84 protein-coding genes, 2 tRNA genes and 1 riboswitch are annotated in these 88,489 nt (G+C 72.4%); of the genes, 33 read left to right on the top strand and 53 right to left on the bottom strand.

What is annotated here, in order from left to right; translation table 11 throughout:
* Positions 1-156 precede the first annotated feature (156 nt).
* Entirely contained in the window at positions 157-741 is a 585-nt protein-coding gene (gene dcd, locus SLP03_RS12150; protein WP_319460658.1) for a dCTP deaminase, read from the bottom strand.
* Between the two features lie 78 nt (positions 742-819).
* Between dcd and SLP03_RS12145 the strand changes: the two genes are divergently transcribed.
* On the top strand, positions 820-1,380 hold the full coding sequence (locus SLP03_RS12145) for a pyridoxamine 5'-phosphate oxidase family protein (protein ID WP_319460657.1): 561 nt from the start codon (positions 820-822) through the stop codon (positions 1,378-1,380).
* Between the two features lie 78 nt (positions 1,381-1,458).
* Here SLP03_RS12145 and SLP03_RS12140 read toward each other — a convergent pair whose 3' ends face one another.
* Positions 1,459-2,442 carry a zinc metalloprotease gene (locus SLP03_RS12140; RefSeq protein ID WP_319460656.1) on the bottom strand — a complete coding sequence of 328 codons (984 nt, stop codon included), beginning with the start codon at positions 2,440-2,442 and terminating at the stop codon, positions 1,459-1,461.
* 256 nt (positions 2,443-2,698) lie between these two features.
* Between SLP03_RS12140 and SLP03_RS12135 the strand changes: the two genes are divergently transcribed.
* Positions 2,699-2,772: transfer RNA gene (locus SLP03_RS12135), tRNA-Gly, on the top strand.
* A gap of 173 nt (positions 2,773-2,945) precedes the next feature.
* A complete protein-coding gene (locus SLP03_RS12130; RefSeq protein WP_319460655.1) occupies positions 2,946-3,581 on the top strand; it encodes a class I SAM-dependent methyltransferase in 636 nt (211 codons plus the stop codon).
* A 425-nt stretch (positions 3,582-4,006) separates the two neighbouring features.
* On the opposite strand, the gene SLP03_RS12125 is transcribed toward SLP03_RS12130, so the two are convergent.
* The 4 genes from SLP03_RS12125 to SLP03_RS12110 form a co-directional block, all read right to left on the bottom strand.
* Positions 4,007-4,363, bottom strand: a complete 357-nt coding sequence (locus SLP03_RS12125) for a VOC family protein (RefSeq protein ID WP_319460654.1) — start codon at positions 4,361-4,363, stop codon at positions 4,007-4,009.
* 75 nt (positions 4,364-4,438) lie between these two features.
* Positions 4,439-5,401, bottom strand: a complete 963-nt coding sequence (locus SLP03_RS12120) for an IS30 family transposase (protein WP_319460653.1) — start codon at positions 5,399-5,401, stop codon at positions 4,439-4,441.
* An 866-nt stretch (positions 5,402-6,267) separates the two neighbouring features.
* Positions 6,268-6,534, bottom strand: a complete 267-nt coding sequence (locus SLP03_RS12115; RefSeq protein WP_319460652.1) for a hypothetical protein — start codon at positions 6,532-6,534, stop codon at positions 6,268-6,270.
* Between the two features lie 397 nt (positions 6,535-6,931).
* Positions 6,932-7,918, bottom strand: a complete 987-nt coding sequence (locus SLP03_RS12110) for an NlpC/P60 family protein (RefSeq protein ID WP_319460651.1) — start codon at positions 7,916-7,918, stop codon at positions 6,932-6,934.
* A 61-nt stretch (positions 7,919-7,979) separates the two neighbouring features.
* A riboswitch (cyclic di-AMP (ydaO/yuaA leader) is annotated at positions 7,980-8,115 on the bottom strand.
* 234 nt (positions 8,116-8,349) lie between these two features.
* Here SLP03_RS12110 and SLP03_RS12105 point away from each other — a divergent pair.
* Positions 8,350-10,386, top strand: coding sequence for a peptidoglycan recognition family protein (locus SLP03_RS12105; RefSeq protein ID WP_319460650.1), 2,037 nt, complete (start codon positions 8,350-8,352; stop codon positions 10,384-10,386).
* A gap of 63 nt (positions 10,387-10,449) precedes the next feature.
* Here the strand turns inward: SLP03_RS12105 and SLP03_RS12100 are convergent, their stop codons facing one another.
* From SLP03_RS12100 to SLP03_RS12080, 5 genes are all read right to left on the bottom strand, one after another.
* The gene (locus SLP03_RS12100) at positions 10,450-11,451 is read right to left on the bottom strand and encodes a C40 family peptidase (RefSeq protein WP_413644506.1); all 1,002 of its coding nucleotides are present in this window, start codon (positions 11,449-11,451) and stop codon (positions 10,450-10,452) included.
* Between the two features lie 178 nt (positions 11,452-11,629).
* Positions 11,630-12,634 carry a hemolysin family protein gene (locus tag SLP03_RS12095; RefSeq protein WP_319460648.1) on the bottom strand — a complete coding sequence of 335 codons (1,005 nt, stop codon included), beginning with the start codon at positions 12,632-12,634 and terminating at the stop codon, positions 11,630-11,632.
* Positions 12,627-13,934: a hemolysin family protein gene (locus SLP03_RS12090; protein WP_319460667.1), complete on the bottom strand. Its 1,308-nt coding sequence runs from the start codon at positions 13,932-13,934 to the stop codon at positions 12,627-12,629. Before SLP03_RS12090 ends, SLP03_RS12095 begins: the two co-directional genes overlap by 8 nt.
* 166 nt (positions 13,935-14,100) lie before the next feature.
* On the bottom strand, positions 14,101-16,299 hold the full coding sequence (locus SLP03_RS12085) for a (Fe-S)-binding protein (RefSeq protein ID WP_319460647.1): 2,199 nt from the start codon (positions 16,297-16,299) through the stop codon (positions 14,101-14,103).
* A gap of 368 nt (positions 16,300-16,667) precedes the next feature.
* A complete protein-coding gene (locus tag SLP03_RS12080; RefSeq protein ID WP_319460646.1) occupies positions 16,668-16,931 on the bottom strand; it encodes a cell division protein CrgA in 264 nt (87 codons plus the stop codon).
* Between the two features lie 231 nt (positions 16,932-17,162).
* On the opposite strand from SLP03_RS12080, the gene SLP03_RS12075 reads away from it, so the two are divergent.
* Genes SLP03_RS12075 through SLP03_RS12060 form a run of 4 tightly spaced genes read left to right on the top strand, consistent with a single transcriptional unit; the run spans position 17,163 to position 20,527 of the window.
* Positions 17,163-17,969 (top strand): DUF881 domain-containing protein, encoded by an 807-nt coding sequence (locus tag SLP03_RS12075; protein WP_319460645.1) that lies wholly within the window; start codon positions 17,163-17,165, stop codon positions 17,967-17,969.
* Complete coding sequence (locus tag SLP03_RS12070) at positions 17,966-19,591, top strand: class E sortase (RefSeq protein WP_319460644.1); 1,626 nt, start codon at positions 17,966-17,968, stop codon at positions 19,589-19,591. The genes SLP03_RS12075 and SLP03_RS12070 overlap by 4 nt, the downstream gene beginning before the upstream one ends.
* Positions 19,592-19,593: 2 nt before the next feature.
* Positions 19,594-19,872: a hypothetical protein gene (locus SLP03_RS12065; RefSeq protein WP_319460643.1), complete on the top strand. Its 279-nt coding sequence runs from the start codon at positions 19,594-19,596 to the stop codon at positions 19,870-19,872.
* 4 nt (positions 19,873-19,876) lie between these two features.
* Positions 19,877-20,527 (top strand): aminodeoxychorismate/anthranilate synthase component II, encoded by a 651-nt coding sequence (locus SLP03_RS12060; RefSeq protein ID WP_319460642.1) that lies wholly within the window; start codon positions 19,877-19,879, stop codon positions 20,525-20,527.
* Between the two features lie 15 nt (positions 20,528-20,542).
* Here the strand turns inward: SLP03_RS12060 and pknB are convergent, their stop codons facing one another.
* From pknB to SLP03_RS12025, 7 genes are all read right to left on the bottom strand, one after another.
* The gene (gene pknB, locus SLP03_RS12055; RefSeq protein ID WP_319460641.1) at positions 20,543-22,354 is read right to left on the bottom strand and encodes a Stk1 family PASTA domain-containing Ser/Thr kinase; all 1,812 of its coding nucleotides are present in this window, start codon (positions 22,352-22,354) and stop codon (positions 20,543-20,545) included.
* Positions 22,351-23,703 carry a serine/threonine-protein kinase gene (locus SLP03_RS12050; RefSeq protein WP_319460640.1) on the bottom strand — a complete coding sequence of 451 codons (1,353 nt, stop codon included), beginning with the start codon at positions 23,701-23,703 and terminating at the stop codon, positions 22,351-22,353. The genes pknB and SLP03_RS12050 overlap by 4 nt, the downstream gene beginning before the upstream one ends.
* A gap of 1 nt (position 23,704) precedes the next feature.
* The gene (locus tag SLP03_RS12045) at positions 23,705-25,210 is read right to left on the bottom strand and encodes a peptidoglycan D,D-transpeptidase FtsI family protein (protein ID WP_319460639.1); all 1,506 of its coding nucleotides are present in this window, start codon (positions 25,208-25,210) and stop codon (positions 23,705-23,707) included.
* Positions 25,207-26,637, bottom strand: a complete 1,431-nt coding sequence (locus tag SLP03_RS12040; RefSeq protein WP_413644507.1) for an FtsW/RodA/SpoVE family cell cycle protein — start codon at positions 26,635-26,637, stop codon at positions 25,207-25,209. Before SLP03_RS12040 ends, SLP03_RS12045 begins: the two co-directional genes overlap by 4 nt.
* Before the next feature lie 88 nt (positions 26,638-26,725).
* Positions 26,726-28,141, bottom strand: coding sequence for a PP2C family serine/threonine-protein phosphatase (locus tag SLP03_RS12035; RefSeq protein WP_319460638.1), 1,416 nt, complete (start codon positions 28,139-28,141; stop codon positions 26,726-26,728).
* Entirely contained in the window at positions 28,138-28,623 is a 486-nt protein-coding gene (locus tag SLP03_RS12030; RefSeq protein ID WP_319460637.1) for an FHA domain-containing protein, read from the bottom strand. Before SLP03_RS12030 ends, SLP03_RS12035 begins: the two co-directional genes overlap by 4 nt.
* A gap of 6 nt (positions 28,624-28,629) precedes the next feature.
* Positions 28,630-29,421: a DUF3662 and FHA domain-containing protein gene (locus tag SLP03_RS12025; RefSeq protein WP_319460665.1), complete on the bottom strand. Its 792-nt coding sequence runs from the start codon at positions 29,419-29,421 to the stop codon at positions 28,630-28,632.
* 207 nt (positions 29,422-29,628) lie between these two features.
* Between SLP03_RS12025 and SLP03_RS12020 the strand changes: the two genes are divergently transcribed.
* From SLP03_RS12020 to SLP03_RS12005, 4 genes are all read left to right on the top strand, one after another.
* Positions 29,629-29,714, top strand: a tRNA-Leu gene (locus tag SLP03_RS12020).
* A gap of 106 nt (positions 29,715-29,820) precedes the next feature.
* Complete coding sequence (locus SLP03_RS12015) at positions 29,821-30,894, top strand: NAD-dependent epimerase/dehydratase family protein (RefSeq protein WP_319460636.1); 1,074 nt, start codon at positions 29,821-29,823, stop codon at positions 30,892-30,894.
* On the top strand, positions 30,891-31,697 hold the full coding sequence (locus SLP03_RS12010; RefSeq protein ID WP_319460635.1) for a WecB/TagA/CpsF family glycosyltransferase: 807 nt from the start codon (positions 30,891-30,893) through the stop codon (positions 31,695-31,697). The genes SLP03_RS12015 and SLP03_RS12010 overlap by 4 nt, the downstream gene beginning before the upstream one ends.
* A 146-nt stretch (positions 31,698-31,843) precedes the next feature.
* Entirely contained in the window at positions 31,844-32,530 is a 687-nt protein-coding gene (locus SLP03_RS12005; protein WP_319460634.1) for a hypothetical protein, read from the top strand.
* Here SLP03_RS12005 and SLP03_RS12000 read toward each other — a convergent pair.
* The 3 genes from SLP03_RS12000 to SLP03_RS11990 form a co-directional block, all read right to left on the bottom strand.
* Positions 32,498-32,899 carry a hypothetical protein gene (locus SLP03_RS12000; protein ID WP_319460633.1) on the bottom strand — a complete coding sequence of 134 codons (402 nt, stop codon included), beginning with the start codon at positions 32,897-32,899 and terminating at the stop codon, positions 32,498-32,500. The genes SLP03_RS12005 and SLP03_RS12000 overlap by 33 nt on opposite strands.
* Before the next feature lie 176 nt (positions 32,900-33,075).
* Positions 33,076-33,297, bottom strand: coding sequence for a DUF397 domain-containing protein (locus SLP03_RS11995; protein ID WP_319460632.1), 222 nt, complete (start codon positions 33,295-33,297; stop codon positions 33,076-33,078).
* The gene (locus tag SLP03_RS11990) at positions 33,267-34,148 is read right to left on the bottom strand and encodes a helix-turn-helix transcriptional regulator (protein ID WP_319460631.1); all 882 of its coding nucleotides are present in this window, start codon (positions 34,146-34,148) and stop codon (positions 33,267-33,269) included. The genes SLP03_RS11995 and SLP03_RS11990 overlap by 31 nt, the downstream gene beginning before the upstream one ends.
* Positions 34,149-34,778: 630 nt before the next feature.
* Here SLP03_RS11990 and SLP03_RS11985 point away from each other — a divergent pair.
* Together SLP03_RS11985 and SLP03_RS11980 are read left to right on the top strand one after the other, a co-directional pair.
* Positions 34,779-35,063 (top strand): hypothetical protein, encoded by a 285-nt coding sequence (locus SLP03_RS11985; RefSeq protein WP_319460630.1) that lies wholly within the window; start codon positions 34,779-34,781, stop codon positions 35,061-35,063.
* A gap of 99 nt (positions 35,064-35,162) precedes the next feature.
* Positions 35,163-35,603 (top strand): hypothetical protein, encoded by a 441-nt coding sequence (locus tag SLP03_RS11980; protein ID WP_319460629.1) that lies wholly within the window; start codon positions 35,163-35,165, stop codon positions 35,601-35,603.
* 3 nt (positions 35,604-35,606) lie between these two features.
* On the opposite strand, the gene SLP03_RS11975 is transcribed toward SLP03_RS11980, so the two are convergent.
* Both SLP03_RS11975 and SLP03_RS11970 read right to left on the bottom strand, forming a co-directional pair.
* Positions 35,607-36,389, bottom strand: coding sequence for a PASTA domain-containing protein (locus SLP03_RS11975; RefSeq protein ID WP_319460628.1), 783 nt, complete (start codon positions 36,387-36,389; stop codon positions 35,607-35,609).
* A gap of 99 nt (positions 36,390-36,488) precedes the next feature.
* Positions 36,489-37,181 carry a PASTA domain-containing protein gene (locus tag SLP03_RS11970; RefSeq protein WP_319460627.1) on the bottom strand — a complete coding sequence of 231 codons (693 nt, stop codon included), beginning with the start codon at positions 37,179-37,181 and terminating at the stop codon, positions 36,489-36,491.
* Positions 37,182-37,298: 117 nt separating this feature from the next.
* Between SLP03_RS11970 and SLP03_RS11965 the strand changes: the two genes are divergently transcribed.
* On the top strand, positions 37,299-38,597 hold the full coding sequence (locus tag SLP03_RS11965; RefSeq protein ID WP_319460626.1) for a hypothetical protein: 1,299 nt from the start codon (positions 37,299-37,301) through the stop codon (positions 38,595-38,597).
* Between the two features lie 87 nt (positions 38,598-38,684).
* On the opposite strand, the gene SLP03_RS11960 is transcribed toward SLP03_RS11965, so the two are convergent.
* Together SLP03_RS11960 and SLP03_RS11955 are read right to left on the bottom strand one after the other, a co-directional pair.
* Positions 38,685-40,163 (bottom strand): glutamate--cysteine ligase, encoded by a 1,479-nt coding sequence (locus tag SLP03_RS11960; RefSeq protein WP_319460625.1) that lies wholly within the window; start codon positions 40,161-40,163, stop codon positions 38,685-38,687.
* 259 nt (positions 40,164-40,422) lie between these two features.
* Positions 40,423-41,004 carry a YceI family protein gene (locus SLP03_RS11955; RefSeq protein ID WP_319460624.1) on the bottom strand — a complete coding sequence of 194 codons (582 nt, stop codon included), beginning with the start codon at positions 41,002-41,004 and terminating at the stop codon, positions 40,423-40,425.
* Between the two features lie 101 nt (positions 41,005-41,105).
* Between SLP03_RS11955 and SLP03_RS11950 the strand changes: the two genes are divergently transcribed.
* Positions 41,106-41,615, top strand: a complete 510-nt coding sequence (locus tag SLP03_RS11950; RefSeq protein ID WP_319460623.1) for a MarR family winged helix-turn-helix transcriptional regulator — start codon at positions 41,106-41,108, stop codon at positions 41,613-41,615.
* A gap of 315 nt (positions 41,616-41,930) precedes the next feature.
* Here the strand turns inward: SLP03_RS11950 and SLP03_RS31590 are convergent, their stop codons facing one another.
* The 8 genes from SLP03_RS31590 to SLP03_RS11905 all read right to left on the bottom strand — a co-directional run bounded on the left by SLP03_RS31590 (position 41,931) and on the right by SLP03_RS11905 (position 53,675).
* On the bottom strand, positions 41,931-42,761 hold the full coding sequence (locus SLP03_RS31590; protein ID WP_413644505.1) for a helix-turn-helix transcriptional regulator: 831 nt from the start codon (positions 42,759-42,761) through the stop codon (positions 41,931-41,933).
* 130 nt (positions 42,762-42,891) lie between these two features.
* On the bottom strand, positions 42,892-44,046 hold the full coding sequence (locus SLP03_RS11935) for an acyl-CoA dehydrogenase family protein (RefSeq protein WP_319460622.1): 1,155 nt from the start codon (positions 44,044-44,046) through the stop codon (positions 42,892-42,894).
* A gap of 138 nt (positions 44,047-44,184) precedes the next feature.
* Complete coding sequence (locus tag SLP03_RS11930) at positions 44,185-45,717, bottom strand: acyl-CoA carboxylase subunit beta (RefSeq protein ID WP_319460621.1); 1,533 nt, start codon at positions 45,715-45,717, stop codon at positions 44,185-44,187.
* A 136-nt stretch (positions 45,718-45,853) separates the two neighbouring features.
* A complete protein-coding gene (locus SLP03_RS11925) occupies positions 45,854-46,774 on the bottom strand; it encodes a hydroxymethylglutaryl-CoA lyase (protein ID WP_319460620.1) in 921 nt (306 codons plus the stop codon).
* An 84-nt stretch (positions 46,775-46,858) separates the two neighbouring features.
* A complete protein-coding gene (locus tag SLP03_RS11920) occupies positions 46,859-48,196 on the bottom strand; it encodes an acetyl/propionyl/methylcrotonyl-CoA carboxylase subunit alpha (protein ID WP_319460619.1) in 1,338 nt (445 codons plus the stop codon).
* A 112-nt stretch (positions 48,197-48,308) separates the two neighbouring features.
* Positions 48,309-48,935 carry a TetR/AcrR family transcriptional regulator gene (locus SLP03_RS11915; RefSeq protein ID WP_319460618.1) on the bottom strand — a complete coding sequence of 209 codons (627 nt, stop codon included), beginning with the start codon at positions 48,933-48,935 and terminating at the stop codon, positions 48,309-48,311.
* A gap of 71 nt (positions 48,936-49,006) precedes the next feature.
* Positions 49,007-51,880 carry a hypothetical protein gene (locus SLP03_RS11910; protein WP_319460617.1) on the bottom strand — a complete coding sequence of 958 codons (2,874 nt, stop codon included), beginning with the start codon at positions 51,878-51,880 and terminating at the stop codon, positions 49,007-49,009.
* Positions 51,881-51,887: 7 nt separating this feature from the next.
* Positions 51,888-53,675 carry an HSP90 family protein gene (locus SLP03_RS11905; RefSeq protein ID WP_319460616.1) on the bottom strand — a complete coding sequence of 596 codons (1,788 nt, stop codon included), beginning with the start codon at positions 53,673-53,675 and terminating at the stop codon, positions 51,888-51,890.
* 113 nt (positions 53,676-53,788) lie between these two features.
* On the opposite strand from SLP03_RS11905, the gene SLP03_RS11900 reads away from it, so the two are divergent.
* Together SLP03_RS11900 and SLP03_RS11895 are read left to right on the top strand one after the other, a co-directional pair.
* Complete coding sequence (locus SLP03_RS11900) at positions 53,789-55,081, top strand: MFS transporter (RefSeq protein ID WP_319460615.1); 1,293 nt, start codon at positions 53,789-53,791, stop codon at positions 55,079-55,081.
* 33 nt (positions 55,082-55,114) lie between these two features.
* Positions 55,115-55,537: a hypothetical protein gene (locus SLP03_RS11895; protein ID WP_319460614.1), complete on the top strand. Its 423-nt coding sequence runs from the start codon at positions 55,115-55,117 to the stop codon at positions 55,535-55,537.
* Here SLP03_RS11895 and SLP03_RS11890 read toward each other — a convergent pair.
* Both SLP03_RS11890 and SLP03_RS11885 read right to left on the bottom strand, forming a co-directional pair.
* On the bottom strand, positions 55,509-57,146 hold the full coding sequence (locus SLP03_RS11890; protein WP_319460613.1) for a hypothetical protein: 1,638 nt from the start codon (positions 57,144-57,146) through the stop codon (positions 55,509-55,511). The genes SLP03_RS11895 and SLP03_RS11890 overlap by 29 nt on opposite strands.
* A 165-nt stretch (positions 57,147-57,311) precedes the next feature.
* A complete protein-coding gene (locus tag SLP03_RS11885) occupies positions 57,312-58,466 on the bottom strand; it encodes an FAD-dependent oxidoreductase (protein WP_319460612.1) in 1,155 nt (384 codons plus the stop codon).
* Positions 58,467-58,566: 100 nt separating this feature from the next.
* Here SLP03_RS11885 and SLP03_RS11880 point away from each other — a divergent pair, with 100 nt between their 5' ends.
* Positions 58,567-59,154, top strand: a complete 588-nt coding sequence (locus tag SLP03_RS11880) for a TetR family transcriptional regulator (protein WP_319460611.1) — start codon at positions 58,567-58,569, stop codon at positions 59,152-59,154.
* 73 nt (positions 59,155-59,227) lie between these two features.
* Here the strand turns inward: SLP03_RS11880 and SLP03_RS11875 are convergent, their stop codons facing one another.
* The 8 genes from SLP03_RS11875 to SLP03_RS11840 all read right to left on the bottom strand — a co-directional run bounded on the left by SLP03_RS11875 (position 59,228) and on the right by SLP03_RS11840 (position 64,601).
* Positions 59,228-60,130 carry a sulfurtransferase gene (locus SLP03_RS11875; RefSeq protein ID WP_319460610.1) on the bottom strand — a complete coding sequence of 301 codons (903 nt, stop codon included), beginning with the start codon at positions 60,128-60,130 and terminating at the stop codon, positions 59,228-59,230.
* A 147-nt stretch (positions 60,131-60,277) separates the two neighbouring features.
* Positions 60,278-60,724 carry an imidazolonepropionase-like domain-containing protein gene (locus SLP03_RS11870; RefSeq protein WP_319460609.1) on the bottom strand — a complete coding sequence of 149 codons (447 nt, stop codon included), beginning with the start codon at positions 60,722-60,724 and terminating at the stop codon, positions 60,278-60,280.
* Positions 60,725-60,726: 2 nt separating this feature from the next.
* Positions 60,727-61,494, bottom strand: a complete 768-nt coding sequence (locus SLP03_RS11865) for an SGNH/GDSL hydrolase family protein (protein WP_319460664.1) — start codon at positions 61,492-61,494, stop codon at positions 60,727-60,729.
* A 353-nt stretch (positions 61,495-61,847) separates the two neighbouring features.
* Entirely contained in the window at positions 61,848-61,985 is a 138-nt protein-coding gene (locus SLP03_RS11860; protein ID WP_319460608.1) for a hypothetical protein, read from the bottom strand.
* Positions 61,986-62,303: 318 nt separating this feature from the next.
* On the bottom strand, positions 62,304-63,431 hold the full coding sequence (locus SLP03_RS11855) for a hypothetical protein (protein ID WP_319460607.1): 1,128 nt from the start codon (positions 63,429-63,431) through the stop codon (positions 62,304-62,306).
* Entirely contained in the window at positions 63,428-63,958 is a 531-nt protein-coding gene (locus SLP03_RS11850) for a SigE family RNA polymerase sigma factor (protein ID WP_319460606.1), read from the bottom strand. The genes SLP03_RS11855 and SLP03_RS11850 overlap by 4 nt, the downstream gene beginning before the upstream one ends.
* A 104-nt stretch (positions 63,959-64,062) precedes the next feature.
* Entirely contained in the window at positions 64,063-64,410 is a 348-nt protein-coding gene (locus tag SLP03_RS11845; RefSeq protein WP_319460663.1) for a hypothetical protein, read from the bottom strand.
* Positions 64,410-64,601, bottom strand: a complete 192-nt coding sequence (locus tag SLP03_RS11840) for a hypothetical protein (protein WP_319460605.1) — start codon at positions 64,599-64,601, stop codon at positions 64,410-64,412. Before SLP03_RS11840 ends, SLP03_RS11845 begins: the two co-directional genes overlap by 1 nt.
* A 231-nt stretch (positions 64,602-64,832) precedes the next feature.
* Between SLP03_RS11840 and SLP03_RS11835 the strand changes: the two genes are divergently transcribed.
* The 8 genes from SLP03_RS11835 to SLP03_RS11800 all read left to right on the top strand — a co-directional run bounded on the left by SLP03_RS11835 (position 64,833) and on the right by SLP03_RS11800 (position 70,005).
* Entirely contained in the window at positions 64,833-65,633 is an 801-nt protein-coding gene (locus SLP03_RS11835; protein WP_319460604.1) for a helix-turn-helix transcriptional regulator, read from the top strand.
* Complete coding sequence (locus SLP03_RS11830; RefSeq protein ID WP_319460603.1) at positions 65,624-65,812, top strand: DUF397 domain-containing protein; 189 nt, start codon at positions 65,624-65,626, stop codon at positions 65,810-65,812. Before SLP03_RS11835 ends, SLP03_RS11830 begins: the two co-directional genes overlap by 10 nt.
* Before the next feature lie 108 nt (positions 65,813-65,920).
* Positions 65,921-66,175 (top strand): FitA-like ribbon-helix-helix domain-containing protein, encoded by a 255-nt coding sequence (locus SLP03_RS11825; protein ID WP_319460602.1) that lies wholly within the window; start codon positions 65,921-65,923, stop codon positions 66,173-66,175.
* On the top strand, positions 66,172-66,573 hold the full coding sequence (locus SLP03_RS11820) for a type II toxin-antitoxin system VapC family toxin (protein ID WP_319460601.1): 402 nt from the start codon (positions 66,172-66,174) through the stop codon (positions 66,571-66,573). Before SLP03_RS11825 ends, SLP03_RS11820 begins: the two co-directional genes overlap by 4 nt.
* 42 nt (positions 66,574-66,615) lie before the next feature.
* On the top strand, positions 66,616-68,385 hold the full coding sequence (locus SLP03_RS11815; RefSeq protein WP_319460600.1) for a proline--tRNA ligase: 1,770 nt from the start codon (positions 66,616-66,618) through the stop codon (positions 68,383-68,385).
* Between the two features lie 54 nt (positions 68,386-68,439).
* Positions 68,440-68,859: a CBS domain-containing protein gene (locus tag SLP03_RS11810; RefSeq protein ID WP_319460599.1), complete on the top strand. Its 420-nt coding sequence runs from the start codon at positions 68,440-68,442 to the stop codon at positions 68,857-68,859.
* A gap of 67 nt (positions 68,860-68,926) precedes the next feature.
* The gene (locus SLP03_RS11805; RefSeq protein WP_319460598.1) at positions 68,927-69,352 is read left to right on the top strand and encodes a SufE family protein; all 426 of its coding nucleotides are present in this window, start codon (positions 68,927-68,929) and stop codon (positions 69,350-69,352) included.
* Positions 69,353-69,372: 20 nt separating this feature from the next.
* Positions 69,373-70,005 (top strand): DsbA family oxidoreductase, encoded by a 633-nt coding sequence (locus SLP03_RS11800; RefSeq protein ID WP_319460597.1) that lies wholly within the window; start codon positions 69,373-69,375, stop codon positions 70,003-70,005.
* An 87-nt stretch (positions 70,006-70,092) separates the two neighbouring features.
* Here the strand turns inward: SLP03_RS11800 and SLP03_RS11795 are convergent, their stop codons facing one another.
* The 4 genes from SLP03_RS11795 to SLP03_RS11780 form a co-directional block, all read right to left on the bottom strand.
* Positions 70,093-70,641 (bottom strand): YbaK/EbsC family protein, encoded by a 549-nt coding sequence (locus tag SLP03_RS11795; RefSeq protein WP_319460662.1) that lies wholly within the window; start codon positions 70,639-70,641, stop codon positions 70,093-70,095.
* Positions 70,642-70,707: 66 nt separating this feature from the next.
* Positions 70,708-70,902, bottom strand: coding sequence for a hypothetical protein (locus SLP03_RS11790; RefSeq protein WP_319460596.1), 195 nt, complete (start codon positions 70,900-70,902; stop codon positions 70,708-70,710).
* Positions 70,903-70,967: 65 nt separating this feature from the next.
* Positions 70,968-72,362: an MFS transporter gene (locus SLP03_RS11785; RefSeq protein ID WP_319460595.1), complete on the bottom strand. Its 1,395-nt coding sequence runs from the start codon at positions 72,360-72,362 to the stop codon at positions 70,968-70,970.
* A gap of 83 nt (positions 72,363-72,445) precedes the next feature.
* A complete protein-coding gene (locus SLP03_RS11780) occupies positions 72,446-72,706 on the bottom strand; it encodes a hypothetical protein (protein WP_413644504.1) in 261 nt (86 codons plus the stop codon).
* A gap of 225 nt (positions 72,707-72,931) precedes the next feature.
* On the opposite strand from SLP03_RS11780, the gene SLP03_RS11775 reads away from it, so the two are divergent.
* A complete protein-coding gene (locus SLP03_RS11775) occupies positions 72,932-77,536 on the top strand; it encodes an HAD-IC family P-type ATPase (protein ID WP_319460593.1) in 4,605 nt (1,534 codons plus the stop codon).
* A 97-nt stretch (positions 77,537-77,633) separates the two neighbouring features.
* On the opposite strand, the gene SLP03_RS11770 is transcribed toward SLP03_RS11775, so the two are convergent.
* A complete protein-coding gene (locus SLP03_RS11770; protein WP_319460592.1) occupies positions 77,634-78,053 on the bottom strand; it encodes a CBS domain-containing protein in 420 nt (139 codons plus the stop codon).
* Positions 78,054-78,125: 72 nt separating this feature from the next.
* Between SLP03_RS11770 and SLP03_RS11765 the strand changes: the two genes are divergently transcribed.
* The 3 genes from SLP03_RS11765 to SLP03_RS11755 all read left to right on the top strand — a co-directional run bounded on the left by SLP03_RS11765 (position 78,126) and on the right by SLP03_RS11755 (position 80,775).
* Positions 78,126-78,461, top strand: a complete 336-nt coding sequence (locus SLP03_RS11765; RefSeq protein ID WP_319460591.1) for a hypothetical protein — start codon at positions 78,126-78,128, stop codon at positions 78,459-78,461.
* A 240-nt stretch (positions 78,462-78,701) separates the two neighbouring features.
* Complete coding sequence (locus SLP03_RS11760; protein WP_319460590.1) at positions 78,702-80,252, top strand: serine/threonine-protein kinase; 1,551 nt, start codon at positions 78,702-78,704, stop codon at positions 80,250-80,252.
* A gap of 61 nt (positions 80,253-80,313) precedes the next feature.
* Positions 80,314-80,775 carry a GNAT family N-acetyltransferase gene (locus tag SLP03_RS11755; protein ID WP_319460589.1) on the top strand — a complete coding sequence of 154 codons (462 nt, stop codon included), beginning with the start codon at positions 80,314-80,316 and terminating at the stop codon, positions 80,773-80,775.
* Positions 80,776-80,780: 5 nt separating this feature from the next.
* Here SLP03_RS11755 and SLP03_RS11750 read toward each other — a convergent pair whose 3' ends face one another.
* Entirely contained in the window at positions 80,781-81,734 is a 954-nt protein-coding gene (locus SLP03_RS11750) for an L-threonylcarbamoyladenylate synthase (RefSeq protein ID WP_319460661.1), read from the bottom strand.
* Between the two features lie 237 nt (positions 81,735-81,971).
* Between SLP03_RS11750 and SLP03_RS11745 the strand changes: the two genes are divergently transcribed.
* Positions 81,972-82,871 (top strand): aminoglycoside phosphotransferase family protein, encoded by a 900-nt coding sequence (locus SLP03_RS11745; protein ID WP_319460588.1) that lies wholly within the window; start codon positions 81,972-81,974, stop codon positions 82,869-82,871.
* A 15-nt stretch (positions 82,872-82,886) separates the two neighbouring features.
* Here the strand turns inward: SLP03_RS11745 and SLP03_RS11740 are convergent, their stop codons facing one another.
* Positions 82,887-83,711 carry a phosphotransferase enzyme family protein gene (locus SLP03_RS11740; protein ID WP_319460660.1) on the bottom strand — a complete coding sequence of 275 codons (825 nt, stop codon included), beginning with the start codon at positions 83,709-83,711 and terminating at the stop codon, positions 82,887-82,889.
* Between the two features lie 378 nt (positions 83,712-84,089).
* Positions 84,090-85,556 (bottom strand): hypothetical protein, encoded by a 1,467-nt coding sequence (locus SLP03_RS11735; protein ID WP_319460587.1) that lies wholly within the window; start codon positions 85,554-85,556, stop codon positions 84,090-84,092.
* Between the two features lie 183 nt (positions 85,557-85,739).
* On the opposite strand from SLP03_RS11735, the gene SLP03_RS11730 reads away from it, so the two are divergent.
* A protein-coding gene (locus tag SLP03_RS11730) for an IS3 family transposase (RefSeq protein WP_413644503.1) occupies positions 85,740-87,151 on the top strand; the annotation gives its coding sequence in 2 pieces (ribosomal slippage) (positions 85,740-86,073 and positions 86,073-87,151; 1,413 coding nt in all).
* Between the two features lie 12 nt (positions 87,152-87,163).
* On the opposite strand, the gene SLP03_RS11725 is transcribed toward SLP03_RS11730, so the two are convergent.
* Together SLP03_RS11725 and SLP03_RS11720 are read right to left on the bottom strand one after the other, a co-directional pair.
* The gene (locus SLP03_RS11725) at positions 87,164-87,877 is read right to left on the bottom strand and encodes a hypothetical protein (protein ID WP_319460586.1); all 714 of its coding nucleotides are present in this window, start codon (positions 87,875-87,877) and stop codon (positions 87,164-87,166) included.
* Positions 87,878-88,122: 245 nt separating this feature from the next.
* Positions 88,123-88,395 carry an ASCH domain-containing protein gene (locus SLP03_RS11720; RefSeq protein WP_319460659.1) on the bottom strand — a complete coding sequence of 91 codons (273 nt, stop codon included), beginning with the start codon at positions 88,393-88,395 and terminating at the stop codon, positions 88,123-88,125.
* Between the last annotated feature and the right edge of the window lie 94 nt (positions 88,396-88,489).

Raw genomic sequence — 88,489 nt, 5'->3', positions numbered from 1 at the left:
AGACGAAGTCATCCACGGTCAGGCGTGTCACTAGGGGTTTTCGCCGTTTCCACCAGTCTGCAACGCCCTGACCTGCACCTTCAGGCCCGGGCGCCGACTATATCGACGCGAACCTGCGGAACGCAGGAGATGCGAGTGGATCTATTGCACAGCAGGTCAGCGCCTACTTGTCGGCCAGGTGCGCCAGCTCTGCCAGGACCGGCTCGGCGTCGGGCCGCGCTGCCCCTGGTAGCGGGAGCCGTAGACCGCCGAGCCGTACGGATGCTCGGCGGGCGACGAGAGCCGGAAGATGCAGAGCTGACCGATCTTCATTCCGGGCCAGAGGGTGATCGGCAGGTTCGCCACGTTGGAGAGCTCCAGCGTGACGTGGCCGGAGAAGCCCGGGTCGATGAAGCCGGCGGTCGAGTGGGTGAGCAGCCCGAGCCGGCCCAGGGAGCTCTTCCCTTCGAGGCGGCCGGCGAGCTGGTCGCCGAGTGAGATCACCTCGAGCGTCGAGGCGAGCACGAACTCGCCCGGGTGCAGCACGAACGGCTCGCCCTCGGGCACCTCCACCATCGAGGTCAGCTCGTCCTGTTGGACCGCCGGGTCGATGTGCGTGTAGAGGTGGTTGTTGAAGACCCGGAAGAGCTTGTCGAGGCGTACGTCGATGCTGGACGGTTGCACCAGCGTGGGCTCGAACGGCTCCAGCGCGAGCGTGCCCGCCTTGATCTCGGAGACCAGGTCGCGGTCGGAGAGCAGCATCGGAACACCATAGCGACCGGTACGGGTGACCTGCGTGTCGGACTGCGCATTCGTACATGTGTTCGATAGAATGCCGGCATGGCTTCCTGGTCCGAGTTCGCCGCCGACGAGCCCCGCCTCGCCGACGAGATCCGCCTTCTCATGCAGCAGTACGGGCCGGGCTTCGGCTACCTTGCCACGGTCCGCGCCGACGGTGGCCCCCGCGTCCACCCGGTTTCGCCGGTCATCACCGACGAGGGGCTCTTCTGCTTCGTCATCGACTCGCCGAAGCGCCGCGACCTCGAACGCGACGGCCGCTACGCGCTGCACTCGTTCCCGCCCGAGGAGCGCGACGACGAGGCGTACGTGGCGGGCCGCGCCCGCCCGGTCACCGACCAGGCCCGGGTGGCCCGGGTGGCCGAGATCGGCCGGGCCGCGCCGCAGGTCGACTGGCGGCTGTTCGAGTTCACCGTCGACGTGGCGATGCTGACCCGGCGCGACCAGGGCGACGCGGCGAGCCCCGGCGGCGGGCAGCCGGCCGTCCAGGTCTGGCTCGACCCGCAGGCGGCGCACCCGACCGGCAACGCCGCGGGCGTACCCGATCAGCGGCCGGCGCGGCGCGGCCGGCACGGCTTCGACACCCGCCGCACGGCGGCCTGACCCCCCCGGTCGAGACCCGGAAGCGGCAGTGCCAGCCCCGTCCTGAGACGGAGCCGGCACCGGCTTCTGCTGGGGGTGTCACGCCGCGCGGTAGGCGTTCCACGCGGTCAGCATGCGGCTCGCCTGACCAGGGGTGAACTGGTACATGCACGAGTCGTAGGTGTAGTCCATGAAGTTGGTGATCGGGTCCAGGCCGGCGGCGGTGCAGGTGTCCCGCCCGGTCGGGCACTGGAACGCCGGCGAAGACTCCGCCGGGGTGTCGGTGACGCTGTCACCCGAGCCGGAGCAACCACCCTGGAAGGTGTGGTAGAGGTTCAGCCAGTGGCCGACCTCGTGGGTGCCGGTGTCGCCCTGGTTGTAGTTGGTGGCGGTGCCGCCCGGCAGCGACTCGCTGAGCGCGACCACGCCGTCCATGCTGTTCAGCTTGCGCGTCGGGAAGGTCGCCCAGCCGAGCAGGTTGTCGCTGAGCTCGCCCAGGTAGAGGTTGAGCGTGTTCTTGCCGCCCTCGCGCAGCGAGCTCTTCATCTGCCGCTCCGCCGAGGAGCCCTGCACGATCGGGTACCAGGCGGCGTTGGTCACGTGTTGGACCTTTTGCAGCTGGAAGCCGAACGCGGTGGGCGCGCCGCCGGTGGTGCCGGCGTAGGCCTTGTTGAGCACGTCGATCTGCGCGGTGACCAGCGAGTCCGGAATGTTGCCGCCGGCCCGGGTGGTGTCGCGCTGGATGACGTGGACGACGACCGGAATGGTGACCGTGGCCAAGGGGGCGGCACCGGCGCCGGCGCGGAAGTTCGCCCGCTCGCGCAGCGCGCTGGCGAGGTCGGCCTCGCGGTCACGGACCTGCTTGGCGGTCAGCTCGTTCGGGTCCAGCTTGGCCGAGCCGCCCTTCTTGACCCGCGCGTCCGAGTGGACGTCGGTCGGCTCGGCGCAGGATGCGCCGGGGGCGGCCGACAAGACCGAAGCAGCGGGAACGACGCCCACGGCAGCGGTGCTGAGCAGCAGCGCGAGGGTCGTCGACGCGACGCCGGCGGCACGCCGGGTCAGCAGGTTGGGACGAAGTCCCATGGGCCCACCTCTTTCTGGCGGCACGACAGGGGGTATGTCGCGCCGTGGCTGGGAACGTGTGGGTGACGTTACAACTGATCGACGGATTTGAGAACGGGCATATGTTGCCGCAGTGAAACTTTCTGCTGCATAGGTGCCGGTCAGTGCTTCCAAGATCGTTTCGGGGTGGTTTCGCCGGCGGCGGGGGCCGCGGATGGGCTCGCCGGAGGTACCTGGATGCACCGGCGCGGTGACCTCAGGTACAGTGGTGCCGCCTGCGGGTGTAGTTCAATGGCAGAACATCAGCTTCCCAAGCTGACAGTGCGGGTTCGATTCCCGTCACCCGCTCCACGATCAAGGCCCTGGTCAGGACGCGAGTCCCAGCCAGGGCCTTCGACATTCCAAGATCTGCAATCATGCGGGCGTGCCATTGGCGTGCCATTAGCCCTGGTCGAGGTAGGCCCCGTGTAGCCCGCGTCGGGGCCGTCGCGGCGGGACATCGTGACCGTCCCGGCTCGTCGATAATGATCGACATGACGATCCGATACGCCGAGGTGCTCGGCCCGCTGCGTGAGGCGTACGACTTGGACGCGGCGTCGCGTGACGCGCTCACCAAGGAGCCGTGGAAGCTAGCGGAACGGCAGGCGTTCCGTGACCGGCTGGCGCCGGGCGCGCGGCTGCTGGAGATCGGCGCCGGTACCGGACAGGACAGCGTCTACTTCCAGCAGGAGGGCTTTGCCGTCGTCGCGTCCGACCTCTCGCCGGTGATGGTCGAGCTCTGTCGGGCCAAGGGCATCGAGGCCTATGTCATGGACTTTTTGCACCTGGATTTCCCGGTTGGCTCGTTCGACGCGGTGTTCGCGATGAACTGCCTGCTGCACGTGCCCAACCACGACCTGCCCGCGGTACTCGCGGCGATCCGGGCGATCCTGCGCCCCGGCGGGCTGTTCTTCGTCGGCGTGTACGGAGGCAACGAGAGCGCCGAAGGTCCCATCAGCGACGACCAGCACGAGCCGCCGCGCTTCTTCTCGTTTCGCACCGACGAGCAGCTGCTCGGCTTCGCCGCCGCGTCGTTCGACGTCGTGGGCTTCCACCCCGTAGACGTCGGCCGCGGCCACCGGTTCCAATCGCTGACGCTGCACCGTCCGGACCTCGAATAACGGAGCACCGTCCATGGGCTGTGTTCGTCGGCAGGTCAAAGCCATTCCTCACACCGAACCCATCTTTGAAACACGGCCTAGTCCCACCACATGCTTGACGGTTGACCTAGGACGCGGACAGCAGCCAGATTCCTCGACATCTGGCGGCGGGGCGTGATGAGTGGCCACTGCCGAATTGGCCTCTTAGAGGATCAAGGCGGCGCCGGCCCGGCCCCGGCCTGCTGGCGACCTCCGGCCGGCATCGGCCGGGCCGGCCGGCCACACGTGGGGACGATCAAAAGACCTCGGGGCTCCGCCCCAAACCCCGACCCTCCTCAGAGATCAGCCGCGGATCACCTCGCCGGGCACCACAAGGGCTACCAGCCTCCCCGACGAGGAGATCCGCTCATCGGATCAGGCACTGCCCACCTACGACGGGACCCACCTCAATCGATCGTCGTTCTGGCGCACACGCAGAATTCGTTGCCTTCGGGGTCGGCAAGCACGACGTAGGGGTCCCTCGGATCGTCGTCGTGCCGTACGTAACTGGCACCGAGTCCGACGAGGCGTTGCACCTCACCCTCTTGGTCGTCGCTGTAGAGATCGAAGTGCATTTGATCGCGGGCGCTGACCGGACTGGCTGCGACCTGTAGCGAGACGTTGACCCGAGGCCCACGCAATACCCGGAAGCGGCCATCATCGCTGCCGGGACCAGGAGTGAGATCCAGCGCAGCGGCCCAGAACTTCGTCATGGTCTCAAGATCGGAACAATTGATCACGACACTACCGAGACGTATCCCCATGGTCTTCTTTTACCCCGAAGGCGCGGCGCGGGCCATCCGTGGGCCAGTAGCCGGGGCGCACAGGGGGCGGCGGGTTCAGCCGGTGGAAGCATTTGCCTCGACGAGTTCGGTGAATATCTCGGAGGGCTTCTTCCAATCGTGGATCTTACGGGGTCGGTCGTTGATCTCGGAAGCCACCATTGCCAGATATTTGGGGTCGGAGGTGATTGGGACGCCCTTGGGGAAGTACTCGCGCAGGATCCGGTTGGCGTTCTCGTTGCTGCCGCGTTGCCAGGGTGAGTGCGGGCGGGCGAAGTACACCGGCAGCCCGGCGGCGGTGATCCGGGCGTGGCCGGCCATCTCCGACCCGCAGTCCCAGGTCAACGACCTGGCGAGCTGTGGCGGTAGGGTCCCGGCGGCGGCGATGATCGCGTCGCCGACGGTCAGGGCGTCCCGGCCGGTCAGCGGGACCAGGACCACGAACCGGGAGGTGCGCTCGACCAGCGTCGCTACCGCGCTCTTGCCTGCCTTGCCGATGACCAGGTCGCCTTCCCAGTGCCCGGGGACCTGTCGACCCTCGACCTCGGCGGGGCGTTCGTCGAGGTAGCGGGGTTCACGGATCCGCGGCGCAGGCTGGGGGCGAGACCCGCCACGACGGGCGGTGCGGCCGGTGCGTAGCCGGATCAACTCCCGAGCCAGAGTGGACACCGGCTGGGCGTACACCCACTGGTAGATCGCCTCGTGAGACACCCGGTAAGCCTGATCGTCGGGGTAGTCGAACGCCAGCCGACCCGCGATCGACGCCGGCGACCAACCCAGCCGCAGACGCTCGCGTACCACCTCCCGCAGGCCCGGGGCCCGCTCGACCGCCCACGTCTTCGGCCTACACCGGACAACCGTCGCCGCCGCGTCGGCCGCCGCGGCCCGGTACCCGGCCCGGCCGCCGTGCCGGGCAACCTCCCGCGACACCACCGACGGATCCCGGCCGATCAGCACACCGATCTGCTTGTACTCCAAGCCTTCGGCCAAGCCACGGGATATCTCTTCCCGATCAGCCAAGGTCAACATTGCACGCACGGCGGCACATCCTGCCCCACCCAACCGGCAAGATCAAATGCTACGACCGGCTGAACCTGCCGGCACGAGCGGACACTAGGCGCAACTGGAGCGGCCACCAGCTGCAGGCGTTTCGGGCATCACGGTCGGCTGAGGACGCTCTTCCAAACTGGCGGTGCCGTTGGAGCCTGGCTACGTCACGTCCGGGGATTCGCCACGTCTGCTATCACGTGGCCGGTACCTGAGGAGGCCGAGTGCGAGGAACACGACCGCCACGGCCGCCAGCGTCCACGCTGTTGCGGGGCCGAACGCGCCGCTGAGTCGGCCGAGATACCCCACTGCGAGTAACAAGAAGGAGAGCCCACCGCAGAGAAACCACATCCCTGCATCGACCGGGCGTCTCCACCTCCTTTGGGCAAAAGGCGACATGCGGCGCGTCAGTAGTAGACGAAGACCGTAGCCGGCTAGGGCCAGGCCGCCGATGCCCAACAGCACTTGGAACAAGTCCCGGGGGTCCATAGATCTGCCTCTACCCGGGGGGCCTGGTTGGCAACCAGGTCGAGGCAAGGGCGGGCCGCCTTGACAGCAGCGATTGACAGCAACGGCCTCGGACTGTGACGCACGGGCGAGGACGCCAGCAGGCTCTGTGCCAGGGGCCAAGCGCCGGTCCGGACCGACTGGGACAGCACCGCCGAGGCTACGGATCAGGCGGTCGCGGCATGCCAGCCACGTGCCAGTAGTCGGTGTCCCGGACGGGCACGAGCGGGCGTGAGTCGTGGCCCACTCCCCTGCCGCCAGCAGGCGTTTCGGGCATCTCGGCGCGGTGATCTTCGTCCTTCCAAACTGGCGCTCCCGGGTCCAAGCTCCAGCTACGCCGAGAACTGCCGGTACACCGCGAGAAGTAGCAGAGCGATGCCGACCGCAGCCGTTGCCCAGCCGGCGCGCAGAGTTGCCGTTGGATGGCGAGGCCACCAGCCGCCCGGAGCCCAGGCAGGGAGGAGGGGATCCTTGCCTCGGGACCGACGCCGCCGATACACGTAGCCCTGGCCAACCGAGATGAGGCCAAGGACGATGACCAACAGCGCGAAGAGCGCCAGTTCCATCGGCTGCGCTTCGGCTCCCGCTGCAACAAGCATCTACAGATCATGACTTGTCCTGCCCGGCATGCCATTAGCGTGCCATTGGGCGAGGACAGCACGGGCCAGCCGAGGCCACGAGAGACCGCCGAGACCAGGCCGTCACGCCAGTAGCCAGGCAGACATCGACAATTCCCAAGCTGACAGTGCGCTTCGAGTGCGGTCAGCGGAGCAGGCCTGGCGTTCGGTTTCCGCGACCGCCAGGCCGTCTCCAGGCCGTCACAGGTTCGCGACCGGCCACCGATGTCCCCCACGCCTCACCACCCCCGCCGCAGGTGACAGGCACGATGACCACCGCCACCAGTGACAGCCAAGCCCGCATGGCATCTCTGGCGCACCTGGCCGACCCGTTGACGGCGGAAGGGGCCCCCGCCGCGTGGGAGCCCCTTCCGGCGGATCAGCCCGGTCGGCCGTAGCTGTTGATCTGGCCGTCGTCGACGCGTTTCATCGTGATCGGCTTGCCGGACTGGGAGGCGTGCACCACCCAGCCGCCGCCGACGTACATGCCGACGTGGTGCAGGTCGCTGTAGTAGAAGACCAGGTCACCGGGGCGCAGTTCGCTCCGGCTCACCCGGCGGGTGACGTCGTGCTGCTGCCGGGCGTTGTGCGGCAGCGAGACGCCGGCCTTGCCCCAGGCGGCCATGGTCAGGCCGGAGCAGTCGTAGTGGTCCGGGCCGGCGGCGCCCCAGACGTAGATCTTGCCGATCTGGGCGCAGGCGAACTTGACCGCGACCCCGGCGGGGCCGCCCGGATAGCCGGACGGGCAGGGCGCGGGCCGCAGCGGGCCGCCGCCACCGCTGCCGTAGACCTTGAGCCGGAGCTTGTCCAGCTTGGCGATCTCGGCGTTGATCTGCGTTTTCTTCGCCGCGAGCTGGGCCTCGGTCCGAGTGAGCTGGGCGACCATTTGGTCCAACGGCTTCTTCTTGGCGGCCAGCTCGTCGCGGAGTTCGACGACGTTGCGCACCTGCTGCTGCTGGCGGTGGGCGAAGCGGTCGAGCAGTTCGAGGCTGGCGACCACGTCGCCCGGCGAGCGGCTGCCCAGCAGCGCGTTCACCGTCGACATGCTTTCGCCCTTGTACGCGTTGACGGCGAGGCCGCCGACCTGGCCCATGGCGAGGTCGACCTGGAGCTGCAACGGGGCGATCTGCTTGGCCAGGGCGTCCGCCTGCTTGCGCTTGACGGCGAGGTCCTGACGGGTGGCGTTGTGCTGCTCGATGATCGGTTCGAGCTTGTTCCAGTCCTGGTCGATCTGGCGCTCGATCTCGGTGACCGACGGTTCTGCATGGGCCGCCGTGGCGCCGCCGGTCAGGATGACGGCGGTGCCGGCCAGGGCGGCGAGGGCGGTGGTGAAGCGGGACCAGCGTGGACGCGGCGGAGCCGTCATCCGGTCTGTCGACCGGACCGACGGTGGCCGCGGGGCATGGTATGCCACCGGGCTTTCGTTCTCCTTCTTCGCTGACCGCCTACCGGGTTAGCTGACGGGTTCGGACGGGAAGGGAGCCGCCCTACCGCAGTGCTGCGGATTCACCCCAGATACCTGGGTCCCCGGCTCACCCGGAGGCGACTCGGCGGTGTCGGACCGTCACCACCCGGGTTGGACGATGCACACACCGGTCGACGATTGACCAGAGTAGAGATCTCCGTTATCGATCCGCAACCCGCGACGCCGTGACACTCCGTACCCGATGCCCGGAACGGGCGGGGAACCGCTGAAGAAAACTTTCATCCAACATCATTGACAGGTAAGTATTGACCCGGAGCCATGTCCGGGGCGAGGGTGAGCACGCAGTTACCCCCACCTGACCTGGAGGTTCCATGCACCTCTCACCCGTGCCGCCGCGCGGCCGGATCCTGCTCGCCGCCGCCATCGCGGCGGCCACCGCCCTCCTCACCGCCGGACCGGTCGCCGCGCAGCCCCTCACCGCCGGACCGGACGAACCCATCGACCGCCAGCAGCAGTACGCCGCCGCCGCGGCCGAGTACGGCGTGCCGGAGAACGTCCTGCTCGGCGTGTCGTACCTGGAGTCCCGCTGGGACACCCATCCCGGCCAGCCCAGCACCAGCGGCGGCTACGGCCCGATGCACCTGACCGACGCCGAACAGGTCGCCGCCACGCCGTCCAGCGCACACGTCGACGAGAACGAGGACCCCCGGGGCGACGAGTCCCGGCCTCTGGTCGTCGACACCGCCGCGGCGGCCGAGCCGACCGGGGACCTGCTGCCGTCGGCGTCCCTGCAGACCCTCGACGCCGCCGCCGCGCTCACCGGCGTAGCCGAGGAGACGCTGCGCACCGACGCCACCGCCAACATCCGCGGCGGGGCGGCGCTGCTCGCGTCGTACCAGAAGGAACTGGCCGCGCCGGTCGGCGCCGGCAGCGACCCGGCGGCCTGGTACGGCGCGGTGGCCCGGTACTCCGGCGCGGACACCGAGGATGCCGCCGCCGCCTTCGCCGACGAGGTGTACGACCAGATCCGCGTCGGCGCCAGCCGGACCACCGACGACGGCCAGCGGGTCACCCTCGCCGCCCGCGAGGTGACCCCCGACGAGTCCGGGCTGCACCGGCTCGGGCTGCGCCGCGCCGAGCGGCCGGACGGCCTGGAATGCCCGGTCCGCCTCGCCTGCGAGTGGATCCCCGCGCCGTACGAGCAGTACGGCCCGAAGCCGGGCGACTACGGCAACCACGACCTCGGCGACCGGCCGGCCCAGCAGAAGATCGAGTACATCGTCATCCACGACACCGAGGGCTACTTCGGCCCCAGCGTGAAGCTGGTGCAGACCAAGACCTACCTGGGCTGGCACTACACGCTGCGCTCGGTCGACGGCTACGTGGCCCAGCACATCAAGGCGAAGGACGTCGGCTGGCACGCCGGCAACTGGTACGTCAACGCCAAGTCCATCGGCATCGAGCACGAGGGCTTCGCCGGCCACGGCACCTGGTACACCGAGGCGATGTACCGGACCTCGGCCAAGCTGGTCCGGCACCTGGCGCTGCGGTTCCAGATCCCGCTGGACCGGCAGCACATCCTCGGCCACGACAACGTCCCCGGCACCACCGCCGGGACCGTGGCCGGGATGCACTGGGACCCGGGCCCGTACTGGGACTGGTCGCATTACTTCGACCTGATGAAGGCACCGTTCCACTCGACCGGCACGCCGCACACCGGCCTGGTCACCATCGACCCGGACTACGCCACCAACCAGCCGGCCTTCGTCGGCTGCAACCAGCAGCCGCCGGGCGTCCCGAAGCCCACCCCGCCGGCCGCGCCCTGCCCGCTGCGCGGCTCCTCCTCGGTCGTCCTGCACACCGCGCCGAGCGACACCGCCCCGCTGGTCAACGACCGCGGGCTGCGGCCGAACGGCACGCCGGACACCATGTACATCTCCGACCACGGCGCCCGCGCCTCGGCCGGTCAGACGTACGCCCTCGCCGACGTCCAGGGTGACTGGACCGCGATCTGGTACCTCGGCCAGAAGGCCTGGTTCCTCAACCCGGCCTCGGCACCCACCGCCAAGTGGGCGCAGGGCTTCGTGGTGACGCCCAAGCCGGGCAGGACCACCATCCCGGTGTACGGCCGCGCCTACCCCGAGCAGGCCGCCTACCCGGCCACCATCCCGTACCAGACCATCTCGCCGCTGCAGTACACCTTCCCGGCGGGCCAGCGGTACGCGCTCGGCGGCGTCCTGCCGGGCGAGTACTACCGGGCGGTCTCCTTCGACGGCTCCGCCCCCGGTGACCGGACCGTGGTCCGGGGTGAGAACCGGTACGTGCAGATCCAGTTCGGCCACCGGGTGATGTTCGCCAACCTGGACGACGTGCTGATCCTGCCGGCCGCGGTGGGCGCGCCGCGGTAGTCACCGCACGCACGAGGAAGGCCCCCGGTCAGCTCGACCGGGGGCCTTCGTCGTCGGATCGGATCAGGTGACCCGGCGGTAGCCGGCCACCGGCTGTGTGCTGACCTTGCTCACCTGGACCGGCTTGCCGGTCCGGGGTGCGTGCACCATCAGCCCGTTGCCGAGGTAGAGGCCGACGTGATGCAGGTCGGAGCCGAAGAAGACCAGGTCACCAGGGCGGGCGTCGGACCGGGAGACCGCCCTGCCCTCGTTCCACTGCGCGCCGGTGAAGTGGGTCAGGTAGATCCCGGCCGCCTTGTAGGCGTACTGGGTGAGGCCCGAGCAGTCGAACGAGTTCGGGCCGGTCGCGCCCCAGACGTACGGATCGCCGACCTGGGCGCAGGCCGTCTTGATCGCGGTCCGCGCGGCGTTGCTCACCACGCCGTCGATGGCGGGGCAGCCCTCGACCCGCACCGAAGTCTTCGGCAGCATCGCGGTCAGCCGCTTGATCTCGGCGTCGATCTGCTTCTTCTTCGCGGCCATTTCGTTCTGCTGCTTGGTCTGGGTGATGATCAGCGCGTCCAGCTTCGCCTTCTGCGCCTGGTACTTGTCGCGGATGGCGAGCACCCCGGCGACCTGCTTGCGCTGCTGGGCGGCCAGCCGGTCGAGGATGGTGAGCTGCTCGGCGAGCGTCCCGGGCTTGGCGTCGACGAGCAGGGCGCCGACCTCCTGGGACGGGCCCTGCATGTAGTAGCGGGAGGCCAGTTCGCCGACCCGGTTCATGGCGAGCGTGGACTGGAGCTCCAGCGGTGCCATCTTCTTCTGCAGGTCCGCCGACTTCTTCTGGTTGACCTTCAGCTGGGCGCGAATCTTGTTGAAGCCCTCGATGGTGGGCTCCAACTGCTCCCACTGCTTGTCGATCTGCGCGTCGATCTCGTCCACCGAAGGCGCGGCGTGCGCCGGCGCGGCGACGAGTCCGGCGCCGACCGCGACGGCCGCGACCAGGGTGAGCAGACGATGTACGACCCGGCGAACGCCGACTGGTCGGACGGACGGCTGACTCCGGGCGTGACGATGGGGGGGCATGGATGCCACCGGCACCGACTCCTTTGCGACCGACCGCCCGGGCGCCTCGCGAGAGGGAAGATCGAGGCAGACGACCCACAGCGGTCGGTGCCCCACATTAGGGAAGGCCCGGGGTTATATCAAGGCGACCTTTGTCCAATCACGTTTGTGCAACCGCTTGCACACCAAGGGTATTCGTTCACTTGCCAACGATCGCCGTCAATACGTCATCGAGTGTCACCACACCGAGCGGCCGGCGGCCGTCGCTCACCAGGACCATGTGCCGCCGCTCCCGCCGCATCGACAGCAGCAGGTCGGCCAGCGTACGGTCCGGCGGCACCACGGCCAGCGGCCGGTAGATCTCGGCCGGCACCGGGGCCCGGCGGCTCGCGCCGGCGTACCCGAGCACGTCCTTGACGTGCACGAAGCCGAGCACCCGGCGGGTGGACCGCTGGACCACCGGGAAACGGGACCGGCCGGTGCCGGTGGCCAGCACCTCCAGCGACGCGGGTGAGACGTCCTCGGCCACCGTGGTCACCGTCGACCACGGCTGGAGCGCGTCCGCCGCCGTCCGGCTGTGCAGCGCGAGCGCGCCGGTGATCCGGGCATGCTCCTCCGCGTCCAGCAACCCCTCGGTACGCGCCTGGGAGACCAGCCCGGCCAGCTCCTCCGCCGTGAACACGGTCTTCACCGCGTCGGTCGCCTCGACCCGCCACAGTCGCAGCACCTGCCGGGCCGACCACTTCATCGCCAGCAGCAGCGGCTTGGTGGCCACGCAGAACGCCAGCATCGCCGGCCCCAGCCAGAGCGCCGACGGCTCCGGGCCGGCCAGGGTGATGTTCTTCGGCACCATCTCGCCGACCACGGTGTGCAGGAAGACCACCACCCCGAGGGCGATCACGAACGCCACCGGGTGCACGACGCCGACGGGCATCCCGAGTGCCTCGAACGGCGACTCCAGCAGATGCGCCAGGGCCGGCTCGGCGATCGCGCCCAGCCCCAGCGAGCAGACCGTGATGCCGAGCTGCGCCCCGGCGATCATCAGCGGGATCTGGTTCATCGCCGACAGCGCCCACCGGGCCCGCTTGGAACCGGCCGCGAGCGGTTCGATCACCGTACGGCGGGAGGCGATCAGCGCGAACTCGCTGCCCACGAAGAAGGCGTTGCCGAGTAGCAGCAGGACGGCGACCAGCAGCTCACTCATCGTCGTCGGGCTCCTCCGGGCGGAGCACCCGGACCTGCTCGATCCGGTGCCGCTCGACCTCGACGACGGTGAACTCGTACCCGCCCTCCTCGACCGTCTCGCCCGGCACCGGGATGTGCCCGAGTCGGGCCATCAGGAAGCCCGCCAGAGTCTCGTACGGGCCCTCGGGCAGCCGGAAGCCGGTCTGCTCCGCCAACTCGTCCTCGCGCAGCACACCGTCCACCAGGACGGTCCGCTCGCCGCCCGGCACGGTCAGCTCGGCCGGCCCGAGGTCGTCGACCGCGTGCGGGTCGAACTCGTCGGCGATCTCCCCGACCAGCTCCTCGACCAGGTCCTCCACGGTCACCACGCCGTCCGTGCCGCCGTACTCGTCGACCACGATCGCCAGGTCGGCGCCGGCCGCCTTCAGCGCGGCCAGGACGCCGTCCAGGTCCAGGCTCTCCGGGACGTACACCGGTTCGCGGGCGACCGCGGCGACGGCGGTGGACGCCCGCTGGGCCAGCGGCACACCGAGCGCGTCCGGCACCCCGGCCACCCCGGTGACCAGGTCCAGCGTCTCCTCGAAGACCGGGAACCGGGTCCGCCCGGTCTGCTGGGAGAGGCTCAGCAGTTCGGCGACCGTGGCGGTGGCCCGCAACGCGATCACGTCGACCCGGGGCGTCATCGCCTCGGCGGCCCGCTTGTCGCCGAAGCGGATGGTGCGGCGCAGCAGCATCGCGGTGTCCGACGGCAGCGCGCCGGCCCGGGCGGAGATCGCCGCGAGCAGTCCCAGTTCCTCCGGTGACCGGGCGCTGGCCAGCTCCTCCTGCGGCTCCACGCCGAGCTGGCGGACCAGCTGGTTCGCGGAGTTGTTCAGCCCCCGGATCAGCCAGCCGAACGCCCGGGCAAAGCCGCGCATCGGCGCGGCGGTGGCCAGCGCGGTCGGCATCGGCCGGGCCAGCGCCAGGTTCTTCGGCACCAGCTCGCCGAAGAGCATCGAGATCAGCGTCGCGAGGGCCAGGGCGAGCAGCGGACTGAACCGCTCGACGCCGCCGACGGGTCGCAGCAGCGGCGTGAAGAGCCGGGCCAGGGCCGGTTCGGCCAGGTAACCGGTGAGCAGCGCGGTGATGGTGATGCCGAGCTGCGCGCCGGAGAGCTGGAAGGAGAGTTCCCGCAGCGCCGTTCGTACGGTGACGGCCCGGCCGTCGCCGTCGGCGGCCCGCCGGTCGATCTCGGCGCGGTCGACGGTGACCAGGGCGAATTCGGCCGCGACGAAGAACGCGTTGCCGGCGGTCAGCAGCGCGAAGCCGACCAGGGGCAACAGCGTGCCGAGCAACAGGCCGTCGATGAGCGAGATTGTTCCACGGGCCGGCCCGGGGCACGACGTCACGCCCGGCCGTGGTGGCGGGCACCTCCTGAGACGACGATGCGGTGGCACCTCGTGGGTGCCACCGCCGTCGTGTGTCCGCTTTCGCGGGGGTACGACCTCAGCCGGCGACCGGCGCGGTCTCCTTCTCACCCGGCGCGACGTCCGGCTTGACCGAGCGGAGCAGCACGCTGGCCACGTCGATGACCTCGACCTGCTCGCCGGCGCCCTTGCCGTTAACCCCGTCGTTGAGCATCGTCGAGCAGAACGGGCAGCCGACCGCGACGGTCCGCGCCCCGGTGGCGATGGCCTCCTCGACCCGGTCCACGTTGATCCGCTTGCCGATCTTCTCCTCCATCCACATCCGGGCGCCGCCGGCGCCGCAGCAGAAGGAGCGCTCGCTGTTGCGCGGCATCTCGGTGAGCTCGCCCTGGATGGCGTCTCCGAGCACCTCGCGAGGCGCGGCGAAAACCCGGTTGTGCCGGCCCAGGTAGCAGGGGTCGTGGTAGGTCACGCCGCCGTCGACCGGCTGCACCGGGGTGAGCTTGCCCGTGCTGACCAGGTGGGCCAGGAGCTGGGTGTGGTGGACCACCTCGAACTCGCCGCCGAGCTGGCCGTACTCGTTGCCCAGGGTGTTGAAGCAGTGCGGGCAGGTGGCCACGATCTTGCGCTTGGCCTTCTCCCGACCCTCGAACGCCTCGTTCAGGGTCTCCACGTTCTGCTGGGCGAGCATCTGGAAGACGAACTCGTTGCCGATCCGGCGGGCCGGGTCGCCGGAGCAGGTCTCGCCCTCGCCGAGGATCGCGAACGTCACGCCGGCCTCGTTGAGCAGCGTGGCGACCGCCCGGGTGGTCTTCTTGGCGCGGTCCTCGAACGCGCCGGCGCAGCCGACCCAGAACAGGTACTCGAAGTCCTCGACCTCGCCGACCCGCGGCACCTCGAAGTCGAGGCCCTTCGTCCAGTCCTCGCGGGTGTTCTGCGGGGCGCCCCACGGGTTGCCCTTGTTCTCCAGGTTGCGCAGCATGACGCCGGCCTCGGACGGGAAGCTCGACTCGATCAGCACCTGGTAGCGACGCATGTCGACGATGTGGTCGACGTGCTCGATGTCGACCGGGCACTGCTCGACGCAGGCGCCGCAGGTGGTGCAGGACCAGAGCACGTCCGGGTCGATGACGCCGCCCTCCTCGGCGGTGCCGATCAGCGGCTTCTCGGCCTCGGCGAGGGCCAGCACGTCCATGTGGGCGAGCTGCGCCGCGGTGGCCTTCTCCTCACCGGTCAGGTCCTTGCCGCCGCCGGCCAGCAGGTACGGCGCCTTGGCGTACGCGTGGTCGCGCAGGCTCAGCACGAGCAGCTTCGGCGACAGCGGCTTGCCGGTGTTCCAGGCGGGGCACTGCGACTGGCAGCGGCCGCACTCGGTGCAGGTGCTGAAGTCCAGCAGGCCCTTCCAGGAGAACTGCTCGACCTGGGCGACGCCGAACTGGTCCTTCTCGGGGTCGGCCTCCTCGAAGTCGAGCGGCTTGCCGTCGCTCATCATCGGCCGCAGCGCGCCGAGGCCGGAGCCGGCGGGCTTGGCCGGCTCGCGCTTGAAGAAGATGTTGGGGAACGCCAGGAAGCGGTGCCAGGCGACACCCATGGTGACGTTGAGCGAGATGACGATGAGCCACGTCATCGAGATGACGATCTTGATCAGGGCGGCGACGCTGACGCCGGCCGTCCAGGCCGGGAGCGCGGCGCCGACCGCGTGGCTGAGCGGGGTGGCCCAGACCGGGTACTCGAAGTGGTCGGTGGCCACCTTGAAGCCTCGGATCACGAAGCCGAAGATCAGGACCAGCAGCACGACCCACTCGACGAAGTAGCCCTGCCACATGGTCGAGCCGGTGAACCGGGACCGGTTGCCGGGCCGGTTGGGCCGGTTGCGCAGCCGGATCGCCATCAGCACCAGGATGCCGACCAGGCCGAGGATGCCGATGAGCTCGGTGGCCAGGCCGAAGACCGTCCAGTGCCCGATGATCGGCAGGCCGCCGGTGGTGCTGACCACCTCGAAGTACGCCTCGAGCACCAGCAGCGACAGCACGATGAACCCGACCATCACGAACCAGTGCGCGGCGCCCACCAAGCTCCACTTGAGCATGCGGGTGTGACCGGCGGTCTCCACCAGCATGGTCTTCGTGCGGGTGCCCTTGTCGGTGAACCGCTCCGGCGCCGGTTGACCCAGCCGGATGACTGCCACCATCTTCATGACCGCGCGTACCGCAAGCCCCACCGCCACGGCGGTGATGGCGGCCGCGAGGATCGTGGTGACGATCTGGACGCTGCCCATCGAGTTGGCCTCCCGGTCTGCTGCATGGTCGAGCGGCTCGGCGACCGGGTACGGCTCACGGCGCGGGTGGCGTTGCGCCGCTCCCGCTGCCCCGACCCGACCGGTCGATGACCTCGCTCCGCTCGGTCATGCAGTGCAGCCTACGCGCAAGGTTACCCAGCAGTAACGTGAGTCATCTCGCATCGGCCACGCCGCCCTGCCGACACCTTAGGTGGACCGGGCGGCGCGCGACGGGCAGGGGCCTCGTGGCGTGACGTACATCCACCGCCCGAGCGGCGACGCGCGCGTGGCCGGCGGCGGCCCACCCGTCGTACGACAGGCCAACGGCCCGGCCCCCGGAAGGGGAACCGGGCCGGACGTCGACCGGGTCAGCGCCAGCGGGAGAGCAGGATCAGCGAGCCGACCATCGCGCCGAAGCCCACCGCGAGGTTCCAGTAGCCCCACGTGGCGACCGGGTACGCCTGCTCGGAGAGGTAATACACGACCAGCCAGCCGATCCCGACGACGATCAGTGCGACGGCGGTGACCGGCAGCCAGACCGGGCTAGGCTTGCGCGTCGCCGCCGTCGCCGTCGGACGCACGTCCGTCGGCGGGGTGTACACCTTCTTCTTGCGGACCTGAGACTTGGGCACGACGCTCTCCAGAGGGGTGACGACCTCGTTCGGCCTGACAACCGGGCGCGGAAGCGACGGTCCATGGCCAATAATGTTTCGACAGCTAGCGTAGTCCCGACGGACCGCCCAGACCACGAATGGGGTCAGGCCGGTGCACGGAGTGACCGGAAAAGGCGGGACCTTTCGGGTCCAGCAGAGCGGTCCGCCCCCTCACGGGCCGGCCCGAGACGACGGGGAAGGAAACGCCCGGTGGAGTACACGTCCGGCGCCGCCTCCTGGCAGAAGGTCCTCCGGCGGGCGGCGGCCGGCCTGCTGCCGCGGCGCGCACGCCAGCGACAACCGGGCTGGTCGATCGCGGTGCCGTTGATCGCCGCCGCGGCGGGACTGCTCTTCACCACCTCCGCGACCACCGCCGGCGGCACCGCACTGCGGGAGGACCGGCGACCCCAGCTCACCCAGCTGATCGAGGACCGCCGCGAGCAGGTCGAGACGAGCGAGCAGCAGGCCGCGCGGTTGCGCGCCGAGGTCGAGGGCCAGACCGCCGCCCTGGCTGACACCGGCGGCCCGATCAAGGCCCAGCGGGACCGGGCCGCCGCCAGCCGGCAGGCCGCCGGATTCACCGCGCTCACCGGCACCGGGGTCACCATCGAGCTGAACGACGCGCGCCTGCTCAACGGCCAGGCTCTGCCCAAAGGTGCCAGCAACGACGACCTGGTCGTCCACCAGGGCGACGTCCAGGCTGTCGTGAACGCGCTCTGGGCGGGCGGGGCCGAGGGCATGTCAATCATGAATGTCCGCGTGCTGAGCACCAGCGCGGTACGCTGCGTCGGTAACACCCTGCTGCTGCACGGCCGGGTGTACTCCCCTCCGTTCAAGATCGTAGCGATCGGCGACCCCACTGCCCTCCAGCAGGCGCTCGCCGCGTCCGAGGGAGTCCGGTGGTTCAAGGAAGCGGTCGACCACTACCAGCTGGGCTACCACGAGATGGTCTCCACGGTGACGGTGCCGGCGTTCGAGGACTCGACCACCCTCCGGTCCGCGAAGGTGCCGCGATGACCCAGGACGGCCGCCCCCCGGGGCAGGACGGGCGCCACCGCGACCAGCGCGAAGACTCCACCGCGCCCATCCCCCGGGTCGACCGGCCGGCACCAGACGCGGCGCCGCCCCGACCCGCGCTCGACCTGCCCTGGCCGGAGCCGACCAGACCCCGCTCGCCGTCGCCCCGTCCGCCGGCGGCCGGCCCCGCCCCGGTGCCGGCGCGCGAGCCCGGCACGCCGGGCCCGACCAGCGCCCACGCCGGCCCGGCCGGCCCGTACCGTTCGCCGCCGCCGGCCTGGCCGGGGAACGCCCAGGCGCGCCCGTCGATGCCGGCCGCCCCGCAACGCCCGGCCGCCACCGCCCACGAGCCACGCCGACCGGACCCTCCCGCCTGGCAGGCCGCGGGACTGCCCGCCACCCCCGGCGTACGTCCGGCGACCGTCGGCGACGCGCCGACCGCGATCATCCCCACGGTGGGTGCCCGGCCGAAGAGTCGACCCGCTGCGACCCCGGACGTCGGCTCACCCGCCACCGGGAACGCCGGACGGGCCGGAAATGCACCTCGGGCCGGAGGCACACCTCGGGCCGGCGACCCATCCGCGGCCGGAGCGCCGGCGGGCGGCGTGATTCGGGCCGGCGCACCGGGCGACGGCGTACCTCGGACGGGAGCGGCGGCCGGCGGCGGCCCGGCGCGGCCGGGAGCCGGCCCGGCGGGTTCCATGGACCCGGCGGCCACCGCCGTGATCCCGGCCGTCACCGGGCGACCGGCCAGCCACCCGGGTCTGGACTTTACGGCGCTGATGGGCGCCGTACCGCCAGTCGGGGACACCGGCGACGCCCCCGACCGCGAGACCGACATGCCGGCCGAGCCGTCCCGTCCGCGCCGGGGTGAACGCGTGGTGCAGCTACGGCCGGAGCAGACCGGTGAGGGCTACAAGAGCGTCTACTCCGAGCTGACCCGCCCCTCGTTCGCCTCGCGGCTGCGGTCCGGCGTCCGGCTCACCGGCGAGGTGCTGATCACCTTCGGCCTGGTGGTACTGCTCTTCGCCGGCTACGAGATCTGGGGCAAGTCGGTCATCGTCGACGCCCACCAGAACGACCTGAACAGCGAGCTGTCCCAGGAGTGGGGCGGTCCCGACCCGACCGTCGGGCCGACCGGGCCCAGTGAGAAGCCCGCGCCGCCGGTGGAGGGCAAGCCGCTCGCCGGCCTCTACATTCCCAAGCTCGACAAGCACTGGGTCGTGATCGAGGGGGTCAGCCCGGACGACATCCGGTACGCCCCGGGCCACTACCCGAAGAGCGCGCTTCCCGGCGAGGTGGGCAACTTCGCCGTGGCGGGGCACCGCATCCGGGCCACCTTCTGGCGGCTCGACGAGCTGAAGTCCGGCGACGACATCGTGGTCGAGGGCAAGACCGAGTGGTTCATCTACAAGGTCTACAACAGCCATGTCGTCAAGCCGAGCCAGGTCGAGGCGGTGGCGCCGGTACCGATGAAGCCGGACGCCAAGCCGACCGAGAAGCTGCTCACCCTGACCACCTGCAACCCCAAGTTCGACAACTACCAGCGCCTGATCATCCATGCCCGGCTGGACCACTCCCAGGCCAAGTCGGCAGGTCGCCCGGCGGAGCTGGGAGGCTGACGATGTACGCGTGGATCTGGCGCAAGCTTCCGTTCGGGCTGGCCGGCAAGCTGGCCGGCTCGGTGCTGCTCGCCGTCGCGACGGTGGCGCTGCTCTGGTTGGTGGTCTTCCCGTGGGCGGAGCCGCTGCTCCCCTTCGACGACGTCCAGGTCACCCAGGAGTCCGGTGACACCGGGGGCCAGGAGGGCGACCTGACCGTGCCCAGCGGCGCGCCCACGGACGAGGAACTGCCGTACAGCACCGAAACGAACAACGCCCCGCCCTCCACCCCGAACAGGTGACCCGATGCGCGTCCTGGTGATCGACAACTACGACTCGTTCGTCTTCAACCTGGTGCAGTACCTCGGCCAGCTCGGCGTCGACTGCGAGGTCCGACGCAACGACGAGATCGACGTCGCCGAGGTCGGCCGGGTCGGTGCGGACGGCGTCCTGCTCTCCCCGGGACCGGGCAGCCCCGACCGCGCCGGCATCTGCCTGGACGTCATCCGGGAGTACGCCGGCAAGCTGCCCCTGTTCGGTGTCTGCCTCGGCCACCAGGCCATCGGCGAGGCCTTCGGCGCGACCGTCACCCGGGCGCCCGAGCTGCTGCACGGCAAGACCTCCGAGGTACGCCACTCCGGGGTCGGTGTGCTCGCCGGGCTGCCCGACCCGTTCACCGCGACCCGGTACCACTCGCTGGCCGTACTGCCGGAGACGCTGCCGGACGAGCTGGAGGTCACCGGCCGGACGGAGTCCGGCGTGGTGATGGCGATGCGGCACCGCACGCTGCCGGTCGAGGGGGTCCAGTTCCACCCCGAGTCGGTGCTCACCGAGGGCGGGCACCTCATGCTGGCGAACTGGCTGGCCGTGTGCGGCTACCCGGAGGCGCTGGAGCGGGCTCCGGAGCTGGCCGCCGAGGTGGACGCCCGCCGCCGGGCCGCCTTCGCCGCCGCCTGACCGGCCAACTCACCGTTACTGAGTGGCCGCCCCGGGTGGCCGGGTGGTGGGCAACGGCCAGCCTCCACCGCCACCGGGCGTGGTCGGCGTACCGCTCGGGTTCGGGCTCGTCGGCGTGCCGCTCGGCGTCTCGGTCGGCGTGGGCTCCGGGATGTCGACCTCGATCGTGACGGTCTTGCCCCGCGGCAGTTTGGTGCCAGGCTTCGGGTTCTGACCGCTCACCTTGCCGGCCTGGTTCGCCGGCACCTCGACGCCGTCCCGGACCTTCACGTCGTAGCCGGAATCCTTCAGCCGCTGGATGGCCAGGTCCTTGGTGTAGCCGCGGACGTTGGGCACCTCGTTGACGTTGCCCCGCGACACCTCCACCTTGACGGTGCTGCTGGGGGCCACCTGGCTACCTTCCTTCGGGTCGACGTCGACGACCGTCCCCTCCGGCAGGCCGCTGTCGACCCGGCTGTCGTCGACCACGAGGCCCAGACCCTCAAGCTGCGGCTTGACGTTCGCGAACTGGGAGCCTTTCAGGCCAGGAGGGATAGTGACCTCCTTCTTGCCGCCGCAGACCTTGATGGTCACGTCCCGTTTCTTCTCCAACTGCGAATCGGCCGGCGGATTCTGCTCGACCACCGTGCCCTTCTCGCAGGTGTTGTTGAGCACCGACTCACCGAGCACCGGGGTCAGGCCCGCCCGCTGGATCTCCGTGAAGGCGGTGGCCTTCTGCTTGCCCCTCAGGTCCGGGACGGTGACCTTGTCGTTGCCGCCCTCGTTGAGCAGCAGGGCGGCGACCAGGGCGATCACGGCGAGCACACCGAGCGCGGCGAAGGTGGCGATCACCCAGGATGAGCTCTTGCGCTTGCCCGGGTCACCGACCCGGGCCGGAACCTGCCGAGCCTGCGGTCCCATCACCTGGGTCTGGTAGCCCCCGGCGGCCGGGGCCATCGGGGCGGTCTCGTCCTCGCGCAGCACTGGGGTGGCCAGCACCGGCCGGCCAGCGGCCGCCCGCAGCAGGTCGGCCCGCATCTCGCCAGCGCTCTGGTAGCGGTTGAGCGGGTTCTTCGACAGCGCCTTGAGCACGATCGCGTCGACCGCCGGGGTGACGTCCGGGTTGATGTCGCTCGGCGTCGGCGGCGCCTCCCGGACGTGCTGGTACGCGACGCTGACCGGGCTGTCCCCGACGAACGGGGGGTGCCCGCAGACCAGTTCGAAGAGCACGCAGCCGGCGGCGTACACGTCGGAGCGGGCGTCGACCGCCTCGCCGCGGGCCTGCTCGGGCGAAAGATACTGGGCGGTGCCGATGACCGCGCTGGTCTGGGTCATCGTGGTGACGCCGCTGGCCAGCGCCCGGGCGATGCCGAAGTCCATCACCTTGACCTGGCCGGTCTGGGTGAGCATCACGTTGCCCGGCTTGATGTCCCGGTGGATGATGCCGTGCCGGTGGCTGAACTCCAGCGCCGCGCACATGTCCGCGCAGATCTCCAGCGCGCGGCGCGGCTGGAGCCGCCCCTCGACGCCGAGAAGCTCCTTGAGGGTCCGTCCGTTGACGAACTCCATCACGATGAACGGCAGCGTCTCGCCGGTCGGCGCGGTCTCCTCGCCGGTGTCGTACACGGCGACGATGGCCGGGTGGTTGAGCGAGGCGGCGTTCTGCGCCTCCCGGCGGAACCGCATCTGGAAGGTGGCGTCCCGGGCGAGGTCGGTCCGGAGCATCTTGATCGCGACATCCCGACCGAGCCGGAGATCGCGACCGTGGTGCACCTCCGCCATGCCGCCGTAGCCGAGCAGCTCGCCGACCTGGTACCTGCCACCGAGCAGGCGGGCCTGCGCTGTCATCGCGTCTCTCGTCCTTCGCTCGTCGTCGTCTCGCCGCCAGCGGGCTGGAGCCGTACCCCACGACGGTACGACGTCCGGACCAGCTCGTCGGCTCCGTGGGCCCGCACCGCGCCGGAGGTCACGCTCACCGGAGCGAGCGCGCCGGTGTCACCGGATGCCGCGCCCGTCCGGTACTTGTAGGAAATCACGCCGGAGCAGAGCAGGACCAGCACGGCCACCAGGACGGCGGCCCACCACAGCCCGGCCCGGGACCGGCGGGGTGCCGGCAGCGGCGGAGCCGGGGCGGCCGGCGGCCGGGGGTACCCCAGCGGGTTGTGCTGGCGGGGCGGCGGAACCGGCGCCGCCCCGCGCGGGGCGACCGGCGACGCCACCGCCGACGGCCGGGCCGCGACCGGCGGGCGCGGCGCCACGGCGGACGGGCGCGGCTGCTGCCGCGACCCGGTGGGGACCTGGGCGCGGGCCGACGGCGCGGCCGGCGACGCCGGTACGCCGGAGGTCGGCTGTGGGTGGGCGCCGGTACGGGCCTGCTGCGACAGCGCCAGCTTGGCCTGCCGGGCGACGCCGGCCAGCGCGGCGGCGCTCGGCCAGCGGGCCGCCGGATCCTTCGCCAGGGCCCGCTCCACGATCGCCTTGACCTGCGGCGGGATGTCGTTGGGCAGCGGCCGGGGCGCCTCGCTGACGTGCTTCATGGCGATCTCGAGCGGGTTGTCCCCCTCGAAGGGACGCCGGCCGGCGAGGCACTGATACGCGACAACGCCGAGCGCGTACACGTCGGACGCGGGGGTGGCGACCGCGCCGGTGGCCTGCTCGGGCGAGATGTAGGAGGCGGTGCCGAGCACCGAGCCGGCCGCGGTGAGCTGGCCGACCAGGTCGGAGCGGGCGATGCCGAAGTCGGTGAGCACCAGCGTGCCGTTCGGCCGCACCAGCAGGTTGCCGGGCTTGACGTCGCGGTGCACGATGCCCTTCTCGTGCGCGGCGTGCAGCGCGTCGGCGGCCTGGGCCAGCAGGGCCATCGTCCGGGCCGGGGTGAGCCGGCCGACCCGGCTCAGCGTCGAGGAGAGGGCGTCGCCCTCGACGTACTCCATCACCAGGAAGGCGACGTTCTGGTCGCTGCCGAAGTCGTAGACGTCGACCACGCCGGGGTGGTTGATGGTGGCCATGGAGCGCGCCTCGCCGCGGAACCGCTCGGCGAAGCCCGGATCGTCGAGCAGCGCCGGGAGCAGGCTCTTCACCGCGACCGTACGGCCCAGCACCTGGTCGGTGCCGCGCCAGACGTCGCCCATGCCACCGCTGGCGATCCGCTCGTCGAGGCGGTAGCGGTTGCCGAGCTGGACGCCGGGGCTGAGCATGTCAGCGGCCCCCGGAGTCGGCGATGGCCGCCTGCATGATCTTGCCGGCGATCCGGGCCGCCTCATGGCTGCCGCCGCTGCCCGCCTGCTCCAGCTCCACGCAGACCGCGGAGATCGGGGTGCCGTTCTTGTCCAGCGCGAAGCCGATGAACCAGCCGTGGTCGGGCGTGTTCGGCCCGGACTGGGCGGTGCCGGTCTTGCCGCCGATGGTGTAGCCGTTGATGGCGGCCGATTTGCCGGTGCCGTTCTGGACCACGCTGACCATCATGTCCCGCAGGTCGTTCGCGACCTGGCCGCTGACCGGCCGGCGCAGCTCGCGCGACTTGGCGGAGTAGTAGCTGGTCGTGCGGTCCGGGGCGAGCAACTGCTTGACCAGGTACGGACGCATCTGGCTGCCGCCGTTGGCGACCGAGGCGGCGACCAGCGCGCCCTGGAGCGGGGTCATCCGTACGTCGCGCTGACCGATGGAGGACTGGGCCAGGGCTGCCGGGTCGGTGGCCCCGCCCGGGGCGGTCATGTCGCCGGTGTGGCTGGCCGCGACGGGCAGGCCGCCCTCGTTGAGCTGCCCGACGGTCAGGTCGTCCTGCTCGAAGCCGAACTGGCGAGCCTTCTCCCTGACCTTGTCCGCGCCGAGCTTCACACCGAGCTGGGCGAAGCCGGTATTGCAGGACTCGGTGACCGCCTGGATCAGCGTCACCTGGTCCTGCGGGCAGATCGAGTCCGCCGCGTTCTTGATCGGCTGGCCGGAGGTCGGCGGGGTCCAGCTCTGCCCGGCCGGAATCCTGGTCTCCTTGCTGAGGCCGTTCTCCAGCGCCGCGGCGGCCACCACAATCTTGAAGGTGGAGCCGGGCGGCAGCGTCTCCGACAGCGCTCGGTTGGCCAGTGGCCGGTCCGGGTCCTTCTCCAGCTGGTTGTACGCCGCCGCGGCCTCGTTCGTGTCGTGGCTGACCAGCGGGTTCGGGTTGAAGCTCGGCATGGAGACCAGCGCCTGCACCGCCCCGGTCCGCGGGTCGATCGCGATGGCCGCGCCCTTCTTCGCCCCGACGTGGTTGTCCTGGAGCTGCTTGAACGCGGTGTCCTGGGCCCGCTTGGAGAGGGTGAGCAGCACGTTGCCGCCGCCGGTCTCCTCCCCGGTGAACATGTCCTTCACCCGGTTGCCGATCAGCTGGTCGCTGGTGCCGGCGAGGAAGTCGTTCTCGATCTTCTCGATGCCGGTGTCGGCGAGGTTGACCGGCTTGTAGCCGAGCACGTGCGCGTACGTCTCCCCGCCCGGGTAGGAGCGCAGGAACCGCAGCTTGCCGCCGGTCTCCTTGCTGAGGGCGTACGCGGTGCCGCCGACCTCGATGTTGCCGCGCTTGCGCTCGTACTCGGCCACCTGGACCCGGCCGTTGTAGTCGCTGTTGCGGTATTCGTCGGCCTTGTAGGCCTGGATCCAGTTCAGGTTCGCGAAGAGCAGGCCGAAGAGGATCATGACGACAACGCCGACGCGGCGCAGGGGTGCGTTCACGGCCGGATCACCTCCGTGGGGGCACCGTGCAGCTGCTCGGGTGGGCCGCCGGACGGGCGGGCTGCCGGACCGCCCGTCTTCACCGGCTGGCGCGCGCCGTCGGAGACCCGGAGCAGGACCGCGATGAGCAGCCAGTTCGCCATCAGCGAGGAGCCGCCGGCGGAGAGGAACGGAGTGGTCTGGCCGGTCAGCGGGATGAGCTTGCTGATCCCGCCGACGATCACGAAGACCTGAAGGCCGAGGGTGAAGGCGAGACCTCCGGCGAGCAGCTTGCCGAACGAGTCCCGCACCGCCAGCGCCGCCCGCAGGCCCCGCTCGACGACCAGCAGGTAGACCACGAGCAGCGCGGAGAGGCCGAAGAGCCCGAGCTCCTCACCGATGCCGGCGAAGATGAAGTCGGTCTGCACCTCGGGCAGCAGGGTCGGCTGGCCGGCGCCCGGGCCAGTGCCGAAAAGGCCGCCGGTGCCGAGGGTGAGCAGACCCTGCACGAGCTGGTAGCCCCGGTCGTACGGCTCGGCGAACGGGTCCAGCCAGATCTGCGCCCGGTCGTAGAAGTTGAGGAACGGGCCGCCGACCGTGCTGCCCAGCAGGTACGCCACGTAGGCGCCGCCGAAGAAGAGGATCAGACCGATGAGCAGCCAACTGACCCGTTCGGTGGCGATGTAGAGCGTCACCACGAACATACCGAAGTAGAGCAGCGAGGTGCCCAGGTCCTTCTCGAAGACCAGGACCAGCAGGCTGATCATCCAGACCACGAGGACCGGCCCGAGGTCCCGCCCGCGCGGGAAGTCGATGCCGAGCACCCGCCGGCTCGCCAGCGACAGCACCTCGCGCTTGCGGACCAGGTAGTACGCGAAGAAGGCGAGCAGGGCGAGCTTGGCGAACTCACCCGGCTGGATCGAGAAGCCGCCGATCCGGATCCACAGCTTGGCGTTGTTGATCTCGGAGAAGCGCGCCGGCAGCACCGCCGGGATCATCACCAGCACGATGCCGGCCAGCCCCAGGGTGTACGCGTACCGGGAGAGCGAACGGTGGTCCCGCACGATCGCCAGCAGGCCGGCGGCCAGGATCACCGAGGCGAGCGTCCAGGCGAGCTGCCGGCCACCCGTACCCGCGAAGATCGCCAACGTCTCGCGGTCCGCCGGCGCCGCCTTGGCCAGGTCGTACCGGCGCAGGAAACCCACGCCGATACCGTTGAGCAGGGCGACCGCCGGCAGCAGCGCCGGGTCGGCGAACGGCGCCAGCCACCGGATCACCAGGTGCAGACCGATGAAGACCAGTCCCAAGGCGGCGGCCGGCATCCAGAAGTCCGGGGTGACCGTGTCCAGCACGTTCGCCTCGACCGTCGCCGCGTACGCCGCCACCAGAACCATGGCGAGCAGCAGCAGGGACAGCTCGGCGTTGCGCCGGGACCGGGCCAGGCGCACGCCGGGCTGCTCACCCGTGGAGGCGGGCGAGGCTGCCGGTACGGCCGCTGCGGCGGTCACGGATGCGTCCTCGGTGTCGAGCCGATGCTCACTCCGGCGACCGGCAGCCCGCCGGGTCGGCCGGCGGGACGGTGTCGGAGGGGACGGCGTCGGGCGTGGTGGTCGGCACGGGTGTGGCGGTCACCGGCGGCCGACCGCTAGCGCTGACGGGCGGGGCCAGCGCCGAGGCGGTACCGGCCGGCGTCGGGCTGACCACCGCGGCCGTCGGGCTCGGCGGGCAGATCGGCTTGAGGTTCGGGTTCGCCGGGTCGTCGCTGGTCAGGTCGGCCAACCGGCGCTGCGCGTCCGGCTCGCTCTTGGCCTGGATGCCCTGCTTGACCTGCTCCTGCGCGGCCAGCGTGAGGTCGTCCAGCTTGGCCCCGCTGGTGGAGTGCAGGCTGGACAGGTCGAGGCCGGCGATCTGGCCCGGCACGCCGCGGAAGACGGCGAGCTGACCCTGCTCGGTGGCGCCGACGTAGTACTGCCGCTGGGTGTAGCTCCACCCGGCGAAGAGGCCGCCGCCCAGGATGATCAGCAGCGCCACCAGCATCGCCGCGCTGCGCAGCGGGCGGTGCCGGCGCCGTTCCGGCTCGTCGTCGCGGTTGTCCGCGGGCTCCTCGGGGGCCGACGGGCGTGGCGCGGACAGCGCCGAGGCGCGGGCCGCCGGGGTGGAGACGTCGGCCGAGGTGGCCATGCCGCGGTCCCGGGCCGCCGCGCCGCCGACGATCGGGGACGCCTCGACGATGTCCTGGTCCGTGGCGTCGGCGATGATCACCGTGATGTTGTCCGGGCCGCCGCCCCGCAGCGCGAGCTGCACCAGGCGCTCGACACACTGCTGCGGGTCGGGATACTCCCGCAGGGTGTCGCCGATGGTGTCCGCGCTGACCACGCCGGAGAGCCCGTCGCTGCAGATCAGGTAGCGGTCGCCGGGGAGCACCTGGCGGACGCTGTACTCCGGGTCGATGTCGCGGCCGTCCAGGGCGCGGGTGAGCAGCGAGCGCTGGGGGTGACTGCTCGCCTCCTCCGCGCTGATCCGGCCCTCGTCGACGAGCATCTGGACGTACGTGTCGTCCTTGGTGATCTGCGCGAACTCGCCGTTGCGCAGGAGATAGGCCCGCGAGTCACCGATGTGGACCATGCCGATCTTGCTGCCCGAGAAGAGGGTGGCGGTGAGCGTGGTGCCCATCCCCTCCAGCTGCGGGTTGGCGTCCACGGTGTCGCGGAGATGTTGGTTGGCGGTGCCCACGGCAGAACGCAACGCATCGACGAGAGCGTCCCCAGGGACGTCCTCGTCGAGCGGCGCCATGGCACCGATGACAATGTTGCTGGCGACGTCACCGGCGGCCATACCGCCCATGCCGTCGGCGACGGCGAGCAGCCGCGGCCCGGCGTAGACGGAATCTTGATTGCCGTCTCGGATCAGACCGCGGTCACTGTGGGCCGCATAGCGCAGGGTCAGAGTCATGGCCGTAATTCGAGAGAAGTGCGGCCGATCCGGATCGGCACGCCGAGGGGGACGGGGGTTGGTCCGGTGACCTTAGCGCGATCCAGATAGGTGCCGTTAGTCGAGCCGAGGTCCTCGACGAACCACTGCCCGTCGCGCGGCACGAGCCGGGCGTGCCGCGCGGACGCGTAGTCATCGGTGATCACCAGCGTGGAGTCCTCGGCCCGCCCGATGGTGATCTGGGCTTCACCGAGGGTGATCCGGGTGCCGGCCAGTTGGCCGGCGGTGACCACCATCTGGTGGGCGGCCCTGCCTCGCTTCACCTTCGCCGGCTTCGCCGCCTGCCCGGTCGAGGCACCGACCGCGCGCGGCGCGGCCACCAACCGACCCGATCGGGCCCCTGCGAAGAGGTCCCGGCGGATGACGCCGACCACCGTGAACACGAAGATCCACAGCAGGATGAGGAACCCGAACCGGGCGACGGTGATGACGAGTTCCGGCAAGGCGGGTCAGCCGTCCACGCGGAAGGTCAGGGTGGTCGTGCCGAGCTGGATCATGTCGCCGGGGTTGAGGGCGACGGCCGAGACGCGCTGGCCGTTGACCATCGTGCCGTTGGTGGAGCCGAGATCGGTCAGCACGACCTGGCCGCCGTCGAAGTCCAGCCGGGCGTGTCGCCGCGAGATCCCGACGTCGGGCAGGCGCAGGTTGGCCTGGTCGCCGCGGCCGATCACCGTGGAACCCATCTGGAGCGGATAGGTGCGACCGTCGCCGGAGACCAGCCGGACGTTACGACCGCCGCCCTGGCCGGGCGGGGGGCCGTAGCCGCCGCCCTGGTCGTACGCCGGGTACGCCGGCTGGCCGGCGTCATAGCCGCCGGGCGCGGAGACCGGGGCGACGTCGCCGCCGGTGTAGACCTCGGCGGTGACCCGGAACATGCCCGTGTCCAGCCCCTCGCCGCGCTCGATCTCCACGATCACGTCGCCGTAGACCGTCCAGGCCTGCTCGCCGATGAACTCCGCCTGCGACTGGGCCAACTCCTGGGCCAGCGCGGCGGCGTACGGCGCCAGCCTGCTGTGGTCGTACGGCGAGAGATCGATCACGTAGCGGTTGGGCACCAACGTGCGCCCACCGGCCAGGATCGCCTTGTGCGCCTCGGCCTCCCGCTGCATGGCGTTGAGGATCTCCACGGGGTGGACCACCCCTTTGAAGACCTTGGCGAAGGCCCCCTCTACCAGGCCTTCCAGACGCTTCTCGAAGCGTTGCAGCACGCTCACCGGCTCCTCCTCGGGTCCCGAGGCAATGATGGTATCCGGACAGCGCCCTCGCAGCTCACATGCCGCTCGGCCCGCCGCCGGCGGCCTGTTCGGGCGGACCCCTCGGGTCGTGCTAAAGTTTTGTCCGCCACGAACGGTGATCGCTCGTGGCGATAACCAGTGACAGCGTAATATGTCCGGGCACCCGCCGCAGGCGGCGGGAGCGATGGGATACGATGTTGCAGGTTAAGCCACGGGGAAGTGGCGGAATGGCAGACGCGCACGGTTCAGGTCCGTGTGTCCGAAAGGACGTGGGGGTTCAACTCCCCTCTTCCCCACCATCACGAGGGCTCCGCGGGCGCGGGGCCCTCGCGCCGTGTCGGGGCGTGCCGGACATCACGCTATGCTCCGATGGTTTCCCTGCCTCCTAGTGACCAGGAGTGGCGTGTGACTGTCGCGTTGGTGACCGGCTCGGGCGGCCTGATCGGCTCCGAGGCGGTCCGGCACTTCGCCGGCCTCGGGCTCGACGTGGTCGGCATCGACAACGACATGCGGCAGGAGTTCTTCGGCGCCGAGGCGTCGACCGCCTGGAACGTCCGCCGGCTCACCGACGAGCTGGGCTCCGGATACTCGCACCACAGCATCGACATCCGGGACCGCGACGCGCTGGCGAAGATCTTCACCCGTTACGGCCGGGACATCGCCGTGGTGATCCACACCGCCGCGCAGCCGTCGCACGACTGGGCCGTCCGGGACCCGTTCACCGACTTCGACGTCAACGCCGGCGGCACTCTCAACGTGCTGCAGAACGTCCGCGAGCACTGCATCGAGGCACCGGTGATCCACTGCTCGACCAACAAGGTCTACGGCGACCGGCCGAACAGCCTCCCGCTGGTGGAGCTGGAGACCCGCTGGGAGATCGAGCCGGGGCACCCGTACGAGCAGGGCATCCGCGAGGACATGTCGATCGACGCCTGCCTGCACTCGGTCTTCGGCGCCTCCAAGGTCGCCGCCGACGTGATGGTCCAGGAGTACGGCCGGTACTTCGGCATGAAGACCGCCTGTTTCCGGGGCGGCACGCTGACCGGCCCGGCGCACTCGGCCACCGAGCTGCACGGCTTCCTCGGCTACGTGATGCGCGCGAACATGGAGCGCCGGACGTACAAGATCTTCGGCTACCAGGGCAAGCAGGTCCGGGACGCCATCCACAGCTCGGACGTGGTCTCCGCGTTCGAGGCCTTCTTCCGCAACCCGCGCTCGGCGGCGGTCTACAACCTGGGCGGCGGCCGACACTCGAACATCTCGATGCGCGAGGTCTTCACCCTGGCCGAGGAGATCACCGGCCACAAGATGATCAGCGAGTACGTCGAGGCGAACCGGATCGGCGACCACAAGTGGTGGATCGGCTCGACCGAGGCGTTCCAGGCCGACTACCCGGACTGGAAGCAGGTCTACGACGTGCCGATGATCGCGCGCGAGATCTACGAGGCGAACGTGGACAAGTGGGTGCCGCAGGCATGACCACCGGCACCAAGCGGAACGTGCTCGGCGTACTGGTCGACGCGACCGACTACGCCGCGGCCACCGAGGCGGTCGTCAGCGCCGCGCGGGAGCGCCGCCCGCTGGCCCTGACCGCGCTGGCCGTGCACGGGGTGATGACCGGGGTGCTCGACCCGGCGCACAACGCCCGGCTCAACTCGTTCGACGTGGTCACGCCGGACGGCCAGCCGGTCCGCTGGGCGCTCAACCTGCTGCACGGCGCGGGCCTCACCGACCGGGTGTACGGCCCGGAGCTCACCCTCCGGGTGCTCGCCTGCTGCGCCGACGAGGGGCTGCCGGTCTACCTGTACGGCTCCACCGAGGAGACCCTGGCGCGGCTGATCCCGGCGCTGGAGGAGAAGTTCCCGGCGCTGAAGATCGCCGGCGTCGAGCCGTCGAAGTTCCGTCAGGTGCAGCCCGGCGAGGACGCCGAGATCGCCGACCGGATCCGGGCCAGTGGCGCCCGGCTCGTCCTGGTCGGCCTGGGCTGCCCCCGGCAGGAGGTCTTCGCGTACGCCATGCGGCCGCTGCTGGACATGCCGCTGATGGCGGTCGGCGCGGCCTTCGACTACCACGCCGGCCTGCTGCGCAACCCGCCGCCGTGGATGCAGCGCGCCGGGCTGGAGTGGTTCTGGCGGCTCGGCCTGGAGCCGAAGCGGCTCTGGCGGCGGTACGTCATCCTCAACCCGGCCTACCTGGCGCGCCTGGCCGCGCAGAAGACCGGCCTGTGGAAGGCCACCCCGCCGCCCCCGGCCACGGAACGCCCGGCCACCTTCGCCGTCTGACCCCGGTACGACGCGCGGCGGCCACCTGTGGGGGTGACCGCCGGACGCCGGTGGGAAGGTTGGCTCGGGACCGCTCGCGCGGTGTCGAGACGAGGCTAAGCCGGGAACGACCCCGGTGGGAACATGCCGAATCCGCAATAGCACCGGTGAGATGGCCCCTACGGGACGACGTACGGGACGGACCGGGGACGGCCCCGGATCCGGTGAACGTCGAACTGGGCGAGGCTGGCGGCATGGACGACCATCTCGCCGTACTGCTCCCGGTCGCCGCCGTTTGGGTGGCTGCCGCCGTCGTCGCGGACGGACTGCCCCGGCTGGACCGTGCCCGCGCACTCCGCCGGCGTACCGGATGGTTGTCCGCCCTGACCCTGGCCGGCCTGGCGCTGACCGCCGCGGTGCTGTTCGCGGGCCTGCAGAGCGCGGGCGGCACGCCGGTCGACCGGGCCGCCACCGGTCTCGCCGTCGCGGCGTTCCCGGCGCTGGTGGTCGCGGTCTGCACGGTCCGGCGCGTCCGGCGGCTGCGGGCCGGCGCGGGGGCGTTCGCCCGGGCGCCGGAGACCCCGGCCCCGCACGGCCTGCGGGCCGCCGCGGCGCACCCGCTGATCGGGCTGCCGCTGCAGGTGACCGCCCTGGCGGTCGTCCCGGCCGTGATCTCGGCCGCGGGCGTCGACCTCTTCACCGGGGCCGGCGCGACCGGTGCCGCGATCACCGCCGGCACGCTGGGGGTCGCCGCGATCGGAGTCCGTCACGCGCTGCGGCACAACCGGCTCGCCGAGCGGGCGCTGCCGGCGGCCGTCGCCTCACCGCGAGCGGCCAGCCCCCTGCACATATAGCAGTTCGAGGATCGCCCGGGTCGCCTCGAACCAGCGGTCCAGCCAGCCGGGCGGCGGGACACTGCCCTTCGGGGGCAGCTCCATCAGCAGCCCGCGCAGCAGCGGATGGTCCACCAGGGACTCGGTGGGCTCCGGCGGCCAGCCGGCCGGCGGGAACGACGGCTCGGTGAGCGGATTCGGGTCCAGCGACGGCAGGGACAGCGGCGGACCGGCCTGCTCCGGCGGGGCGCCGTCCCGGCCGCCGATCTCGCTGTCGGCGGAGACCACCTCGGTGAGCACGGTGTCCCGGCGCGCCCCGCGGTACTTGCCGCCGAAGCGCTCCGGCTTGCCCGGGCCGTTGCTGAGGTTCTCTGAACCGATCGTCGTCATCCGTCTCGCCCTGCCTCGCTCGGTTGCCGATCTGTGCGGTTCAACGAGGCGGAGCGGAAGTGGCGACGGGTCACCCCGCGCCGGCCCGCCCGGGTGGACGAACCCGGATGGACGAACTGGTCCCGCCCGGCCACGCTGCCGGGCGGGACCACGTTTCCCAAGTCCGGGTCGCCGGATCAGTCCCGGGCGAACACACCGTCCCTGGCACCGGCGACGAAGGCGTGCCAGTCGCCGGGGCCGAAGACCAGGGCGGGGCCCGCCTTGTCCTTCGAATCCCGGACGCCGACCGCCCCGGTCACGTATGCGACCTCCACGCAGTTGTCACAGTTCGGCCCGCTCTTCGAGCTCTTGAACCAGGTCGCCTGCGTCAGGTCCACGGGGAACTCCTTGGTCGCCATTTCCACAACGGCTCCTCTGCCAGTTTTGCGATGTGTGCGATGGATTCCTCTGGGCGTATGGCCGCTGCTCGAATGTGATCGAAGATGAAGCTGTACTTCTGCAGTTCGTCGCTCTTCTCCAGGAAGAGCCCACCCGTGGCGTTCTCCGCGTACACGACATCGGGATCACTCGGTTCGGGGAAGCTGAGGATCGTGAAGGTCCCGTCCATGCCGGCGTGCGCGCCCACCTCGAAGGGCAGGACCTGCAACGTCACGTTCGGCAGTTCGGCCACCTCCACCAGCCGCTTGAGCTGGCCACGCATCACCGCGTCGCCGCCCACCGGCCGGCTCAGCACCGCCTCATCGAGCACCACCCACAGATCGACCGGATCGTCCTGGATCAACAACGACTGACGACCCAGACGGACACGCACCCGCTGGTGGACCTGGTCGGCGGTGAAGTCGGGCCGGGCGGCCCGGATCATCGCTCCCGCGTACTCCTCGGTCTCCAGCAGGCCCGGCACCACCTGCTGCTCGTACGCCCGGATCGAGCTGGCCGCCGCCTCCAGCCCCACGTACGCCCCGACCAGCACCGTGCTGTACGGGTGCCACCAGCCCTTCTGCCGGGCCTCCCGGGCGATCTGCACCAGCTCGTCGCTCTCGGCGCCCACCACCCCGTAGATCCGGAGCATGTCCCGTACGTCGCGTGGGGTGGCGGAGGTGTGGCCGGTCTCGATGCGGGAGATCTTGGAAGCCGAGCACTCGAGCTGCTCGGCCACCGTCTCGATGGTGATGCCGGCGGACTCCCGCTGGCGACGGAGTTCCGCCCCCAGGCGACGACGCCGGATGGTGGGGCTGCGCCGCTCGCTCACGACGCCGCTCCGCGGGTCGTGGTGCGGGAACCCTGGCCCCTCGCGCTCACCCGGCCACCTCCGGTCGGTCGCGCCCGGCTCGACCCCCCGCCGGGGGCGCGACCGTGGTACGGCGGGCGATCGTTCGCGGCAGGGGTGGTGCCGGTCGTCGACCGGCCGCGACGGGCGAAACCGGCGTCCAGTGTGCCGCCCCGGTGCCGAGGTCATCAAGCATGCCCGTTCACGTGTCGTGCTCCGTATCGGCAAAAGTCGACGTGCAACTTGCATGAAGCACGTCGCTGATGCACTCTGTCCGTATGGCACGGGTCACTCAGCGTCTCCACTTGATCTCCCGACGTGATCACATCGGGCGCCGGTCGGCGGAGGGTGAGCCGGTCCGAGCTGGCATAACGAGACCTGCCCCGGGGTGAAGACCCCGCCGCTGCACGCCCGACGGCTGTGGCGGTGGGAGCGGTAACCGGAGCAGCCGGGTGATGGTCGGGTGGCGGCACGCCACCGCGGGTACGGCCCGACCAGCACCGAAAATTTGATCAGCCGGTCCACGAGGCACGACCCCGTCACCGGGCCCGAACTGTCCCCCGATCAGCTCCCGCCGGCTCGCCCGCCGGCCGACCCTTCCCAGGAGCCCATGTGCTTCCCCGCTCCGGTGACGTACTGCACGTGACTCGCGCGGCGAGTGTCCAGTTCCTTCGACCCATCATGTTCCGGGTGATCCGGGTGCTCGACTGGCCGACCTACGACGGCTGGCTGTGGCTCGACGGCTATGAGTTGAACGCGGCGGGGGACGCGGTCAACCGGCGGTCGATCTTCGTACAGTCGGCCGGACTGTCTGAGGTCCAGGCCGCGACGGCACCCCGTCCGCACACCGCGCGCACCCGGCAACCGGTCGCCCGGACCCCGGTTCGGGTGGGCTGACACCGCGATTGCCAGGTCGGGGGCGTACCGCCGCCATAGAATCGGTACGCCCACCCCGGCGAAGTCTCCACCCCGCGCGTCCCGGACCCTGAACCTGGGATGGCCATGGTCAATCTGCCCGCCGCGCGGCGGCACCACAGGTCCCGTGTCGGTTACGCCTTCGGGCTCCTCGCGCTCCTAGGCGCCACGACCGCACTCGCGGTCCTGGTCAACCACCCCGCCCTCTCCTCCACCCAGCGACTGAGCGAGCCCGTACCGGCTCCGGAGATCACCGTGGCCGGGGAAGGCTCCGTACCGCCCGACGAGCCGGACGAGCCCGGCTGGGCCGGCCCGGCCGGTGCCGACGCCCTCGGCGCCCCCCCGGGCGCCGGCTCGGACCAGGCCGGCGGTGGAGCCGGCGAGGGCGCGATGGCCGAGGGACCGACCGGCGCACGGACGACGGACGACCTCACCCGGTCACTGTTCTACTCGGGGCTCCTCGGGCTCGCCATCTCCCTGGCCGGGCTCGGCCTGGTGGGCACCCGGCGCCGGCAGTGGTGAGGGTCAGGGGGTTGCGCTGGCCGCGGGGCCGGGCGTGGGAGTGCCGGCGCCGGTCGTCCGGGCCGCGGCCTCGGCGACCACGACGGTGACCTGGTCCCCCTCGGAGATCAGCTTGCCGGCGCCCGGGTCGGTCTCGATCACCGTGCCGGCCGGTCGGTCCGACGTCCGGGTCTCCACCCGGTAGTCCACACCCAACCGGTCGAGGATCGCCCGGGCGGCCGCCTCCGGCAGCCCGACCAGCGGCGGCATCGGCACCCGGGCCGCGGCCGTGGTGGCGGGCGGAGTGGTCGGCGGCTGGCTGCTCGGCGCCGCCGAGGTCGGCGCGGCCGTGGTCGCCGGAGCGCTGGTCGGTGCGCGCGTGGGCGGCGGGGACGGCGCGGGACTGCGGTCCGCCGCGCGCAGCGCCAGCCAGACGCCCAACCCGATCAGCGCGATCAACAGCAGGGCGAGGATGCCCAGCAGGATCGGCATCCACCAGCGCCGGCCCGCCTGCTCCTCGGTGTACCACTCGGTGCCGGCCTCCTGGTAGTCGACCGGACGGGGCGGCGGAACCCCGGCCCGCCCGGACCAGGCCGCTGGCAGCGGCGCCGTCCGATCGCCGGGCTCCTGCCGCGCGGTCCGGTCACCCGTCGGCGGCGGCCGCCGCGTGGCGTCGGCCTCCCCTGGGGTGCGCTCGGGCGGCAGCGACCGGGTGGCGTCGGCGTCGTCCGCGCCGCGGTCCGGCGGCAGCGCCCGGGTGGCGTCGGCGTCGTCTCCGGCGGGTGGCTCCTGGCGGTCGTCGCTCATGGCACGTCCTTTCCCCACCGGGGCGGACGCCCTGGCCCTCGATCATTCAAGTTAGCGGTCCGGACCGCCATCGGCGGGGATCAGCGCGGCGAGCCGTCGTCAGGGGGTCGGTGGGGGGCTGTCGGGCGTGGTCGACGGCGAATCGCCGCAGGCGAGGGCGACCGGGTCGTTCCAGTGGGCCGGGGCGCCGGCGACCGGGTCCTGCGCGGTGACCGTCCCGCGCCGGCCGGTGCGGTAGCGCGGGTAGAGGCCCGCCTCGACCAGGTCGTTCGCGGCAGCGTCGCAGCGGTCGCCGACCAGGTCCGGTACGGCCACGGCCGGTGCCGGGCCCGCCACCCAGAGGGTGACGGTGATGCCCCGCCGCACCGGCGTACCGGGCTCCGGGTTGGTGCGCTCGACGTTCCGGCCGGCCCCCGCGCCGAAGACCAGCCGCCAGCCGAGCTTCCGCTCGTGCAACTGCGTGCGGGCGTCCTCGAAATCGTCGCCCACCAGTTCCGGCACGGTCAGCCCGCCGGCTGGGGTGGTCCGCGCGGTCGTCCGGGTGACCGGGGGCGTGGTGCCGGGCGCGTCCGTGGTCGGCGTCGCCTCGCTCGGGGCCGGTGCGGTGGTCGCCACCGCGATCGGCCGGTCGGGCGGATCGGACCGTCCGCCGGCGAGGAGCCAGCCGCCGCTCGCGCCGATCACCGCCAGCAGCGCCACCGCCAGGCCGCCGCCGAGCAGCAATCTGGTCCGGTCCGGCCCCGGGTCGTCCCGCCCGGGCGAGGCCTGCCGATCCGGGTAGCCATCCGTCATCGCGTCCGCCGCCTCCTCATCGGCGACCGTAACCGCCGCCACCAAACCCGGCCGCGGCCGGTACCGACTGGCCGCCACGACTCGCCGCGCCGACGCTGGGACGTTACGCTCCCCGGCATGGCCAGACGGGGCTGGGGAGGATCGGTCGCCACCGCGATCGGTGTCGCTGCCGGTGCGGGCGCGGCGCAACTGGGCTTCGGCTACGGCCTGGGCATCATCGACTGGACGCCGGCGGAGGCCGCGACGGTCGAGGCGGCCTGGGTGGCGAGCCTCGCCTGGGCCACCTGGATCTCCGCCACCTCGGTCGTCGCGGGCGCGGTCTGCGCCCAGCGGCTGCGGGACCGCGGCGGCGAGGACGAGGAGCCGGGCGGGACGCTGAGGAAGATCACCCTGGCCGTTGCCGGGGCGTTCGGCGCGCTGGTCACGGTGCTCCTGGTCGCCGTGCCGGCCCGCGCGGCGCGGGTGCCGGACACCTTCTCCCCGCAGACCGTCGCCGCGGGCTATGCCGCCGTCGGGCTGCTGGTCGGCGTGGCGGTGGCTACCTGGGCGCTGCACTCGCGGGCGGCCGCCACCAACCTGATCGCCACGACCGCGTGGCTCTGGCTGCTCGCCGTGGTCTCGGTGGTCGACAGCGTGCTCGCCGGGCGGGGTCTGACCAGCGCGCAGCTCGGCATCTGGCAGATCAGCTCGGACAGCGAGCGGTTCTGGATCCGGGACTACTTCTACTGGCCGGGGGCGCTCCTCGCGATGGGCTCCGCGCTGGTGATCGGCGCGCTGGCCGCTCGGCGTACCGCCCGGCTGCCGGAGGGTCGGGTCGGGGCGGCGGTCTCGGGGACGGCCGGACCGCTGCTCGTCGCGGTGGCGTACCTGCTGGCCGTGCCGAGGCTCGCCGCGATCGCCGCCGAGCAGGTCTCGGCCCATCTGATCGCCCCGTACGCGGTGATCGCCGGGGCGGCCGGCTCGGTCCTGGTGGCCGCGCTGGCCGAGCGGGCGGAGCGCCGCAGCGCCGTGCCGGCGGGGGTGACCCTGCCCCGGCAGCGCACCGGCGAACCGGACGACCTGTCGACCGGTCGCGACCCCGCGGCCCTCGACGAGCCGCCGGCCGACCTCGCACCGGGACCGCTCGACGGGGCGACAACGTCCGGCGACGGGACGGGCGGCGGTCGCCGCGCGGGCAGTCGCGGTGGACGACGGACCGCCACCCGGGTGGCCGAGCCGCCCGTGGAGTCGGCGACGATGTCGCGCCCGGAACCGGCCACGCCGGCCGGTCCGACGGCGGCAGCCGACCCGCCCTCGGTGGACGATCCGGCACCGGCGACGCCGGTCGAGAGGACCCGGACCGACCAGCCGGAGAACGCCACCACGACCGCTCCGACCAGCGGCCCGAAGCCCCGACCCGGCCGGCGCGGACGCTGATCACACCTTGGCCGAGGCCGGCGTCCCGTCCGGCCGGCGCGGTCGGTCGTACCGCGGGAGAAGCCGGCGTGGGGCGGACCCGGCGGGTCAGTCGACCGGCCAGGTGTGCACCGGCTCGTTGCCGCGCTGAAGCTCGGCGTAGCGCTGGAGCATGTGGTGCAGCGCGGCGTCCCGGTCCATGCCCCGGTGCCGCTCGGCCGCCCAGACGGTCTCGGTCTGCCAGACCGCCCCGTTTCGGCCGGTACGGCAGCGCTGCTCGATGACGCCGAGCAGGCGGTCCCGCTCCGCCGGGGCGACGCCGAACCGGTCCAGCCCCTGCGCGGCCTTGGGCAGCAGGACGTCGAGCACCAGTTTGGTCACCGGGACCTCGCCCAGCCGGGGCCAGTGCAGCGTGGCGTCCATGCCCCGGCGGGCGGCGGCGTAGAAGTTCTCCTCGGCTGAGCTGAAGGTGAGCTGGCTCCAGATCGGCCGGTCCGACTCGGCCAGCCCGCGGGCCAGTCCGAAGTAGAAGGCGGCGTTCGCCAGCATGTCCACCACCGTCGGGCCGGCCGGCAGCACCCGGTTCTCCACCCGCAGGTGCGGGCGGCCGTTCATGATGTCGTAGACCGGCCGGTTCCAGCGGTAGACGGTGCCGTTGTGCAGCCGCAGCTCGCTCAGCTCGGGCACCCCGCCGGCGTGCAGCACCTCGACCGGGTCCTCGTCCTCGCAGATCGGCAGCAGCGGCGGGAAGTACCGGACGTTCTCCTCGAAGAGGTCGAAGATCGAGGTGATCCACCGCTCGCCGAACCACACCCGGGGGCGTACGCCCTGCGCCTTGAGCTCGTCCGGGCGGGTGTCGGTGGCCTGCCCGAAGAGGGCGATCCGGGTCTCGGCCCAGAGCTGCCGGCCGTAGAGGTAGGGCGAGTTGGCACCGACCGCGACCTGGACCCCAGCGATGGCCTGGGAGGCGTTCCAGTAGTCGGCGAAGCTGTCCGGCGCGACCTGGAGATGGAACTGGAGGCTCGTGCAGGCGGCCTCGGGGGCGATCGAGTCGGTGTGCGTCCGGAGCCGCTCGACCCCCCGGATGTCCAGCTCGATGTCCTCGCCGCGGGCGCCGACGATCTGGTCGTTGAGCACCCGGTAGCGCTCGTCCGTGGAGAGGTTGTCGGCCACCAGGTGGCGCTCGGTGAGGGTGGGCAGGATGCCCACCAGGACGATCCTGGCGTCGGACTTCGCCGCCCGTTCGTCGGCGCGGCTGAGGCTGCTGCGCAGGTCCTGCTCGTAGTCGGCGAAGCCGCCGCCCTCGATGAGCCGGGGTGGGGCGTTCAGCTCCAGGTTGAACTGCCCCAGCTCGGTCTGGAAGAGCGGGTCGGCGATGTCGGCGAGGATCTGGTCGTTGCGCATGGCCGGCTCGGCGGCCGAGTCGACCAGGTTGAGCTCGATCTCCAGCCCGGTCATCGGACGGTCGGCGTCGAAGCCGAAGTCGTCCAGCATCAGCGCGAAGACGTCCAGGCACCGCCGGACCTTCTGCCGGTAGCGGACCCTGTCCTCCCGGGAGAAGGCGCCCTGCTCGACGTCCCTGCCCATGTGTCCTCCCGGCGCGAAGCGCAACGGAACCGTACCGTCCCGGAACGCATTGTGAAACATCCACGGTAAGAGCGTCCGGGCGCCCGAACCAGGGTCCGGACCGGCGGACCGCTCCCGGCGGCATCTCTACCCAGCCCCGCACCCCGAGCACCGGGTGCGGAGACGAACGGGTCGTGACAATTCGCACCCTCACCGGCGTACGCGAACGGGCCCGCGCCGTCGGCATGACAGCGCGGGCCCGTCGGGTCGTACGGGGTGATCAGGCCTGGCGGATGGCCTCGCCCTCGATCTCGATCTTGATCTTCTTGCCGACCAGGACGCCACCGGTCTCCAGGGCGACGTTCCAGGTGAGGCCGAACTCCTCGCGGTCGATCTCGGTGGTGGCGGAGAAGCCGAAGATGTCCTGGCCGAACGGGCTGCGGCCGACGCCCTCGAACTCGACCACCAGGTCCACCGGGCGGGTGACGCCCTTGATGGTGAGCTCACCGGAGAGGACGAACTCGTTGCCCGAGCGGGACTTCACGCCCGTGCTGCGGTACTCCAGCGTCGGGAAGGTCTCCGCGTCCAGGAACTCGGGGCTGCGCAGGTGCCCGTCACGGTCGGCCTGGGCGGTGTCGATGCTGGCGGCCTGGATGGTGGCGGTCACCGAGGACTGCAGCGGGTCCTCCGCGATGGTGATCGTGGCGGCCGTGTCGGCGAACTCACCGCGCACCTTGCTGACCATCATGTGCCGGGCGACGAACCCGACGCGCTTGTGAGCCGCGTCCAACAGGTAGGTGCCGGCGGCCGGGATGGTGAGGCCCTCCCAGTCGCGGGTGACCGATTCGGTGCTGCTGGTCATGGTGCTGTCCTCCACGGAAGATTGTTTAGTAACCCAACGACTGACTGAGCAACTATAGGCACAGCAATATTCCCCGTGTCAAGTACTGCTAGGATGTACGTGTGAACCAGAACGAGTTCGACGACCCCCGGGTCACCGCCGTCGGCCTTTTCTACGAGGTGCACGCCGGCCTGACGGCCCGGTTCGCCGCGCAGTTCGAGGAACACGGCCTCTCCCCGGTCGAGTTCGAGGTGCTGACCCGACTCGCCCGCTCACCGGGCAACCAGCTGCGGATGACCGACCTCGCCGCGCAGACCACCCTCTCCACCAGCGGAGTGACCCGCGTGGTCGACCGGATGGAGCGCGACGGCCTGCTCTGCCGCCGGGCCTGCCCCTCCGACCGGCGCAGTTCATACGCGGTGGTCACCAGCGCCGGGCTGACCCGGCTGGACGAGACCCTCCCCGGACACCTGCGGATCATCGAGCAGTGGTTCACCGGGCAGCTCGAACCGCACGAGCTGGCGGCCCTCCTCGACGGCCTGCGCCGGGTCCGCGACGCGGTCCACCCGTGCGCGACCGCGGGCAGCACCCGGCCGGCGCCGACCGAGGAACCGACGGCGACCGACTCCTGACCGGAAACCACCGACCCGCTCGCCCACCGGCAGAAAGACCGGCAGAACCGGCCTGCCGCCGGTCCATAAGCCCGTAGAAACCCCTAAACCGCCCACGTGAGGCGGATAGTCTTTCGTCAGCGGGGGCGCACCGGGGGGTGCCGGCGCGAGCGATGAGCGAGGGGCAACACCAGGGGGCTTTTTCGCTCGCGCCACCCCCGCGCCTCTGTCCCCGGGCCAGCCCCGATTCGGCGAGCGCCGCGATCAGCCGCCCGGCGCACCCCGTCGGGCGTCCCCCGTACGACGCGCCACCAACGCGTACAGCAGGGCCTCCTCCTACGGCAGCAGGCTGACCCCGCCCGCCCGGCGGACCTCGTCGAGCCGACCCAGCACCGTCACGTCGGCCGTGCTCGCCGCGAGCCCGACCAGCGCCTCCACCAGGTCCCGCCGGTCCTGACCGTCCGCGCCCGCCTCGACCGCGGCGGCGAACCACTCGGCCGCCAACTCCCGATCCCCCTGGTACAACGCCAGATTGCCCTCGATCAACGCGCAGACCGCGTCCTCCGGCCGCCCGGCGGCCGAGAACCCCTCGGCCCGCGGTGGGCGGCGCTGCCCGGGCACCCGGGAACCGGGCGTCCCCGACCGCAGCTCGGCCACCACCTCCAGCGCCTCGGCGCCCCGGCCGGCCTGGGCGAGCGCCAACCCCACCGTGCCCAGCACCCGACGGCGGTGCCCCGGGTCGCCCAGCTCGGCCAGCGCCGCCGCCACCCGCCGTCCCTGCTCCGCCGCGTCGGCGTACCGGCCCTCCAGGCGGATCACCTCGGCCAGCGCGATCGGCGTACCGGAGGGGGCGGCGCCGGGGCCGGTGACCGGAAGGTGGCGTCCCGCCGGGCGCGGCCCGTCGGCCGGCGACGGCCGGGCCGCCGCGAGGAAGGTCGTCCGGGCGACGTGGGTCAGGTCGAGGGCGTCGGCGAGCAGCTCGACGGTGGTGCGCTGGGGGCGCACGGACCGGCCCCGCTCCAGATCGCGGACGGTCCGCACCCCCACGCCCGCCCGGGCTGCCAGCTCGGCCTGGGTGAGGCCGGCGGCGAGCCGGTGCCCCCGCAACAGATCGGACAACACGGTACGACCGCCCGGGCTCCGCGAACGATCATGATCCGGAGTCATGGGCACGAAGAGTACGGATCGGGTGCGACCGCCGGCAGGTCATCGTCGGCCAGCCGACGTTCCGTCGCGGATATCCGACAGCAGCGCGACCCGTCCGAACCTGGACCGGCCCGGACGGGTCTGCGTCACCTCACATGCCGAGGTCGCGGGCGATGACCATGCGCTGCACCTCGCTGGTGCCCTCGCCGATCTCCAGGATCTTGGCGTCCCGCCAGAACCGGGCGACCGGGTACTCGTTCATGAAGCCGTAGCCGCCGTGGATCTGGGTGGCCTCGCGGGCGTTGTCCACCGCGACGGTGCTCGCGTGCAGCTTGGCGATCGCGGCCTGCCGCTTGAACGGCTCGCCGGCCAGCAGCCGGGCGGCGGCGTCGTAGTAGGCCAGCCGAGCGGTGTGCGCCTTCAGCTCCATGTCGGCGATCTTGAACTGGATCGCCTGGTAGTTGCCGATCGGCTGGCCGAAGGCGTGCCGCTCCTTCGCGTACTTGATCGACTCGTCGACGCAGCCCTGGGCGAGGCCGACGGCCAGGGCGGCGATGGCGATCCGCCCCTCGTCGAGGATGCGCAGGAACTGGGCGAAGCCCCGGCCGCGCTGGCCGAGCAGGTTCGCCGCCGGCACCCGGCAGTCGTCGAAGGTCAGCTCGTGGGTGTCCGAGGCGTTCCAGCCGACCTTGGAGTACGCCGGCGCGACCGTGAAGCCGGGCGTTCCCGACGGCACGATGATGGTGGACAGCTCCTTCGAGCCGTCCGGCTTCGTGCCGGTGACCGCGGTGACGGTGACCAGCGCGGTGATGTCGGTACCCGAGTTGGTGATGAACGCCTTCGAGCCGTTGATCACCCACTCGTTCGTCGCCTCGTCCAGCACGGCGCGGGTCTGGGCGCCGCCGGCGTCCGAGCCGAAGCCCGGCTCGGTGAGGCCGAAGCCGGCCAGCGCCTCGCCGCTGAGCAGCTTCGGCAGCCACCGCGCCTTCTGCTCGTCCGTACCGAAGCGGTAGATCGGCATCGCGCCCAGGGAGACCGCCGCCTCCAGGGTGATCGCCACGCTGGAGTCGACCCGGGCCAGCTCCTCCAGCGCCAGGCAGAGCGCGAAGTAGTCACCGCCCATGCCGCCGTGCTCCTCGCCGAAGGGCAGGCCGAACAGCCCCATCTTGCCCATCTGCCGGACGATCTCGTACGGGAACGTGTGGTGCTCGTAGTGCTCCGCGATGGTCGGGGCAACCACCTCGCGGGCGAACTCCCGCACGCTCTCCCGCAGCGCCTCTTGTTCCTCGCTGAGCCGGAAGTCCATCGGTTCCTCCTGTCAAGGACGGCTCCGCCGGTCGCTCGTGACGGCCGGGCGGATCGCTGGGTGTGGTGGCGGCGCGGTGCTGCTCTTCGTCGCTGTCGCGGGTCGGGTCGCGGTCGGCCGGTCGCGGTGGCGGCGCGGTCAGACCGGGGTGACGCCGTGCCGGCGCCGGGAGAAGTGCCGGTCCTTGGTGCGGGCGGCGGCGAACCGGCGGACCAGCTCGGCGCGCAGCTCGTGCGGCTCGACGATCGTGTCGACCACCAGCTCGCTGGCGAGCCGGACGACGTCGATGTCCCGCTCGTACTCCTCGCGCTTGGCGGCGACGAAGGCGGCCCGCTCGTCGGCGTCCTCGATGGCGGCGATCTTGTTGGCGTAGACCGCGTTGACCGCGGCCTCCGCGCCCATCACCGCGATCTTCGCGGTGGGCAGGGCGATCGTCGCGTCCGGCTCGAAACCGGGGCCGGCCATCGCGTAGAGGCCCGCGCCGTACGCCTTGCGGACCACCACGCAGATCTTCGGTACGGTCGCCTCGGAGATCGCGGTGATCATCTTGGCGCCGTGCCGGATGATGCCATGCTTCTCCACCACGCTGCCGACCATGAAGCCGGGCACGTCGGAGAGGAAGAGCAGCGGCACGTTGAACGCGTCGCAGAGCTGCACGAAGCGGGTCGCCTTGTCGGCCGAGTCGACGAAGAGCACCCCACCCTTGAACATCGAGTTGTTGCCGACCACGCCGACGACCTCGCCGCCCAGCCGGCCGAAGCCGATGGTCAGCTCCTTGGCCCAGAGCGCCTGGATCTCGAAGAAGGAGCCGTCGTCGAGCAGGCCCTTGACGTACCGGCGCATGTCGAAGGCTTGCCGCTCGCTGGCCGGGACCAGCGCGGCCAGGTCGACCTTCTCGGACGCGGGGACGGCCTCGGCGGCCGGCGGTTGCTGCGTCCAGTTGGCCGGCAGGTACGACAGGTAGCGGCGCACCACGTCCAGCGCGTCGGCCTCGGTCTTGCAGAGGAAGTGCCCGACGCCGGACTCGGCGCAGTGCACCTTGGCCCCGCCCATCGCCTCCAGGGTGGTCTTCTCGCCGGTGACCATCTCGACCATCCGGTCGGAGCCGAGGTACATGCTGGCGTTGCCGTCCACCATCGCCACCACGTCGCAGAACGCCGGGATGTACGCCCCGCCGGCCGCACTGGGTCCGAAGAGCGCGCAGACCTGCGGGATCGAGCCGGAGGCGCGGACCTGGTTCCAGAAGATCTTCCCGGCGCCCCGCCTGCCCGGGAAGAGGTCGACCTGGTCGGTGATCCGGGCGCCGGCCGAGTCGACCAGGTAGACCATCGGCACGCCGGTCGAGTAGGCCCGCTCGATGATCCGGATGATCTTCTCGACCGTACGCGCGCCCCAACTGCCGGCCTTGACCGTGGAGTCGTTGGCCATCAGGCAGACCTGGCGGCCGTCGATGGTGGCGGTGCCGGTGACCACGCCGTCGGCGGGCAGCCCCTCGGCCTGCGCGTTGGCGTAGAGCCCGTCCTCGACGAAGGAGCCCTCGTCGACCAGGAGCGCGACCCGCTCCCGGGCGAAGAGCTTGCCCTTGGCGGCGTTCGCCGCGTGATATTTGTCCGCACCGCCGGCCCGGGAGCGCTTGCGCAGCTGCTCCAGTGCCTCACCGTCGAGCGTCACGCCGACTCCCTCGCCACCTGGGCCGGCCACCTCGTGAGCGGGCCGACCGACCTGAACGATCGTTAGGTTAGCGCACCGACCACCCCTCCGGCGACCCCGCCACCGACCCCCCACCAGGGCGTGGAAGTTGGGGGGGTCAGGTGGGGCGGGGGGTGAGGCGGGTGCGGGGGCCGGCGCGGAGGACGCCGGAGGGGAGCTTCTTGCCGAGCAGCTCCTCCGCCAGCTCGGCCGCCTCGATCAGGGCGTCCAGGTCGATCCCGGTGTCGATCCCCATGTCATGCAGCATGTGCACGGCCTCCTCGGTGGCCAGGTTGCCGCTCGCCCCCGGGGCGTACGGGCAGCCGCCGAGGCCGCCGACGCTGGCGTCGAACTCGGTGACCCCCAGCTCCAGCGCGGTCAGCAGGTTGGCCAGCGCGGTACCCCGGGTGTTGTGGAAATGCAGCAGCACCGGGATGTGGGCGTTGCGGTCGCGTACCGCGGTGATCAGCTCGCGGACCCGGCGCGGGGTGCCCATGCCGGTGGTGTCGCCGAACGCGACCCGGTCGGCGCCGTCCCGGACCACCCGGTCCACGATGCCGGCGACCCGCTCCGGGTCAACGTCCCCCTCGTACGGGCAGCCGAAGCTGGTCGCCACGATCACCTCGGCCCGGGCGTTCGCGCCGTGCAGCAGGTCGATCAGCTCCGCGATGTCGTCGAGGGACTCCTCGGTGGAGCGGTTCACGTTGCGCCGGTTGTGCGTGTCGCTGGCGGAGACCACCACCTCGATCTCGGTGAAGCCGGCGGCCAGGGCGCGCTGCGCGCCGCGGGTGTTCGGCACCAGCGCCGAGTAGCGCACGCCCTCGGCCTTCGTGGCCCGCTGCCACACCTCGTCGGCGTCGGCCATCTGCGGGATCGCCTTCGGGTGCACGAAGGAAGCCGCCTCGATCCGGGTGACGCCGGTGCCGGAGAGGGCGTCGAGCAGCCGCACCTTGGCATCGGTCGGGATCGGATCCTCGTTCTGCAGCCCGTCGCGCGGCCCGACCTCACGGATGGAGACGAAGTCCGGCAGTTCCGCCATAAGGGGTCACCTCACTGTGACGCGTCGCTGTACTGGGGTTCCCCCAGCCTCCCACTCCCACCCCGCCAGCCGCACCCAACGCGGTCAGCGCATCCGGCCCACGATGCCGGTGTCGTAGTCGCCGGAGAGGAACTCCTCGTTCTCCAGCAGCTCGGCGAAGAAGGGCAGGTTGCACTTCGGGCCGGCGATCTCGAACTGCGCCACGGCAGCCTTCGCGCGCTCGACGGCCTCCGTCCGGTCCTTGCCGCTCACGATCAGCTTGGCCATCAGGCTGTCGTAGAACGGGGTGACGGTGTTGCCCTCGACGAAGCCGGAGTCCACCCGCACGCCCTCGCCGGTCGGCTCGACCCAGGTCTTGATCGCGCCCGGGCCGGGCAGGAAGCGCTTCGGGTCCTCGGCGTTGATCCGCAGCTCGATGGCGTGCCCGCGCAGGGCGAGCGCGTCCGGGTCGAAGGTCGGTGCCAGGCCCGCCGCCACCCGCAACTGCTCCTCAACCAGGTCCACCCCGTAGACCATCTCGGTCACCGGGTGCTCCACCTGGAGCCGGGTGTTCATCTCCAGGAAGAAGAACTCGTTCGTCGCCGGATCCAACAGGCACTCCACCGTGCCGGCATTCCGGTAGCCGACCGCCTCACCGGCGCGCACAGCGGCAGCCAGGAACCGCTCGCGCAGCTCCGGAGAGACCGCCGGGGACGGCGACTCCTCCACCAGCTTCTGGTTTCGCCGCTGCACCGAGCACTCCCGCTCGCCCAGCGCCACCACCCGGCCGTCAGCCAGGCCCAGGATCTGCACCTCGACGTGGCGCACCCGGGGGAAGTACCGCTCGAGCAGCACCGAGCCGTCGCCGAACATCCGCTCGGCGAACGAGCGCACCTTGTCGTACTCGGTGCGCAGCGCGGCCTCGTCGGTCGCCACGCCCATGCCCATGCCGCCGCCACCGGCCGCGGCCTTGACCATCACCGGGTAGCCGATCTCGGCGGCGGCGGCGACCGCCGCGTCCAGGTCGGCGGCCGGCTCGGTGGTGCCGGGCGCGACCGGCACCCCGGCCGCCGCCATTAGGTTCCGGGCGTTGATCTTGTCGCCCATCGCGGTGATCGCGTCGGCGCCGGGTCCGACCCAGATCAGGCCGCTGGCCTCGACGGTACGGGCGAAGTCCGCGTTCTCCGACAGGAAGCCGTACCCGGGGTGGATCGCCTGCGCACCGGTGGACTTGGCGGCGGCCAGGATCGCCTCGACGTTCCGGTAGCTCTGCGCCGGGTTGGCCGGCCCGACACAGACCGCCTCGTCGGCCTCGGTCACGAACGGCAGGCCGGCGTCGGCCTCCGAGTGCACCGCGATCGCGCGGATCCCGAGCCGCTTGGCGGTACGGATGATCCGGCGGGCGATCTCGCCCCGGTTGGCGACCAGCAGTGACTCGATCATGTATTTCCTCCCGGCGTCCAGGGGTGGGGACGGCTGTCAGGTAACCACGAGCCGCCGGTTACTCACGAGTCGCCAGGCGCCCGCGTCCCGGTGGGTGACCGGATGAGGTGGGTCAGGCGGGGGTGGTGGGAGCGAGGAGGGCGGCTAGGGAGGCGGCGCGGAGGAGTTCGGCGCGGCGGCGGCGGTCGACCTCGCCCCCGAGGAACGGGGTCGAGTTCATCAGGCCGAAGGCGGCGTGGGCCAGCACCCGCGCCTCACCGTCCGGCAGGCCCGGGTGCAGCGCGGTCAGCACGGCCACCCATTCCTCGACGTACAGGCGCTGGAGCTTGCGGATCCGCCGGCGCGGCTCGTCCGGAAGGCGGTCCAGCTCGTGCAGGTGCAGCGCGATCACCGCCGGGTTGGCCAGCGCGAAGTCGACGTGGAAGTCGATCAGCGACTCCAGCGCACCGCGCGGGTCGTCCGGGTGGCCGGCGGACCGGTCCCGGCCCCCTGCGAGCAGCCCCTCACTGACCGGGATCAGCGCGGCGGCCAGCATCGCCTCCTTGCCGGCGAAGTGGTGGTAGAGGGCCGGCCCGGTCACCCCGGCGGCGGCGCCGATGTCGTCCATCGACACGCCGTGGTAGCCGCGGGCGGCGAAGAGGCCCACCGCGATCTCCAGGATCTCGTCCCGCCGGGACCGGCGTCGGCCCGCGCCCGTCGCCGCGTTCGCCGCACCCCGTGCCTGCTGTTCCACCGCCACCGGGCAAGCCTAGACCGCGGGCGGGGCGCGGTGGAGGCTCGGTTACCCGTCGGTTTCCTCACGCTGCCCGGTCAGCCCTCCTCGATGCCGTGCTCCGCGCGCAGCTTCGCCGCCTCCGCGCCGCGGCCCAGCTCGTCCAGCGCGCGGGCCAGCAGCCAGGCGCCCTGGGCCGCCGGCCGGGACCCGGTGGGCAGCCCGCCGAGCACCCCGCGCAGCAGCCGCTCCGCCTCGGCCGGCCGGTCGTCGCGCAGCAGCAGCTCCCCGGTGAAGAGCTCGACCTGCGCCGCCTCGCCGAACGCCTCGATCCCGCGCAACCGGCCGGGCACGCCCGCCACCCGGTCCAGCGCGGCGGTCAGCCGGTCCTCGGCGGCCAGCACCCGGGCTCCCGCGTCGGCGGCCATCGCCCGCTCGTACGTCACCACCGGCGGCTCCTCCGGCAGATCGGCGAGCTTCCCGGCGGCCGAGTCCAGCACCTCGATCGCGGCCACCGCCGCGGGCAGGTCCCCGGACCACTGGAGGGCCAGCAGCTCCCGCCGCCGGGCCCGCAGCTCGTCCACCGGATGCCCGGCCAGCCGGTACGCGGACGCCGCGGCGGCGAACCGCTGCGCCGCCAGCGCGTCCCGGTCCGCGTCGTAGAGGACGCCGCCCGCCTCCTCCAGCACCTGACCCCGGTGCGGCAGGTTGTCCCGGCCGTCGAGGTTCTCCGCGAGCTGATCGAGCAGAGCGAGGGCGGGCTCGATCTCGCCGAGGCCCTCGTAGACACCGGCCAGCAGGTGTCGGCACCGGTCGGCCTCCGCCTGGGCGCCCAACCGGTCCAGCCCGATGATCGCCTCCTCGGCCACCTCCGCGGCCTCGCCGAGCCGACCGGCCAACCGGTAGGCGTCCGCCAGCTCCCAGCGGAGCAGCGCGTCCCCCGGCGCGCCCTGCTCCACGCAGAGGGTGACCGCCTCGGCGAGGTCGTCCACCGCCTCACCGGCCCGGTCGGCGCCGAGCAACGCCCGGCCCCGGGTGACCCGGAGCGGCAGCCGGGCACCGGGCGGGGCCACGGCCAGCGCCTCGTCGCAGGCGGCGACCGCCTCGGCCGGGTCGTCCACCGACCGGGCGTACGCCAGGCAGGCGGCGGCGAGCAGCTCCGCGTCGCCCACCTCCCGGCTGAGCCGGCGGGCCCGGCCGGCCGCCTCCCGGAACTCCTCGGCCCACTCCAACTGCTCCAGGATGTGCGCGCGGTGCAGCGCCACCCGGACCGCCAGCCACGGGTCGACGTCCGCCTCCGCGGCGGCCCGCCCGCTCGCGTCGAGCGCCTCCGTCCAGCGCTCCCGGTGCACGTAAGCCAGGGCCAGCCGGTCCCACCCGGCGGCCCGTTCGCGCTGGTCGCCCAGGCGGGTGAGGTGGTCGGCGGACTCCCGGGCCAGGGCCAGCCCCTCCTCGGCGTCCTCGTCGGTCAGGCAGAGCAGGGCGCCCAGCCGGCCGGCCACCACCTGCGCGCGGATCGGGTCGGGCACCTCCCGCCAGGCGGCCAGCGCGACCCGGTTCACCTCGACCGCCGTCGCCGGGTCGGCGCCGGCCCGCTCGTCCAGCTCGCCGGCACGCAACTCCAGCCGCCGGGCCCGCGTGGCAGCCGGCAGCTCGGCCCCGCCGAACCGCTCGTCGTACGCCCGCAGCGCGGCGACCAGCCCGTCCCGCCGGTGGGTACGCCAGCACTCGTCGGCGAGTTCGAGCAGCTCGACGGCAGTCGCGTCGGGCGGTACGACGACGTCGGCCGGGGCGGTCGGAACCGGGGTGGCGGTCGGAGCCGGCTCGCCGCCCGGGGTGACCGTCGGCGGCGTGGCGCGGACCGGACGGCGCAGGCTCGCGGAGAGCGGCAGGTGCTCGCCGACCTGCCGGGCGGCGAGCCGCCGGGCGATCAGCCCGGACTGGTGCGCCGTGCCGTTACGCGCGTCGAAGCGGGCGGCCAGCGCGGTCGCCGTGCCGGCCAGCTCATCGGCCAGGTCGCCCACCGGCACGTCGCCCGCCGGCCGGTCGCCGAACGCCCGCCGGTGTGCGGTCAGTTCGCCGGGCACCTGCCGCAGCGCGGCCGAGGCGGTGGCCGCGAAGTGCATGGCGGCGGCGGGCGTGGGCGCCCGGTCCAGCCAGTCGAGGTGCCGCTCGACCAGTTCCAGCGCGCGGGCCACGTTGCCGGTCAGGGTGCAGAACTCGACGTGGTCGGCGATCTCCCACAGGTCGGAGAGTCGCCCCCGCAGCCGCCGGTACGCCTCCCGGTGCGCGTTCCGCGCGGCGTCCCCCCGGCCGGTCTCCAGGTACGGCCGGAGCAGCGCGGTGAGGATCGCCTGCGGCTGCTCGGTGCAGGTCAGCCGGCCGGCGAGCACCGGCTCGGCCAACGCCACCGCCTCGTCGTACCGACCGATCGTGGCCAGGTGCTCGACCTGGCTGGTCGGATCGCAGCCGGCGCAGTCGGAGAGCGCGTCCCGGGGCGTGGTCATCCAGCGCCGGTACCACTCGGCCGCCTCCTCCTCCGTGCCCAGATGGGCGGCGACCAGGAAGCGGTGCTTGTGGACGGCCTGCAGGCCGTGCCCGGCCTCCCGGTACCGCCGCTCCATGTCGTCGAGCACCGCGTAGGTGCGGTCCAGCGGGAGCTCCGGGAACTTCAGCATGGCGTTCACCATGTACTTGAAGAACCAGAGCAGCTGGTGGGTGTAGCGCCGGTGGTAGGGCTGCGGGTCGCGGTCGTACTCGGCGAGGCACCAGGAGAAGGTCACCACGGACTTCGCCGGCTCGCCGCCGTAGACGTACGCGGTGGTGCCGCTGATCCGGGCGGAGAAGGCCAGGTGCCGGTCGTCGCCGGCGTCGGCCCGCCGGAGCAGCTGTTCCAGGGCGGCGATCTGCCCGGCGCCGTACGGCATGTTGTCGATCTCGTGCAGCATCCGCCAGAGGTCGTCGTCGCTCATCGTCGGCTCACTCCCGTCCCGGTACGGCCCGGCCGAGCAGGCCGAGGAAGGAACTGTTCAGCAGCGCCGCGTCGGCCGCGCGGATCGGATGGTGCCCGAGCAGCAGCGCCTGCCCGTAGAGCGCCTCGACGGCGAGCCCCGCCAGCTCCGGGTCGGCCAGCGTGGTGACCCGGCGGACCAGCGGGTTGCGGTGGTTCAACACCAGCTGCGGGCGGTCCGGCGGGGCGGAGGCGGCGAGCGCGTCGAGGACCCCGCCCCACAGCTCGTCGGCCCGGTCCCGGCTGGCGGCGAGCTGGTCGTGGAACGCCGCCGCGCGGCTGACCAGGTAGAGCGCGGGCAGCGACACCGGGTCGTACGCCCGGACCACCACCTCGCAGCCGAGCCGTTCCAGGGCCCGCCGCGCGCCGGCGAGGAACGGCCGCAGGGCCAGCTCGTCCCGCGGGTCCAGGCTGTCGAAGCGGGTGGTCAGGTCGCTCGGCTCCAGCCGCTCGATGAGCACCGACCGGTCCACGGTGGGCAGTCGCTCGATCAGCTCGGTGTCGTACGTGTACCCGCCGTTGACCAGCGCCAGGTCCTGCGCTGCGGCCACCGCGGCGAGCTGGCGGAACTCGTCGAGGCTGGCGGCGTACCGGATCAGGCCGTGCCGCTGGCGGAACTCGGCGAGGGTCAGGGTGCCGACGTTGGTGTCCATCGGCCACCACTGGTCGACCAGCCGGAGCATCTCGTCGTCGTGCAGGGCGAGCGCCTTCACCCCGAGGTGGTGCACCTGGAGGAACTCGCCGAGCCGCCGGGGGTTGTGCTTGGCGAGCCGGACCAGCCAGCCGCGTACCTGGTCGCCGAGGGCCTCGCGGGTGGCGGTGAGCAGGGCGTCCTCGTAGAGCGCCTCGCGGCTGGCGGTGGGGCGCAGCTCGCTGGCGTCCACCACGCAGTGCGCGAAGAAGGCCCAGTCCGGCAGCAGCCCGTCGGCGTGCTCGGCGAGCAGCATCCGCTTGAGGTACACCCGGTGCCCGGCCCGGGCCGCCGGGTTCACCGGGGTGGGCAGGATGAACGCGACGCCGGTCAGCCCGGCCTCCGGCACCGCCAGCGGCACCACGTCGAACGGGACGAAGCCGAGGACCTCCTGGGCGTACCGGTGCAGGGCGGCCCGGTCGACCGGGGCGCCCGGGGTGGTCGGCCAGGGCGGCGGCCCGGCGGTGGTGGGGGTGTCGCCGACCCGGACGTCGACCGGGAGCAGGCTGCCGTAGAGGCGGGCCAGCTCGGTCACCGTGGGCAGGCCGAGCCACTGGTCGGCGTCCCGCCGGGGCACCAGCGTCACCGTCGTGCCCGGCTCGGCCCGGGCCTGGTCGGCCGGGGCGGCCTCGACCGCGTACCGGCCGTCGGACCAGCCGGTCCAGAGCACGGTGGGCTGGTCGGCGTGCCGGGTGACGACCCGGATCTCGTCGGCGATCAGGAAGCAGGAGAGCAGCCCGATGCCGAACTGGCCGAGGAACTCGTGCCGGGAGAAGCCCAGCTCGTCGCGCTTGGAGCTGCGGCCGATGGTGGCCAGCAGCTCATGCACCTGGGCCTCGGTGAGGCCGATGCCGGTGTCGTGCACCCGCAGGGTGCCGTCCCCGGTCAGCTCCGGCGGCTCGATCCGCACCCGGGCCGGGGCGTCCGGCTCGGTCGCCCGGCGGGCGGTGATCGCGTCGACGGCGTTCTGGAGCAGCTCCCGGACGTACACCCGGGGGCTGCCGTAGAGGTGATGACTGAGCAGGTCGACCACGCCACGGAGGTCGACCTGGAAGGTGCGGTCCACACGCGCTCCCCGGTCCGATTCGGCGCTCACCGTACCGGTGATAACCGACACTGTCCGTCCCGTTTCCGGCCCGCTTGACCCTCGACCGGGTGCAGGCCGCAGGGTCCGTCGGCATGACCGCTCCCCTGCTCGGCCGCGACTACCGGCTGCTCTGGTCCGCCGCCGTCGCCTCCCGGTTCGGCGATTCCCTGCGTACGCCGGCGCTGGCCCTGCTGGCGGCGACGCTGACCCGCGATCCCCGCGCGATCGCCGCGGTGACCGTCGCCGGGCAGCTCCCGCCGCTGCTGTTCGGCCTGCTCGGCGGCGCGTACGCGGACCGGTGGGACCGCCGCCGCACGATGGCGGCGGTGGACGGGCTGCGGGCCGGCTTGGTGGCCGCCCTGGCCGTGCTGGTCGCCAGCGGCAGGGCCGGCATGGCCGCGCTGGCGGTGGCCACGTTCCTGCTCGCCACCCTGGCCACGGTCTTCGACGCGGCCTCCTTCGCCGTGCTGCCGTCCATCGTCGCTCCGGCGGCGCTCCCGACCGCCAACGGCCGTCTCCAAGCCGGCACCACGGTGGCCGGCGGCTTCCTCGGCGCCCCCCTCGCCGGCCTCCTCTTCGCCGTGTCGGCGGCGCTCCCCTTCACCCTCGACGCCCTCACCTTCGCGGCGGCCGCCCTCCTCGCGCTCTCGCTCCACCCCGCCCCGCTGCCGAGATCCCCCAGTTGCGGCCCGGACAGACCGGGCGACCAGGGGCGGTCCGAGCGCCACAGCCGCCGGATCGGCACGAAGCGAGGGGTGTGGCGGGAAGCGTGGGAGGGGGTGCGGTGGCTGCGGGGGGACCGGGTGCTGTGGCGGGTCACCGTGTTGAGCGCCGGCTCGAATCTGGCGATCAGCGGGGTGATGGCGGTGCTGGTGCTCTACGCGCTGGAGGTGCTGCGGGTGCCGGCCGCGGCGTACGGGCTCTTCATGGCGGGGGTGGTCGTCGGTGGGTTGGTCGGGGCGCTCGGGGCCGGACGGCTCGCCGTCCGGTTCGGCACGCTGCCGGCACTGCGCGGGGTGCTGGTCGGGCAGACCGTGGCGTTGGCCGGGTTCGCGCTGGCCCGGCACCCGGTGACCGGCGGCCTCGCGCTGGCCTGCTTCGCCGCCGGCACCTCCGTCTGGAACAGTCTCTGGTCCGCGTACGGGCAGCAACACGTGCCGGCCGAACTGCTCGGCCGGGTCGGCGCCGCACGGCGGATGGTCGCGCTGGCCAGCGCGCCGGTCGGGGCGGCGGCCGCCGGGTTGGCCGGGCAGGCGTACGGGGTGGCGCCGGTGGGCTGGGCGGCGGCCGGAGTCTTCGCCCTGGTCACCGCCGGGGCGTGGCGGATCCTGCGCGGGGCGCGTTCCATCGCCGAGCGCCGGACGGACCCGGTGGCACGTCCCTAGGCTGGAGCGGACGGCGGACGGACGGAGGGCGGCGTGGCGGAGCACGAGGCTGGTACGCCCGGCCGGCGGCCGGTCCTCGCCGGTCTCCTGCTCGCCGGGGCGGGTCTGTTCGACGGGCTCTCGGGCCTCGGCGGCCTGGACCATGACCCGTACGTGCTGTTCACCCGCAGCGGGCTCTACCACCTCGACCTCACCGGCTGGATGTGGGCGCACCTGGTGACCGGGGTCGTGATGGTGGCGGGCGGGATGCTGGCGTTCTCGGGACGACGCTGGCCGGTACGGCTGGCTGGCGCGGCGGCCGTGGTCGGCCTCGTCTTCCACCTGCTCGTGTTCGCCTACGAGCCGATCTGGGCGCTGATGGTGATCGGGCTGGCGGTGGCGGCCCTCCGGCTGCTCTGGCAGTGCCGCAGCGAGTCGGGCGAGCGGGTCATCTCGGCTGGCAGACCTTCCCGTTGAGGGCCGGGTCGGGCACCCGGTCGTTCCGCCAGACCGGGTTGACCGAGAGGGGCAGCGGAGGGGCCTGCCAGGCGGCGGAGACCTGCTGGAGCAGCGCGTAGCCGCGCTGCGGGCGGCTGACCGGCTCACCCTCGAGGAAGTTGACCAGGCGAGCCTGGACCACGGGCTCGGTGAGCAGGCCACCGTGCACGGCCGGCATCTGGAAGACCGGGATGCCGGTGTACTCGCCGGGCGGCGCCTCGGTCGCCGTGGTGGTGGGCAGGAACGCGAGGATCCGTACGCCGGGCACCGGGCACATCAGGTCGTTGCGGTAGAACGGCGCGTTGTCCAGCAACGACCGGATGAACGGCTCGTCGGGGCCGCTGCCGCTGCGGGCGAAGATGTCGGCGAGCCCGAAGAGGGCGCGCAGCTCCCAGCCGGCGGCGATGCCCCAGCCGCTGGACGCACCCTCCGGCGGGTAGTACGACCGGCCGGCGTTGATCAGCGGGCTGAACATGGCCAGGATGTCCACCGCCGGGTGCGGCCGGTCCGCCAGGTAGGTCCGGGCCACTATCGCCCCCTCGCTCTGCCCGATCAACGCCACCGGCCGGCCGGTACGTCGGTGCAGCAGCTCCACCTGCGTCGCGAGCAGCGCGATGCTGGACGCGATCGACCGGTAGGTGTCCCGGGCGGCGTACGGCAGCGGCCGGCCCTGCGGATCCAGCCCCCGGTAGGAGAACCACTGCACGTTCGGGTCGGCGGTCGGCTGGCCGCCGTACACGCTCCCGTGCCCGTCGAGGAAGATCACCGCGTGCCTGACGGTGCCCGGCAGGGGCCGGTCGAGCACCAGGGCCCGCCCCTTCGTCGGCATCTGGGGCAGGAGCTGGAGCAGCGGCTGCACCACCAGCGGTACGGCGAAGGCGAGCAGGACGGCCAGCGGGGCCGCCGGCACCCGCGCCCACCGCACCGGGCGCCGAGGCAGCAGAGCGGCCGCCACCGTACGTTGCCAGAGCAGGCCGTTGACCAGCCCGGCGACCGCGGCCACCGGCGCCGTCCACCAGTCCGGCACGGTCCAGACCAGCGCGCCACCGATGGTGAGCACCACGAAGTTCAGCAGCGACCAGCCGACCAACTCGATCGAGGGCAGCCCCCGCCACCACGTCCCGACCACGGCGGCACGTTGCAGGAAGGGCGCGAGCAGGAACAGCGGCAGCAGCGACGCGACCAGCAGCCAGGAGAGGGCAACCACCGAGGCGGCCACCGAGATCGCGGCCCAGGGCGACACCACCACGGTGAGCGCCGAGGTCAGCGTCATGTTCCGTCCGGCCAGCCAGCGCACGCTCGGCCGGGCCACCTGCCGGGGCCAGGCCAGAACGACCAGGCCGGTGGTGAGCAGCGCCCGAAGCACGACCACGACGGCCACGTTGATCACAAAGTCGGGCCAGGAGTCGTGGTAAACGAGCAGCCATCGCAGGTCGTGGTAGGTGTCGTACGGCCAGACGGCGGTGACCTGCGGGGCCAGCCCTTCGGCAGCGCGGAAGTCCAGCGCGACCAGCACCACGCCCTCGACGGCCGGCGGCAGGGCGGCCAGCACGAGCAGCGCGACGAACCGGCGGTCCAGATCCCGCACGCCTCCTCCTCACCGGGCCGACGAGAGTCCACCCGCAGACTCCCCCGGAGGCGGGCCCGGCGACGGGACAACCTGCAGATTGCCCGGTGACGGCCACCCGCCCTCCAGCACGCCGGTCCGCCCCCGAAGACCGGCGGGCCGTCAGCGCTGAGCGCCCCGGGGGGCCTAGCCGGGGCGGTGGTTCAGGCCGGAGAGCCGCAGGGCGAGCTGCTGCCGGGCCGGCGGCAGCACGGAGGCGGTGCGGAGCAGCACGTCGCGCAGGGGTCGGCCGGCCGGGGGCACGGTGGCGAGCCGGGTGATCCGGTCGGCGAATCCGATGACGTCCTCGGCGCACGGCCGGCGTGCGGCGGCCCAGTCGTCGAGGAGCGCATCCGGTCCGCCGTCGCGCACGTCGGCGAGGGTGTCGCCGAGGGCGACCGCGTCGCAGATGCCGAGGTTCATCCCCTGCCCGCCGGCGGGGCTGTGCACGTGCGCGGCGTCCCCGGCGAGGAGCACCGGCCCGGCCCGGAAGGTGTCGGCGATCCGGTGGTGGACCCGGAACCGCGAGGCCCACAGCACCTCGGTCACCCGGTCCGGCCGGCGGGCCGGCCCCCGCTCGTCGAGCAGGGCCTGGAACTGCTCGGCGTCCGGCTCGCGCGGCGCGTCGGCCACCGCGGCGACCAGCCGAACCACGCCGCCCGGCAGCGGCGCCCAGACCAGCGGCCCCTGCCGGGCCAGGAACAACGCGACCTGGTCGCGGGGCAGCACACTGTCCACCCGCACGTCGGCGAGCAGGAACGACTCGCCGGGGTCGGGGGATCCGTCGAACCCGATCCCGGCCAGCTCGCGCACCGTGCTGCGCATCCCGTCGGCACCGACCACCCAGCGGGCCCGGACCGTGGCGCCGTCGGCGAAGCTGACCGTCGCGCCGGCGTCGTCTCGGGTCAGGCCGGTCATCGTGTATGGCCGGAGCACCCGGCCGCCGAGCGCGGTGAGCCGCTCGGCGAGCACCGCCTCGGTCTCCGACTGGGAGACCATCAGCGCGTACGGGTAGCGGGACGGCAGCGTGCCGAAGGGGACGCTGAGCAGCACCCGGTCCCGGTCCCGCACGGTGAACCGCGGAGCGGGCAGCCCCCGGGCCACCAGCGGCGCGGCAGCGCCGATCCGATCCAGCTCCTCCAGGGTGTACGCGTGCACGACGGCCGCGCGGGAGGTGACCGGAGGCTGCGCCAGCCGGTCGACCACGGTCACGTCGACGCCGCGCCCGGCCAGGGTCGCAGCCACGGTCAGGCCGGTCGGTCCGGCCCCCACCACGAGGACGTCGGTGCGTTCGGGCAGCACGGCCCACCTCCATTGCCAACAAGTGTTTGCCAACGCTTGTTGGCAACGTTAGGCGTGGGTTGCTCTCGATGTCAACGCTTGTTGGCATACAGTCGTGGACATGACCGACGCCGCGCCCCGCGCCCGCCGCTCCGACGCCACCCGCGCCGCGATCCTCCGGGCGGCCCGGGAACGGTTCGCCGCCGACGGCTACGACCGGGCCACCATCCGCGCCATCGCCGCCGACGCCCGGATCGACCCGTCGATGGTGATGCGCTACTACGGCAACAAGGAGGGGCTCTTCGCCGCGGCGGCCGAGTTCGATCTGCGCCTGCCCGAGCTGGCCGGCGTGCCCACCGGGCAGCTCGGCGAGGTGCTGGTCCGGCATTTCCTCGACCGCTGGGAGGGCGACGAGACGCTCGCCGCCCTGCTCAGGGCGGCCAGCACCAACCCGGGCGCGGCCGAACGGATGCGCGGCATCTTCGCCGACCAACTCGGCGCGGCCGTGGCCCGGTTCGGCACCGACCCGGCGACCACCGCCCGCCGGGCCGGCCTGGTGGCCAGCCAGATCCTCGGCCTGGCCTTCACCCGCTACATCGTCGGCCTGCCGCCGATGGTGGACGCGGAGCCGGCCGAGCTGGTCGCCTGGGTCGCCCCGACCCTCCAGCGCTACCTGACCGGCCCGGTCCCGGATCCGCGTACCCCCTGAGCAGCCGGATCCCGCGAACGGCGACGGCCGTGGTCACCCGGGGTGACCACGGCCGTCGGTGGATCGAGGCGGATCAGCCGGCGAGGCCGCCCGGCTGGTCGCCCTTCACGACGGGAGCCCGGACCAGGTTGCCCCACTCGGTCCACGAGCCGTCGTAGTTGCGCACCTGCGGGTAGCCGAGCAGGTGGTGCAGCACGAACCAGGTGTGGCTGGACCGCTCGCCGATCCGGCAGTACGCCACCACGTCGTCTGACGGGCTCAGCCCGAGCTGGTCGGCGTAGATCGCGCGCAGCTCGTCGGCGGACTTGAAGGTGCCGTCGTCGTTCGCGGCGGACTTCCACGGCTTGCTCACCGCGCCCGGGATGTGCCCGCCGCGCAACGCGCCCTCCTGCGGGTAGTCCGGCATGTGCAGCATCTCGCCGGTGTACTCGCCCGGCGAGCGCACGTCGACCAGCGGACGACCGGCCGCGATGTGCGCCATCACCTGCTCGCGGAACGCCCGCAGCGGCGCGTCGTTCCGCTGCGGCACCGGGTACTCGGCGCGGGGACGGGTCACCTTCTCCCGGGTCAGCTCCCGCCCCTCGGCGATCCACTTCTGCCGGCCGCCGTCGACCAGCCGCACGTCGGGGTGGCCGAAGAGCGAGAAGACCCAGAGGGCGTACGCGGCCCACCAGTTGAAGTTGTCGCCGTAGAAGACCACCGTGTCGTCCCGACCGATGCCCTTGGCGGCGCAGAGCTCGGCGAAGCGCTTCGCGTCCAGGTAGTCCCGCGTGACCTCGTCGTTCAGCTCGGTGTGCCAGTCGACCTTGACCGCACCCGGGATGTGACCGGTGTCGTAGAGCAGCACGTCCTCGTCGGACTCCACCACGACTAAACCCTCGTCGCCCAGGTGCTCGGCCAGCCACTCCGTGGTGACCAGGCGCTGCGGGTCGGCGTACGACTGGAGGCGGGGATTCGGATCACTCGGCACCGGCATGATCTCCAAGGTACGCCCGATCGGGGGCCGACGACCCGGCAACGGAAATCGGGTGCGACGGATGTGGCGGGTCGCACGTGACAGTCGCGGAACCCGCCGACCACAGAGGATCACTACGGCAGCGGACCGGGCCGCCCCGACCGACGGTCAGGCGCGGCGGTGGACCAGGCGGCCGGCCACCACCGTGGCGAGGCATGTGCCGTCGTCGGCGAAGACGGCCAGGTCGGCCCGGCCGGCCGGGACCAGCGCCGCCGGCCGGAGGGCGTCCAGTACCGCGACGTCGTTGCGGGCGGCCGCGGCGCGCAGCCCCGGCTCGGTCACGTACGCGGCGAGCACGGCGGCGGCACCGCGCCGGAACAGCTCGTGCACCCGCTCACGCGGCGTCGGCGCGGCGGGCAGCGGTCCGTCGTGCACCAGGGCCGGCCCGAGGGTGCCGGCCCAGCGCCGCACCCGCACCTGCGGGTAGGCGGCCGTCAGCTCGTCCAGCGGCGCGATCGCGGCGATCCGGCCCCCGTCAACCAGGACCGCCGCGTCGGCGGTCGGCTCCTCGTCGAGGGTGCGCCGCAGCAGCGGCGCGGTGTGCAGGGTGAGCACGATCAGTCAGTGAGCGGGCCGAGGACCGGCCGCTTCGCGGTGACGGTGTCGCCGGAGGAGCGGCCGGTCAGCCGGCGCTTGATCCAAGGGGCCAGGTGCCGGCCGGCCCAGCGCAGGTCGGCGGCGCGCCCGGCCAGCCACGGGGTGGGCGCCGGGTGCGGCGGCACCATCAGCCAGTCCTCGTCGCAGCCGACGCCGAGCGCGGTCAGCACCTGCCCGGCTACCCGCCGGTGCCCGGCCGCCGACAGGTGCAGCCGGTCGGTGCTCCAGAGCATCGGGTTGAGGAAGGTGTCGTCGGCGTAGAGGTCGACCAGGATCGCTCCGTGCCGCTCGGCGGTCTCGCCGACCGACCGGTTGAGCAGCTCGATCCGGGGCGCGACGAGGCGCTGGCCGGGCAGCCGGGCCATCACGTCGGCGAACCGGAAGAGGATCACGTCGGCCCCGCCGGAGCGCAGTTGCGCGACCACGTCGTCGAAGCGGGCGAGCAGCGCGTGCGGGTCGAAGGTCCGCCGCAGCACGTCGTTGCCGCCTGCGGCGAAGCTGATCAGGTCGGGCTTCATGGCCAGGGCCGCCGGCACCTGCTCGGCCACGACGCTCGGGAAGAGCCGACCCCGGATCGCCAGGTTGGCGTACCCGAAGTCCGGGCCGGCCTCGGCGGCGAGCCGGGTGGCCACCAGATCCGCCCAACCGCGGTAGGTGCCGTCCGGATACGCGTCGTCCATGCCCTCGGTGAAGCTGTCGCCCACCGCCACGAAACTGCCCCAGCGCACCTGCTGCCCTCCGGTTCCCGGCTTCCCATCGGTGCCGGCCATTCTGGCACCGCAGGTGGTCGACAGACGCGCCGGCCGCGTATGGACGTGGCGTGGCCCACGCCGCCGACGGGTGTCACGGGGCAGAAAACCGGGCGCCAGGGCGGAAATAGTGACGCGCGACCCCAATCGGGGACGGTCAGGAGTGGACGCAGGAAGATCGGAGAGGTGACGCAGGACGTCCTCGGGGTGTCGTACGAGGAGTTCGAGAAGGCGTGGCTCGCCTACCTCAAGGACGAGGTGCGCTGAGCGCGGGCAGGCGGTGGGACCACCTCCGGTGGCCCCACCGCCGCTCTGCGGCCGTGGTGGATCGCTCAGGCCGCGTACGCCAGCAGCGTCAGGCCGCGCACGTCGGCCGGCTCCTCGACCGTGCCGAGCGGCTTGAAGTTGCTGTCCGGGACGGTGATGCCGGTCGCCCGGCGGACGATCACCTTGCCGTCGGCGGTGAACATGATGCTGCGGATGTCGCCCCCGCCGAGGCGGTCAGGCCCACCACCGCGAGCGCGGCCGCCGAGAGGGCCACGACACGGCGGAGCTTATGCAGACGAGCGGTGCGGGCGGCGGGGGTCGGGGCGGCGAAAGCGTTCACGGTTCCGGTCCTCAGGGTCGGTGGCGCATCGTTCTGACGCACTCCCAGACGTCGAGTTCCTCAAGGGGGGTTGCCGTCTCGTAGAAGGAAGTTTCGGGGAATGTTCGAGGCCTGGGCCACCCAGGACACAGGCCCTCAGCACCAGGTGCTGAGGGCCTGTTGATCGGCCTTGACCGATGGATCAGGGCACGTACGCTAGCAGCGACATGTTCCGCGTGGGCTCGGCGACCGTGCCGAGCGGCGCGAAGGTGCTGTCCAGGACACTGATGCCGGTCCTGCGCGTAACGATCACCTTGTTGTCGATGGTGAACATGATCCTCCAGATGTCGCCCTTACCCGGCAGGTCCACCACCTTGCTCGTGGTGGTGTCGACCACCGCGAAACTGCCTTCGTCGCGGGACACGTCGGTGGGCTGCCAACCGACCGCCACGTACCGGCCGTCCATCGACACGCTCCGGGCCTCCCAGCCACCCCAGTGCGCGGCCTCGTCCTTCGGCGGCGTGTAGGAGTACTGACGCGACTGCGTCCCGTCGGTGACGAACGGCTTGTACTGTTCGGACTCGTCGGACGCGGCCAGCCACGTCCCGTCGGCGGACCAGCACCGGCTGCTCTCCTGGCCTGGGTCACCGTTGACCCGCTTGTTGGCCGCCAAGTCGAACAGCACCGACTCCCGGGTCTTCTTGTGCACCATCAACAGGTCGCCGCCCTTCCAGACAAGCGGCCTGGAGCCGAGGCAGTTGACGTCGTCCAGCAGCCTCGTCGCCCCCGGCTCGCCGATCACCGAGGTGAGGAGGACACCCGACTGCCAGTCTCCGTCGGCGCCCTGCACCCAGGCCACCCGCTTACCATCCGGCGAGATGGTGAGGGTGTTGGACTCGCACCCGGTGGGGGCGGACGGAATCTGGTGGACCACCTGGTCCGAGCTGCCCCGGACGGCGTGGATCCGGGACTTGGTGGACGTGATCTCCAGGTAGTACCGGGTGCCGTCGAGGACGGACGCCGGCTTCGTCGGCGAGTTGGTCGGCTCGGCGCTCGCCGAAGGATGCGGGGTCGGGGTGACCTCGACCGGGGGCGTGCTGACGGTGGTCGACGGGCTGGCGGGCTGTGGCACGGGCGCCCGCCCGTCGGGCCGGATCGCCAGGGCGGTGCCGGTCGCGGCGGCGATCATCACCAGGGCGGCGGCCGACGTAACGACGGCGCGCTGGATGCCGAGCCGGCGAGAGGTACGCAGCGCCCGGTCCCGCAGGTCGACCGGGGTGACCTCATCGGCCAGCTCAGTCAGGTCGAGCCGGAGGCGGTCGTCGTTCATCGGGCACTCCCTTCCAGGACGTACAGCTCGGCAAGCTCGGGGGCGACGGTGCGCAACTTCGCCAGGGCCTTCGAGGTCTGGCTCTTGACGGTGCCGACGGTGACGCCGAGCAGGTCGGCGGCCTCGGCCTCGGTCCGGTCCTCGAAGAACCGCAGCACCAGCACGGCCCGCTGCTTCGGGGAGAGCTTCGCCAGCGCGCCCCGCAGGGTCAGCCGGAGCGTGGTCTGGTGTGCGTGGTCGGCGGCCGAGCCGCCTCCGCGCGGCTCGGGCAGCTCACCCGGCATCGACTCGGGGATCCGGCGCCGCCGCCACCAGGAGACCTGCAGGTGGTACATGATCTTTCGGGTGTACGCCTCGGCGTTGCCGCTGTCGTGCAGCCGGCTCCAGGACCGGTGGGTCCGGGCCAGCGCCGACTGGACGAGGTCCTCGGCCAGATGCTGGTCGCCGGTGAGCAGGTAGGCCGAGCGCAGGAGCGCGGGGGTCCGGTGACGGACGAACGAGTCGAACTCACTCAACTGAGGGTCCACACGAGCCGATCCTTGGGGGTGAGGTGGTGCATCATCCTGACGCCCTTCCAGACGTCACCCTCAGCCGCGGTGGTTGCCGTGCCTCGATGAGAAGTTTCGGCCGATCATCGGTCGCCGGTCGGAGGGTCCACCAACCCTGTCCGGTACGGGCCCCAGGCGACGAACCGCTGGAACAGCTCCCGCGGGGTCGGGCCGTCGTGCGGGTTCAGCCGGAACAGGTCGTGGGCCGCCTCGTGGTAGAGCCCGGACAGGTAGATGGCCAGCTCGACGGGGCTGTTGTCGAATTCGACCCGGAGGAGCAGCCGAGCCTCGGCGCACGGCCACGGCAGCCCGCAGGCCCGACACACCCACAGCGGACGGAGCGGCAGGTGCGGCGGCTGGCCCGGCGGATACGCCCGCGGCCGGTCCGGGTACGGCCCGAGGCGGGGCATCGGAAGCTGACCGGGGGGCATCACCAGCGCCCTCCGTTGGCCCGCCACTCCTGCGCCCGGGTCAACCGGCCGGGGCACCCCGGCCGCATCGTCGGGAGGACCCAGGTCGGCTCGCGCATCCAGCCCGGCAGGTTGGCGCCCCGAACCCGGCGGGGCAGGGCCGGTGGCGGCGCGGCCGTCCGGCACCGGAACCAGCGGAGCACATCGCGCATCTCGACCTTCTTCAGCAGCACGGGGCCGGGGCCGCCCCTGCACGGGAGAGATTCACGGGCGGCCCCGCAGCGGGCCGGACGGAAGGCGACCCACTGCGTGACAGTCTGCTGAGGACGGAACTACGCTCGGAAGTGATGTCGATGCCCTGAGCGGCGGCTGAGCAGGTCAGAGGCAGTCCCGGGCAGAGCGTGGGAAGTCCTGGAGAAACTATGGGAGAGACAGGGCGAAGCATGGGCGAGTCGTGGTGGGAGTTCATCACCAGCGAGCTGCGTCAGGCCCGCATCCGAGCCGGGCTCAGCCAGGAAGAACTGGCCAAACGGATCAACTACTCCGCATCCCACGTCTCCGGCGTCGAGACCGGCCAGCGTCCACCCAAGGCCGACTTTCTCGCCGCGATGGACGAGGCGCTGGGCACCGGCGGGATGTTCGGCCGGATGCTCCGCCGCGCCTCGCTGGTGGAAGGAGCTCCTCCATGGATGCGAGCGTGGATCGACAACGAGCGCGAGGCGGTCCTGCTGCGCTGGTATGAGCCGGCCTACGTGCCCGGCATTCTCCAGACCAAGGCATACGCGCGGATGACACTGTCGGACAGCTTGCTCAATGCCGAGGAAATCGAGCAGCGGGTCGCGTCCAGGCTCGGACGGCAAGTCATCCTCACCCAGGAGCACCCGTGTCAGGTCGTTGCCGTGCTTGACGTGATGGTGCTGCGTCGACCGCTCAAGGGGCACCCCGAGTTGATGGGTGAACAGCTCGCCCATCTGGTGAAGGCGGCCGAGCTGCCGCACGTTCAAATACTCGTGGTGCCTGAGGAAGCCGGGCTTTACCCTGCATTGCAGGGCGGCTTCATCCTGGCCACTCTCGGCGATAGCGCGGTAGTCGCGTACCTCGACCACCAGGTCCGTGCTCAGGTAGCGAACCAAGCCGATGACATTGCTAGCCTCCAACGGCAGTGGGAGGCCGTCCGTGGAGAAGCTCTTTCCCGCAGACAGTCACTCGAACTGATCAAGGAAGCGGCGCAGACATGGACATGACCGGTGCCCGATGGCGCAAGTCGACCCGCTCGGGCTCCAACGGTGGCGCGTGCGTCGAGGTGGCCGACAACCTGCCCGGCGTCGTCGGCGTGCGCGACAGCAAGGACCCGACCGGCCCGGTCCTCACCTTCGACCCGCAGACCTGGCGAGCCTTCATCGATCACACCAAACGCCACTGATTCGACGGACCGATGCCCTCGGCGTTGATCGCCGGGGGCATCGTCGTACCAGAACAGACCACGCCAGATCGTTGGGCAACCCTCCCGCCGTGCATGCATAATGAATGCATGGTTGCTCTCCAGATTCGCGACGTACCTGAGGAAGTACGGGACGCGCTGGCAGCCCAGGCCAGGGCGCGCGGCCAGTCGCTCCAGGCGTACCTGCTGGAGCTGGTGGAAACGCAGGCCCGACGGCTGCGCAACACGGCGGTCCTGGACCGTTTCGGTGGCCGGTCGGACGGCACACGCTCCCTGCCAGGAGAAAGTGCGGCGGAGTTGACCGACCAGCGGGAGCAGCGCGGACCTTCGGGGCACGCGGCGTGATCGTGGTGGACGCCTCCGTCCTTGCCGATGCCCTGGTCGATGACGGTCCGGTGGGCGACGCGGCGAGGGCGGAGCTGACCGCGGATCCGCACTGGGCCGCCCCCGGTCATCTCCTGATCGAGGTGATGTCGGTGATCAGGGGCAAGGTTCTCGGCAACAAGCTGGCCCTTGCTCGGGCTCAGGAGGCGATCCAGACGCTGCCCTCGTTGGTCATCGACGAGATCAGCACCGCGACGCTGCTCGACCGGATGTGGCAACTCCGTGGCAACGTCACCGCGTACGACGCGGCATACGTCGCTGCGGCGGAGATGCTCGCCTGTCCGCTCGTTACCGGCGACGGGAGGCTCGCCAAGGCGAGCGGCGTCCGTTGCGAGATCCGCCTGATCACCACATCCTGAATCGGATCGACGGCCCCGATACATCGGTCATAGGCTGCGGCAATGCTGCTGCGCATGTCGACCCTGCTGCTCCGGACCCTCCGTGAGGACCCGGCGGATGCGGAGGTGCCGAGCCACCGGCTCCTGCTCCGCGCCGGCTACGTCCGCCGCGCCGCACCGGGCGGCTACACCTGGCTGCCGCTGGGCAAACTGGTGCTGGACCGGATCACCGAGATCGTCCGGCAGGAGATGACGGCGATCGGTGACCAGGAGGTGCACTTCCCGGCGCTGCTGCCCGCAGAGCCGTACCGGACCAGCGGCCGGTGGACTGAGTACGGCGACGACATCTTCACCCTCGCGGACCGGAAGGGCGCGGAGCACCTGCTCGCCCCGACCCACGAGGAGATGGCCGCGCTGCTGGTCAAGGATCTCTTCTCGTCCTACCGGGACTTCCCGGTGACGCTCTTCCAGATCCAGACGAAGTTCCGGGACGAGGCCCGGCCCCGGGCCGGGCTGCTGCGCGGGCGCGAGTTCCTGATGAAGGACGCCTACTCCTTCGACCTGGACGAGGCCGGTCTGCAAGCGGCATACGACCGGCACCGCGACGCCTATGCAAAGGTCTTCGACCGGCTCGGGCTCGACTACACGGTGGTGCACGCGACGTCCGGGGCGATGGGCGGCTCGGCGTCGGAGGAGTTCCTGGCCGCCACGCCGGTCGGTGAGGACACCTTCGTCGGCTGCACCGCCTGCGACTATGCGGCCAACACGGAGGCGGTGGTGACCCGCGCCCCGGCGGCCGGCGACCCGGAGGCGCACCCGCCGCTGGAGGTGCACGACACCCCGGAGACGCCGACCATCGCCTCGCTGGTCGACCTGGCGAACACGCGCGGCCTGGGCGGTCGGCGCGACTGGACCGCCGCGGACACCCTGAAGAACGTGGTGCTGACCGTACGCCGGCCCGGCGCCGAGGAGCCCGAGCTGCTGGTGATCGGGGTGCCCGGGGACCGGGAGGTCGACCTCAAGCGGGTCGAGGCGGCGGTGCACCCGGCCGCGGTGGCGGTCTTCGACGACTGGGCGGCCCACCCCGAGCTGGTCCGCGGGTACATCGGCCCGCAGATCCTGGAGAAGCTCGGCGTCCGCTACCTGGTCGACCCCCGCGTGGTCACCGGCACCGCCTGGCTGACCGGGGCCAACGAGCCGGGTCGGCACGCGGTCGACGTGGTCTGCGGTCGGGACTTCACCCCGGCGGGCACGATCGAGGCGGCCGAGGTGCGCGCGGGCGACCCCTGCCCGGCGTGCGAGGCCGGCGAGCTGACCATCCGGCGGGGCATCGAGATCGGACACATCTTCCAGCTGGGCCGCCGGTTCACCGACGCGTTCGCCGTCGACGTGCTCGGCCCGCAGGGCAAGCCGGTCCGGCCGACCATGGGCTGCTATGGCATCGGGGTGTCCCGGGCGGTCGCGGCGATCGCCGAGCAGCACCACGACGAGCGGGGTCTGGTGTGGCCGGCGGCGGTCGCGCCGTGCGACGTACACGTGGTGGCAGCCGGGAAGGGGCCGCAGCTCGACGCGGCGCTCGACCTCGGCGGACGCCTGGCCGCCGCGGGCCTGCGGGTGCTGGTCGACGACCGGACGCACGTCTCGGCCGGGGTGAAGTTCACCGACGCCGAGCTGATCGGCATCCCGCGCGCCGTCGTGGTCGGCCGCCGGCTCGCCGACGGGTACGTCGAGCTGCGCAACCGGGCCGGCGGCGAACGAATCGAGCTGCCGCTGGACGGTCTGGTCGAGCGACTCGCCGACGAGGTGGGCGGGGCGCGCCGCAACGGGGTGTAGCGATCGCGCCACGGGGTACCGCTGCGGGATCGACCAAGGTTTTCGGAGGCTCTCATGTACCGGGTCAGCGACGTGATGACGAAGCAGGTGGTCTACCTGCCGGCGGAGACCATGTTGGACGAGGCGGCCAGGGTGATGAAGGAGGCGGACATCGGCGACGTGGTGGTCACCGACGGGGCCACCCTCGCCGGCATGCTGACCGACCGCGACATCGTGGTGCGGGCGGTGGCCGAGCGCGCCGACCCGGGGACCACCACCATCGGCTCGATCATCACCCGTGAGGTGGTGATGATCGAGCAGCACTCCACCGCGAGCGAGGCGGCCGCGCTGATGCGCGAACGCGACATCCGGCGGGTGCTGGTCTGCGACAACGACCGCAAGCTGGTCGGCATCGTCTCGCTGGGCGACCTGGCCATGCAGCTCGACCCGAACTCCGCGCTCAGCGACATCAGCGAGGCCGCTCCGAACATGTGACCCGGCCGACGCGGCACCCTCCGCCCGACCCCGGTGGGCGCCGCGTCGACGGCGGTAGCCTGACGGGATGCCCGAGATGCCGACCAAGCTGGCCGAGATCGTCGACGAGTTCGCCGCCGCGCCCCGCGATCTGGTGCTGGAGATGCTCCTCGAGTACGCCGACATCATTCCGCCCCTGCCGCCGGAGATCGACCGGGAGGGCATGGAGCAGGTGCCCGAGTGCCAGACGTCGTTCTTCCTGCGCGCCCAGGTCCAGCCGGACGACACGGTGGTCACCTGGTTCGACTGCCCACCGGAGGCGCCCACCACCCGCGCCTTCGCCGGCATCCTCGCCGAGGGGCTGGCCGGGGCGAACGCCGGGCAGGTGCTGGCTGTGCCGGACGACCTCTACCAGCGGATGGGGCTGGCCCAGGCGATCAGCCCGCTGCGGGTACGCGGCGGGACCGCGATCCTGGGCCGGCTCAAGCGCCAGGTTCGGGAACAAGCCGGCTGAGCTGGGCGTTCACCCCGTTCATGGAGATCGAAATCTACGCCGACGTGGTGTGCCCCTGGTGCTGGATCGGCAAGCGCCGGCTGGAGCAGGCCCTCGAGTCGTACGACGGTGAGGTGACCGTCGTGTACCGGCCGTTCCAGCTGGACCCGACGCCGGTCACCGAGCCGAAGCCGCTGCTCGAGGCAATGGGCGCGAAGTTCGGCGGCCGGGAGCGGGCCGAGACGATGTTCGCCCAGGTGTCGCAGGTCGCGGCCGGCGTCGGTCTGGACATGCGCTTCGACCGGGCGGTGCACTCGAACACCTTCGAGGCGCACCGGCTGATCCGGTTCGCCACCGAGCGGGGCCGGGCCGCCGAGACCATCGACGCGCTCTACCGGGCGCACTTCACCGACGGCATCGACGTCGGCTCGAAGGACGCGCTGGTCAAGCTCGCCACCGAGGTCGGCCTGGACGAGGCCGAGACCCGGGAGTACCTGGACTCGAACGTCGGCCGGCGCGAGGTCGCGGCCGACCTGACCGCCGCCCATGAGCTCGGGGTGAGCAGCGTGCCGACGTTCGTGCTGGCCGGCAAGTACGCCGTCACCGGCGCGCAGGAGCCGGAGACGCTGCTCGCCGCCCTCCGCGAGGTCGAACAGCGGGAGTCGGCAGCCTGACGAGCGGGTGTCCGGCGCCGCCCGGCACCGGGCATCAATCGACGGGTGTGATGTTTCACGTGCAACCACATCGACGCCCGCGATGATCTAGTCCGGCCTGGCCAACCCCTCCACCACCGTCGCCCCGGGCAGCGCGCCGAGCGCCGGCCCGGGCAGCGCGATCTTGCTGTGCCGTACGCCGGATCCGATGATCACGTGCGGGACGGCGATCACCCGCGAATCGACCAGGATCGGCCACTGCTCCGGCAGACCGATCGGGGTGATGCCGCCGTACTCCATGCCGGTCAGCTCCACCGCGTCAGCCATCGGCGCGAAGCTGGCCTTGCGGACGTCCAGCGTCCGGCGGACCACGCCGTTCACGTCGGCGCGGGTGGTGGCGAGCACGATGCAGGCGGCGTACCGGATCTCACCCTCGCGCTTGCCGGCCACCACCACGCAGTTCGCCGACACGTCCAGGCCCACCTCGTACGCCGCACAGAAGGCGGCCGTGTCGGCCAACTCGGCATCGATCGGCGCGACCAGCACATCGTCCACGTCGACCGGCGCGTCGGCCGGCCACCGCTCGATCGCCGCGGCGACCGGCGGTGCCAGCAGGTCCAGCCGGGCGCGGGCCGGCTCGGTCTTCAGCGTCCCCATCACGGCTGCGATCCTCGCACCCGCGCCCCGGTTCCGCTCGGCAGGCCCACCCCGACGCGGCCAAGGTCAGCTGCCGGTGAGGAAGGCGTTCTCCCGGGCGAAGGTGCGGTCCTGGAACGCGGCGAGCTCCTCCGCCCGGGCCATCTGGGCGCGGTGCGTTTCGATGTCCTCCATCCCGTGCCGGACACCCAGCCGGATCACGCCGTAGAGGAAGACGAAACCGAACACGTAGAGGATCACGGTGGTGACTAAAACCAGCATGCGGCCACGGTAAAGCGAAGGCGAAGCGCAGACGCTTTCATCTCCGCCCGGTTCCCCCGTTCGTGTCACGGGGATGCCGGCGGCATCCCCGTTGGTGACGGCACCACAACCCTGCCCGCGAGCAGCACACCGAGCAGCCCGCAGCCGGCCGCCACCGCGAGGGTGGCCGCGAACCCGGCCGGACCGGGCGCCGGGCCGGCGGCGAGCACCGCGCCGGTCAACGCCAGCACGGTGGCCGCGAACAACGAGTCGCCCAGTTGCAGGGAGGAGCTGTTCCGGCCCTGCTCACCGGGGGCGGAAAGCGTGAGGGTGAGCACCGACAGGGACGGATAGAGCAGCCCCATGCCGAGCCCGGCCGTGGCCCAGCCGAACACCGCGAGCGGCACCGGCACGGCTGGCACGACGGTCAGCGCCACCACGGCCGTACCGGCGGCCACGCAGGCCAGCCCGGCCCGGGGCAGCGTGGCCGCGGAGCGCGGCGTGCGCAGCCGCCCCTGGAGCCAGGAGCCGACCGACCAGGAGACCGCACCCACGGTGAGCACCAGACCCGCCGCGGTCGGCGAGAACCCCCGCTCCCGGGAGAGCATCAGCGGAATCACCACCTCCGCCCCGGCGAACGCCGCCGAGGCGAGGCCACGCAGGCCGATCACCGTCGGCAGACCCCGCCCGGCCCGCAGGAAACCCGCCGGCAGCAGCCGCGGCGCGCAGCCGAGCAGCCCGACCAGGGCCACCCCCACCACGCCGACCGCGAGCGCGCCGCGCTGCTGCCCCCCGTAGTGCAGCAGTGCGGCGCTCGCCCCCGCCCCGCAGGCCCAGCCGATCCGGGCCGACGCGCCGGGCGGCGGCCGGACCGGCGCCGACACGCCGAGCGCCCGCAGCCCCGGCTGGATCAGCAGTACCGCGGGCACCGCGACCGCCGGCACCGCCAGGAAGACCCACCGCCAGCCGAGGTGCTCCACGATCAGGCCGGCCAGCGCCGGACCGACCAGCGACGGTACGACCCAGGCCGCCGCGAACGCGGCGAAGACCCGCCGCCGCAACTCCTCCGGGTACGCCTGACCCACGATCACGTAGAGCGCCACCGAGAGCAGGCCCGAGCCGAAGCCCTGCACCACCCGCCCGACCACCAGCACCCCCATCGCCGAGGCGCTACCGGCGACGAGCAGCCCCACCACGAACCAGGCCACCCCGTGCCACATCGGCGCCCGAGGTCCCCGCGCGTCGCACCAGATGCCCGAGACCACCATCGCGACCACGCCCGAGGCGAACGGGCCACCGAAGGCGAGCGCGTACAGGGTCAGGCCGTCCAGGCTTCGGGCGACCGTCGGCATGGCGGTGCCGACGGCCAGGGCCTCGAACGCCAGCAGGGAGACCAGGGCGACGCTGCCCACCGTCATCGCCCGCAGCCGCGGGGCGTACAGGTGCTCGGGCGGGGCTGCCGGGGCGGCGGTGGCGGTCACCGGCGGGCGGCGCGGGGTGCGATCGGCATGGGCTCAGCCTCGGCCCTCAACCCGGGTTGAGGTCAACCGTGAGCCCGGTCTCGTCACGCCGACTCCAGCGCCTCGCCCACCCCCTTCACCAGCCCGGACATGTGCTGGTCGGCCAGCAGGTGCCCGGCGGTGATCACCAGGGCCAACGGCCACTCGATCACCTGCAGCGCGGCGAGCACCCCGAGCCCCGCGTAGTAGGTGACCTTGTCCGGCGGCGGCACCGCCACCTCACCGAGCAGCGGGATCTCCACCCGCCGGCAGTACGTCCGAAGCGTCTCGTGCGTCCCACTGAGCTGTCGCGTCAGCGTGCTCATCCCGGCCTCCCCCGGTTTCCCGACCATCGACGTCCGACCGGCATTCCACCGGTGACCCGGTCCATGCCCCGGCCAGCACGGAACTTCCCCTGGCAGGAGGGCATAACGGACGGCCCGCCGGGAAGCCAGGCCGTCGGAACGAAGCGCGGGAGGCGAGATGGCGTACGGCGAGCGCGGCGGGAGCGGCACCGGGGAGCAGGGCCGGCGACACGGCCGTACCCCTCGATGACGTCGCTGGGCCGGGTCGCCGGTCGCCTCCTGCCGCCGGTCGGCGTGCCGGAAGCCGTCGCGCACGCGGTCCGTACCGTCGCCGCCGCCGTGCCGGACGCCGCCCGCGACGTCGCGTCGGTCCTGCCGGAGGCGGCCCGGGCCGCCACCTCGGCCGTGCCCGGCGGCGCGGCCGTACGCGACGCGGTCGGGCGGACGGCCGTACCGGAGGCGGTCGCCGACACCGCACGCGGCGTGGGCGCCGCCGCGGCCCGGCTGGCCCGGGTGGCCGGGCTGAGCAGCCGCCGGGTCTGGTCCCGGAACGGCCGCCACCACATCGAGGTGCACGGCGTCTGCCAGGACGGCGGAGACCGGCTCGCCCGCCAGGTCGAGCAGGCGTTGGAGCAGATGTCCGGGGTGGCCTGGGCCCGGGTGAACGCGCCCTCCGGCCGGGTGGTGGTGGCCGTCGCGGAGCCGAAGCCGAAGCTGCGCGACCTGATCGCCACGATCGCCAGGACCGAGCGGGTCTGCCCGCACGAGCCCGACCCGGAGGTCCCGCCGCCGCAACCGCCGGAGGAGGGGCCGCGCACCCCCCGCACCCTCGGCGCGCTGGCCTCCGACGCGCTCGGCCTGACCATCTCGGCGGTCACCCGGATCCTGCCGTTCACCCCGGTCCCCGGCGAGGTCGCCGGCTTCCTCACCGCGGTCGACCTGCACCCGAAACTGCACGCCCTCGCCGACCGCGGCCTGCGCGCGGACCCCCGCGCCCAACTGCTCTTCCCGCTCGCCGAGGCGGTCGCCCAAGGGCTCGCCGGGGGCTGGGCCGGGATCGTGCTGGACGGCGCGCAGCGGGTGGTGCAGTGGGGTGAGGCACGCGCCCAGCTCGCCGCCTGGTCGAAGGCCGAACCGCGGCTGACCGGCGACCCGGAGCGGGCGGTCGCCCGGGTACCCGCCGGCGAACGCCCCTGCCCGACGCCGCCGGGCTCGGCCGAGCGGTACGTGAGCCGGTCGCTCGCGGCGGGCGCCGCCGCCGGCGCGGTCGCCGTGCCGGTGGCCGGCCCGAAGCGGGCCGCCGCGCTGGCGCTGTCCGCGCTGCCAAAGGCCCCGGGAAACGGCCGCGAAGGATATGCGGCCCAGCTCGGCCGGATGCTGGCCCGGCGGGGTGTGATCGCGATGGACCGCAGCGTGCTGCGGGAGCTCGACCGGATCGACACGGTGGTGCTGGACGCCGCGGTCCTCGGCTCTGGCCGGGGCGTGCTGGCCGACCTGGCGCCGCTGCCCGGGGCGGACACCGGTCAGGTCGCCGCCCGGGCCTTCGCGCTTTTCGACCCGGACGCCCCCGACGGGTTGCGGAAGGGCGACGGGTGGCGGCTCGGACCACTGGACCGGATCGACGCCGAGGACCCCGGCGACACCCCGGACAGCCGCCGGCTCCGGGACGCCGGACGTACCCTGCTCGGTCTCGCCGACGGCGACACCCTCGCCGCGGTGCTGCGGATGGAACCCGCGCCGGCGCCCGGCGCCGGCGCCCTCCCCACCGCCACCCGCCAGGCCGGACTGCGGCTGGTGGTGGCCGGTGACGACGACGGCCGGTACGACTTCGCCGACGCCGTGCTGCCCGGCGGCCCACGGCTCACCGAGTCGGTACACGCCCTGCAACGCGACGGCGCGGTGGTCATGCTGGTCTCCGGCGACCGCTCGGCGCTCGGCGCCGCCGACTGCGGCCTGGGCGTGGCCGACCCGGACGACCTCCCGCCGTGGGGCGCCCACCTGCTGGTCGGCGCCGACCTGCGGATCCCCGCGCTGCTGATCGAGGCGACCGGGGTGGCCCGCCGGATGACCGGGCAGAACATCAGGATCGGGGTGGCCGGCAGCGCCCTCGGCGCGCTGGGCGCGTTCACCGCCGACCCGCAGCTGCTCCCCGGCCGGACCCTGGGCGCGGTGAACGGCGCCGCCGCACTCGCCTTCGCGCACGGCGTGTGGCGGGCCCGGCGGCTGCCGGACCGGACCCGCCGGTCCGTGCCGGCGGTGACCGCCTGGCACCTGATGCCGGTGGAAACCGTGCTGGGACAACTCGACACCGGCCCGGAGGGGCTCAGCACGGCCGAGGCGGCCCGCCGGCGCGGGGCGGTCACCGGCCAGGGCGCCGGACCGGCCGGGCTGCTCCGGGCGTTCGTCGACGAGCTGGCCAACCCGCTCACCCCGGTGCTCGCCGCCGGGGCGGTGCTCTCCGCCACGTTCGGCTCGCTGGTCGACGCCGCCCTGGTCGGCGGGGTGGTGGGCGGCTCGGCGCTGATCGGCGCGGTGCACCAGCGCAACACCGAACGTTCCCTGGCCGAGCTGCTGACCCGCGCGGCGGTGACCGCGCGGGTCCTCCGCGAGGGCGCGGAGCAGGTGGTCGCGGCGGAGGAGCTGGTACCGGGAGACGTGGTCGCGGTCGGCCCCGGCGACGCGATCCCCGCCGACTGCCGGGTGCTGACCGCCGACGGGCTGGAGGCCGACGAGTCGTCGCTGACCGGGGAGTCGCTGCCGGTGGGCAAGACCCCGGACCCCGTGGTGGCCGCCGCCGTCGCCGACCGGCGGTCGATGGTGTACGAGGGCACCACGGTCGCCGCCGGGCACGGCACCGCCGTGGTAGTGGCGACCGGGGAGGAGACCGAGGCGGGACGCAGCCTCGCCCTGGCCCGCGAGGCGCCGCCGGCCAGCGGCGTGGAGACCCGGCTGGGCCGGCTCACCAGTGCCGCCGTGCCGCTCGCCGCCAGCTCGGCGATCGCGGTGGCCGGGGCGGGGCTGCTCCGGGGCGTACCGCTGGCGGCGACCGCCGCGACCGCCGCGAACCTCGCCGTCGCCTCGGTGCCGGAGGGGCTACCGTTCCTGGTCAGCGCCGCGCAGCTGGCGGCGGCCCGCCGGCTCGCCGAGCACGGCGCCCTGGTCCGCAACCCGCGGACGATCGAGGCGCTGGGCCGGGTGGACGTGCTCTGCTTCGACAAGACCGGCACACTCACCGTGGGTAAGCTGCTGCTGGCCGGGGTGGGCGACGGCGGCGGCCGGTACGCCCCACCGGACCGGCTCGACGAGCCGCTGAAGCTGACCCTGGCCGTGGCGCTGCGCGCCACCCCGGCGGCGGCCGACCCGGACGAGCTGCCCCAGCAGACCGACCGGGCGGTACGCCGCGGCGCGGGCACCGCCGGGGTGGATGAGCGGACCGGCGCGGCGGGGTGGGAGGCGGTGGGCGGGCTGCCATTCGAGCCGTCCCGGGGCTACCACGCCACGATCGGCCGGACCGGGGGCCGGCTGCTGCTGAGCGTGAAGGGCGCACCCGAGACGGTGCTGCCGCGCTGCGCGGCCCGGCGTACCGCCGCCGGGGACGAGCCGTTGGACGACGCGGGCCGGGCGGCGCTGCACGGGATGCTCGCCGAGCGGGCCGGGGCCGGTCACCGGATCCTCGCCGTCGCCGAGTGCGCGGTCGGCGCGGAGGCGGTTACCGACGAGCAGGTCGACGGGCTGGTCTTCGTCGGCTTCCTGGCGCTCGCCGACGGGGTCCGGGAGAGCGCCGCGCCGGCCGTGCGGCGGATCCGGCAGGCCGGCGTGCACACCATCATGATCACCGGAGACCATCCGGCCACCGCCGAGGCGATCGCCTCGATCATCAGCCCCGACCACGGCGAGCAGCGCGTGGTCACCGCGACCGAGCTGAACCGGCTCGACGACGAGGCCCTCGCCGACCGGCTCACCCGCACCGACGTGGTCGCCCGCTGCACCCCGGCCCACAAGGTACGCATCATCCAGGCGCTGCAACGGCACGGCCGGACGGTGGCGATGACCGGGGACGGCGCCAACGACGCGCCCGCGATCCGGCTGGCCGACGTGGGCATCGCCCTCGGCCAGCGGGGCACCCCGGCGGCCCGCGCCGCGGCCGACCTGGTGGTCACCGACGACCGGCTGGAGACCATCATCGCCACCCTGGTCGAGGGGCGGGCGATGTGGTCCTCGGTCCGCCACGCGCTGAGCATCCTGGTCGGCGGCAACCTCGGCGAGATCGGGTTCAGCGTGCTGACCGCCGCGTCCACCGGCCGGTCCGCGCTGACCGGCCGGCAGCTGCTCCTGGTCAACCTGCTCACCGACCTGGCGCCGGCGCTGGCCATCGCGGTCCGGCCGCCCGCCGACGGGGCCGAGGACCTGCTGCGGGAGGGGCCGGACACCTCGCTGGGTGAGACGATGACCCGGGAGATCGCCCTGCGGGCCGCCGCCACCACGCTGGGCGCGACCGCCGGCTGGACGTTCGCCAGGTACACCGGTCGACGGCGGCGGGCCGGCACGGTCGCCCTCGCCTCCCTGGTCGGCACCCAGCTCGGGCAGACGGTGCTGGCCGGCGGAACCAGCCCCGCCGTGCTGGCGTCCACCGCCGCTTCGATCGGCGTGCTGGTCGCCGTGGTGCAGACGCCCGGGGTCAGCCAGTTCTTCGGCTGCACCCCGCTCGGCCCGGTGGGCTGGTCCATCGCCGCCGGCTCCGCGCTCGGCGCCACCGTCGCCAACGGCGCGCTGACCCGACTGGTCGACCGCCTCCCGCAGCCCGGCGTCCGGCCTCCGGCCGATCCGCTTGCCCGCACCGATGAGAGGTAGGAGCCGACCATGTGCCCACCGGCCTGACGGCGGCCGGCAGCGGATCGCCGCCCGCCCCGGCGTGGGCCGGGGGGCGGCGACGGTGTGCGGAGAAAGGTCAGGCCCGCTCCGAGATGGCCTCGATGAGGTCGCCCACCGGGCGCTCCGGCAGCGAGCGGGCCACATCGGCGACGGCGACGATCCCGACGAGTTCGTGCCCGTCGATCACCGGCAGCCGGCGTACCTTGTGCTTGCCCATGGTCCGCAGGATCTCGGCCGCGTCGTCGTCCGCTCCGATGGTCACCACCTCGCCCTGGGCCAGCTCGCCGGCGGTCACGCTGCCCGGGTCGCGGCCCTCGGCGAGCACCTTCACCACGATGTCCCGGTCGGTCAGCATGCCCTTGAGCCGGTTGTCGTCGCCGCAGATCGGCAGCGAGCCGACGCCGAGCTCCGCCATCCTCCGGGCGGCGGCCTTGAGGTCGTCCTGCTCCCGGACACAGGTCACGTCGCTGGTCATGATTTCGCGTGCGGTCGGCATTGCCCTGACACCTCACTTTCGGGGGGTTGTTGCCTGTTCTCCTACCCCCGGCGGCGCAACACACTCCGGAGCATGGACCGCAACCTCGCGGGAATGCCGCCGGTGGAGGTGATCGGCATGGCCTTCGTCCAGGTCATCGAGTACGACACGGACCGCTCCGCCGACGTGCGGGCACTGAGCGAGGAGTGGGGACAGCAGCAACTGTCGAACGCCCCGGCCCGGATGACCATCGCCGAGGACCGGGAGCGGCCCGGACACTTCGTGATGGTCGCCGAGTTCGACAACTACGAGCAGGCCATGGCGCACAGCGCCCAGCCCGAGACCGGCCGGTACGCCGAGCGGATGCGCAGCCTGGCCAAGGGCGAACCGCGCTACGTCAACCTGGAGATCGTCCAACGGGAGCTCTGAGGACGGTGTGGTCCTCGCCCGGCTCGACCACGAGCATTTCGCCGGCCGCGAGCGGCATCTCGCGGCCGGCCTGACGCATGCCCGCCGGCCTGTCAGTGCCCCTCTTCACACCGTGCGTTGACTAGCTTGTGGGGGTGGTCCACGACGAGCAGATCCCGATGACCCGTCCGAGGGCCCCGATTCCGGCCGCACCACCGGCCGCCCGGTGTGGCGGCGACCGCGGCTGGAAACAGTGACGTGGTGCTGAGACGTCTGCTGGATGGCCGCTACCTGTCCGAGGAGCTGCTGGGCACCGGCGGCATGGGCGAGGTGTGGCGGGGGCGGGACCTGCGGCTGGACCGACCGGTGGCGATCAAGGTGCTCAGCGCGGCCGGCCTCGACGAGCCGATGGCCGCCGAACGCTTCGACCGCGAGGCCCGTGCGGCGGCCCGGCTGACCCACCCCCACATCGTCGCCGTGTACGACTTCGGCACCGAGGAGCACGACTCCTACCTGGTGATGGAGCTGGTGGAGGGGCGGACCGTGGCGGCGCTGATCGCCGACGGCCCGCTCCCCGTCGAGCAGGCGGTGTCGATCGCGATGCAGGCCTGCGACGGAATCGCCGCCGCGCACGTGGCCGGGGTGGTGCACCGGGACGTCAAGCCCGGCAACCTGATCGTCACTCCGTCCGGCACGGTGAAGATCTGCGACTTCGGCATCGCCCGGCTCCCGCAGGCGGTTGGGCAGAACACCCTCACCGGTCCGGCGATGAAGCTGGGGACCAGCTTCTACATGTCGCCGGAGCAGGCGCTCGGCCGGCCGGTCGACCCCCGTACCGACCTCTACAGCCTGGGTTGCACGCTCTACGCGATGCTCGCGGGCATCCCGCCGTTCTCCGGGGACCCGCTCAGCGTCCTGCACCAGCACGTCAACGAGCCGCCCCCGCCGCTGCGCACGCGCCGACCCGACGTACCGGTCGACCTGGACGCTCTGGTGTCCGAGCTGCTCGCCAAGGACCCGGCCGACCGGCCGACCGACGCCGCTGCGGTCCGGGGCCGGCTCGCGGCGCTGCCGGCCTCGTCCGATGCCGCGACGGCGGCCGACGCGCCGGTCGCGGTGGTGGCGGCCGCCGCGCCCCGTCTCGCCGGCGCCGACCTGAGCCCCGGCGGCCCCGAGATGGCAGGTCGAGGCCCGGCCGATCCGGGTCGGGAGGTCGCCGGCGCACCAGTTCCGGCGGAACGCGGCTCCGGCACCGGGCGGGCTAGGACCCGGCGCTGGCGAGGCCTCCTGCTGCTGGCGGCCGCTGTGCTAGGCGTCGCGCTGCTCGCGCTGGCCGCCGTCGCGCTGCTGACCCCGGACACCGACTCGTCCGTCGCCGAACCCACCGTGCCTGCTGCCCCCACCCCCGCCGCCGCACAGCCGAGCAAGCCGGCCGTGCCGGTCACCGTCGCACCGACCAGGCCGTCGCTCGCCTCCGCGACCCGCACCCCGGCCAGCCGGACGCCCAGCCCGCGGGCCATCTCGCGTACGCCGAGCCCGACCCCGCCCGCGGACCCCATCGCCGCCATGCGCATGTCGGTCCGGGAGCAGGTGGAGACCGGCCAGTTGAGCCCGGACGCGGCCAAGGACCTGCACGCCAAGGTGGACGCGATCGCCAAGGAGATCGCCGAGGACGACACGACCCAGGCGCAGGAGCAGATCAAGAAGCTGCGCGACAAGCTGTCCGAGCTGCTGCGTGGCGGCAAGCTGACCGCCGACGGGTACGACACCCTCAGCGCGGATGTCGACCGGATCGCCGCCGAGTTGCAGTAGGCGCGTGCGGCCCGGGACAAAACGGTCGAGCTGATGGCCGGAGGCCGGCTAGGGTGCGCCCGTGTCGTCACCACGCCTTGAGAAGATCACCACGGACAACGTCCTGGCCGCCTGCGCGATCGCGGTCCGGCCCGACCAGGAGGGCCTGGTCGCGCCGGTCGCCCGGTCGCTCGCCGAGGCGTACGTCCAGCCGGAGGTCGCCTGGCCGCGACTGACCGTCGACGGCGACCGACCGGTGGGCTTCCTGATGGCCTTCTTCGACATCCGGTGGCGCGACGACGACCCGAGCGACGTCCGCTCCGGGCTGTGGCGGCTGAACATCGCCGCCGGCGAGCAGGGCCGGGGGTACGGCCGCTTCGCCGTGGCGTCGCTGACCGGGGAGATCCGCCGCCGGGGCGGCACCCGCCTGTTCACCACCTGGGCGCCGGGCGGGCACGGCCCGGAGCGCTTCTACCGGCGGCTCGGCTTCCGCCTCACGGGCGAGACCAGCGGCGATCAGGTGGTCGGCGAGCTGGATCTCTGACCCGCTCAGTGCCAGGTGGCGGCGGCCCGCCGCAGCCGGTCGTTGATCGCGCGCCCCACCCCGACGTCCGGGACGGGCTCGGCGACGATCTCGGTCACCCCGGCCGCGTCGAGCCGGTGCAGGGCGTCGAAGAGCCGCGCGGCCGCCGCGGTCAGGTCACCCTCCGGCGAGAGCACCTCCACCGCCGCCCACCCACCGGCCTGCGGGGCTTCCCGGAAGGCGAGGAAACCGCGCCGGCCACCGTCGCCGGGCGCCGGCTCCGCCGTCCCGAGCCGCAGCGGCGTACGCGGGGCGTAGTGCGCCGCGAGGGTCCCGGGCGCCACCGGCTGGCCGGAGCTGCCCGGCCGTACGGTGACCGGGCCGACCGCCTCGACGAGCGCCTCCACCGGCAGCGCGCCCAGCCGGAGCACCACCGGCCGGTCGCCCCGGGCGTCCACGATGGTCGACTCGATGCCGCACCGGGTGGGGCCGCCGTCGAGCACCACGTCGACCGCGGCGCCCAGCCCCGCCACCACGTGCTCGGCTCTGGTGGGGCTGAGCTGTCCGAACCGGTTGGCACTGGGGGCGGCCACCGGCACGCCGGCGGCGGCGATCAGCGCGCGGGCGGCGGCCTCGTCCGGCACCCGGACCGCCATGGTGTCCAGCCCCGATGTGACGATCGGCGGGATCGCCGCCGGCCGGTCCACGATCAGGGTGAGCGGACCGGGCCAGAAGCGCTCGACCAGCGCGGCTACCGCCGGCGGCACCGCGCCGACCAGCGCCGGCAGGTCGGCCGCGTCGGCCAGGTGGGTGATCAGCGGGTCGAAGCTCGGTCGGGCCTTCGCCTCGAAGATCCGCGCCGCCGCCCGGGCGTCCAGGGCGTTCGCGCCCAGCCCGTAGACCGTTTCGGTGGGGAAGGCGACCAGCCCTCCGGCACGGAGGACGGCGGCGGCTTCGGCGATGCCGCTGTCGGCCGGCAGGACGCGCGGAGATCCGGTGGTCACGCCCCGACGCTAGCCTGCCGCCGGGCCGCCGCTGCCACGGGCCGGGGGAGGCGGGCTTCCGGATCCGGGTCAGGGCGGTCCGCGAGCCGGACGACGGCGCGGAGCGGACTCCGCAGGGTTACCTGCTGGCCCAGAAGCCCGCGCGCCCGCGCTGACCGCCGGCGCCCGGAACTCGGTTGCCACGTCCGGGGCGACAGGCCGAGGATGACCGCGATGAGTGCCGTGAAGATGCACGCCGACGAGGTCGAGACGACCGTCCACCTCGTCCACCGGCTGCTCGCCGGGCAGTTCCCGCACTGGGCCGACCTGCCGATCAGGCCGGTGGCGTCGTACGGGACCGATCACGATATCTACCGGCTCGGTGAGCGGCTGGCCGTCCGGCTGCCCCGGATCGGCTGGGCCACCGGGCAGGCAGCGAAGGAAGCCGAGTGGCTGCCCCGGCTTGCGCCCCACCTCCCGCTGGCGCTGCCCGTCCAGTTGGCGATGGGCCGGCCCGCCGAGGGCTACCCCTTCGGCTGGTCGGTGTACGAGTGGCTGACCGGCGAGAACGCCAACGGCAGCATCGACGACCTGGACCGGGCCGCCGTCGACCTCGCCGCGTTCATCACCGCGCTACGGCGGATCGACACCGCCGGCGCGTTCCCGCGGAGGAGGGGCAGCCGGGGCGGGGCGCTGGCGGAGTTCGACGACGGCGTACGCCGGGCGGTCGAGCAGCTCGGCGACCGGATCGACGGTACGGCCGTCCTCCGCTCCTGGCAGGAGTCCCTGGACGCCCCGGCGTGGGCCGGGCCGGAGGTCTGGGTGCACGGCGACCTGCTGCCGGGCAACCTGCTGGTCGTCGGCGGCCGGCTCACCGCGGTCATCGACTTCGGGGGGCTGAACGTCGGCGACCCGGCGTGTGACCTGCAGCCGGCGTGGAACGTGTTCGCGGGGAGCAGCCGGCGGCGGTTCCGTACCGAGCTGGACGTCGACGACGCGTCGTGGCTGCGCGGCCGGGGCTGGGCGCTGTTGCAGGCGGTGATCGCCCTGCCCTACTACTGGGACACCAATCCCGGCATGGTCCGCCAGGCGTCACACGCGCTGTCCCAGGTCCTCGCCGACTCACCTACGTGAGGACAACGACCGGCGTCAGCTCAGCACGCCCAGCCGCTGGCGGGCGGCCTCCAACCCCTTCTCGTTTCCCTCGTTGCTGGCGATTCCGGTCAGGTCACCGGTGGTGAGCCGGCGGGCGAAGTAGTCGGCCTGCACCGCCCAGCGGAACCGCAGCATGGTCAGCAACCCGTGCTCCACCTCGGCCCGGCTGACGGTCCCGCTCGCCAGATACGCCTCGATCAGGCACTCGGCCCGCTGCGGGCCGCCGACGTACATCACCGCGGAGGCGAGGTCGTAGAGCAGGGGACCGCTGGTCGCCGTGCTCCAGTCGATCAGGCCGCAGACCCCGGTCAGGTGGTCCAGTCGGAAGGCCTCCGGTGCGGGATCGGTGTGCAACAGGCCCCACGAGAGGGCGGCAGGATCGAGCGCCTCGTACGCCGCAACAGCACCCGCAACCGACGGCCGGGTCCAGGGACGCACCGCCAGGTGCGCGGCCTGGACGTCCACCCAGTGGAAGCGGTCGGCGTCATCGATCGGCACCTGCCGCAACGCCTCGTGCACCCGGCCGAGAATTCGACCGATCAACCGCTGGTCATCCGGTGTACTGCCGGACAGTTCCTCCCCGTCGACCCGATGCAACAGCGCGAGCGGAATGCCGTCGAGATCGGCGACGGGGCCTCCGTGCCTCGTCGCCACCGGGGCGCCCGCTGGGACTCCCGCCGCCTCAACGTGGCCGGCAACCGTGAGACCAGCCACGAAGGACCGACGTGAGGCCGGCGCGACGGCCTTGGCGACCCAACGCTCCGCCCCGGCGGTGACGAACCACGTCGCCGAGTTCATTCCACCGTGGTGCGGCTCCACATTGGCATCTGTCACGCCCCATGCGTCGGCCAGACACCGACGTACCTTTTCCTCAGCGATCACCCGGTGAAGTAGAGCAGCGGCGGCCGCAACTGGCGAGCGATTACTGCGCGATGAGTATCTGGGCCGGTGGCGCCGCACTCGTCGGCTTCGGCCGTCCGGCCCTGGGTCATCTGAGCTTCGAGCCCGACCGATATCCGGAAGTCGGCCACTGGTTGCTGGGCGTGGGGGTAACGCTGGTGGTGGGAGCGAGGCGGTTGCTGCCGGTCGGATGCGCAGCTCAGGTCCCGGCTGGCTGGTTTGAGCCTCCAGCGGCCTGGAGCGTCGCTGTACTTCTGTGCTGTACGACCAGCGATCCAAGGTCGCGGGCCAGAACGATCACGCCGTCCTGCCCGGTGGCCCGCTCGGGCGATTGAGCAGGTCGACGAGTTCCCGGACGGCGGCGTGGAAGTCCTCGTCCGGAGTGAAGTGGTGGCCCTCGATCGGCGGCGGCACGGTGTCCGTGGGCGGGATCTCCAGGCCCTTCGGGTCGTGTACTCGCCGGTCCACGGCGGCCGCCGGGTCGTGCGGCGGTATTCCATCGCGGGCGAAGACCGGTCCGCCTATCGGGTCGGTGTTACGCCACAGGTTGATCCACCGCCACTGCAGCCGGTCGCCCAATTCGCGCAGTGTCTCCTCGTTCACGTACGCCGGAAACAGCCGGGCGTACAGGCGGGCGTTCGGGCTGGCGTAGGTCAGCAGCGCGACCCGTCGTTGGCAGGAAGTGGGCAGGGTAAGCACCGTGGCGGCGGCCAGCGCGCTGCCGTGGCTCTGCCCGGACAGCACGATCGCGTCCCCCTCGGCGGTGAGGCGTTTGATCCGGCGGGTCAGCTCCGGCACGGCCCGCTCCGAGTAGCAGGGCGGGGCGAGTGGGTGCACGGCGCGCGGCCAGAAGGTGGCCACCTCCCAGAGGACGCCGATCAACCGGATCCCGCCGGACCGGTAGGCGACCAGCGCTCCACCGGCGAGGCCCAGAACGAACAGGATGATGATCCAGCGGCCGACATCGGCCGCGAAGACCAACGGGCTGGACAACGCCGGCCCGCCGAGCTTCAGCGCGAGGGTCCCCGGCACGACGTGCCGCACCGACAGGCCGGCCGCGCCGAGAGTGATCAGTGCGATCACTGCGTATGTCGCGAGCAGCGCCGGACCGAGCCGGTCGGCCAGCCGGGCCCGGATCGTGGCGTCCCGGACCGCTCGGACCCGCTCGGGCGGGACCCGGGGGGCCTCAGGGAAATCCCGCCGGACCAGCTCCTCCGCCGCTCGCCCTCGCCTGGCCCGCTGGATCCGGCTGCCGAGCACCGCCATCAGGGCCACGACCAGCAGCGCCAGCGAGAAGCCGAGGATGGCCCACCGGTAGCCGGCCGGGGGCAACAGGGGCGGCGCGCCCGGTGGCAGGGGCCGGGCGAGCGACACGCTGTAGCCCCGGTCCAGGTACTCGGCCATCGCGACGTTCGGCGCGGAGGAGAACGCCACGGCCACCCCGATCGCGATGGAGATCAACACCGGAGCGCCCGACCCGGCAAGAAGTATCCGGCCCGGACGGTGTCGGTGCGGCAGGATCAGAACACCCACCCCGAGCACGACGATCAGCACGAGTTGGCCGACGAGGAGTCCACCGAGCAGTTGCTCGAATCCGGGCAGCGTGCCCTCGGCCCGCCACCCTGGGCGGGGCGCCAGCGCGTACGCCAGGGTCAGCGCGGTAAGCAGGATCGCCGCCCACCGCAGCGACCGGGTGGCGACGCTCACCCCCGACCCCCCGTCACGCCGCTCGAACGCCGGGTGGCAGAGCAGCGCCAGGGCCACCAGGAGCAGGGCCGCGTCGCCGGCCAGGAGCGCGTGGCCGGGCAGCGTGCTCTCGTGCCGGGCCCCTGTCTGTCAGGGTGAGTTGAGGCCAACGGCTCGTAGCAAGTCCGTCTGGCAGGGCGAGTTCAGGATTGAGAAGCGTTGAATACTGCTGTTGACGTCGTGGCGGCCCAGGATGGGGTCATGAGTCGCAAGAGGGGTCCGCGTTCGGACGGGCCGCGGGCGCGCCGGTCGTTCACGCCGGGGCAGAAGTTGGACCTGTTGACCCGGTATGAGCAGGCCGTCGCCGCGGGCGAGGGCGGGGCGTTCCTGCGGCGGGAGGGCTTGTACTCGTCGTTGATGAGTGAGTGGCGCCGAGCCCGTGACGCGGGCTTGTTGCAGGGCAAGCCGGCCGGCGAGACGGTCGGGCGGCCGTCGGCTGAGCAGGCCGAGATCATACGGTTGCGGCGCGAACTGGAACGTACGCAGGCCCGCCTGGCGCGCACGGAGACGGCGTTGCAGATCATGGGAAAAGCGCGCGAGCTCTTGGAGGACATCTCCAGGAGCGAGCCGGACGGTCCGGACGTGTTCGGGCTCGGCAGGCGTTGATGGACGCCTACCGGGAGTTGACCGGTGCGGGGACCACGACGCGGGTCGCGGCGCGGGTGACCGGGATCGCCCGGGCCAGCGCTGATCGCGACCGGCGCCGGCCGAGCCCGACGGCTTCGCTGCGGCGGGTGCCGGCGAACGCGCTCAGTACCGCCGAGCGGGAGCAGATCCTGGCGGTGCTGGACAGCCCGGACTTCGTTGACGCCGCCCCGGCACAGATTTATGCGGCGTTGCTGGACCAGGGCGTGTATGTGGGCTCGATCGCCACGATGTACCGGATCCTGCGTGAGCACCGGCAGGTGCGGGAACGCCGGCGGCTGGCCCGGCACCCGACCCGCAGCCGTCCCGAGCTGGTCGCCCACGGCCCTCGACAGGTCTACAGCTGGGACATCACGAAACTCGCCGGCCCGGCCAAGGGCGTCTACTACGACGCCTACGTGATGATCGATATCTGGTCGCGGTACATCGTCGGGGTGCGCGTGCACGCCCGCGAGTCCGGGCCCCTGGCCGAGTCCATGATGCGGGAGGTGTTCGACGTCCACGGCGTGCCGCACGTGGTCCACGCCGACCGGGGCACCTCGATGACCTCGAAATCCGTCGCCGACCTACTCGAAGACCTCGCCGTGACCCGCTCACACTCGCGGCCGAAGGTGTCCAACGACAACCCGTACAGCGAAGCCTGGTTCAAGACATTGAAGTACGCGCCGGTCTTCCCGGACCGGTTCGCGTCCCTCGCCGACGCGCGAGCGTTCATGACCGACTTCGTGACCTGGTACAACCACGCCCACCGGCACTCCGGGATCGGCCTACACACCCCCGCCGAGGTCCATCACGGCCGCCACCACACCGTGCGCGCTAACCGGGAACAGACCCTGGCCGCCGCCCGGGCAGCGCACCCGCAACGGTTCAGCACGACCCGGCTCCTACCCAAGATCCTCGACCTCCCCGACCAGGTCTGGATCAACAAGCCCGACCGGCAAACGGAGCCTGCACCGCAAGTCGCTTAACTCCCGCTGGCCTCAATCCCTTGACACGTTCCGGGCGGGGGGCACGAGCAGCGATGCGTTGAGCGTGCCGAGGGCGACCGCCACGTGCAGCGACCGCAGTCGGAGCCGAAGGATCCGGGTGTCCCAGAACGCCGGTGTGTCCAGCCGGTGGGCGCCGACCCCCTGCGGCGTCGCGGCGGCGTCCTCCGGAAGCCGCAAGGTCCGTGCCCCGAGCCGCCAGATCAGCACGATCGCAGCGATCGGCACGACGGACAGGATCGCCAGCCGCTGCCCGGGCGGCACGCTGGCGAGCCAGGAGATCCCCCGCCGTCCCTCCAGGCACCTCGGGTATGCCGCGCACTGCCAGGCGATCAGGTCGACCGAGACACCGACCAGGGAGATCACGTACATCGCGGTGATCGTGGCGGCCAGCAGCCGGCAGATCGCCCGGACGGCCGCTCCGGATGGTCCGGCGACGGGCAGCATCCAGACCGCGATGTTGCTGAGCATGAACGGCAGCAGCAGCACCAGCGAGAAGGTCCGGGTGGCGGTGCCGCCGGTCAACGCGCCCCATCGGTACGCCTCCAGCCTCGCCCCGCCCGGGCCGACCGGATCGCCGAACCCCGGCCGGGGGCGGTAGAAGCCGGCTTCCCGGTCACCGGCCACCCGTTCGACGATCGGGCGGTCGAGGAGCCGCTCGGGGCCCCACTCCGCGACCCCGTGCACCCGGATCTCCGTCGTCCCCACCCACACCACCCGTCCTACGTCGCCGAACGGGCGCGGATACCCACCGGCCGGGCCGATACGCCCTCACCGCGGCACTTACCGCTGCGGAAGAGGCTGGGGAATGATGGCGGGCGCGGGCATGACGGAGACCCGCACCACCTGTACGACAGGCGCGAGGGCGATAACCGGCCTGCAGTTCACCAACCGGGGGGAGCATCGGACGCCCGGATCATCCGTCGGGAAATCGGACAACCGCCGGCGTCTGCTCAGACGCAGTGCACCAGCCGGAAGCGCTGGGTCAGCACCAGCGTGTCGTCATCGACGGTGAAACCGGGGTCGCCGAGCTCTGCGCGCACTTCCGCGCTGTGCCAGAACGTCTCGTGCCCCGCCCGCCACTGCGCCACCGACTCATCGCCCTCGCCCTCGTCGAGGGCGTGTTGCAGGTCAACATCGGCCAGCCGGACCACCCGCACCTCGGTCAGCACGATCACCGCAACCCGCCGGTCCTCAGAGGGCATCCCGTCTAGGTGTGTATGGATGTGTCTGTTTCGGGGTGGTCATCGCGCCAGGATGGGGTCGATTCGTGGGTCAGTCGACGGCTCATGTTGTCGATCATGGCCCAGTGGATGTGGG

The sequence above is a fragment of the Micromonospora sp. RTP1Z1 genome (assembly GCF_033804685.1).
Taxonomy (GTDB): domain Bacteria; phylum Actinomycetota; class Actinomycetes; order Mycobacteriales; family Micromonosporaceae; genus Micromonospora.
The sequence above is the reverse complement of the archived record's forward strand: the minus strand, read 5'-3'. Positions and strand labels throughout refer to the sequence as shown.

Excerpts from the sequence above, each read along its gene's own strand:
- SLP03_RS31590 (WP_413644505.1), bottom strand. The coding sequence starts at position 42,761 with ATGACTCCGGATCATGATCGTTCGCGGAGCCCGGGCGGTCGTACCGTG.
- SLP03_RS11815 (WP_319460600.1), top strand. The coding sequence starts at position 66,616 with ATGCTGCTGCGCATGTCGACCCTGCTGCTCCGGACCCTCCGTGAGGAC.
- SLP03_RS11980 (WP_319460629.1), top strand. The coding sequence starts at position 35,163 with ATGGCCATGGTCAATCTGCCCGCCGCGCGGCGGCACCACAGGTCCCGT.
- SLP03_RS12105 (WP_319460650.1), top strand. The coding sequence starts at position 8,350 with ATGCACCTCTCACCCGTGCCGCCGCGCGGCCGGATCCTGCTCGCCGCC.
- SLP03_RS11965 (WP_319460626.1), top strand. The coding sequence starts at position 37,299 with ATGGCCAGACGGGGCTGGGGAGGATCGGTCGCCACCGCGATCGGTGTC.
- SLP03_RS11745 (WP_319460588.1), top strand. The coding sequence starts at position 81,972 with ATGAGTGCCGTGAAGATGCACGCCGACGAGGTCGAGACGACCGTCCAC.
- SLP03_RS11875 (WP_319460610.1), bottom strand. The coding sequence starts at position 60,130 with ATGCCGGTGCCGAGTGATCCGAATCCCCGCCTCCAGTCGTACGCCGAC.
- SLP03_RS12070 (WP_319460644.1), top strand. The coding sequence starts at position 17,966 with ATGACCCAGGACGGCCGCCCCCCGGGGCAGGACGGGCGCCACCGCGAC.
- SLP03_RS11835 (WP_319460604.1), top strand. The coding sequence starts at position 64,833 with ATGGGCGAGTCGTGGTGGGAGTTCATCACCAGCGAGCTGCGTCAGGCC.
- SLP03_RS11845 (WP_319460663.1), bottom strand. The coding sequence starts at position 64,410 with ATGCCCCCCGGTCAGCTTCCGATGCCCCGCCTCGGGCCGTACCCGGAC.
- SLP03_RS11960 (WP_319460625.1), bottom strand. The coding sequence starts at position 40,163 with ATGGGCAGGGACGTCGAGCAGGGCGCCTTCTCCCGGGAGGACAGGGTC.
- SLP03_RS11830 (WP_319460603.1), top strand. The coding sequence starts at position 65,624 with ATGGACATGACCGGTGCCCGATGGCGCAAGTCGACCCGCTCGGGCTCC.
- SLP03_RS12125 (WP_319460654.1), bottom strand. The coding sequence starts at position 4,363 with ATGGGGATACGTCTCGGTAGTGTCGTGATCAATTGTTCCGATCTTGAG.
- SLP03_RS11800 (WP_319460597.1), top strand. The coding sequence starts at position 69,373 with ATGGAGATCGAAATCTACGCCGACGTGGTGTGCCCCTGGTGCTGGATC.
- SLP03_RS12000 (WP_319460633.1), bottom strand. The coding sequence starts at position 32,899 with ATGACGACGATCGGTTCAGAGAACCTCAGCAACGGCCCGGGCAAGCCG.
- SLP03_RS12065 (WP_319460643.1), top strand. The coding sequence starts at position 19,594 with ATGTACGCGTGGATCTGGCGCAAGCTTCCGTTCGGGCTGGCCGGCAAG.
- SLP03_RS11970 (WP_319460627.1), bottom strand. The coding sequence starts at position 37,181 with ATGACGGATGGCTACCCGGATCGGCAGGCCTCGCCCGGGCGGGACGAC.
- SLP03_RS12095 (WP_319460648.1), bottom strand. The coding sequence starts at position 12,634 with ATGAGTGAGCTGCTGGTCGCCGTCCTGCTGCTACTCGGCAACGCCTTC.
- SLP03_RS12010 (WP_319460635.1), top strand. The coding sequence starts at position 30,891 with ATGACCACCGGCACCAAGCGGAACGTGCTCGGCGTACTGGTCGACGCG.
- SLP03_RS11995 (WP_319460632.1), bottom strand. The coding sequence starts at position 33,297 with ATGGCGACCAAGGAGTTCCCCGTGGACCTGACGCAGGCGACCTGGTTC.
- SLP03_RS12085 (WP_319460647.1), bottom strand. The coding sequence starts at position 16,299 with ATGGGCAGCGTCCAGATCGTCACCACGATCCTCGCGGCCGCCATCACC.
- SLP03_RS12100 (WP_413644506.1), bottom strand. The coding sequence starts at position 11,451 with ATGCCCCCCCATCGTCACGCCCGGAGTCAGCCGTCCGTCCGACCAGTC.
- dcd (WP_319460658.1), bottom strand. The coding sequence starts at position 741 with ATGCTGCTCTCCGACCGCGACCTGGTCTCCGAGATCAAGGCGGGCACG.
- SLP03_RS11780 (WP_413644504.1), bottom strand. The coding sequence starts at position 72,706 with ATGAGCACGCTGACGCGACAGCTCAGTGGGACGCACGAGACGCTTCGG.
- SLP03_RS12115 (WP_319460652.1), bottom strand. The coding sequence starts at position 6,534 with ATGCTTGTTGCAGCGGGAGCCGAAGCGCAGCCGATGGAACTGGCGCTC.
- SLP03_RS11795 (WP_319460662.1), bottom strand. The coding sequence starts at position 70,641 with ATGGGGACGCTGAAGACCGAGCCGGCCCGCGCCCGGCTGGACCTGCTG.
- SLP03_RS11825 (WP_319460602.1), top strand. The coding sequence starts at position 65,921 with ATGGTTGCTCTCCAGATTCGCGACGTACCTGAGGAAGTACGGGACGCG.
- SLP03_RS11880 (WP_319460611.1), top strand. The coding sequence starts at position 58,567 with ATGACCGACGCCGCGCCCCGCGCCCGCCGCTCCGACGCCACCCGCGCC.
- SLP03_RS11925 (WP_319460620.1), bottom strand. The coding sequence starts at position 46,774 with ATGGCGGAACTGCCGGACTTCGTCTCCATCCGTGAGGTCGGGCCGCGC.
- SLP03_RS11765 (WP_319460591.1), top strand. The coding sequence starts at position 78,126 with ATGGACCGCAACCTCGCGGGAATGCCGCCGGTGGAGGTGATCGGCATG.
- SLP03_RS11810 (WP_319460599.1), top strand. The coding sequence starts at position 68,440 with ATGTACCGGGTCAGCGACGTGATGACGAAGCAGGTGGTCTACCTGCCG.
- SLP03_RS11935 (WP_319460622.1), bottom strand. The coding sequence starts at position 44,046 with ATGGACTTCCGGCTCAGCGAGGAACAAGAGGCGCTGCGGGAGAGCGTG.
- SLP03_RS11770 (WP_319460592.1), bottom strand. The coding sequence starts at position 78,053 with ATGCCGACCGCACGCGAAATCATGACCAGCGACGTGACCTGTGTCCGG.
- SLP03_RS11955 (WP_319460624.1), bottom strand. The coding sequence starts at position 41,004 with ATGACCAGCAGCACCGAATCGGTCACCCGCGACTGGGAGGGCCTCACC.
- pknB (WP_319460641.1), bottom strand. The coding sequence starts at position 22,354 with ATGACAGCGCAGGCCCGCCTGCTCGGTGGCAGGTACCAGGTCGGCGAG.
- SLP03_RS11900 (WP_319460615.1), top strand. The coding sequence starts at position 53,789 with ATGACCGCTCCCCTGCTCGGCCGCGACTACCGGCTGCTCTGGTCCGCC.
- SLP03_RS12050 (WP_319460640.1), bottom strand. The coding sequence starts at position 23,703 with ATGCTCAGCCCCGGCGTCCAGCTCGGCAACCGCTACCGCCTCGACGAG.
- SLP03_RS12035 (WP_319460638.1), bottom strand. The coding sequence starts at position 28,141 with ATGACTCTGACCCTGCGCTATGCGGCCCACAGTGACCGCGGTCTGATC.
- SLP03_RS12130 (WP_319460655.1), top strand. The coding sequence starts at position 2,946 with ATGATCGACATGACGATCCGATACGCCGAGGTGCTCGGCCCGCTGCGT.
- SLP03_RS11840 (WP_319460605.1), bottom strand. The coding sequence starts at position 64,601 with ATGCGCGATGTGCTCCGCTGGTTCCGGTGCCGGACGGCCGCGCCGCCA.
- SLP03_RS11920 (WP_319460619.1), bottom strand. The coding sequence starts at position 48,196 with ATGATCGAGTCACTGCTGGTCGCCAACCGGGGCGAGATCGCCCGCCGG.
- SLP03_RS11975 (WP_319460628.1), bottom strand. The coding sequence starts at position 36,389 with ATGAGCGACGACCGCCAGGAGCCACCCGCCGGAGACGACGCCGACGCC.
- SLP03_RS11790 (WP_319460596.1), bottom strand. The coding sequence starts at position 70,902 with ATGCTGGTTTTAGTCACCACCGTGATCCTCTACGTGTTCGGTTTCGTC.
- SLP03_RS11775 (WP_319460593.1), top strand. The coding sequence starts at position 72,932 with ATGACGTCGCTGGGCCGGGTCGCCGGTCGCCTCCTGCCGCCGGTCGGC.
- SLP03_RS11910 (WP_319460617.1), bottom strand. The coding sequence starts at position 51,880 with ATGAGCGACGACGACCTCTGGCGGATGCTGCACGAGATCGACAACATG.
- SLP03_RS12060 (WP_319460642.1), top strand. The coding sequence starts at position 19,877 with ATGCGCGTCCTGGTGATCGACAACTACGACTCGTTCGTCTTCAACCTG.
- SLP03_RS11805 (WP_319460598.1), top strand. The coding sequence starts at position 68,927 with ATGCCCGAGATGCCGACCAAGCTGGCCGAGATCGTCGACGAGTTCGCC.
- SLP03_RS11855 (WP_319460607.1), bottom strand. The coding sequence starts at position 63,431 with ATGAACGACGACCGCCTCCGGCTCGACCTGACTGAGCTGGCCGATGAG.
- SLP03_RS12145 (WP_319460657.1), top strand. The coding sequence starts at position 820 with ATGGCTTCCTGGTCCGAGTTCGCCGCCGACGAGCCCCGCCTCGCCGAC.
- SLP03_RS12140 (WP_319460656.1), bottom strand. The coding sequence starts at position 2,442 with ATGGGACTTCGTCCCAACCTGCTGACCCGGCGTGCCGCCGGCGTCGCG.
- SLP03_RS11860 (WP_319460608.1), bottom strand. The coding sequence starts at position 61,985 with ATGTTCACCGCCGACGGCAAGGTGATCGTCCGCCGGGCGACCGGCATC.
- SLP03_RS12110 (WP_319460651.1), bottom strand. The coding sequence starts at position 7,918 with ATGACGGCTCCGCCGCGTCCACGCTGGTCCCGCTTCACCACCGCCCTC.